This is a genomic window from Spirosoma soli (assembly GCF_042684525.1).
GTDB lineage: Bacteria > Bacteroidota > Bacteroidia > Cytophagales > Spirosomataceae > Spirosoma > Spirosoma soli.
Genome location: NZ_JBHULN010000007.1, coordinates 1 through 115343, shown reverse-complemented (window position 1 = coordinate 115343; position 115343 = coordinate 1). Strand labels below are relative to the sequence as shown.

The window sequence follows — 115343 nt, the reverse complement described above, 5'->3', positions numbered from 1 at the left end:
TATGAACGCATACGCCTGGTTTATTCTCCAAATGCTATTTAAAACTTCATGTTTCGACTCCTACTTATTTTTTTATTACTACCAGGATTAGCAGCAGCTCAAGCTGTTATGAGTGGGTTGGTCACCGATAAAGCGACTAACGAACCACTAGTTGGCGCTACTATTTACCTGGTTGACCTGCAAAAAGGTGCTTTAACCGACACACTAGGGCACTATCGTATTCCCGATGTTTCGGCTGGTTCACACAAAGTGGAGGTGCGTTTACTGAGTTATAAGACCCAAACGCGCACCGTTCGGGTTCTCGATGGTGAGACAAGTGCCAACTTCGCTCTGGAAACCGAAGCGGCCCAGCTTCAGGAAGTCGTCGTAACAGGTCTGACTACGGGATCAACCGTTAAAGACAGTCCGGTACCGATCATGACCTACAACAAAATTCAATGGCTTCAGACCTCGTCAACAAACCTGGTTGATGCCGTTGGCAAGCTGCCCGGCATGTCGCAGATTACAACTGGAGTCGGATTGTCTAAGCCGGTTATTCGAGGTTTGGGCTTTAACCGAGTTATAACGGTGCATGATGGCGTTCGGCAAGAAGATAACCAATGGGGCGAAGAGCACGCGCTTCAGGTAGACGAATACTCTATTGACCGCTATGAAATTATTAAAGGCTCAGGCAGTTTACTGTATGGTTCTGATGGACTCGGGGGCGTAATGAGCTTGATTTCGGCTCGTCCACCCGAAGCGGGCGTGTTGCGCGGTCAATTACTGACAAATTACCAGAGTAATAACGGCATGGTTGGCCTGTCGGGTGTTGTGGAAGGCACAACGCAAAAAGGTCTGTTTGGACGGGTTCGTGTGAGTACTAAAACGGCCGGAAACTACCAGAATCGCTACGACGGGCGTGTTTACGGATCAGCGTACCGTGAGTTTGATATAAGTGGTACTATAGGCATTACTCGTAAATGGGGATACTCGCAGCTGTACGTTTCCAACTGGCACCAGGATATTAATATTGTGACGGGTGAGCGTGACCCAAGCGGCCGTTTCTTAAAACTGGTCCGAGTCAGTGCCGACTCTGAAGCCTTAGCACCTGTATCGGACGCCGAACTGCGCGGTCGTGCTATTGAACCAGCCAACTATCAAAACCTTAACCACTTCAAAACTTCGTGGAACACGTTTGCAAAAGTGGGCGGTGGTAATTTATCAGCCATTGTCAGCTACAGCCAGAACCGCCGGCAGGAGTTCGCCAGTACGCTCACCCCCGGTCAGCCCGCGCTGTATTTCTTTCTCCAGAATGTCTTTTATGACTTTAAATATTACTTCGGCGGACGTAACGGCTGGGATTTTACCATAGGTGGTAATGGTTTATGGCAGTACAATCAGAATTTAGGGTTAGAGGTTCTTTATCCGGGGTATCGCTCCTGGGATAATGGCCTGTTTGCCTTTGCCCAGAAGAAAACCAACCGCCTAACCATCAATGGTGGCTTACGGATGGATGTCCGGCAAATGCGTATCAATAAATTGTATGCCGATAGTAGTGGCGTGTTCAGCGAAAGACCAATTACTGGAGGCCAAACCCGGTTTGGCGGACTTAACAAGACGTACTCAAACCCGACAGCCAGCTTCGGAATTACTTATTCTTTGTCGAGCCGATGGATTGTAAAAGCGAATCTCGGCCGTGGCTTCCGGGCACCGGCTACGGCTGAGTTATCGGCCAACGGCGAACATGCCGGTACGTTCCGTTACGAAATCGGCAGTCCGGACCTGCGCTCAGAAACGTCCTGGCAAAGTGATTTGGGCATCAACTACGAATCACCGGATGTGTCGATCACGGCCAGCTTGTTCCAGAACCGGATTAGCAATTTCACGTATTCCGAAAAAGTACTCGACCGCTTTGGCCGCGACTCTATCGTTGATCCATCCCGACCAATCTTAACATATCGTTACACACAAGGTGATGCAGTTTTGTTTGGTGGGGAAGCTCAGGTAAGCATTAACCCGCAGTCGGCACGATGGTTTCATTTCACAACCTCCTATTCGCTCGTTCGGTCTCGTAACCTTTCGCAGACAGCTGATTCAGCCCGATATCTGCCTTTTTTACCACCACCGCGTATCATTGGCCAGGTTAAATTCACGAAGGCCGAAGCGGGTAGCCACTGGCGAAATCTGTATGCATTGCTGGAGATCGAACACAACTGGCGGCAGAATCAGGCACTATTAGCATACGGCACTGAAACGCTAACGCCCGCTTATACCTTGATTAACCTTGGAGCAGGCAGTGACATGCTATCCACTAAAGGTCGAACTTTATTTTCGGTGTATCTGACTGTCCAAAACTTGTTCGATACTGCCTACCAAAGCCACCAAAATCGGTTAAAATACTTTGGCGTAAATGAGGCTACCGGCCGAAGGGGTGTATTCAATATGGGACGGAATGTCAGCGTGAAGTTGGTAGTACCATTCGGTGGGAAGTAGCTATAAGTCAAACGGGCGGGTCCGGTTATGATTCGTTAGCTAGAAATGATGCTAACGAATCATAACCGGACCCGCCCGTTTGAACTACAATTGGTTTATTACTTCAGCGTTGCTACTGCGTCTTTAATCCGCTGAACGGCTTCGGCCAGCGACTCGTCTGATGCGGCAGTAGAAATTCGCAAACAATTTGGCGCCCCAAAACCCGATCCAGCTACGGTAGACACGTAGGCCGTGTTCAGCAACCATGACGCGAAATCGTCTGAGTTATTGATCGTCGTGGTGCCGTCCGACTTACCATAGTAGTAACTGATATCGGGGAAAGCATAGAAGGCTCCTTCGGGCACATTGGTCCGAAACCCCGGTACTTCTTTCAAAAGCTTAACAACTAAATCACGTCGACGCTGATACGCCCTGGTCATCTCCAGCGAGGGCTCCAAGGGGCCATTCAGGGCCACAACCGTTGCCTTCTGGGCAATTGAGTTCGTACCAGACGTAACCTGTCCCTGTAGTTTCTCGACGCCTTCAGCAATCCACTTGGCGGCACCGATGTAGCCAATACGCCAGCCGGTCATCGCGTATCCTTTTGCCACGCCATTAACGGTAATCACACGCTCAGCAATCTCGGGAATTGAACCGATACTAAAATGACCTTCCGGCGTGAAATTGATATATTCATAAATTTCATCGGCCAGCACATGAATGTTTTCGTGACGGGCCACTACATCAGCAATGGCGCGAAGTTCGGCCTCCGAATAGATTGAGCCCGTTGGATTGTTTGGCGACGCGTACATTACAATTTTCGTCCGATCGGTAATAGCGGCTTCAAACTGCTCAGGCGTTACTTTAAAGTTATTCTCAAACGATCCATCCACAACAACTGCCTTTCCTTCGGCCAGCTTGACCATTTCGGAATAGCTAACCCAGTAAGGCGAGAAGATAATCACCTCATCACCCGGATTGATCAGCACCTGAATGACATTGGCCAACGAGTGCTTAGCACCAGTTGAGACAACTATATTTTCGGGTTTCCAGTCGATGTTGTTGTCACGCTTAAATTTATCAGCAATCGCTTTACGCAAATCGGGGTAACCTGCAACGGGCGAGTAGCCATGAAAACCATCGTCAATCGCTTTTTTGGCAGCTTCGCAGATGTGCTGAGGAGTTTTGAAATCGGGCTCCCCAACGCTCAGGCTGATTACTTTGTGGCCCTGGGCGGCTAATTCACGAGCTTTTTTGGTCATCGCCAGTGTGGACGATTCCTCCAGCGCGTTGATGCGGTCGGCTAACAGACTCACGGTTTCGAGCGTGGCAGACATAATCGGTGGTGATTTTAAGAATTTGACAACAAACTGAGGGCAAAGGTACTATGTTTTCAGTGGAGGGGCGATATTGTTCAGAAATTAAAAATTCTATCTACTTTTGTTCACTATAAGTAAACTCTGAATCATGGGTTCATGTTCAACATTATAGCAAGGCGTACGTTGCTTAACTATTGCAAACGTTATCCTTCGGCAGCAAATGCGCTAAAGCAGTGGTACGCAGAGATCGAAGGACATGAGTTTGCTAATTTTAATGAACTAAAGATGGTTTACGGCTCAGTGAGTATTGTCGGGGACGACCGGGCAGTATTCAATATAATGGGCAATAAATACCGTCTAGTTGTACGTATGGTATTTGACTATAAGGTTATCCAGGTTAAATGGTTCGGTACTCATGCTGAGTATGACAAGATCGACGTAACAACCATACAATATCAAAAGTCATGAGACTCAAACCAATTAAAACAGAACAAGAATACGATGAAATGATGGTCTGGATTGATGAGCAATTTGACCGCAAAATACCACCGGATAGCCCAGACGGAGAAACTTTACAGGTAGCTTTACTGCTTATTAAAGCGTATGAAGACGATCATTATCCCATTCCATCACCAGACCCCATTGACGCTATTCGCCTTAAAATGGAGGAAAAAGGTTTTAGAAATAAAGACTTTGTAGGCAAATTAGGCAGTAAAAGCTACGTATCGGCCGTACTTAACCGACGCAAACCACTCACGCTTGAAATGGCTAAGTTTTTCCATAAAGAATTGGGGATTCCGGCAGGTGTGCTACTGAGCTAATGCAGATAACAATTTTTTCAATAAGGAGAAAAGGGCACAACTTCGTTTAAGTCATCACACTCGGCCAGCAGTTCAGCGTTTGTTTTTTGTAAGATTGGATGCACAAAATTGGGCGCTACTTCGGCCAGCGGTACGAGTGTAAAGCGTCGCTGATGCAGATACGGGTGGGGGATCGTTAGTGTATCCGTTTGCAGAATGAGTTGGTCGTAATAGAGCAGATCAATGTCAATCTTCCGCGCCCCCCACCTCTCCAGCCGAACACGGCCTAATTCCTGTTCAATGGCTTTAGTTTGCTCTAACACAGCTTCTGGTCCAAGCGTGGTTTCTACGACTAGTACCTGATTCAAAAACGCGGGCTGATCGGTGACGCCCCACGGCGCCGTTTCGTATAATTCGGACTGTTGAGTAACAACTCCAATACGTTCATTGATAAGGCTAACAGTCTTGCGCAGGGTTAATGCCCGGTTACCCAAGTTGGCACCAAGGAGAAGATAAAGCATAAACAAAGGGCGAGAGAGCGAGAGAGCAAGAATTGAAGTTATTTCGATTACGAACCACTCTTTCGCTCTTTAATTTAATAGTCCTTAATGGGTTGAATGTCATAATAGGCCTTAATCACTTCTTCGCTGGGTGTTTTGGCGGGACGAACAATCCGGAAACCAACAAATGAAGCGGAGGTTAGCCACCAATCTGACTTGGGACTTTGTGGATCAAGCACTTTCCAGGCAGGTGCCGAGGGGGTCCGGGCAGCCGAACGCAACACAGTTGGATCATCGTCCCACGACCCACCCCGCACTGAGTTCGGATAAAGCGTAGTAGTAGGAGCATACGGTTCTTTGATCTTCCCAGTGGCTTTTTGCTTGTAGTAATCTTCGATGTACTGGTCTTGCGTCCATTCCATTACGTTACCATGCATATCGTACAGGCCAAATGAGTTCGGCTTTTTTGTGCCAACTTTCTTGTAAGCACCATCACTATTACCGTTAAAGACGGCGTATTCGCCTAGCTTTTTCACGTCGTTACCGAATGAGTAAGCCATGGTGGCGTTGGGCCCGGTGCCCCGACAGGCATACTCCCATTCGGCTTCGGTGGGCAGGCGATAAAACACGCCCGTTTTAGCGTATAACCAGGCGCAGAACTTAATGGCAGCGTACTGGGTCATGTTGATGGCCGGATAACCCGCCCGCCCCATGCCGAACGACATATCCACGTAAGGTGGACTGGGTCGCGTAGTGGCATCGGTCTTACTCAGATTGGCATCTAACTCGGTGTACTTGGCAGCCATTTCTTTTTCCATGTTCGTAAAGGCGAACAGGTCGTAAAGGTCCCAGGTCACCTCGTACTTACCCATGTAAAAAGGCTCGATCGTAACACCATGTTTTGGGCTTTCGTCGGGCTTATGTCCTTTCTCGTCAGGCGTACTGCCCATTAAAAACTTCCCCCCCGGAATAGCCACCATCGCATAAGTCTGGTTTGAGCCGGGAATGACCTGAGTATATGATTTAAAATCGGTAGTGGTTTGAGCCAGCGAGACAACTGTGCAAGTGGTTGTTAATGCAATAGCTGACAAGAGACGTTTCAAATGCATTTCTGGTTGTATAAGAAAAGGATCAGTTTCTCTTAAAAGGTAAAAGTACGAACGATCTCCTTTGTTGTACCTTTGTAAAAAATGAAAGAATTAGTCATTTGGCCAGCTAGCGCCACGAGTGACTACACATTATGAATTACTTATCAGCCGAAAACTTAACTAAATCATACGGTGACCGCATCCTGTTCCGCAACCTCACCTTTGGGGTCAATCGGGGTGATAAAGTTGCTATTGTCGGGGCGAATGGCTCCGGAAAAACAACATTATTGTCAATTCTAGCGGGTGCCATGCCACCCGACTCGGGAATTGTCAGTCATCGCAAAGACATTAGCATTGGATACCTGGATCAGCAACCCGACCTCAACGATGCGCTGACTGTCATGGAAGTGGTGCTGGCGGGTGAAAGTGCCCAACTCGATGCCGTGCGTGCTTATGAACATGCCCTGGCGCATGACGACCATGCAGCTTTGGAGCGAGCCATGTCGGACATGGAAAAGCTTGAAGCGTGGGATTATGAAGCCCAAATTCGCCAAATCCTGGGCGAGTTGGGTATTCAGGACGTTGAGCAACGAGTTGGATCACTCTCGGGTGGGCAACGTAAACGGGTAGCCCTGGCGCGGGTATTAATCCAGAATCCAGACCTACTCATTCTGGACGAGCCAACCAACCACCTCGATCTGGAGGCTATTGAGTACCTGGAAAACTTCCTGAATACGAATAACGGAACGCTGCTGATGGTTTCGCACGACCGTTATTTCCTGGATCGCGTTTGTAATCAGATTGCTGAGCTGGATAATGGTCAGCTTTACACGTACAAAGGCAACTACGCTTATTTTCTGGAAAAGAAAGACGAACGCGAAACGGCGGCAGCTTCGGAGTTGGCCAAAGACCGAAATACGTTTCGACGCGAATTGGAGTGGATGCGTCGGCAACCCAAGGCACGGGGCACCAAAGCCCAATATCGGATTGACGCGTTTGAAGATTTGAAGGAAAAAACCAGTGGCAAACGGAACGATGGCGAGCTTGACCTGAATTTGCGAACTGCCCGGCTTGGCACTAAAATATTGGAAGTCGAAAACCTCAGCAAACGCTTCGGCGATAAGGTTCTGCTCGACCATTTTACGTACACCTTCAAACGCTTCGACCGGGTTGGCTTGATTGGTAAAAATGGGATGGGCAAAACCACCCTAATGAACATGCTGACGGGCTTAATCCGCCCCGACTCAGGCAAAATTTCAACGGGTGGTACGGTCAAGTTTGGTTATTATACCCAGAGCGAACTGGATATGCCCGAGAATCAGCGGGTGATTGACGTAGTGCAGGACGTAGCCGAAGTGATGAAACTTGCCAACGGCGATACGGTCACGGCGAGTCAGTTGCTAAGTCGGTTTCTGTTCAACCGGCAGAAACAGTACGACTATGTGTCAAAGCTGAGCGGTGGCGAAAAACGACGCTTGCAGTTGCTACTTGTGCTGGTGCAGAACCCAAATTTCCTGATTCTCGACGAGCCGACGAACGATCTCGACATCACGACACTTAACGTACTGGAAGATTTTTTGCTCAACTTTTCGGGCTGTGTTCTGATCGTGACCCACGACCGCTATTTTATGGACCGGCTCGTTGAGCACGTTTTTGTGATGGAAGGCCAGGGCAAAGTTCGTGATTATCCCGGAAACTACACCGATTACCGCGAGTGGCGGGATAGTCAGCCGAAGAGCAGTTCACAAAATGATAAACCCGCAACGACAGAAACTAAGAACCAAACGCCAGCGCCGGTGGTTTCTTCGGCGACAGCCAATGGCTCGGCGAACGGCTCAACGAAAAAGAAACTGTCGTTCAAGGAGATTCGTGAGTACGAAACGCTCGAAAAAGAAATCGAGTCGTTGGAGCAACGAAAAGCTGAAGTTGTGGGTCTGCTCAATGGAGGAGGTCATCATGAGCAATTAACCAGTTGGGCAAGGGAGATTGAGGAAATTGACCAGGCCATCGCCCAAAAATCTGACCGCTGGCTCGAGTTGGCGGAGTATATTTAAAGAGTGAATGAGTGAGAGAGCGAAAGAGCGAAAGATGTTGGTTAGACTCCACTCTTTCACTCTTTCATGCTTTCGCTCTTTGAACTATGAACCAGATCATCGACTTTTTTCAGTACCTGCTTAACTCAGAAGAGATCATTCGCACGGGCGGACTGGTGCTGATTACGCTCATCATCTTTGTCGAAAACGGCATTTTCTTCGGCTTCTTTCTGCCGGGTGATTATCTGCTGTTTTTATCTGGCGTATTTGCCGGTACGAAACTGCTCAATGTGCCCCTCTGGTTGCTATTGAGCTGTATTTTCGGAGCGGCTGTGCTGGGTTCGCTGACCGGATACGTAACGGGCTACTACTTTGGCGCACGCATCAAGAACCGGCCCGATTCTCTGTTTTTCAAGCAGAAGTACATTGATAACACGCGGGAGGCCTTCATCCGCTACGGCAACGGCGCGTTGATCATCTCAAGGTTCTTGCCCATTGTTCGCACCTTTGCGCCGATTCTGGCCGGTCTGATTCACATGCCCTTCCGTTTCTTCATGCTTTACAATGTATTAGGAGGGGCTATCTGGGTAATTTCTTTGGTAGGTGGAGGCTTCTATTTTGGTGAGCGTTTTCCGTGGATCATCAACTACGTCCACTGGATCATTATTTTCTTCTTAAGTGTCACCACTTTTACAGTCATTCGTGGCTATTTGAATGCCAGACGAGAAAGCCGGACAGAGAAGGTTGAAAAGATTTAGACACAGCAAAAGCGGCCACCCTGCCGCTTTTGCTGTATACTGCCTTATTTGATAACTCTATCTAAGACTCACTCCGTGTATAGAGAAACATGCTCGTACTTTAAGATTTTACCGTCAGCAGTTACCAAACTCATATTTTTGATCCGTGCTGTAGCTCCAATCAGCTGATCTGCCGGATCACTGTGAAAAGTACCCGGCAGATTGCAAGAGTCCATAATAATCTCTCGTTCAAGATTAATTAATGTAATACCTGAATTGTCTATAGCCTTTTTCAAACTAGTTGGCTAAATCCTCAGCCAATTCTAACCGACCTTTTTCTACTAATTTGGCCACCTCCCAACATGATATATTGCTTACACAAATATCTGGCGGGTTAAAATTGTCTAAATAACAAAGCGTTGTAGCCGTTAATCTATCCGGCTCATTAATCCACCATATCCATATGTGGGTATCTAGTCAAATCATAGAGTTGCGTCCCAGTCTGATACGTCGGTTGCAGAGCCGAACGGATTATCAAAACGAATGGGTTTCCCGCGCAGTGGAAATCGATCGTTAAGATTAAGCTTAACATCAGCTTCTTCCTCTATAATAATCACTTCCAGGTTTTTTCCCTTAGATAAAGGCAGATTGCACAATACCAGTTCGTGATTTTGATCTATTTGAGTGTGAATACGGATAGCTCTCATAGCAATTAAAGAGCGAATCGTCTAGACTAGAAAATTGTGGGCATCGGAATTTAACTCTCCGATGCCCGAATATACCCTAATTCCGCAAAGGCTTACCACCTGTCAGCAAGCTCTGAATACGCTCCAGCGTTTTCTTCTCACCAGTGAGTGATAGGAAAGCTTCGCGCTCCAGATCGAGTAGGTATTGCTCAGATACCATTTGAGGAGCGCTCAGGTCTCCGCCACAGATAACATACGCCAGTTTATCAGCAATCTTCATGTCGTGGTCTGAAATGTAACGCCCCATACGCATAGCAGTCAGGCCCGCTTTGAACAACGCAATACCGGTTTTACCCTGTACTTTGATGTCTTTACGTGGTTTTGGCTGCGTGTAGCCATCTTCGGCCAGTTCGATAGCCGCTTGTTTGGCTTCGGCCAGCAGACGACTGCGATTAAGTACAATCTGGTCGGTCGAACGCAGGTAATTCATCTCGCGGGCTTCCTGCGCCGACGTTGATACCTTCGCCGTAGCCACGTTCATAAAGATGTTTTGCAGAATGTTCAGTTCCGGATCACCCGTCTGGTACAGATCCGACGCCCGGGCGGCCATTTCCTTCGTGCCACCACCAGCCGGAATCAGACCAACACCAACCTCAACCAAACCAATGTAACTTTCCGCATGAGCCACGGCCCGGTCGGAGTGTAATACGGCCTCGCAACCGCCACCCAACGTGAGTGTATGGGGAGCTACCACCACCGGAATTGAGGAGTAACGCAGGCGAGTAATGAGCTTCTGGAACTGGGCAATCATGAGATTAACCTCATCAAATTCCTGCTCAACGGCGTACATAAATAACGTACCTAGGTTAGCACCCGCCGAAAACGCTTCGGTTGAATCGTTACCCACCACCAAACCACGGAAGTCTTTTTCCGCCAACGAAATACCTTTCATCAACGCTTCCGACACCTCTTGGCCGAAGGTGTTCATCTTGCTGCGGAACTCTACGTTCAGGATGCCGTCGCCCAAGTCAACGATATTGGCTCCGGCGTTTTTCCAAACGATGTTGTTGCTGAGGTTCTCCAGAATCGTGAACGCTTCCGTACCCGGAATTACCTGGTAGCTCTTGGTCGGAATATCATAATACTTCCGTTTGCCACTCTCAACCTTGTAGAATTGGTCAAAACCAGCGTCGAGCATGTCATAGACCCACTGGGCAGGTTTTTTACCCTGCGCTTCAATGATTTCAACGCCTTTGCGAACGCCGATGGCGTCCCAGGTCTCAAACAAACCCAGTTGCCAGCCGAAGCCAGCCGTAATGGCCGCATCGATCCGATATAGCTCATCCGAAATTTCGGGGATACGGTGCGTAGCGTATTGAAAGCCATCAGCGAACGTTTGGCGGTAAAACTCACCCGCCTTATCCTGACCAGCCAGCAGCACCGGGAAGCGCTTTTTCAGGTTGTCAATCGCTTTTGTACTTTCCAGCGTCGCAAATTTGACCTTTTGCGAAGGTTTGTACTCAAACGTTTTTAAATCCAGCGCCAGAATCTGCGTCTGACCGGTTGAGTCCTTTGTTTTCTTATAATAGCCCTGACCCGTTTTATCGCCGAGCCATTTGTTCTCCATCAGCTTCTGCACCGACGCAGGCAACTCAAACGACGCCCGCGACTCGTCGTGTTCCATCTTGACGAGATTGCTGGCCACGTTAACGGTCGTATCTAAACCGACCACGTCCGACAACCGAAACGTACCTGATTTTGGCCGACCCACCACCGGGCCAGTCAGCTTATCTACCTCTTCGACGGTCAGGCCCATTTCTTCAGCGACCCGGATCGTCTGAATCAGCGACTGAATACCCAACCGGTTCGCAATAAAGCCAGGCGTATCTTTACACAATACGGTCGTTTTACCAAGGTATAAATCGCCGTAGTTCATCAGAAAATCAATCACGGCTGGGTCAGTATCGGGCCCGGGGATGATTTCGAGCAGCCGTAGATAGCGCGGTGGGTTGAAGAAGTGTGTACCGCAGAAATGACGTCGGAAGTCTTCACTCCTACCCTCGGTTAGCAGGTGCATGGGAATGCCCGAAGTGTTCGACGTAATCAATGTGCCAGGCTTACGGAATTGCTCAACGCGCTCATAAACCGACCGCTTCACATCAAGCCGCTCAACGACGACCTCAATAACCCAATCATAGGTTGCAATCTCTTTCAAGTTGTCATCAAAATTGCCCAGCTTGATCCGCTCGCTAAACTTAGGGCTGTAGAGCGATGCCGGACTAGCCTTCAGCATCGTCTGGAAGGCGTCGTTAACGATACGATTGCGTACAACGGGGCTATCGGTAGTTAAGCCCTTGGCCTGCTCGGCTGCATTGGGTTCTTTTGGAACGATGTCCAGCAACAGAACATCGGCACCAATGTTAGCAAAGTGAGCGGCAATACGCGAGCCCATAATACCCGAGCCTAATACAGCTACGCGCCGAATGGTCCGATTTTTAGTCTGTGTTTTGGGTTTTTCCAGGGTTGCTTCCATGAGTAAAGTAAAAATTAAAAGGCTGAACGACGCGGATTAATACTAATCCGCGTCGTTCAGGCCTCTTTCGCTTTTGATCTTATTTAATTCTTCTATATCCAGAATATCTTTAGGTCGCCCCGTGGCCAGTTTTTCGGTGATCAAATCATTGAGTTGAATCACTTTAAATGTTACGCCATCAAAGGTTACCTCTATGGCTCGTTTGTAACAGACGTCAAAGTCTACGTCACGAAACGCTTTAAGATTATAACCCATGTCGAGCGTAAAACCATACTTACCAACCGAAACCGACGACCAGCCAAAAATCAGTGGGACATCTTTCAAATAATCAGCACCAGCGACTTCGTTCTCTTTCAGCGCTAGGATAAGGTTATGTTTATTCTGCTCATCCGATTTGATCCACAGATCCATGTCCTGCGTTGTTCGTACATGACCGTGGATGACACCAGCCATACCGCCCACCAGTAAAAACTGAACACTGTACCGATTGAGGCTTTCAAGAAGAAGTCGTACATCGTCATCAGCGATATTCATGTTTTTAGCAGGGTTCCCAGGATTAGCGTGGTAAAGTTTTGAGGCCAGACTCATCAACCTTGTAAAAGCCTTCAGGCGATCCTGAGCTATATTACTAACAGTGGCTGGCATGTCGACAGTAATTTAATCCAATGGTAGCTCTTCAATTTCAGTGGTTTTGATCTTGGCATTCTCTTCTTCGACGAGCTTGTTAATGTCTTTCATAACCTCAAAAAAGACGACCAGCTTATCGAGTGGAATCTTCTCACGGATCATGTTATTGAACTGAATAACACCTTCCCGAGCCATTTCCCGCTTCTCTTTACCAGTATCGGTAAGGTAAATCCGGACAAACCGCTTATCGCTACCATCCACTTCGCGCCGAATCAGGCCACGCTCTTCAAGACTCTTTAACATCCGAACTAGCGAACGGGGCTCCATACCGAGCAACGGGCCGATTTTAGTGGCGGGTGTACCCTCTTCGAGATCGATATTGAGCAGCACATAGCCGATCGCCATCGTGATGTCGAAGCGGGCCGCGTAGGCGTTGTACATGCGCGAAATGGCATGCCAGCCCCACTTTATATGAAAGTCTACGGTTTTTTCCTTTTTCATAGTAGGTGTCGTCCTGTCCAATTGCAGGACGTAAATCTACTATTTTTTTAGAAAATAGTATGCATGCATAATATCTGAACCTGGATTTAACTGATTTATGGATTAAACAGATTTTGCAAACAAAACGCCAATAGAAAGCAAGATCCAGTAAATCCAAAAATCTGCTAAATTCAGGTTCAGACTTACTCCGCCAGCAGCTTATCAATCAGACGATTGAACTCATCAACGTACTGGTCGTAATATTTGCCTGTGCCGGGACCGGAGAAACCGGTGTGGATGTGCCGTACCTGCCCTTTTTTGTCGATGAAGATGGTCGTCGGGAATGCAACAACTGCGTTTAGGTCTGGTAGGGCTTTCGATGCCTGCGCTTTGTCGTTGGTGCCAGCCAACACAACGGGGTAGTCGATCTGAAAGCGCTGCTTCATCCGATCAATTTTAGGCCCTGACACGGCCATGTCTGGCGACCGCTCGAAGGCCAGGCCTAAAACTTCGACGCCCCGCTGTTTGTTACGCTTGTACCACGGACTTAAAAAGTTGGTTTCGTCCATGCAGTTGGGGCACCATGAACCCAGAATTTGCACGACCGTTACCTTATTTTTGAAGCGTGGATCAGTTAATGAAACGGTCTTACCGTTTGGCTCAGGGAACGAGACATTCAGTGTTTTAGAACCAGGCTTCAGGTACGTAAGCTTGGCCGGATCAGGCAATTCAGCTTTAGGGTCGAAACGGGCGACCCAGGACTCATAGCCCGAAACGCCCGACCAGAAACCTCCCGTAAGCATCTTGGTAGCTGGGTCGTGTCTGGCCTTGAATAGAAACAAGTGCGACCCGTCGAAGCAGGACAAAAACAGACTATCGCCAACTACATTACCATCCAGATACCGGTAATCGCCAGTTGGCGTTAGGAATGTTCCGGCCAATCGGTTGCCTTTTTGTTCAAACACGCCAACCGCATCAACAGTGTCGACGCGCCCGGTTTTACTTCCGAAATTCGTAGCCCATTTGCCGGTCAAATTCCCGTTGGGCGCTTTTGTATCAGCTGTGAATCGGTAATTCACGCCATGCTGGGCTTCAAACGGCAACGTCTGGTATTGCTGGGCCGCCCGACGGCGACGCCATACGCCCCGGAGCGTATTACCGTCTATCTTTGCAACCAATTCCGATTCAAACAAAGCCATTGGAATGCGTAGCGAATCATCTTGTACAGTGGCGGGGTCCATTTTGAGCCGTTCGCTACCGTTCAGGGCAAATACCGTGTAGGCTTTGGCATCGCCAGCCGCTGGCTGAATATCTAAGCCGAAGGGCAGTTCACCGCCTTTGGTTTTTAAAACAGCGCGATACGTGCCTGGCTTAACGGTAGCTGGCTGACCTGAGCAGGCAGTTGGTAGAGAAAGCAGCACGATGGCCGCGACAGGAATAAGCTTTTTCATGACAAAACAACAACGACCACTAAAGTAGGTTAGTTTCTAAATGAGTCAATACCACGAACCCGTTTTACTACAGGCTTGTATCGATGGCCTGAATATACAACCTGGCGGCACTTACGTTGACGTTACATTTGGCGGAGGGGGGCACAGCCGCGAAATTTTGCGTCAGTTAGATGGCGGCCGTCTGTTCGGCTTCGACCAGGACGCCGATGCCCGCGCTAATGCCCAGGCGCTGGCCGATTCGCGACTAACATTTGTTGCCTCAAACTTTCGTAACCTCAAACGCTATCTGCGGCTCTATAAAACAGATCAGGTTGATGGTATTCTGGCCGATTTGGGCATCTCATCGCACCAGATTGATACGCCCGAACGGGGTTTCTCGACCCGTTTTGACGCTGACCTCGACATGCGCATGAATCAGCAGGCTGACCGTACTGCCCGGCAGGTTGTCAACGAATACAGCGAAGCGGACCTCCACCGAATTTTGGGGATGTATGGCGAGATAACTAACGCCAAAACAGCAGCGGCTGCTGTTGTATCAGCCCGGTCGAATCGCCCTTTGAAAACGGTGAATGACCTGAAAGCGGCCTTGCAGCGTTACGCGCCACGCGGTAAGGAAAATAAATATTTTGCGCAGGTATTTCAGGCCTTGCGAATTGAAGTGAATGAAGAGTTACAGGCGCTGGAAGAGTTTCTGGAGCAGGTGCCAGATGTATTAAAACCAGGAGGGCGGCTAGTGATTATGTCGTATCATTCACTGGAGGATCGGCTGGTAAAAAACTTCATTAACAAAGGTAAATTCCACGGAGAAGTGGAAAAAGACTTGTTTGGCAACGAGATAAAGCCATTGCAGGCCGTAACGCGCAAACCCATTGAGGCCACGCCCGACGAGACTGCCAGAAATCCGCGTGCCCGGAGTGCAAAACTGCGTATTGCGGAGAAGATTTAATTTCTTATAGTGAACGTCTGCTTACAATGTAATCCGCAGACGTTCACCTTTGAATTATACCGTTGCTCTCGGCTGCAAAACGGCCTGCTGTGCTTTCTTAATCTGTTTCAGACCGCTTTGTATAATACCCAGCGCCATTACCCAGGCTATAGTGCCCAGTAGAATCTGTTTGGTCGGCAGGAACCAGATGTAGGGGATAATTGGAATTTCGAAGGGAGAATTCCAGAGCATGTGTAAGAGCATCACAGCCACAAACGTCCGTATGAAGCCCTTATCTCTGAGCATTTCCCAATCGAACGGTTGCTGACCTTTCACGCGCCAGACCGCAGCCGCCGTAATGGCCGTCCAGACCACATGGCTAAACGGAGATAGTACCCCTCGCAGAAAAATGGTACTCAAAGCCGGACCAAAGCCGCCCTGCAACAGAACAACGAATGCATAGCCAGCCGACTCGAAGGCGGCAAACCCCGTTCCGACAGCGGCTCCGAACAGCAGGCCGTTTAATATCCAGTGGTATTGATTTTTGGTACGCATCAGCAAAATAACGGCCAGTAACTTTCCCGATTCTTCAACAATTCCCGCACTCGATGCGCCCAGGAACGTTCCCAGGAAAGCGGTATTACTGAAGAAGAACAAGGAGATCAGGACCGATACCAAGCCCCCAGTGAACAGTAGTTTGATAGCCTGATACAACGATACGTTCTGTGGAGCGTTCATCTCCCAGAAAAAAATAAGACTGGCAAACGGCACTGCAAACGACCCGACAAACAGCAGTCCCGGAATGAGCAGTTCATTCTGGAATTGCATTACGGCTATGTACAAACCAAAAAAAAGAAACAAAGCACTGCCGCCGAAGCGTAGAAACAGCCACGGTTGGGGCCAGTGCGAAGCGATTGTCCCAACCGCGGGCGTTGTTTGACGAGTACCGACGGTGAAAGCGCTTTCAATGTCTTCATCAGATCGTTGTTCGCCTACTTTAGCAAAGATCGTTTTCAAACTAAAATCACTATCCAGCGCATCGACTCCAGTGAGTGAAGAGATCCGGTTAAACGAACCAGAAAAATCAAACCCTTCAAACGGACTGCCTGGTTCGTCATCGGCCATAACATGGGCGAGCCGCCAATGCGAAGTTCCGACGCGCAAATCACCCGACTGGTTTAACTCGCCCATAGTTGTGGAGATACCGTTCAACTCAACCAGGTGTGAACCGATGGTATGAAAATGTACCCGTTGCCCGTCGAACAGGAGCAGAAGATGCATATCAGCCGCTTCTGGATCGGTCAGCGGTACACTGGCGATAGGGCTACGTCCGAGGGTGAGACGTGCCTGAGGAAGTAGCACGACAGACTGGCCTTTATCGGGGCCACTTACACACTGCAAAGCAAATTGACCGTTTATTGGCGCATTCATGTATGGTATGAACTAGTTTCAAACATCAACGTAATAATATAATACCGCTTAGGTCATTTGTGTTTGATAGAATCTCACTCGCCTGACAGTTTGTAGCTTTTTACCCATCCAAGCTTTCACGAAAAAAGCCGATAGCTCTTTTTTATCGCTTACTCAATCCGTAGTTTTGATACCCATTGCCTTTATACCGTAACCTAACATGTTAGCCAAAACTTTCGGCGCGGCCGTTTATGGCGTCAATGCCAGTATCATTACCATTGAAGTAGTTGTCGCCCAAGGCTTACATTTTCATCTGGTTGGCTTGCCCGACAGTGCCGTCAAAGAAAGCGAACAACGCGTTGAAGCCTCATTAAAATTCTTCGGCTACCGGATGCCCCGCCAGAAAGTAGTGGTCAACCTCGCACCTGCCGACATTCGCAAAGAGGGTTCATCTTACGACTTGCCCATTGCGCTTTGCGTGTTGCAGGCATCTGAGCAAATCACAACGCAGCGCAGCCTGGAGGATTACGTCATCATGGGTGAACTAGCCCTCGATGGTACGTTACGCCCAATTAAAGGTGTACTACCGATTGCTATCGAAGCCAGAAAACGTGGCTACAAAGGGTTTATACTCCCCCTTGAAAACGCTCAGGAAGCCGCTATCGTTAACAATTTAGATGTCATTGGCGTAGCGACTATGCAGGACGCCGTCGAATTCTTCGAGGGTAAAAAAGACATTGCCCCGTTGACCACCGATACCCGCGATCTATTCATGAGTCAGGTTAACGCCTACGACGCTGACTTTTCGCACGTTCAGGGTCAGGAAAACATCAAGCGGGCCATGGAGATTGCAGCGGCGGGAGGACATAATGTCATCATGATTGGCCCACCGGGTGCGGGAAAAACTATGCTGGCGAAGCGTCTGCCCAGTATTTTGCCGCCATTGACGTTGCAGGAAGCGCTGGAGACAACTAAAATTCATTCGGTTGCCGGTAAACTCGGGACTCGCGCTAACCTGATTGCAACACGACCCTACCGGGCTCCGCACCACACAATTTCAGACGCTGCGTTAGTCGGTGGCGGTAGCTTCCCACAGCCAGGTGAAATTTCGTTGGCCCACAACGGCGTCTTGTTTCTGGACGAATTACCGGAGTTTAAACGGTCGGCGCTGGAAGTGATGCGCCAACCGCTCGAAGATCGGAAAGTGAGCATTTCGCGGGCGAAATGGGCCGTAGAGTTCCCGGCCAGTTTTATGCTCATCGCCAGCATGAACCCCTGTCCCTGTGGTTATTACAATCACCCCGAAAAGGAATGCGTCTGTGGGCCGGGCGTAGTGCAGCGGTATTTAGCCAAAATCAGTGGTCCTCTCCTCGACCGGATCGATCTGCACGTTGAAGTAACGCCCGTTTCCTTCGACCAGATGACGGCCAATCGCCCGGCCGAAACCAGCGAATCGATTCGCGAACGGGTCATTCGGGCGCGGGAGATTCAGACCGCTCGTTTCGCTGATCAGCCAGGTATTTATTCCAACGCTATGATGCCGTCGCAGATGGTGAAAGAGGTTTGCCAAATTGGCGATGCCGGTCGGGCGTTACTAAAAACAGCTATGGAACGGCTGGGCCTTTCGGCACGTGCGTATGACCGTATCCTGAAAGTATCGCGCACCATTGCCGACTTGGCCGGGAGCGAAGAAATCCGCATTGAACACCTGGCCGAAGCCATCCAATACCGCAGCCTCGACCGCGAAAATTGGGCGGGGTGACCTAGTAGAGTTCTTACGCTTGCTATTCGGCAGACACAACTACTTAAGGCTGTAAGATTAACAAAAGCCGCGCCTATTTAAGTAGGACGCGGCTTTTTGATTTGTGTATTGATATCAATACGTTACAAATGGCTCAGTTTCACTTGCCCCTTTTGTAAAAACACTTCGCCCTTGCCTTTCGACGCTTGACCCCAGTTCCGATTTCTCGGAGGCCAGGGGTTTACCAGCTTTGGCTTGTCAATCAACTAACGACAAGCTATGAAAACGTTAATCACCACAATCTTCATCAGCGTCAATGGGCTGTGTGCCTTTGCACAAAATTCACTCTCTCAACAAACCCAGGTTGAAGTAGCGACTGGGCTCGTGTTGCCAAACTTCGGTAAGGGGAACGAGCTACTCCGATCCAGCGACTTACGGACAAATGGGCAAAGCTATTTCCAGAACTCAGCAGGCAACCGGGCGAATGTAGGTAAATACGGCACTCAGCAAGGGTTCAACATTTCCCTGGGTTTCTATAAACCCGTTCGGGCGGTAAAAGGACTTATGTTAGGCGGCATGATTCGTAGCGCTCAGACTGGCTCGGAACCCGACAATGGCGGCTACGCAGAAGGATACTTCTTCAACTTCTTATCGGCGGGTCTGGCGGCTAAGTACTATCCTTTTACGAGTAACAATCTTTACCTAAAGGGCGAAGCCGGAATGGGAGCAGTATTCACCAAGAATCGCTACCTGAACGAAGCAGGGCAGCAAAATTTCTTTCATCAGTTTGGTATTGGCACCAGCGGCAGCTTTGGCGCTGGGTATTCGCTAACGCCTTTTAAAAACAAGGACAAAGCCATCGACTTGTCTGTCCTTTATCAGGCGTACAGTACTCGAGTTGAAGTCAACGGAATTGGCGACGATCAGTGGCGATTTGGCGCACTTAATTTTCTGGTGGGCCTTACTTTTTAAATCCGGGCAAAGTGACTCGATCGGTTCACCCCTTAGTCCGAAACGCTTCGCCCCTGGCCTTCCGACGCTTGACCCCTAAACGACTTTCAGGAACTGTATTGCTTCATCAATTTTGATTCATGAAGAACATAAATCATAGACAAACCATAATCATGAAAACGTTAACGCTCAGCCTCTTTTCTTTTGTAGCCGTTCTTAGCTTTGGCCCCTCGGTATCGGCCCAGGATCAACCGGTTCGTCCGGCTCAATTTCCGTATTCTAATCGCTTTACGTTAGGTGGCGGGGTTAGTCAACTGCTGCTCGGCGGCTTCAACGTCCAGGCCGAATACACCACGAATCGCCTGGTGTTCGATTATTCGCACGGCTTCAACATCAACCTATCGGGTCAGTCGGCATCGTTGGTAGCCCAGGACCAGAAGCTGGCTGAGAAGCTGACATCTACACTGGGTATTGGTATCGGCTACCGTATCACACCAACGTTCGACATTCGTTTTGAGCCGAAGTTACATTACTATGAAGTCTACTACAATGGTCAGCCGCAGACGGTAGATAATCGGGTTACCTCATACAAAACCGTGACGCTCGGCTTGGGAGCCTACTACCGCTATTATCCATTCCGCAAGCAGAGCAACGCCCTGGCGGGTATTCTGGTCATGCCCAGCGTTCGCTACTGGCCAAACGTCTGGAGTTCGTTGGAAAACAATAAGTTGACGTATACGAACCGGCTAACCGAACGGACGGAAACCTACAAAGCAGCTCCACAGGGATTTCCGGGTACGAACGGTTTGCTGGCTAACGTAACAATAGGCTACACCTTCGGACTGCACAAAAAGTAGTATCTTTCAGAACCCTCACAACGAGATAGTTATCGCATGAATACCACAGAAGCCACGCTCTACACGCTCAATGACCAGAAGTTGCGGCTGGTCGGAATTCCTCTGCTGAGTTTTCTGGTACCAGCCCTTCAACATCCCAACGAGTTTCGCAATCTTGATTCGATTATCTGGATGCATTTGTTCATAGGCCTGTGTACGACGGTACTGGTGTGGGAGGGTAATCGACTCATTATGATCTTTATGCGTCGAACATTTCCTAAGTATAACCAAACAACCAGGCGCCTGCTCGCCGAAGCGGCATTGGCATTAAGCTATACCTTCGTTGCCACCTGGCTTCTGGATGAGGTCGTCTGTAAAGCGATCTTCGGTAAATCGATTGACCCCTTCACCGGATTTCGGACCAGTTTGATTCCGACAATACTAGTGTATCTGGTCTATGAAGCGGTTTACTTTTTTGAGGCCTGGAAAAATAATGTCCGCAAGACCGAAGCCCTGGCCCGCGAGAGTGTGCAGTCGCAACTGGAAGTACTCAAGAATCAGCTCGACCCGCATTTTCTGTTCAACAGTCTCAATACACTGGCAGCTCTGATTGACGACGAAAACGTGAATGCGCAGCAGTACCTCGAACGGCTGTCGGACGTTTATCGCTACGTACTCGTCAGTCGCAGCAAGAACACGGTGCCATTAGAAGAAGAGATTACGTTCCTGGACGCGTATGTGTATCTGAACAAAATTCGGTTTCGGGAGAACCTACAAGTTGAAAAGAACCTGTCGGCGGAGGCCTATCGCCAGTACGTAACGCCATTGAGCCTGCAAATGCTGATTGAAAACGCCATCAAGCACAACGTCGTCTCGAAAGAGAGCCCATTGAAAATCAAGATTCAACAGGAGGGGAATCAGTACTTGGTGATTGAGAATAACATTCAGGAAAAGACTATTCTGGAAAAGTCGACCCGGGTGGGCTTGCAGAACATCATCAATCGTTACAGTCTGCTAACCGATCGACAGGTCGAGATCATTCAAAATGGCGGGCTGTTCACCGTAAAGATTCCACTCCTTCTCAATTAGTGAAAGAATGAATGAGCGAGAGATTGAATTAGAAAATAAGGTGGTAGCCTCAAAGTAAATGCTGATGATAATTTACAAAACGGCAATTCGCTCATTCACTCTTTCACCCTTTAAAACACCATGAAAGCACTCATCATTGAAGACGAATATCCGGCGGCTGAACGACTCGAAAAGCTGATTCGTAAGCTGGACCCGCGGGTGGAGATTGCCGGGGTTTTAGAAAGCGTGGAGTCGGCGAAACAGTGGTTCAAAACCGGCCAGCCGGTCGATCTCATCTTTTCGGATATTCAACTCTCCGACGGCCTGAGCTTCCAGATATTTGAGTCATTTCCGGCGCACAGCCCCATTATTTTCACCACGTCGTACGATGAATATGCGATCAAGGCGTTTCGGGTCAAAAGCATCGATTACCTGCTGAAACCTATCAAGTTGCCGGAGCTGGCCGACGCGATCAGGAAGTACCAGGAGCTGAAGCAGGACTTTTCGCCCCAGGCGTACGCGAAGAAAGTTGAGTCTTTACTCGACAGCTTAGAGATGACGCGCCGGACGCACAAAACCCGCTTTCTGGTTAAAAACGGTGAGCAGTTAATTCCTATTTCGCAGGACCAAGTTGCCTATTTCTACACGGCTAATGAATTGTCCTGCTTAGTGGGTCGCGACGGACGGCAGTACCTGGTCGATTATACCCTAGAAGAGTTGGAAACGCTGGTCGATCCGCTTCATTTCTTCCGACTCAACCGGCAGTTTATCGCCCAGCTGACGGCCATTCAGAAAATCCACACGTATTTCAACGGCAAACTAAAGGTCGAACTCCGGCCCGAAACCGCCCAGGAAGTGCTCGTCAGCCGCGAAAAGGCCCCGGCTTTTAAAGCCTGGTTAGACGGCTAGACAATCCATCACCGATTTCGTGAAACGTAACCCGCAGGCGTCAAAAACGCGCTGCTCAGGATAACTCATGCCTCATCAGATCAATCTACCTATGAAAACCGTTCTTCTCTTTCTACTGACGCTGGGCACTGTGCAGGCCCAACACTACCGAATCGTAACCGGAAAAGTTACCGACGCATCTACCGGACGAAGCTTAACCGGAGCTACCGTAACCATGCTGGAACGAGCAGGAAAGGGTGCACGAACGAATGTCGACGGTCGATTTATGCTGATTCTGCCAGCGGATAAATTAACGCTGCTTGTTTCGCACCTGGGCTATTCAACCCAACGAATCCCACTCACTATCATCCGGAACGAGCTAATCGACGTACAATTACGCCCCACCGACAACCAGCTGAATGAAGTAGTTGTAACGGGCCAAAGCAACCAGGATAAGGTCATGTCGACGCAGACGAGCGTAGATGTTGTGGACCGAAAAACGGCCTTGTCGTTGCCAGTGGTGTTTGGTGAGGTTGACTTGATTAAGGTGCTTCAACTGAAGCCAGGTGTGAAGTCGACGGGCGAGGGCACCAGCGGCATCAGCGTTCGGGGCGGCAGTACCGATCAGAACCTATTCCAATACGATGGCACAACGGTCTATAACCCCAGCCACATGTTCGGTTTTTTCAGTACGTTCAACATTGACGCCGTCAAGAACGTATCGCTCTACAAGGCTGGCTTCCCGGCCGAGTACAGCGGGCGGCTGTCGTCGGTAGTGGATGTGACGTCGATGGTTCCCAAAGATAGCAGTCTGCACATCGGTGGAGGCATTGGCTTGATTGCGTCACGGTTGAATGTAACCGGCCCCGTTGGCAACAAAATCAAGTTCAACGTAGCGGGTCGCCGGACGTACGCGGACATCTTTACCGAAGCTATCAATCGCCGGAACGCCGATAGGCCAAACAGTAATCCCATTCCGCGCTATTACTTTTATGATCTCAACGGCCGTATAGATTTCACCGTTAACAATCGGAGTAAGCTTTTTTTAAGTGCCTACACTGGCCGCGATCGGTTTTTCTTACCAACGGATGCGTTTCGGAGCACGTTCGACTGGGGTAATACGGCCGTGTCGCTGCACTGGAATCAGAGTTCAAAAGACTTCCGCTGGAATAGCCATACCTCCGCCCATTACGCCAAATACGACTACCGTTTAGTGTCTACCTTCGACCGCTTTACGTTCAATATCGGGTCGGGTATTGAAGACTTTGTGCTGAAAGAACGCGTGTCGTGGCAGCCCAGCCCCCAACATACCGTTACGTTCGGCGGGGAGCTGACCCGCAGTCAGTTCTCGATCTCACGGGTGAATATTTCCAGCGCTAAACCGGAAGAAAACATTGATACTGGCGAAAAACCACGCGTGTGGGAAGGTGGTCTGTTCATTAGCGAAGAGTGGGACGTAACCCCAAAATTGAAGCTCAGCGCCGGACTACGCTGGTCCGGCTTCAGCCATGACAGTACCAGCTATACGGCCCCGGAGCCGCGAATTTCGGCCCGCTACGCCTTCAGCCCCTCGGTGTCGGTCAAGGCTAGCTACGCCCGCATGGTGCAATACCGGCACCTGGTGGTTAGCTCGGGAGCCGCTCTGCCCACCGACATCTGGTACCCATCGACCGCCAAAATCAAGCCTGAATACAGCGACCAACTGGCTGCGGCCCTGACCTGGAACATCGGCAACATGTTTTTGCTGACCAATGAGGTGTATTACAAGCGGCTACGTCAGGTGGTTGACTTCAAAACGGGGGCTCAATTGTTTGCGAATGATCGACTGGAGAATGAGTTTGTCTTTGGAAACGGCAGTGCTTACGGTAATGAGATCTATCTCGAAAAAACGTCGGGGCGACTGCGCGGCTGGGTAGGCTATACGCTGGCCTGGACCTGGCGAGAATTCAAGGATATCGACGGCGGCAAGCGGTTCTTTCCCCGTTACGACCGGCGGCACGACATCTCCGTCGTCGCGATGTACCAGCTACGGCCCAGGCTCTCACTGTCGGCCACCTGGGTTTACAACACCGGTAACGCCGTATCGCTGGCAACGGGTCGCTATGTGTCGATGGATACTCCCTACGTGCGGGTCGAGAACCCAACCGATCAGGTGGTGCCCGAGTTTCCAAGCCGAAACAACTACCGGATGCCGCCATATCACCGGCTGGACCTCGGCTTTATCTACAAATTTCGACCGAGATGGGGTGAAACTGACATTACGTTCAATGTTACAAACGCCTATAACCGCGCTAATCCATACCTGATCACGTATCAGGCACAGGAGAATTCGGAGGGTGAACCCACGGGTGCGTTCCGGGCGCGCGCCATTACGTTGTTCCCGCTACTGCCTTCAGTCACGTACAATTTCCGGTTTTAACACTACATCATACAGCCATGAAACTAACTAAACTAACGTACATACTCGCCTTGCTGGCGGGTCTGGGGCTGGCGGCCTGCCAGCAGGATATCGACGTAGACCTGCCACCTTACGAATCAAAGCTCGTGCTGGAATGCTACCTGGAAGACGGCCAGCCCGTACGCCTTTCACTGCTCGAAAGCCGGAGTTATTTGGATATATCGAGTTTGCCGCTGGTCGATGGCGCGACCGTTGTGTTATCACATCGGGGTCAGAACGACACTATTCCAAACGTGCCAGCGATAGACCGGACTTCGGGTAAATCGTATAATTACAGTAGCCCGAAACGTATTAAGGCCAACTACGATTCGCCGTACACGCTCACGGTGAAAGATAAACTGGGCCGGGTTTTGACGGCCACCACGCGGTTTATCAAGCCCGTCGCTATTAAGAGCATTACACCCGAGTTTAATCAGAAAGGTGAAGCCTACGGCCTAACTAAGTTTGACGATAATGCCCAACAAAAAAACTACTACCGCCTGACCCTGACCCGCAATATTCGCGTCGATACACTGTCGCTCGATGCCTTGCTGGATGACGCTTTCTCCAACGGCGAAGAGATCAACTGGGGATCGGGCTACACGTTCAAAAAAGGCGACACTATTCATGCGACGCTCTATCACTGCACCGAGGACTACTACAAGTTTCTAACTACATCGCAAAGCGCTCGGCAGGCCAATGTCAATCCCTTCGCGGCCTCGGGCGAGGTGATCAGCAACATCAAGGGCGGGCTGGGTGTATTCGCCACGTTGGCGTATGATTACCGTAGTGTGGTGGTGAAATAAACCTAAACTACTTGCTGTTGCTTAAGCCGCAGGGCAGACTGACTGTCGTGTGTGGGCAGGTAAATTGTAGGCCGGTACTGACAGTATGCACGAATGGTATCGATCGTTCTGCGAGCCGACCCCTTGTCAGTACAGATACCTGCTACCTGACGTTGCCGTAGTTGCTGCTCGGTAAATGTGGTGTCACCGGCAAACAGCACATCAACGGTTTTACCACGAAACAGAACTGACTGATGCCCGTATGCGTGTCCGATAGTCGGCACGATACTGATTTGCCCGTCGCTCGTTAGTGGATAAGCCTTACCGAAGTGTTTATCGGGTTGGGTAAAAGTAATTTTCCGTGGATTGAACCAAGTCGGAAACGTACAGGGAACGGCTCCGTATGGCTGGTCGAGCTCGGCCTTTGCGACCATAATTTCCGCTCGGGGAAAGTATTTCAGACCGTCGGTATGGTCAATGTGCAAGTGAGTAAGCACAACCCAACGCACGTCGGCAGGGTCTATCCCCAGCGTTTTTAACTGAAAACCGATTTCAAACTGCTCTTGAATAGCAAAGCGTAGAATCTTCCTGCTTACCCAGCCGTTTGCTCCACCACAACTGAAGTAATCACTATCGGTTACGTGGTGGTTCTCGCCCGTATCGACCACAAGAATGCCTTCTGGATGTTTAATAACCCACACCCAAATGGGCAACCACTCGGTCCAGAATGGATCTAATAAAATAGCAGGTGCGCCTACACTCGGATTCCGGTGCGATCGTTTCACTTTCACCAACCCACAATTAATGGCATGAATGGTGACTCCGTCGATGGTGGTTGTCGTGATGGAATGCATCGGTAAACGAAGAAGAAAAATAAACGGGATGATGAACGAAAGAGGGACCCAGTTGAGTCGTTTACTCGCTGTTTTTAGCCAGGCTATTGAGTTTCTCCATAACGCTGGGCAGCATAGCCCGGTAATCTTTACCCAATGCTTTACCAAACAGGTTTTTGGTTAATCCGGTAAACCAAACTTCGTGCGTAAACCTGGTCTTATTTTCCTGTACGGTCAGGTAGCGTTTTACATACAAAGTGCCTAACAGTAATTTCGTTCTGAATGTATACGATTGATGGGGAACAATTGAGTCGATAACAAATCTTGATTTGGGGCCTTTATTGGGTACCAAGACACCTTGAACGCCTTGCTCAAACGGACCGAGTAATTCGGCTGACTGCAAGCCGCTATCCCATTGTTTCCAGTTAGGTACGTCGGTCCAGATGCGCCAGATCGTATCCGGGGAGACCGTTGTTTCGAGGGTATGGCTAAAGTGGGTGTTGCTCGTCTGGGCTTGTGTAGTTAAGGTCGTTGCGAGCAAGGCAGCGCTAAAAATAAGTTTCATGCTTCTACCTGGTTTGTTTACGGCACAAAGGTCAGAACCACAAACCGGCTGGCACTTCACGTATGTTAAGTTCGTGCCTGCCTAAGCATATTTTTTCGAATCCGGCTTAGCGACTGTGGGGCAATGCCCAGGTACGAAGCCAGATATTTAAGGGGTATGCGCTGAATCATCTCCGGCTCTTCCGTAAGCATTTTTCGGTAGCGGGCTTCCGCTGTTTCGGTTTGTAGCTCAGTCAGTATCTCTTCGGTAAAATGGCTCACTTCCTGAATCACTGCCTGAATAAATATGCGCCAGGTCGGTATTTGTTCATACAGCGTTTGCAAGTCGGTATACGTAATTTGGAGCAGCGTACAATCGGCAACGGCCTGAATGTTCTCTTTAGCGGGTTGGCGGGTCGAGAAGCTATACTGTGACGTAAAGAGGTAATTGTCGAAGGTAAAAAACTTGGTTTTGTCGACGCCATCCTTCCAGACAAAAAAGCGCAACAGACCCCGATCTACATAGTACAAGTAGTTGCAGACGGTGCCTTCCTCGACTAATAGTTCGCCTTCTTTTAAATGCTTCGGTTTGAAAAGATGCTCAACCAGCGCCCACTCGCTATCAGTGAGTGGTGTTCGTTGGGTGATATAATTACGGAAGTTTATCGTGTCCATTCTAGTACCGAGTGAGCGAAAGCTATCCCATGCGTTTTACCTGAATCATTAATTCCACAAGGCGGGGATACGCTTGAGCAAACGTAATCGAATCTGAAACGACGTGCCGCTTTCGAACAACACATCAAGCGTCGGTAAACATAACCAGAATCTGACTAAGACGGGAATGAAACTATTACTCATCAGGAATGAGGGTAGTCATTTCAACGAACAGCCAGCAACCAGGTTTACTGGTGCTCTTTACCCCGTCAGATACACCATCTACCTAGCTTCCTATCGCAGAACTGTAGGGTACCAAACACTTGACCACACGCTAGAATAGGCTATTAATTCCAGCCAATCTGCTTGCGTTCCTGGTTAAACTACATCACACTTATTATCAACGTCATGAAAAAACAAATGTTAGCCGGAGCAATACTATCATTTGCCCTCGTATATGCAACCGCACAGGGTCAGACTACCTCTCCAGGTAATACGAGAGCCACAGGCACCAACGGGTCAAACCCAACCGCCAACGGCAAAGCCAGTACTAAGATATCTGATGGACGCTCACCCAAAAATGCCCACTCCATGACGAGCCAAACCGTCGACGGATCGACCCCTGGTGCCACCAACGACGGAGCCAGCGGCCAGAGTGGTAGTCCAACACCTTATCAGGAAGCGGCCACATCGCACGGAACGGTTCAACATAGTGGTCGTAAGCTGCAAAAAAATACGAGCAAGGCGAGCCAGAAATCAACCGCATCAGGTAAGAAGTCAAGTCGGTAGGTGGTTAAATCAAGCGTTCGAGGGCGATATTCCTAAGAACGAGCCGTATGCTCGTTCGGCAATGCACTACCAGATACTGACGCAAGGAGTAAAAGAACTGGCCAAATGGTTTTTGTGAATGATTTCCATTTAGTTTGTTCATTGTAAAATACAGGAAAGCTTGGCGGTTAAAACGAAACAAGACGCTGCCCCAAACTTGATTATTGCTTTTCCTGACCTTACCAGCATGATAAAATACACGCTTACAGCCCTCGTTTTTTGCCTTTCATACATTGTCAGCTGCTCGCAAACGCCCACGAGCGAAACTAAAGAATCATCGGTCGCTCAGGGCGAATCGAAACCACTGAAGATACGTCTGGAATTAGTCGACAATAATTATCAGAATAAGGCGCGTTCTCGGTCGGTTTTAACCCTTACCAACACAGGCGACGTAGTTCTCCCTGCTACCGGCTGGAAGCTGTATTTTAACGGCGGATCGCCTACGAGCTTCGATTCAGCGATGGCTCGAGTAGCGCTGTTCAACGGCGATTTACATTACATTAGCCCAGGGCCTAAATTTACGGCCATACCACCTGGTCAATCGACGCCCATAACCGTTTTGAACAGGAAGATTCGAAACAAAACGGATTTCCCCAGCGGGTTCTATCTGGTATTCGATAAGAACCCGGAGCAAGCCTTTCCAATTGACGTAGCTATCAATTCCGGAAAGATCTACGAGCAGTCTGATCGCGCGCTGGCCGAACGGATCTATGATGAGAACGAGAAGATAAAGGCCATTCCAGATGATCAGCTGACGAAAGTGTTTCCTACCCCCGTTTCCTACCAGGCGCAGGGAAACCCTTTTCTGTTGACTGACCAAGTGATCATTATATCAGAAAAAGAGTTTGAGCCCGAAGCGCAGTTCTTAACCAGCAGTCTGTCGTCGGCATTAGGGAAAAGGCTAGCCATTCAAGCTCAGGGGTCAGGGAAAAGCATCAGCCTCAAGAAAAAGTCAGCGCTCCCCGCCGAAGGGTATGAGCTGGTCGTTAATCAAGACGGCATACAGCTATCGGCGTCAACCCGAGCGGGTGCTTTTTACGGTATTCAATCGCTGCTCACCTTACTTCCGGCCAAAGAGCTTTCGGGTTCTACCGGATCAATTAGCCTACCGGGGGTTCGGGTAGCCGACTCACCCCGTTTCGCGTACCGGGCCCTCATGATGGACATGGCCCGCAATTTTCAGCCAAAATCAGAAGTGCTCAAAGTGCTGGACGTAATGGGGTTGTATAAGCTGAATACGCTCCATTTCCATTTCAGCGAAGACGAAGGCTGGCGGGTCGAGATGCCTTCGCTCCCCGAACTGACCGACGTAGGGGCAAAGCGAGCTCATGCCTCCAACGAGAGCAAGAACCTGATTCCGTCTTACGGCTCAGGACCTGCGCTGAGCAACCCCGCGGGCACCGGCTTCTATTCTAAAGCTGATTTTGTCGAAATTCTTAAATATGCCCAAGCTCGGCACATTGAGGTCATTCCCGAGATAGAATCACCAGGACACGCCCGGGCGGCCATTAAAGCTATGGATGCCCGTTATGATCGCCTTATGAAAGCAGGCAACAAAGCTGAAGCCGAGCGCTATCTGCTACGCGATTTAAACGACAAGTCAGTGTATCGGTCAGTGCAAGGCTGGAATGATAACGTAATCGACGTATCGCTCCCATCTGCCTATGCCTTTATGGAACGAGTCGTCGATGACCTGCGGGCCATGTACAAAGAAGCCGGAGCACCGTTGAAAACCATTCATTTCGGTGGCGATGAAGTGCCGGAGGGCGTTTGGGAGAAATCACCATCTGCCCAAAAGTTAATCGCCCAAAATGCGTCCGTTAAGAACACCGACGACCTCTGGTATTACTACTTCGGCAAGGTAAATCAGCTGCTGAAAGCGCGGGGCTTGTTTTTATCGGGTTGGGAAGAGATTGGCTTAAAGAAAGTTAACCAGAATGGCCGGATGGTATGGGTGCCTAACCCAGCCTTTGCGTCCGAAAACTTCCGGGTCAATGTCTGGAAAAACAGCCCCGGTTCGGGTGCCGAAGATCTGGCGTATCGCATGGCCAACGCTGGCTACAAAGTTATACTGACCGGCGTAACGCATTTGTATATTGATCTGGCCTACAACACTTCATCACAGGAGCCCGGTCAGTACTGGGGTGGCTACGTAGACATCGACAAGCCGTTCTACTTCATCCCCTACGATTACCTCCGCAATCTGAAAGACGATAATACTGGCAAAGTGATTAATCCATCCATAATAAAAAATCGGGAAGCGATCACTGAAAAAGGAAAGGCGAATCTGGTTGGCATTGAGGCTCCTCTCTGGTCGGAGACAAACCGAACGCCCGAGCAATTTGAATATAAGATGTTGCCAAAGCTACTAGCCGTAGCCGAGCGAGCCTGGGCCAAAGATCCAGGCTGGGCCACGGAGAAAAACGACGCCAAAAGTGATCAACTGTACGGCCAGGCCTGGTCTGAGTTTATCAATGTTGTGGGCAAGCGAGAATTGCCTCGTCTGGATCGTTTCGCCGGTGGGTATCAGTACCGGATACCAGCAGCCGGTGCTAAGGTGATCAACGGAAAAGTAGCGGCCAACGCACAGTTCCCCGGCCTGATTATCCGCTACACAACCGATGGAACGGAACCCACTGCCTCCAGCCAGGCGTATACCGAACCCGTAGCTTTTGACGGCCCTGTTAAGTTTAAAGTGTTTAACGCGACGGGCCGGTCGAGCTACACGGTGACAATAAATCAGTAAACTGCTGCTGTACGTAAGTGAGAAGTTTAATGCACAACCAAGACCGCCTGATCTGACGTAACAAAAGGTTAGGTTGTGTTATTTGTAGTGCCTACCGACACTACAAATAGTATTTTTAACTTATCTGCAGACGGATGCCAAACGAATAGTTCCGATTTTTGCAGCATGAAACAAGTACTAGCACTGTTACTGATCTTATCCGGATTCAGTGCCAGCTCGCAGGTGTTGCGGAAACGAACCGTCAAACTGATGGGCAGCCGATTCGACATCACCATTGTCGCTAACGACTCCCTGTCAGCTGAGCAAAACATCGACACAGTTATCGCCGAGGTGACACGGATTGAAAACTTAATTTCGGATTGGAAAGCTGATTCTCAGATCTCGCAAGTCAACAAAAATGCGGGCGTCGCTCCGGTTCGGGTAGAGCCCGAGGTGTTTGCTCTGACGGAACGGGCGATTCATTTCTCTCGGCTCACAAACGGAGCGTTCGACATCAGCTTTGCCGCGATGGACCGTATCTGGAAGTTTGACGGCTCGATGACGGCAATGCCTTCTCCGCAAGCGATTAAGAAATCGGTTGAGAAGGTTGGGTATCAGAATATCGTACTGGACCGCAAACAGTCCACCATCTTCCTGAAAAAGAAGGGCATGAAAATTGGCTTCGGTGCGCTGGGTGAGGGATACGCCACTGATCGGTGCCGCGACATGATGCTGGCTCGGGGCATTAAGGCCGGTATTGTCAATGGCTCGGGCGATATGAGCACCTGGGGCAAACAACCAGATGGCAGTGACTGGGCCATCGGCATTACCAATCCTTTACACAAAGACACGGTCTTTGCGGTGGTGCCCCTGCGGCAGAGCGCCGTAGTCACCTCCGGTAGTTACGAGAAATTTGTGGTGTTCAATGGCAAGCGGTATGCCCATATCATCAACCCGAGCACGGGCTACCCGGCTACGGGTGTGAGCAGCGTAACAGTCTTTGGCCCCAGTGCCGAAACCGCCAATGGATTCAGTACGTCGCTTATGGTTTTGGGTAAAGAAGCAGGTTTGAAATTAATCAAGCAACACCCGGCGTACAGCTATATTATGATCACCGATGATGGGCAGATTTTCTCTTCTCCAGATCTAGGTATTAAAAAGCACAGCCTCTGATCATTATTCCAGACCATTTGTTGATTCAGTAGTAACAAATGACTACTAACCGATCAGTGGTGGTAAACTACTACGCCATCAATAGCAATCCATCAGGATCTGGCCATGTGACTGGAAGAAACTAACGCTCTTATTCAGCTTCGTTTGGCAGATCGTTTCGAGTAAATCAAGCACGTCTTTCTGCATAGAAAGTGATCCACAGAGCATCAACACGCCTTGCGTAGCCAACGTGTTAGCTATAAAGTCAGAATCGCGGGCGATCAGGTTACTAACGTACTGTTTGTCACCTTCGCGGGAATAGGCTACATGGAGTTGGGTTAGTTTTTGCGTTGCTTGGCTTTCCTCTAAAAAATTGCGGTACATGTTGAACGACGAACTTTGTCGGAAACCGCAGTATAAGTGACAGGCAACCTGCTGCTTATTTTGGCTGATCATCCCTAGAAACGGGGCAATACCAGTGCCATTGGCAATCATGACTACCACTGGTGCTTTCTTAGGGAAGTGGAAATGATCATTGCGAATGATCCGGGCACGAATCGTTTGGCCGGGCGTTAACTCGTGTAAAAAGCTGGACCCCAACCCGCCTGGGTGTAGCCTGACACTCAATTGAAGATCTTTATCGAATAAACCAATCGAATAGAGCCGCTCGCGATGGTCGTTGGCCGGATAGATCGCCAGCAAATCGCCCGACGTAACGCTATGTCTACGTTTGGTCCGCAACCGGATAAGAAAGGTGCCGTCTGGCTGAGGAGTACGGGTATTACTGGTAACGGTTAGTGATTCGAAAGTAGGCGTTGGTGCTTTGAGCAGTTCGGATGAAGCCGTAATGGGTATATCCGTCTGCTGCGACCAGGCTTCTGCCCATAAGCCAAAATCGTCTGGCGAGCGGTCATTCACGGTGTGGATGTCTACTAAGGGAACCGCCCATTTCTGCTGGGAAAGCACTTGATTGACCTCGAAGGCAAACTTACAGAAATCTGGATAGGCGTGTGACCCAAAGCCAAGCACAGAATAGCGCACCGGTTGGGGCTGCTGGTGTTTCTCGACCATGGCTGCAAATCGTCTGGCGTTGGTAGGAGCCTCGCCAAGTCCATAGGTAGCGGTCAGCGCAATCAGGTATTCCGCCTTAGGAAAAACACTGTAGTTGTTGAACTCAGTCAAAAAGGATTTTTCACCCTGTTTCAGCAGTTGCTGGTGCACGTGTTGGGCAAATCGGAACGTACTGCCGTTCTCTGATCCGACCAGAATCACAAATCGGCTCTCATCGGCCGAGTATTTGTTTTTAACGCGGTTGGCCCGTCGTTTCCAGGTGATGGCAAATCCGGAATAGATAAAGAACAGAATGTTCCCCGAAGCCACAGCCAGAATAATGGCCCATAGGGCACTCGCCCGACCGGTGTGCAGATCAAGGCTTAGGTTAGCCAGTAATACAGTAGTTGGATATGGTACTTCGCTGAGAATATCACCAGTAATCTGGTTGACCGCCAGTTCACGGTCTTTAAGCTTCAGCGTGTAATAATCTTCGGGATCTTCTGAAAACGGAAACTCGACGCTTTGCACCTCCGACAGCTTTATGTCTTTAAACACATTGAAGTCGGCCAACGCCCGTTCCGGTTTTGACTGGATGGCGTCGAAATCAATTTTGGGAGCGACTTTCTCTGTAGCGATCAGGTCGAATCGGGCTAATGAAAGATACGTCCCCGACAAGGCAATGATGAAAATAGGAATCAACGACAAGCGCCCCAATACGACGTGGTAATATTGGGCAAAGTTGTCCCGCACAATCCGGGTGAAAAACCGCTTCACGCCCCGCTGCCGCTGAATGATCAACATCGTGCCGGAAACGGTAATCAGCAGCAGTAAGAACGCAGTTAACCCAATGAAAAAACGGCCGGTCTCGTGCAGAAACAATGAACGGTGTAGGGCCGTGACCCACTCAAAAAATTCACTTTGCCGGGTGGGAGTACCCAGGTTTTTGCCCGTTTGTGGATCAACGTAGGCAGTCAGGTTCTTACCGTCGGCATCGCTGCCTTTAATCTGCACAAACTGGTTGGCATCAACGGTCAGCTCGCTAATTTCAGAATAATTTCCCTTAAGAACCGGTAGCGTCTGGGCCAGGGTAAGCTGCGAAAAATTATCGGCGCGATACGGCTGTAGCTTCTGTGATACGGGTTCAAACGCCAGAATAATACCGGTTACGGCTGCCAGAGTCAGTAAAAGAAAAGAAGATACAGCCAGAGCTAAGTGGCTGTATCTCCAAACGGAAATGGTCATAAAGGCGGCCGCTATTAATTAGGGCAACGTAGTTGGTACAACTCAGTTGGTAGTGTTGGGGCTGAAACGTACGTAGCGAATGTAACCTGTACCTTCACTTTTAGCGGAAAGGGCTTCCGTTGTCAGTGGAATTTCTAGGTCTTTAACGTAGTATTTCTTATCCTCTACGGCACTTTCAAACCGCAGCTTGTAATCCTTGTTGATCTTAGAATTGTCGATGTCCAGCACCGTTACACTCCGGTCGCCCCCGGCCACCGATGCCCCGGTAATGGCACTGATGTTAGCCGTTTTCTTACCCAGTGCCTTATGCCATTCCTTTACATCCGGATACCATTTTTTATCGGAGCCGAGCACGTATAATGTTTTTTCATAAGCTCCCTTACCGTTGATAAGCGAGACCACAATGTACGCTCCTTCGCCCATGTAGTTGGTCATCTGGATCATACACTTATACTGAGAGGTCCCCGGTTGTTGAGCCAACGAAGCCGATGAGCCGACCATTATCAGGACTAATGCCAACAGGCCAATCTTACGCAAACAAGACATATTTATTTCAGGAAATTAAGCGAGATATTGCCTTTCGACAGTGATTCATTTTCACTGGCCAGATCAAAAGCGGTTTCTTTAAAGTTGGTCGAAATGTCTTTCTTGGCACCGATCGACAATAAGTATTTCATTATAGCGTCGTCCTTCGAGACCATAGCGGCCTTGTGCAGGGCCGTGATGCCTTCTTTATTGCGGGCATTCACGTCAAGCTGAAGAGGCTCCAGCTTTTTCAACAACGCCAGGTCGTTTTTGGCAACGGCTAAATGGTATAACGTATTACCGTTTTTCTGGGGAGCTTTTACGTCAAGTCCTTTTTCCTGAAGCAGTTTCAGCTTCGCAGCAAAGTCGTCGGTTTGTGGGCCGCCTTCTGGACGAGGGCCGCCTTCGCCCCGTGCTCCGCCTGCTGTAGGATTGGACTGAATCAGGTAAGCAGCCAGATTATCTCCGTTTTTGTCCGTTACCTTAACGTCAGCTCCTTTACCTACTAGATAGCTAACAACTTCGGGCGAATTGCCTTTTACAGCCATAGCCAATGCCGTTACGCCTTTTTGATTAGCCTGGTTAATATTTTTTACCTTCGGTACCAGCATCTCCAGCACAGCAATGTCCCGGTTTGAGGCAGCTGCATTCATGAATACCGTATTACCTTCTTCATCAGCCTGGTTTACATCGACGCCTTTGCTCAGGAAATACTGGATGAGTTCATTCTGACGGGGCCGACGAACGATAGCGTGCAGCGCGTTTTCGCCGTTCTTATTGGTTACGGTCGGTTTTAAATTTAGGCTTTCCAGGTATTGGAACACCTCGGGCGAATTAGGCCCCCGGCGCGAACCCTGACTGGCCATGATAAACGCGTTATCCTGAGCCGCTACCCCCTTCTCTACCAGGGTCTTCATGTTCGCTATATTGCCACTCCGAGCCGCATAACTAAACGCGTTGTTACCAGCGGCATCCGTACTTTTCAAATCCAGCCCTTTCGAAACAAAATAATCAGTCAGTTTCAGGTCTTTATCGTTGGCGATAGCCAACAGCAGGGCATTAGCACCGTCGTGGTTCAAATCTTTTTTAAGGTCGGCCCCGTTCTTCAGGCATAGGTCATACACTTGTGTATTAGGCTGGCCACTAGCTGCGGCAAAATTCAGAACAGTCATTCCGTGATTGTCCTCCAGGTTGGCCTTTGACCCCTTACTGAGCAGGTATTCCATCAGCTCGACGTTGCCCCGGTTGGCAGCCCAGTGGATATAAATACGACCATCGTGGGTCAGCTTCGACACATCGTTGCCCGGCTGCGCCAACAGGTATTTAACGGTTTCGTTTGGCGCACCAGCGTTGATCGCCATTACGACTGGATCGAATCCCATGGGGTTAAGCTGCGAGGGGTTACTGCCTTTCTCAACCTCCGCTTTAACCTGATTCACGTCCGGCTTAGTTTGCCAGAACGAAGATTCCAGCAGTACGTTTTTTTGAGCCTGGGCGGAGAAGGCAATGAATGTAAAAATGACAATCGCTAGTTTTTTCATGCCGGTATAATGCGGTAAATGTTAAAGAGACCTTCTTTCTGCCCTTACCAGGGGATGATGAACTTTGTGAATTGGCCGTAAAATTAATAAGAATCAGTCTAAATAAATTTGTGGAGGCTTATTTTTACCTGCATAATTTGTGATAAAAGTGACTCATAGCATCAATTACCAGGTGAAAGTAGGTGTATGGGTTATACCACCTCTCTACTCGGCTCATCATTGCCGGTTAAACAGTGGAAGCATTTTTGGCATCACCCGTAAGAGCGCTGCTTGCTACTGACGAAGGAATTTAAGTCTGTTAAAAGGGAAGCATAAGGTAATTACAGGCTCTGAATGCGTCTGGAGGACGTTTCTATTTTACTATTTCAACATAGTATATCATAAATTCAATTATTTAGGAATGACCATTGCAACTGACTGACGAGGGCTTAACTTTGCGCTTAATTATAATCAGTCTAAATAAATGAAAAATATATACAGCAGTTCTCTGCTTTTATTAATACTACTTTTTTTAGCCAGTATGCCAATTCTGGCGCAGACCACTGGTTCAATTCGTGGCGTAGTAAAAACTAGTGATGGCAATTCGGCTGCCTTTGTTAATGTCAGCTTAAAAGAAACTCGAAAGGGTACTATTACAGCTGAAGATGGAACCTATCAATTGAAGAGCATAAATCCAGGTATGTATACCCTGCAGGTAACGTTTGTAGGCTTACAGACCCAGGAAAAAACGGTCACCGTCCTATCCGGCCAAACAACCACCACTGATTTCACCCTAGCCGAAAGCGCATCGCAGTTAAGCGAAGTGGAAGTAACGGGCAATAATCAGGTGGTCACGTTGGGAAAAGCAAGCATTGCTCCCCTGGACTTACCGCAGATGTCGGGCGTAGTGAGCAATGTTGTTATTACCAATCAGCAGGCATCTCGCCTGGGCGATGTTCTCAAAAACGTGAGTGGTGTATCGTTGACCCAACAGCGGGGCGGTGTCGCCGAAACGTTTTCGGCCCGTGGTTATAGCATTGGTATCGCGGGAGCAGGCGGTAACATCTTCAAGAACGGAGTTATTTCCAACACAATGGGTTTCCCCGAAGCGAGTACGCTGGAATCGGTTGAAGTTCTAAAAGGTAGTTCGGCACTTCTCTATGGCAACGTATCTGGCGGCTTGATTATCAACATGGTCACTAAAAAACCAAAGTTTGACTTCGGAGGTCAAGTTTCCATGCGGGTCGGTAGTTTCGGGCTTTACAAACCAATTGTTGACGTTTATGGTCCAATCGCAAAAAATCTGGCTTTTCGGGTAGTAGGTACGTATGAGAGCGCCAACAGTTACCGGGATGTCGTGAAGACAGACCGGCTCTACGTCAACCCGTCGCTTCTGTACAAACTAGGTCAGAAAACAACTATCCTGTTGCAAGGGGATTATCTGAAGTCGAACCTGACGCCCGATAATGGCATTGGGTCACTAAATCAGAATCAGGACGCCATTATTCCGGATGTACCGCGCTCCCGATTCATCAACACAAACTGGGCTTATAACAACGTCGATCAAACGTCCGGCTCGCTGAACATTGACCATGCTTTTAACAGTAATTGGAAACTAAATGTCATCGCATCGGCCCAGGGGACGAACGTAACGGCTTATGGGGCGGGTGTTCCTAACAACAACGTAGCGCCCAACGGCGATTGGACGCGGAGTCTCAGTCGGACGGTCACCAGCGAAGACGATTATACGGGGCAGGTCAACCTGAACGGTAAGTTCAACACAGGTTCAATTGGTCATCAATTGCTGGTTGGTGGCGACGTAGTAGGCATTGTCAGCCTGAGCAACTCGTATACCATAAACTACGGGGCCGGCAAAACCTCATACGATAAAATCAATATCCTAAACCCTAATCTCTACGAAGCTCGTACCGATATTCCGACGGCGACGGCAACGACCCAAACTAAATCGCCTTCGGTTCGGAACGGGTTTTACGTGCAGGACTTAATCAGCCTGTCTGGCAAATTTAAAGTGTTGGCGGGTTTGCGTTGGTCACAGCAAAAGACAGTTCAAACTACTGTACTAAATTTACTGACCCAGGCCGAAACCCGCGGGCCGGCAGAAACCAAAACCGATGCGGCTTTTTCACCCAAAGTGGCATTAATGTATCAGCCCACCCGAAACACATCGTTCTTTGGTAGCTATTCGAACAATTTCACGATTAACAATGGGGTCGATATTTACGGGCAAATACTGAAGCCTTCGATTGTCGATCAGTTTGAAGCCGGTGTCAAAAACGAGCTACTCAACGGGCGACTCACCGCAAACGTTGGCGTTTACCACATCGTCAACAGCGACCTGGCTCAGATGGCTCCAACCAAAGCTGATGGTACACCCAACACGGATGCAAACGTGAAGGAGTTTACGGGGCAAACTACCAGCGACGGACTGGAAGTTGATTTTACCGGTACCTTGTCTAAGAACCTTTATTTCATCACAGGGTATGGCTACAACTACATGCGGTTTACGAATACGTCGCTGGTTCGAGGCTCATCCATTGAAGGGGAACGATTGACCAACAACCCGGCGCATACGGCCAACGCTACTATCTTCTATACGTTTGATCTGCCTCAACTCCGGGGATTGAAACTAGGGGCTTCCGCTTTTTACACCGGCAATCGGTTCGGTGGTAACAACAATACCTATGGACAAACACCTGAGTTTAGCCGCCTGATACCGCTGACTGGTTTTACCACTATTGATCTGTCGGCCGGTTACACATTCCGGAAAGTCTCGGTCCTGACCAAAGTATCGAACATCACCAATGAACTGAATTATCTAATTCACGACCGCTACAGTATCATGCCGATTCCACCCCGGCAGTTCACGGCAACATTATCGTATCTGTTCTAAAAAGATTCGTTCATCACACACAATGCAAGAATCTCAAAGCACGAAAAACGCTTTGAGATTCTTCTTTTTAACGTAAGCTCGAGCCTAGATGTTTGTTGATTTGTTGGCCCTAAGGGCCTTCACAGTGTAGCGCCGGTAGACGATATGTGTGCCAGTATGCCGTCAGGCACCCTACCCTTGTGTACCTGCGCAGAGAATCCTCTGTGAACGTGCTGTATAGATCGTTGGTATGGGCTTATAGGTCAATGAGTAAACTAAGTAGATTTGACCAGATATCCTTTTGCATTGTACTCATAAGTCCATGCATCAGTAATTTTAACTAAACATAGCGGTTAAGGTTTCTCCCAGAGGATTCCACTGTCTCGGTACATGGGGTAAACACTGGTGTCCTTACCGATAGACTCAGCATGTAAGCTGGTAGGATCAAACTCTTCTCCACAAATTGCTCTAAACGCTTCGAAATTAATAATGCACCTGACTTTAGACGAGCGTATGGTTAACTCTTTAGCTACGTCGGTAATCCGTTCGGGTAACCAATCTTTGCAAATGAATAAGTCTACCCCTGTTTGCAGACGGTAGTACAGACCTTGCATAATGCCCTTATTTTTAAAATAGACTCCTCTCTGTTTCAAGCGTCTATCTCGAAGAGGTACGTAGATAGCCAGGTAAATCGTTACCCCTACCAACAATAGGTGGCCCAAAACATCTCTTTCGGTTAAATGAGCAAGGTTCATACGATGTAGGTTTATGCTTATCTGATTAGATCAAGGTTCTTATCAATTTGCACAAGGCCATGACTTTAAAACTGTTTTATAAACTAAGTTACCGAATAAAGGAAACCTACAGCAGCATTATAGTCCGTTAATTTGAATAATCTTTTAGTCGTTGAACAGAAAGGCATTACTGGTTACAGCCACTCCCAGGCGCTTTGGTAGGCGTTCAGGCTCTCGGCATAGGTGATAAAATCGGCATAGAACGGCAGGCTCGCCAACGTAGCACTGTCACCAACAACAACCAGTTTTTTGCGGGCGCGGGTCATGGCCACGTTCATTCGACGGATGTCCGACAGGAAGCCGATTTCGCCCTGTGCATTGCTTCGGGTCATGGAGATATAAACAATGTCGCGCTCCTGCCCCTGGAAGCCATCGACGGTGTTAATCGAGATTTTAGCCAGGTAAGGCTGCACATCCGGTGAATGAAGAAGTTGCTCATTCAAAACGCTGAGCTGTTGTTTGTAAGGTGATATGATAGCAATACTCGGAAAATTACTTAGCGTGTAATGGGCTGTCAGGCTGGTTACGACGTGAGTCAAATGCTTTATGAGCAAGGCGGCCTCCTCGGGGTTGGTTGAACTGGTGCCATCCAGCTTTTCATCGAACCCGCAACCCGCCGTATCGATAAACACCAGCGAGCTATCACCCGGAAATAACGAATGCGTAGCGACCGATATATGCGCTCTTAATTGCTTCTGATAAAACACCTGCGACGAGTAGGTCATGATGTGCTCGTGCATTCGGTACTGCTCCTGTAATAGCGTAACGGCTTCGGGATGCAGCCCCACGCATTTTTCGAGCAGGGTTGTGCTTAATCCTCTCACAGCAGCCTCGTTCGACTTGATGGTCGGAGGTAGTTGAAAATGGTCGCCGGCCAGAATCAGCTTTTGTGCTTTCAGGATGGGCACCCAACAGGCTGGCTCCAGGGCTTGCCCGGCTTCGTCAATGACAACCGTGTGGTAGTTAAGATGACGGATGGTGTAGTGATCAGAACCGATCAACGTAGCCGTGATGACCTCTGCTTTCGTCAGCAAGTCATCAATGATATACTGCTCCAGATCACCAACGTCTTTCATGATCCGGTGGGCCTCGTCAAACAGCGCCTTCCGTTGATCGCGTTCGGCCTTACCAAAATTGCGCTTGTACTTGTGCGCCATGTTCTTGAACTCACTGGCCTGCTTCTTGAGCTTCTTAGCCTCTTTCATCCGGCTGTGCTCGGCCATTTTATAGTCCAGCGTGAGTGCCATTAACCGTTCGGAAACACGCGCCGGATTGCCCACCCGCAGTACATTCACGCCTTGTTCGTGCAGTTTTTCACTTAGCAAGTCGACAGCGGTATTGCTGGGTGCAACGACTAGTATCTTTTGGTGATCTTGCTTTAGCAACGCTTTTACGGCCTGCACCAGCGTAGTGGTTTTGCCTGTTCCGGGAGGACCGTGTACAATGGCCAGTTCATTCGCCACTAAAGTCTGCCTCACCGCCTGCTGCTGACTTTCATTCAATTCGGGAATGACCACGGTAGGTCTTTCGGTGTGAAACGTCGGTGACTGATTACCGATCAGGATATTCACCAGCCGGTTTTTGGGTTGCTCACTAAGCGCTTCGGCTCGTTTTAGGGCATCCTGCATCTCGTCGTAGCTGTTGTCGTCGAACAGCATCTCAACGCCCAGTTTGCCTTCCCTCGACCAATCAGGTAGCTCGTCGACCCGCAACGTGATCTTAAGCCGGTTGCTGCTTTGGTAAGCAATTGTTCCTTCTACCCGGTCGTTTTTAGGGTCGTGATTACTAAACAACACTGCTGGTACACCCGACCGAAATTGATGACTAATATCCTGGTGCGTAGTACGTTCTACCTCTACCGTCAGGTAATCACCCCGGCTCATTTCCGACCCCCTGATAGCTATCGGATACCAGGTGATGCCCTGAGCCCGTCGCTCGGCAATCGACGTACTTTCGGTGAGTTTGCGGTATTGATTACGGTCCTCTTCCCGTTCAATCTTGAGTAAATGAAGCAGCTGCTTAAAGTAATCCATTTACAAAGGTAGGTTAGCCTGTTAAATTGTAGTTGCTACACAGAGGTGCATAAAGTAAACAGAGATACACAGAGACCTCGGTATCACTCCGGGCTTTCTCTGTGTATCTCCGTGTAACAACCTTAGCGTTCCAGGCTTATTTTCCCCAGAAATAATCTTCCTGCTTAAGGTCTGCCGAGTAGACAGCCGCTTCAACAATTTTACCGTTTTCGACAGTATATACGTCAATATTGTCGACATCCAGCACGCCCCCACCGGGTTGCACACCGTTCCAGTGCACCAGGCACGCTACCTTATTACCGTTGACGGCCAACTGCTTAATGTCTGTCAGGCGGAGTGTGTTTGCCGTTGCTTCAAACATAAGGCCTACCATCTGGAACACTTCAGTGCTCGATTTCTTGGTACCCGACAACCGGTTGCTCCCCGGCTGGTTCCATTGAATGTTCGGGTGAACCAGAGCGCCAAACGTGGCCTGGTCTCCCTTTTGTACGGCGGTTAAAAATGTTTTGACGGTTGCTGCGGCTTGATTTTCCATGGTACTTTTTGTTGGTTGATTGATAAATTGACTGGTTGACGTAACGGCTGGTTGCGCCCGGAGCGGAGGGGCGCCAATGGTGATAAACGTGAGGGCAATACCTAAAAGCGAGTTGGTAATACGTTGCGTTTTCATGTTGGTTAAGCTGGTTAATCAGCGTTGATTACGGGAGCAAAACTAGGTTCGGGACCCGCCCTGACGCTTACCCGAATACGCCAATCAATTACCACTTTACGCCACGAGCTGGCAGGCGTTAGCGTTTGCCAGTACCTTCGTCAAAACTTTTCAGCTATGGAAGACTTACAGACGCGGTTCGTTCTCAATCTGCTGGGGTATGCGGTGCAAAAAGACCTTTCGCCGGAACGCTTGTGTAAGCTCTCGGGCATTGAATACCACGCCCTTAAACAGTCGGGGAACGTGACCATTACACCCAAACAAGTCAACGACCTTTGGCAGAATGCCAGTCACCTGAGCCACGACCCGTTGTTTGGTTTGCACTTCGGCGAGTCACTGCAATTGGCCGCCCTGGGTATTGTTGGGCAAATTGTTCAGAACAGCCGAACCGTTGGAGAAGCCTTAACCCATGCGGCTCAATTCATCCATCTGCTCACGGACCTGTTCGAAATGGACGTAACACAGCATGACCAACACTTCGCTGTTCGATTCATTGCCAATAAAGACCGCGCAAACGAGTACCCATTTCTATTTCGGCAGATGGCCGATTTGTCGACCGTATTTGTCCTGCATGAATTGGATGGTTTAGTGCTGGAGAAGATCAGGCCAGCAAGTGTAACGCTGCCGTATACGATCACCAACCAGCCGGAGTACGAGCGTATTCTTCGGTGTCAATCCATCTCGACGGCGGACGACTACACGTTGGTGTTCGACAACCGCTACTGGAATGAGCCTATTCTGACAGCTAATTATGAACTGCAAAGCGTATTACTTCAGAAAGCAAGCGCTATGAGCAACGACTTGAGCAATAATCAATCCGTAAAAGAGCGAATTTGTAGTTACCTGTTGGCGAACGCTTACCTGGGCATTCCGACCCTCGAAGCGATTGCCAGCAACTTCAACACTAGTCCGCGCAGCCTACAGCGTAAGCTTCAGGACGAGGGCGTAACGTACCAGCAATTGGCGGACTCGATTCGAAAATCATTGGCAGAACACTACTTAAAATCAGGCCAGTACCCAGTTAAGGAAATATCCTACATACTCGGCTATAATGAGCTGAGTGCGTTTACCCGGGCGTTTAAGCGTTGGACCGGCACGACTCCCGTTAGCTACCAGAAGGGCTGAAAAGAGCGAAATGCTCAATATACCCGCTGAAACAATGCTATTGTACAGACGGTTACAGATTGGTTACAATGACAACAAGTTCACTCAACGATGAAAAGACGAACGACAATGCTGGCGAGCACCGTAGTGCTTGCTGGTTTTCTTGCGGGTTGCGGCCAAAAAGATAAGGCTAAGGAAGAAAGTACCGATACCCAGCCAACCACGGCGCAAACGGCGAGTACTACGCTAACCTTACCCGCTCCCTACGCAACGAAGTCATCCACCCGCTTCAGCAACGTAATTGGCTGGCCCAAAGGCAAGACCCCATCCGCTCCAGCGGGCTTCACGGTCACGGAGTACGCGGGCGATCTGGTGAATCCTCGCTGGACCTATGTTGCGCCCAATGGCGATGTGCTGGTAGCCGAATCGAACACCGAGCAGAAGGGTGTCAAAAAGGTGAAAGCTGAAGTAAGCGGCAAAGCCAATTCACAGCGGCTTGACGAAAGCGCCAACCGCATTACACTCCTGCGCGATACCAACAAAGATGGCAAACCCGATGTGCGTGAGGTGTTCCTGACAGGTCTTAACCAGCCCTTCGGTATGTTAATCGTCGGTGATCATTTCTACGTAGCGAATACCGACGCTATCGTACGCTACCCCTACAAGACGGGCCAAACGAAGATTACCGGCAAGGGCGAGAAAATTAAAGACCTGCCCGCCGGCGGCTACAACAACCACTGGACACGCAACCTGCTGGCCAATGAAGACGGCTCGAAGATCTACGTAACTGTTGGTTCGGGCAGCAACGTTGGCGAGAATGGCATGGACAATGAAAAGAAACGAGCGGCTATCTGGGAAATAAACCCCGATGGCTCCGGCGAACGCCTTTACGCCACTGGCTTACGTAACCCGGTTGGCGTTGACTGGCAGCCTGGCACCAAGAAACTTTGGGCGGCCGTAAACGAGCGGGATGAACTCGGCGACGAACTCGTACCGGATTACATCACGAGCGTGGAGGAAGGTGCTTTTTACGGCTGGCCTTACTCCTACTACGGCCAGAATGAAGATCCGCGTCGGAAAGGCGAGCGTCCTGATCTAGTCAAGAAAGCGGTGGTGCCCGATGTGCCACTAGGTGCTCACACCGCGTCGTTAGGCCTGGCGTTCTATGATAAAGACAAGTTTCCGGAGAAGTACCGTAACGGTGCCTTTGTCGGCCAGCACGGTTCCTGGAACCGATCTGCGTTATCGGGTTATAAAGTTGTGTTTGTACCGTTCGAGAACGGAAAGCCCGGCAAGCCCGAAGATTTCCTGACCGGCTTCGTGGCTAAAGAAGATGGTGAAGACGCGAAAGACGTGTATGGCCGTCCAGTCGGCGTAACGGTTATGCCCGACGGCTCGATGCTCGTTTCCGATGATTCGGGCAATAAAGTCTGGCGCGTAGCCGCAGCGAAGTAAGCAGAGAGTGCCAACCATTTTGCCGTGACGGCTCTACTAGAGCTAACGGGTAACTTAAGTTAACAAACAGTCACTGAGCACACGTGACCTCTAGCGAACCAGACGCTACGTGTGCTCAGTGACTGTTTTGTTTTACCATCTGAGGTCAGTTGACAGAGTGAATAGTCTGATCAAACAGAAGTGGAATCCGTCAGTAGGCCGTAAGGCTACTTCCTATCAATCTAAATCTCAATTAAACGACTGTCTAAATTCCACAGGGGAAAGCATGGTTTTAGCCTTGAATAACTTGCTAAATGATTGGGGATGTTCAAAGCCTAAGCAGTACGCAATTTCGCCTACGGATAAGTCTGTTGTAGATAACTTCTCCTTCGCCTTTTCAATCAGCTTATTGTGGATATGCTGCTGCGTCGTCTGGCCCGTTACCGCTTTAAGGAGTTCACTTAAATAGGTCGGCGACAGATTAAGTTGTTCGGCCAGTTGCCCAACGGTGGGCAATCCCCTGTTTAACAACTCATCGCCGTTAAAATAATCCTTCAGTAATACCTCCAGACGGCTTACTATTTGATGGTTGGTTATCTTGCGGGTAACGAACTGACGTTTATAGAATCGTTCCGCATACGCAAGCAATGTCTCGAGTTGCGAAACGAGTATAGTCTGGCTGAACGGATCGATGTTCGACTGATACTCCTGCTCCATTGTCAGCATAAGATTGGTAATGGTAGTTTCCTCTTTTTCTGACAAAAACAAGGCTTCACATACCGAGTAATTGAAATACTCGTATTGCTGGATAGTTTTCGCTAACGGAGTATTCCATAGCAAATCAGGATGAACCAGCAGCAGCCATCCTGAGTGGTTCACGGGCTCGTTCGTCTCCGACTCAATTGTTAGCATCTGGCCCGGTGCTATAAAGACCATGATGCCTTCATCAAAATCATAGGGCTGTTGACCATACTTGAGCTTACCGGTGAAGTTTCGCTTTAGTGCAATCGAATAAAAGTTATTGACCAGGCTTTTCACCTTATGAGAGGCCGTTCGTTCCATAGCTTCAAAACGGACTACGCTAATGAGTGGATGTTGCGGTTTAGGCAAACCCACCAACTGATGATACTGAGCGATGGTGTTGTTACGACAAAGTGACTCGTTTGGCATGCTGTAGCTATGCAGGGGACCAGGCTTATTGGTAAGCCTGGTCCCCTGCTTTTAGAACGAATATAATAACTTTAAGCCCTCATTGAGCGAGGTTGGCTTTCGTCCTAACATCATCTCCAGATCGGGGCTTATGCCTGCTTCCTGCCCATTTTTTATGTCGATCATAAAGTCAACGATCCGTTGAACCATCCCCTCCGGTACACCCCGCTGCTTCATTTGAGCTTTAAACGAGGATTCATCAACCGGTGTGTAGGTAACCGTTTTGCCCGATAATTCGGTCAGAGTAGCTGCCACATTGGCAAACGAGTAGGATTGAGCACCGGAAAAAGTATAGACCTGGTTATCACATGGAGCCTCTACCAGCACATTGGCCATGGCCTCGCCCATGTCACTTCTGAGGGCAAAGGATACTCTTCCCTCTCCAGCAGGCAGAAAGATACCACTGTTCAGAACGGCTGGCCCCAGAAAGATGGGGATGGCGTCCATGTACAGGATATTGCGAAATAAGACGTAGTTTAAGCCACTTTCCCTAATATAATCTTCTGTTTGAAAGTGGCGTGTCATTAACGAATTCGCCAACGAGTTTGGGTCCTTCATGAATCGACTCGTGTAAGCTATACACTGCACTTCCGCTTTTTTAGCGGCATCGACTACGTTCTGGTGTTGTTGAAGGCCGTTGTCAGCATCTCCTCCTGAAACTAGTAACACCTTTTCGATACCCTGCATGGCCTTGTCAAGGGCGTCTGGGTCATCGTAGTGGCCAATACGTACGTTCACGCCTTTTTCCATTAAGTAAGCAGCTTTACTGCTGTCTCGAACAAGAGCGGCAATTTGGTCGATAGCCGTTTTTTTCAGCAGCTGCTCAATGATGGCCTTTCCTAACTGGCCGGTAGCTCCGGTTACTAATATCATAGCTGAGTCTCATTTTGTTTTGACAAAGGTCCTCAGCCGCTGAAGACCCGACGTAACCGAAATTAGGTTTGTTGTAGTCGAAACAGGGTAGTCGTATGGTAGTGAGAGGTAGCCCCAGCCGTTTAGCCACGACGGCTCCTTTCGAGTTGACGGGTAACTTAAGTTAACTACACGAAACAGCAGTTGGTAAGAATCATAGACAACACTCCCCTAGTTTTCATTTCGCAACCGCAGTTGATTGAAGCCTGTTTAGAATACTCATCAGCACTCAATGGACTGTTTGATTTCCGCAGGGATGGCAATGAGTACATTGCATATGAGACGGTCTTTACGTCGGTAGCTTAATCAAGTAGTGAAGCGCACTTGAATTTTGCTGGTCGAAGCAAAAACACTATGCTTTCATCTATCCAATCCAATCGTTGAACAGAGCGCACAAACGTTTTTTGTTAGGAAAATACAAAGTTTTGCTTTTAATAAAAATAGCAAAACTTTGTATTTTCTAGTGATGTGTTTTATAACTATGATTATGTAAATGGAATAAAGACAGCGGATTCTTGTATTTCGAAAAGTTGAAATCTTAGGAAAATTTAATTTACTACGTTATTCTTTTCCTGGCCACCAGTCGTTTACTCGAATGATGTACTTAAGCCCACCTGAAAACAGTTCACCATGTCCTTTAAGATCCATATCAAAAGTTCCGATAATGATGACATAACGCTTGCTGTACTGTTTAAGCACAGCTTCATACTTCTGAGGAATATCTACCCATAAACCATTTCTGGTTAGACTATGTGTATAATCTTCTTGATGAAAGTAGATAGCATTCCCTTCAAATTCGAAATTTATATAGCCTTTGAGCTGAACTACCTTACCATGGTACTTTTCAGGGGTTACAACCAACTGAATTAGTGAAACATCATGTATTGGATAGTTAGGATATTTTGAAGGATCTTGAGCGTACACTCCTTTATGCAGATTAAGGAAGAGCCCGAAAAAAATCAACGTCTTTTGAACTTGTTGGATCATTAAAATGCAAAAACTGCTTTTGTTGTATAAGTGCGGTGGCTGTTGCAAAAGTCGATGATGAACCACTGACGATATAAAACGGGCCGGAAAGAGACCGTTTCCCAGTGAGGAAACGGGTATTGTAACCATTTGGGTAGTTAGTTGACCAATGAAGTTTTGCAACAGCCACTAAACTTATGTTAAGAGATTAAATTAATAAAATGCTTGTTTGAAAAAACCCAACTATAAACTCCCTATAAATTTAATTATAAACTGATCTAGTTTTTTTGAAAACGAATTGACTTTGAAAAAGCTGGTGTTTGGGCAGGCGTGAATAAGTAATCAGCCGTATTCTTATCAGAATAAATCCAGATTTGAGGGTTAGTTGTTGAAACAGTGCCCCCGGATTTGCCCATTAAATAAATGTAAGTAGCTGTGTTATTAGGTGACTCAACGTAAGCTTTAGGATAAGATAAGGTTTGGGTTGGTGAATAAACCCCGTTGGGTAAAGAGTTGGTAGTCCCTGTGGGTATTATCTGCACACTAACTGTATCAGCGGTTATATATTTTATTTGCAAAGTCAATTCTTGACCATTGATTGGGTAGGCGATTGAATTACCAAAGCTGGAGAAGTGATCATAATCTTTAGCTTGATAAGTTCCCTCAATTGACCGAGCTGGCTCCACATCTGAATGCTTACAGGATACAGTTATTGTCAACAGCAAACCGGCAAAAAGTAATACGTTTTTCATGGCTCAACGAATTTGGTCTATAACTAATAAACAACTGAAAACTCATATTGTGTTATTCCAATATAATTTTTAATATTTTGTTAATTCAGCTGTTGTATAATCTCTTTTATGCTAAATAACCCATGAAAGTACTATTTAATAGTAGATCAAGCGTATCTAAAGCATCCTGAAAAAATCTAAGAATTATGCCTTATTGGCCTGATACGTACCCATCAACGGGTGAAATCAAGATCGTAGGCTACGTTTAGCCGAAAGCCTGTGTTGTATTCAAACACTCGGCTATTTGTAATCGGATCTGCCTCGGGATGTTGGGTAACCTGGTATAGATAACCGAGTTCTAGCTTCAGGTTGTCCCGAACTTGGTAACCTAAGCCACCAGAGATCCGGTTTTGGTTGAATGTATTGTACCCAACATTTTTACCAAAACTGATGAACAGCTCATCGAAGAAAGATAGGTAAAACTCGTTATTTTCAATCGTTCGCCCCTGCAAGGGTACTACAGCTTCAATTTGATAGCGAATCCGATGCTGATAGTCCCAATCAATGATCCGGTGCGACCCGTCGGGTGCCATTTCACTAATCCAACGCTGCTCAAGCCGGAACCGATGACTGAGCTGGATAACGCCTATCGTATCAGCGATCTGAATATCTTCGTAAAGGCGGTGTTCCGGGTACGGCACTCCGGTTTCGGCTGTGGGGTAATCGCCATATGGGTAAGTAATTAAATTAGTGTAGCCAAAGCCGAACTTAACCTTGTCGTTGAGTGAATAAACTGTGCCCACCCGCGCCAGCGATTGTTGCCAGGCCGTAACCCAGTTTACCCGTCGCCATTGATATTCGGTGTGAAGCTCCCATTTCTTGCTCAGCTTATGATCGCCGTTGTACACAAACCAGCCGATCTGATTAAAGTCTTTAAGACGGTTCTGCTGGCCTACCCCCGTAAACGGCAATAAGCACATTAAAACGGCCACTACGCTCGATTTAGACATGTAAGAATGGTTTCCATTGGAGAAGAAACCAACGTAATAACCAGACAAGCCGAGCAGATGGATTGTAATATCTATTCACAGGCATATTATTGTTCTCCGCTCTGCACGTTCAGAAAGCCACAAACAAAAAACGGCCTGTGAATGCCCAGGCCGTTTTCTGTTTGTGACGATAAGCGGAGTTTCCTTATTTCGGCGCTCGGGTGAGCTCCCAGGTGCCAGATGCCTGCCCACCACCAGCATCCCAAGTCCCCTTCAGGGTTGGATCGGTTAAATTTCCACTGAAGCTTACGTCTTGACCCGACGATGGGTCAGTGTAAGCCGCGCTGAGTTTGTTCTTTTGCCAGGTAACCGTTTTCAGATCGAGAGGATGTCGGGTACCGTCGTCAGTTACCATCACAATCTGGCCGGTCAATTTTTGGCTGGCATCCCGATTTAACATCAATTCAAATTTTCCGGAGGCAGACCCATCGAACGTACCCGTCCACTTGCCAAGTACAGCCGACAACGTATCGGTCGCAGACGCGGCTGTTTGCGCAGTAGCCACCGAATAACTGGCGAACAGCATAAGTACGGACGCAAATAAAGCTTTGATAAACATGAATAGAGGATTTAGATGAAAAGATGGTTTTGTCAATGAAGCCGCTAATCTAGCAGGAAAAATAGGACAGCCTATTATGCATACGTAAAGAAGCTACTCGCAGCACAAAGTAGCTTCTTTACGTATGCATGAATCACTGATTATTACTCCGACAGGATCACTTTTCGGGTGATGCGCTGCGATCCCTGCGTTATTGTAAGCATGTAAAAACCACGGCTTAATTCGCTGACGGGCACCTTGATAATATTCTCACCGGCCACCGCCTGGTGGGTTAGTTGCCGAACGGGTTGAGCCCCGGTATTCACCAGCTGTATGTCTACCTCACCTTCCGCCAGGGCGTAATAACGCACTCGAACTTCATCGCGAGCGGGAATCGGATACACCTGAACGAGCGCTTCCGGCTTTATTTCGTCGCTGAGGGCGGCTACTCGCGCGCTGCCCGAGCCGGTCAGTCGTGCTCCAGCCCAATCGGCATGATCGCAGGTGTTATCGTCACCAGCATTGGTGACTACTAATCGCAAGGTCTGTTTGCCCGATACGTTTACGTTAACCGATTTGGTTGGGGCCGTGGTAGTCATTGTTCCACTGCTGTACACCAGGGCATTGTCCACAAAGACCTGGAATTCTACGGAGCCGCAGGTACCGTCAGCCAACTCATCGTCAATACCGATGTCTGTACTAAAATTGGTATATCGCCCACCCAGATCGTAGGTTAACTCCGAAGGCGCATGAACCCCCAGGCCTTTGGCGTAGCCTACACCGTTTACACTCATCGCCCGACCGTCGCTTGCGCCCGACTCTCCGTTACTGCGGTCCTTCTCCACCGGGCCGTAGCCGTTGTTCATGGTTTTCCAGTTTAGGTCGGACAAGTACGTAACCGCCCCCGAAGATGGGGCTGACGTTGCTGCTGCTGGATACAACCGCCCCTGCGGAACGGCTTGCTGCGATTGTCCTGGATACGCCCAAAGTAACCGGGCAGCCGCTCCACCATTGACTTCGTAAAACTCCATCTTGATGTCATACTTCTGACCCCCTGTTAACGTAATGGGATTGGCGTTATCCATAGCAGGACCATGCTCGTTCCAGTTGTTGACAAGCTGCACGCCATTGACCCAAAGCCGCACGCCATTGTCGGAGAAGGTGCTGAACGTATAATCACCCGTTACCGGCGCTTCGATCTGGCCCGTCCAGCGAACTGAAAAATTGTCGCCGTTGACAGTCCCGCCCGCGGGCGAACTACTGCCCCAATCAAAATTGACGGTTGCGTCGGTGCGCGTTAAGACCACCGGACCCGCCAAAGACGTATTGTTGAAGTACTCAGCCTGAAGTCCGGTGCCAGACCCACCACCCGAAGCAGTTCCAACCCGGTACAAGGCCGACGCTGGAATATCCTGTTTGCCAACACCGGGCCCACTGTAGCTGGCATTGAGTTGCTGCCCGCCACCGCCCTGAAAGTAGGTAACGGTCAACGCGTGCTTACCAGCCTTCAGACCAATGGTACCTGACTTTTCGGTGGGCGCGTGCCCACCGTCGTTGTTCACTACTTCGGTCGAACCAATGTACAATTTGCTGCCGTCATCTGAATTGGTGTAAAACGTATACTGACCATCAGTCGGTACGTTAATGAAGCCTTTGAAGCGTAGTGCATATTGACTATCACGGTTACGGACAGACAAGTCAACTAAACTCGTGGTGCCAGTCTTAGCGGGTGTCAACGCATCGAAATTAGGTAAGTTGCCCCAGTCACCTTCAAAGTAGCCAAAATCAAGTCCGTTGACCGCATTGGCTGGATTTTCCGGGTCACGTAACGAAACGGGTGGCGCTGGCGGGTTGTTGGAACCAACCTCTTTAAAGAGCACCATCGACGAAAACGCGGGTAGTGAGACATTGTTCGTGTAAACGTTGTTGCGCGCATCGCGATAGGTACCGTCGATTGACACCTGTTTGGTATCACCGGTTTCGTTGTACACGAGTTTGACGTAATCATCCGGGTTGACGTCGCTGCGGGTTGCTTCCTGCAAACTAACATTATCGAACCAAACGGTCTGGCCATCTTCGGTTACCTGAAACACCACAATAGCGTTGGCTTCATTGGCTGTCGCCGTAAACGCCATGTCGTAGCTCTGGCGGTTTGTTCCGACCTGAACGCTCGACCGGGCGTCGAGGTCCCGATACGAACCATCTTTCTGCCGGATAAACGCCTGAACTCGCTTAGCCGACGACGAAGCCACGGCATCAAACCGAAGCTGATAGGTTTTGCCCTGGCTTACTGATCCAATGTTATTCGTTACCAGTACGTAGGAGTCGCCCCGACCAGACCCCGAGGGAAACGCCACCCGCAGGCTACCGCCGTCGAGCCGGTTGCTGTTGTCCCAAACGGCCTGGCCATTGCCGTATGGACTCCAGGTACTCCAGCCCTCCGTGTTACCGGAAAAAGCGCTGTTCAGCTTGCTATTGCCCGTTCCGGTGATGGTATAGGTTTTATACGTAAGCGGACTATTGCTCGAATTCGCATCTTTTCCGAAGCGATCCTGCCACTCTTTCAGCGACAGATCGGCCCCCGTAATCCCAGATCCGTTATTATATACTGCCCGAATTTTAAGCAGATCCTCGAACGGACGCGCATAAACGTTTCGATTGAATTGTCCATAACTACCGAGGTCGTTCTGGTCCGACTCGTATTTGACATTGAACTGCTCCGGCAACCGGCTGACAAAGATGTTATTCTCGAGCGTGTTGTTCCGCGGTGGGCAAACGCCGTGGTTATGCGTCATGGCCAGCTGGCCTTCGCCGTTGTTAAATACGGTGTTGCCGCTTACCGTTATGTTCGAGGTAGCATGCATAAATATTCCCAACCCGTGGCAGTTGAACACCGAATTGTTGGCTAGTTCAATGTTCTGCGTACAATCGTCGAAAAAGATACCATTGACACCGGCATAGGCCCCACCGGGTGTTCCTTCGGGAGCGCCGATACCGTTATAGATTATGTTCGACACCAGATGAATATCGCCCATCGCCTGCCTGTTTCCATTCCAGACATAAAGACCGCCACCATCGCTTTTGGTGATACAGAAGTTAGAGATTCGGTTGCGCCGGATGGTTGTGCTGGTTGTATATGAGATACCGTTATACCCAACGTTGTCGATTACGTTATTCTCAATCAGCGTGTTAGCCGTACAGAGCGACGTCAGCGCTACGTAGGTTCCATCGCCACTCCGCCCCCGCCCGGGCCATAAGCCAATGCGCTGAACCGTGTTGCCCCGGAACGTAAAGTTTTGATAAGGCTGAATGGTGAGACCGTTATTGTTAGCGTCTTCAATCAGGTTATTTTCTACCGTTATACTGCCCCCGTATCCGGTAATGTACATACCGTCTTCCCCTGAATCGGTAATGTCATTGCCGGCAATAACCAGATTTGAACCACTGTTGACCAGCAGGCCCGTGCTGAGCGTCTGGGTGATTTGCAGGTTACGGATGGTAACGAACTTGACATCCTTTAGGTTAACACCTTCGTTATGAACCGTTACCGTGATATTTTGACCATTTGGGCTACCCTGGTCCGCATAAAGCCGAATAGTTTTGTTGCCGGGGTTGTAATACCACTCGTCGGTTTGATCGAGCGTAGCCGGGTGATTTTGAATGAAATAACCCCAACCATCGGTTATGTCGCGGCTGTTGGGGTTATTGAGCGACAAGGTATTGCCATTCTGCTGGGTAATGGTGGCTCGGTCCAGAATCCATTGCACCGGCCGAATGACGGCTTCACCGCCCGTAAAATTAGTGGGTAGGGACTGCTGACTCGTCAGCTGCGATTTGCCGGAGTGCGATTGTACAGTCAGATACCCTTTGTTGGCGGAGTTATAGTTAGGATAACGCCCTAAAGGCAAAGGCGATGCGTTGCGATATAAGCCCGTTACACGACTGCCGCAGGAGGGGCAATCGGCCTGCCAGACGTTCCCACCGACGTTGCTCCAGTTACTGACCGGAACCGACCCCGACAAGCTGGGTTTATTACCAGACCCGTAAGCGTCTATAACAATAGGTCGGTCAGACGTACCGGATTGGCGAATGAAAAGCGTTCCGCGGAAGGTATCGCCCCGCTTGAACAGGATTTGATCGCCCGGTTGAAGAGCCAGACTACTAACTTTAGATACTGTCTGGAACGGCGAGTCGGCCGATCGGCCGTTGTTGTTATCGTTGCCTGAACTGGCTACATAATACGTCGTTTGACCGAACGCTGTCGAAGCGTGGAACGCCAGGCAAACCAAGGCTGAATAGACAAACGATACCGACTGTAGACGTAGAGATTTTTTTAGGATACGCACAAGATAGTAAAGTGAAGTAGTTACGAAATGGCGAGGTGTTGAACGGCTCAACTACTCAATTCTATCCGTAAACTTACTAGACATATACCGTTTAATCAATATTTACCTACCGGCTAATCAACATCTAAGTAATTTTGCGCGGTTCGTTGTAAGTATTAATAAACTTGTTTACCCGTTCTTGAAGCTACTATATGCCCCGCTCTTCTCTTCCGAACAGGATATTTGTGAATTGAGATAGGACAATTCAGGGCTGAACCACTTATCAATGATGTGTAGCCTGGAGAACGAGCGAGAAAGATGGGGATAAATTTTTAACAATAAATTAACATATAAGTATCCTACATGTGACTAATAGGCACAAACAACGCAGGTCGTAAGCTGTGCTCTGGATAGTCAAAGCCCACTATTCAGATTAGGCTAGCTGTATGTTAACTTCAGTGGCTTTAGCAATTACGTACTGACGGGCTTCGTCGTATTCTTCGGCAGTACGCAGGTGTTCGAGTAGTAAAGGCACCTCTTGGGGTAGCGATGTAACATTGCGCAGGTAAGTAACATAGTCCATACCGCCCCGGCCAGGCATTGTTTCGCTAAAATGGCCGTCTTTACCAGCGATGTCTTTGCCGTGAGACGACACAATCCAGCGGCCTAATTTGCGGAATGTTTCATTGATCAGCGCCGTATTGTTATAATAACGCTCGGGACTGTTGATGATGTTGGCGATGTCAATATGAGCTCCAAAAGCGGGTCGGTCAATCGCCTTGATGAACTTTAGGTATGATTCCGCACCGTCGGGTAAGCTCCAGCCCATCATCTCGAGGGCGAACTTGGCCCGTTTCGGCTTCACGGCGTCGATTACGTTACGGCAGTTCTCGACCGTAGCGTCGAAATACTCTTTAGACAAATTTCGGGCATCAGGACCGTCCCAGTTTTTAGGGTTGTAGGAGCCGGCAATGTTCACGCAGGTAAGCGCACCAACGGCTTCGGCTAAGGCCAAACGGTCAGTTACGTACGTCAGATTTTTACGGCGTTTCTCGGCATCCTGGTCCAGCATGTTTACCCAGGCTCCAACTTCAGCAATCAGTACGTTCTGTTCAGCAAACGCTTTCCGGATGGCGGCTATTCGGTTCGTATCCGTGAGTTCTACTTTAGGTACGTAAGCCGCGCTATACCGCAATCGCCGATGTTCTCGGGCCAGTTCATCAGGATCATCGCTTTTGAGAAAAACGGGACCACCCAGTCGCAGGAGTTTAGAACCCGTTTTCTGCGCAGACAGGCTACCGGCAATCAGGCTACCCGTTACTACGGCTGATGAATGTAAAAAACTACGACGCGAAACAAGTGTCATTGAAAAGCAGAGGTTATTAAAGACAAGGTTTGGTCAGGCAAACGGTATAGACCACATCAACTTACTTTCCGAAGTAATAACTCCGGAGTTTCTAACCGGCCCTACAGCAATATATTGGCTAAGATCAGTACAGTTACGCAGTAACATCAATCCAAGATCGTTACATTTGGTTAAAGCGCTGAAGCTTTGTAACAGTTTCAGTTAAATACCGTTATTGCGACATAAAGCGAACTGACTATGAACTGGTTACTACTCACTTCTCTGCTCTCTGCAGCGGCACCTGTACAGCAAGATACTTTGAGAAAAGTTACGCATCCTTACGATAACATGCCCGTTTATCAAGAGAGCGGCCGTTCGGTCCGGATGCCGAGCCCAAAGTACTATATGGAAATGCGGCCCCGGTATGAAACCAGACCCGGCAAAAACGATAAGCAACCCGCCGACTCAACCAGGAAAGCACCTCGAATTTAAGAGTATGACTACCATAAAGGGTACGGAAGCTCGCAACCGTTGACAAACTACACCACCGAGGCAGAACGCGCCCAGAATCGCCGGGTCGAATTCATTGTGAAATCTGATTAGTAACTGCTGGTCTGCGCAGGTATTTGCTTCTGCTTCTGCCTCTTTCTTAGCTGCTACCAGTATATCTATGTTCGTTTCCTGCCGTCCTGACGGACCGTCCTTATTATAGAGGAGGGCAGAACTACCTACTTTTCTTCTTTTGAGGAAGGCTGAGGAGTGGGAAAAGCACCAATATCCCTTTCACTTACGCAAGAATCGGTTGTACAATATGTCTTTTCGCTGCTAAATTAGAAGCAATCCTTGTACTATATTAATAAATCTAAACTATTCTACCCCGCCTATATGTTCTTTATATGGGAGAGGGCATTTCAGGCATTCCCTCTATTAATATTGATTATTAATTATTTATGTACGTTATGAATGTAACAGGAGCTTATAAACACGAGAACCAAACAAAGGCGCTGCTAATCAGCATTTGGACTTTTTTGCGTTTGTTCACATTAGGATTCACAAATAGCAATACGGTTGTATTCGAGGGCCTAGCTCGTCATGCTACTCCTTTTGGTGGCAACTGGCTATCTGTAAACTAAAATTTTAAGCAGGCAGCTACTTAGCTCATATATCCAACCATTATTAAACATATTCAAATGGTATCATTACACGAACAAGTTGTTGTATTACAACGACAGATTGACTCGCTGACTCAACAAGTGTCGGTGTTAGTAAACCGCATTAATGCCGAGTCATTAACAGACAAGCAGGGAAATACCGATAAACAGGATATAGGTATCAACCGCTACCGGCAGTTGCAGGGTAAAGCTTAACTGGCGTCTCATTAGTGCATGATTAGAAGCACAGGGTTACGTATGGTCCGTATAGTTGGACATGGCCTGGTATCTTTTTGATAATAGGCCTGTTCCAACCACGGCCAGTACGTACCCAACTTGGTGAAACATGGGTAGAACCTTGATGGATACGTACTGGCCGTCTATCGTAAGCAACGGCAAAACCTCTACGTAGCGCCAGTTTGGTAAACGCCACCAATAACTACCTCGGCAACTGTTTCGTTAACCAGGCCATCAAATCGGCGTCTATCTGATCGCGACACTCGTCGAGGCCATGCCGACAGCCATTGTATAGCCGAAGGTCTTTGGGCTTATGGGCGCGTTGGTAAATGTGACGAGAGCAGTCGTCCGGCAGGATTTCATCGGCAGTACCGTGCATCAGTAGCAACGAACGCGGACTTAGCTGATCGGCTAGGCTGGTGCCATACGTCTGGCTACTCAGAGCCACCACTGTCACGACCTCCTCGCTCAATGCTCCGGCACTGATGACAACGGCTCCACCAAACGAATGGCCAACTAAAGCCATGCGCGCATGGTTTCCATAATGCTTCAGGTATTGTACGCCGACTAAGGTATCAATTACGCAATTTTCAAGATTATTAGGGAAACGGTAGTCCAGGCGAAGTGAGGCTATGCCCTGGTTGGTTAATTGCCCAGCAAGCCGTGGATACAAACCTCCGGCCGGGCCAGTTAACCCGCCACCCGCACCACCCACCCAAACAACGGCCGTGCTGGCCTCATCCACTGGGTGGTAGCGGACATTAATATTGCCTACGTTCGTTTGCAGCAATAACTCTTCAATCCCCTCATGAGTGGCCCGATGTACTACCGCATTCAGCTTAACACTCACCGCCTTTTGCTTTCCTCCCATACGTCCTGTGCCATTTCGTTTCCTTCCTTACTCATCGTCAGGCGAAAAGTTGGCGAACGAACTGGCCTAGTTAGGGTAAGGCCTGCGAGTTACTCCATGCCTACCTGCAACGCCCTACCCACATCTTTCTGGTAAAGCCGGCCAATCGGTAACTCCTGGCCTCCAATGTCGATGTGTGTGGGTGTGTAGGCCGCTACTTTATCAATAGCAACGATGAACGAGCGATGAATGCGCACGAAACTGGTTTCGGGCAGCATGGCCTCCAACGAACTGATGCTTTGCTTGACCAACAACGGTTTAGCGTTCGTCGTGATGATTTTGACGTAATCTTTTAAGCTCTCGACGTATAAAATATCATGGGTAAACACCTTGACCATTTTCCGGTCGGCCCTAAAATACAGGAACGTGCTGGCTGCTGACGGCGTCGGCAGTTTTTCGCTCGGCGGCAACGTAAGCGCCCCCGACGGGCTTGCTCCTACCGAGATAGGCTCGGCCTTCATTACCTTAGAAACGGCCCGCAAAAACCGCTCGAACGAAATGGGTTTTAGCAAATAATCTACTACGTCCAACTCATATCCATCCAGCGCATAATCGCGGTAGGCGGTCGTAAAAATCACTTTGGGTGGTTGTCGTAAACTCCGCAGAAAATCGGTCCCCAGTAACTTAGGCATTTTGATATCGAGAAACATCAGATCGACCGGCGTTTCCTGCAACTTACTAAACGCTTGAATGGCGTTGTTGCATTTGCCCACCACCTCCAGCCCGTCGACCATGTCAACATACGATTCGATCACATCCAGAGCGGGTGGTTCATCATCAACGAGTAGACAGCGTATCGTCATAAACGTAAAGGTTAAACGGTTTCGGCCAATTGAGGAGTAGGCACAAAAGACGCATTTTTTATTGGAGACAAGTCTAGTGTTAAAGTGACCATAAAGGTTTCTTCCTCGGCTACAATGCGCAGGTCGTATCGATCAGCGTAGAGCAGTTCCAGGCGTTTCTTTACGTTCTGCAAGCCAATTCCGCCGACATACGTATCGTCGTGCTCGGTCGCTTCCCGGCTGTTGATCAGCTTAAATTTCAGCGTTGTGTCCTGAACAGACAAGTCCAGATGCATCCAGGCTTGTTCAAGTTGTTCGCTCGTACCGTGTTTAAACGCATTTTCCAGGAAGGGCACTAACAGCAGAGGGGCAATCAGTTTGTTGTTATGATCACCAGAAATCGTCACTGACATATCGAGCCGGTCACCGTAGCGCAACTGTTCGAGCCCGATGTAATTACGCATAAAGGCAATCTCCTTTTCCAGCGGCACTTCGGTTGCGTTACAGTCGTAGAGCATGTAACTCAGCAATTCTGACAGCTTTAAAACTACCGCCGGCGAATTGTCGGACTTACGAAGCGTAAGAGCGTACAGGTTATTGAGCGTATTGAACAAAAAATGCGGATGAACCTGTGATTTGAGTAATTGCAATTCAGCCTGAAGTTTCTCTCGCTCGATCTGCTGATACGCTCGTTGTTTAAGGTACCAAACCTTGGCCAGCTTGATGGCAGCCGCAAAGCCTGCAATGGTTGTTGCCCCTCGCAAGCCCGCAATCATCGAGTAAAAAAAAGCGTCTTGTGGCGCAGGAACATTGAGCTGCGCATGAAGCGGTATAAGAATCCATACCGTAGAACAGGCTGCCACCACTGCGCTTAGCAATAAGAACCCCACCAAACCAACGAAAAACGAAGCATACTTTTCCGGAAAAACGTATCGAGGTAGTAAGATATACAAGGTTGCATAGGCCAGCGTCATGTGTGAGGGCAGATAGATGATCGCGTCGAGACCAGCAATCGTCCATCCCTTCAGCATGGCAATCAAAAGGTTTTCGCCTTTGAATTCGTGTAGCCACTGAGCCGGGCGTGCGCCGTAGATCAGCAGAGAAAATACCCAGAACAAAAGCCAGAACAAGCCGTGCCGTGCTAGCCGGTGACGCGGTTGGTTCGAGAAGACAAATTCTTTGGTAAGAAGTTGCATACGCCTGTTGATTACTACCCCGAAGATAGACAAACGTAACAAGTTGGCCTACGAGCCAGCGGATTTGTCGACAAACGGCGTTCAATCGTCGCCAAACAGCAATCTTTAGCACTTAACACCATTCATTGTCAATTTATTGGTGTGTGATGGCAACTGACCAACACTGGGCGACTTTACCAGCGGAGCGTATGATGTGTTTCTACTTTTGATTCAATCAACGACCAAATAACACACACTAAAAAAACACAAGCAATGAACACTATCTCCTACCTCCGTCTGACTTTATTGGTTGTTTTTTTCGCAACGGTATCTCTGTTTGCACAAGCCCAAGTCCGAAAAGCACCGATCGTTTCTCGTGAAGGCTTCTGGGTCATTGAAACGCCAGCCAAGAGCCGTCAATGCACCGTCCGATTTTATACCAATCAGAATGAACTGATTTACGAAGAGACTGTAGAGCGTCGATTGAACATTAACCGTCGGCAAACCAAGCGCAACCTGAATGCCGCCCTAGAGCAGGCCATGTTTGTCTGGAACGCTACGCACAAAGTACCCAGCGACCGGCAGTGGGTTGCTATTCAGTTCGACAGAAACAAGTAAAGCTTATTGGACATCGGTGTAGTCTGTGTTGGGCATAGTCTCCAGACTACCGCACTAGCGAACCGGCCCCAGCGTTAGCCGGTCATAGACCGGCTAACGCTGGGGCCGGTTCAGGCTTCGACCGGCGCATGGGTTTGGGCGGACGACTGAAGTCGTCCGATATTGTGTCAAGACAATGTTCTTATCGCTGTGTGTTTACACACGGTATGAACGATAGTGTAATCCGAAAATGATTGTTACGAATGCGTAGCCTAATTTATTTGGTAGGTAAATCGTACCACAAATCAGCTTTGGTAAGCATACGTAAATCTTTGTCTTATGCAATCATCATCCCGGCGCAACTTCATTAAAACGCTGTCGGCGGCTTCAGCTCTGGCCGCTACGGAGACTATAGCACGTCCGTTTAGCCAGGTCGCGCCCGCTTATATACCGAATCTGAAAAAGATCAGTCCAAACGACAAAATTCGCTTTGCTACCATCGGCATGGGTATTCAGGGCAACTTCGATACGAGAGCGGCTTTGCGTAATCCCGATGTTGAACTGGTCGCCGTAGCTGATTTATACAACGGCCGGCTCGAACACGCTAAATCCGAATACGGTAACGGCAAAGAGCTGTTCACAACCCGCGACCACCGTGAAATTCTGGCCCGGCCCGACATTGACGCCGTTCTGGTTGTTACCCCCGATCACTGGCACGATCACATCACCATCGCAGCTCTGAAAGCGGGCAAAAACGTGTATTGCGAAAAGCCAATGGTGCAACACCTCAACGAGGGTAAGGCTGTGATTGATGCCTGGAAAAAATCGGGCAAGACCATGCAGGTTGGTAGTCAGCGCATTAGCAGTGCCGCTTTCCAGGAAGCCAAACGGTTAGTACAGACCGGTGAAATTGGGGCTATTAACTACATTGAATCTACCAACGACCGCTTCAGTGCCGGTGGCGCCTGGAATTACTCTATACCACCCGACGCATCGACCCAGACGGTTGACTGGGACCGCTTCCTGGGCGACGCGCCGAAGCATCCGTTCGACGCCAAGCGTTTCTTCCGCTGGCGGAACTACAAAGATTATGGTACGGGCGTAGCCGGTGACCTGTTCATCCACCTGATCACGGGCGTTCACTACGTAACCGATACAATGGGCCCAACCCGCATTTTTTCGTCGGGTAACCTGGCGTACTGGAAAGACGGCCGGGATGTGCCCGATGTTATGTCGTGCATTATGGACTACCCGCAAACGGACCAGCACAGCGCATTTCAGATGGTGTTGCGGGTGAATTTTGCCAATGCCGGTAAGATTAATGACGCCACGCGTATCATTGGTAATGAGGGAGAGATTCGCTTCTCGGAAAACAACCTCGTATTGACCAAACACAAGCTCCCGCAAGCACCGGGTTATGGCGGCTACGACAGCTTCTTCACGTTCACGCCGGAGGTGCAGGCCGAGTTCGTTAAACAATATGATGCGCAATACCCGCCCGAAACCCGCACGGCTGAACCGGTTAAAGAAGTGAAGTTCGAAGCCCCTAAAGACGACGATGCGCACGCTAAACACTTTGCCGATTTCTTTAAAAACGTTCGGGAAGGTAGCCAGGGCACAATTGAAGATCCAGTCTTTGGTTTTCGGGCAGCGGCTCCAGTGCTGGCCTGCAACCAAAGCTACTTTGAACAGAAAGTAATCCATTGGGACCCAGTTACCATGACCCAAAAGAATCCAGCAACGGCAACAGGTAAGAAAGCGCCGACTCGTACACCGGCCAAAAAGACCGTCGCGACCGCGAAAACAACAGCAGGGAAGTCATAGGAACTGGTTGTCTCAAACGAGTTCTTCTCTGAGCGGGCAATTTAAATTGCCCGCTCAGAGAAGAACTATAAATTCCCCTTCTTCATTTCCCGTACCGCATAATCGGCCGCCCGCGCCGACAAGGCCATATACGTCAGCGATGGGTTCTGACAAGGCGATGAGGTCATGCAGGCCCCATCGGTGCAGAACACATTTTTAACGACGTGGTGCTGATTAAACTTGTTAAAAACAGACGTTTTGGGATCATTCCCCATTCGGGCCGTTCCCATTTCGTGGATACTCAGACCTGGATGCGCCTGGCTGTCGAAGCCCTCAATATTGCTGAAACCGGCTTTCTCCAGCATCAAAACCGCCTGCTCCTGCGCATCTTTCCGCATGAGTGTTTCATTTTCCCGGTAGTGAACATCCATTTTTAATACGGGTTGCCCCCATTTGTCCTTGACTTCATCCGTCAGATACACCCGGTTGTCATAATACGGCATGCATTCACCAAACGCATCAAGGGTAATCTTCCAGTCACCAAACTGGGTGGCTTTCTCCTTAAAATCAGCCCCAAATCCCTCTTCGCTGAAGGCATGATCCCAGTTCTGCCGACTCGTGTACACCTCGAAGCCATACCCCCGCTTGAAGGTCTGCTTGTCCTGGCCAACGTTCCGGAACCGGGGAATATACAATCCCGCCGGATGACGACCGTAATACGCCTTGTCGAGGTCATGTTTGTAGTCGGCTGTGGCTCCGGCATGAAAATGATGATCCATCAGGTTATGGCCGAGTTGTCCACTATCGTCCATGCCGTTTGGAAAACGGTTTGATTTAGAGTTCAACAGGATGAACGTTGACCCCAGGGCTGAGGCATTCAGGAAGATAACGTTGGCGTAAAACTCATGCCACTGGTGCGTTTGCTCGTCAATAACCCGCACGCCTGTTGCCTTCCCAGCCTTCTTCTCGTCGTAAATGATCGAGTTGACAATGGAATGCGGGCGAACAGTCAAGTTTTTTGTGCGTCGGGCGGCAGGCAACGTAGCGGATTGCGTACTAAAATAAGCGCCGTAGGGACAGCCGCGCATACACAAGTTACGAAACTGACACTTGGCCCGGCCCAAGTCGGTTTGTTCTTTGGTCGGCGCAGTGAGGTGGGCCGCCCGCGCTGAGATCACTTTCCGGTCAGCGAACTGTGCGTTAACTGATTTTCTAAAATGTTGCTCCAGGCAGTTGTCGGGCAGCGCGGGTTGAAATAGGCCATCGGGCAGATGCGGAATCCCGTCGCGGTCGCCGGCAATCCCCGCAAATTTCTCAACATAATCGTACCAGGGGGCAATGTCCTTGTACCGGATTGGCCAGTCGGTAGCGATCCCCTCCTTGAGGTTTGCCTCAAAGTCAAGGTCCGAAAACCGGAACGAGTAACGACCCCACATCAGCGACTTCCCGCCGACGTGATAGCCCCGAATCCAGTCGAACGGCTTTTCTTCCACGTACGGGTTTTCGAGGTCATTCACAAAATGCTGATGCGTAGCTTCGGTGATGGTGAATCCGGTGCGATTCTGTACCGGATAATTTTTCAATATCGCTTCGGGCATGTACTGGTTACGGTGGGGAAACTCCCAGGGGGGCGTCATGGCCGTGTGATAGTCTGTTACGTGCTCAATCATGCGTCCCCGCTCTAGCAGCAACACCTTCAGTCCCTTTTCGCTTAATTCTTTGGCCGACCATCCACCGCTAATGCCCGAGCCAACCACGATGGCGTCGTATCGGTTTGCCAAGTGAACCTGCTGCTGAGTAGCCATCTTGTTCGGATTATTTATTCAGGAATAAGCTTCGAATATAATCAACTTACTTGATGGCAGGCAATTTATTAACCTGCTCTTAACCAGAACTATTCATTTCTTATCGTTACTATGTCACAAACTGACTTTCTGTGAAAGATTTTACAATAACACCAGCGCCGATTCGTCGACGCCTGAACCGTCGACAAATAGGGTTAATCGCCCTAGCAACCTTACTGCTCTGGATTGCCATAGATGTCTTTGTGCCCCGCCAACACAGCATTCGGGCGTTCGACCCAGCCGAAGTGGCCCGGTTAGAAACAGCCATGTGGCGGTCGTATTACGATAAGAATCCAGCGCTGTTGTTCTGGCAATTAGCCGGAGGATTACGGCAACAATTTCATGCCCCGTTCTGGCGATCATTCGGGCTCGCCTTTCAGGCCACCAAAGCCGCGTTTGTGTTCAAGCAAGGTCGCAACCGTGCCGATTATAACAAAGCGCTCCCAACGCTAAAGACGTATTACCAATCGATTCAGGACCTTACCATAGAGCAATTTGACGTAGAAAAAGTGGCCTCGTTGGAATTGAACTGGTGGATTATCCATCGCCAACGCGCTTGGTATTCGTATCAGGATTTGGGCAATGCCCTTGTGCAAACGGCCGCTGCGTTGTATGACCAGCCAAGTTCTCCTTTCATAGGATACGGTCGTCAGCGAGCCGAAGCAATGCGTTTATGCGACGAAGCCGGTCAAAAGCCCAGCGGAACCACCGAAGCCGATTGGCAACGTATTGAGCAGGAATTGAATCAGGCCTGGAGCACCCTGCACAGCGTTGTGCAACAGAAATAAGTAGCCAGCAAACTCAGACACAATTAGTTTTTGCGAGTTGTATAGACAGACGTACCGATTGTTCATGCAGCTAACGATTTCTCCCGAAAACCCCATTGAGTGGTTTGCCCTTCGCGCCAATCTTGCCGCTATTCCGCTACTTCATATTCAGATTATGCCGGTACTGGCGAAAGCCGTACTCGAAGCCGCCGACAATGGTGTCTTTGAAGCGGCTAAAAACGGCCCACAAACCCTTGATGAGCTTGTTCAGGTACTGAACCTAAACCCCAAAGCACTCGGCGAACTAATGGGCCTTCTGACCGCGATGGGTTACTTCAACTATAAAAACAACCGCTTTACCCTCACCCGCATGGCCCGTCGCTTTACCCTGAAAGATGATCCCATGTCGGTGTATGGGATGATGATTTTCAACAACCGGGTTGTGTGGCACTGGATGAGCCACCTGGGCGACTATCTCAAAACGGGCAAAGGCGTTCAGTACCACGATACGTTATCACCGGAGCAATGGCAATATTACCAGCAAGGCATGATTGCCGCCAGCAACATCGAAGCCCGCGAGTTTGGTTTACGGGCTCCTGTACCCAGATCAGTAAAGTCGGGTAAGGCAACGCAAATGCTCGACATCGGTGGGTCGCACGGGCAGCATTCCGTTGTGCTCTGTAAGAAATACTCGGGCCTGACCTCGGCCATTCTCGATCTTCCGCAGGCTATTGAACAGGCCGCTCCGTTGCTGGCTCAGCAAGGTATGGGCGACCGCGTACGGCATCAGTCAGGTAACGTCTTAACCGACGATTTAGGCGAAAGTCAGTTTGATTTTATACTCATGTCAAGTCTGGCGCACCATTTCTCTCCCGAGCAGAATCAGACAGTAGCCAGCAAAGTAGCAAAGGCTTTGCGGCCGGGTGGCGTGTTCATTATCAATGAATTTATCAGACCGGCAATTGGTGCTAAACCCGAGCTCATTGGTAGCAGCACCGATCTGTTTTACGGGCTAAGCAGCACGGCGGGAAACTACTCCATTGATGAAATTTCTGGCTGGCAACAAACGGCCGGTTTAACATCGCCGAAGGTGATCAACTACCGAACGGTTCCGGGCCGGGCTATGGTTATTGCCCGAAAATGACAGGTACGTCGGTATCGTTACGTACCTTTGACCACGAATTAGCATCAACCTCATGAAATACAGAAAGCACGTTTTTATCTGCAATAATCAAAAAGCCGCCCCCAAGAAATCGTGTGGCGAAGCGCATGGCAATGAATTGGTAGATGCCTTCAAAGCAGCCCTTGCCGAACGCGGTTTACTGAAAGAAATGCGGGCTCAGCGCACTGGTTGCCTCGATGCCTGCGCGTTCGGTCCGGCACTGGTCGTTTATCCAGAAGGCACGTACTATGGCAATGTGCAGCTTTCAGACGTCAATGAAATCGTTGATAGTCATTTGGTCAATAACCAACCTGTAGAACGGCTGAAACTGGAGTTTTAAAGTTGTACAGTCATAAACCGGAGTTGCAAAGTCATAAAGTTGTATAGTTATATGGCGATGCGTCAGCCAACTGTACAACTTTATGACTCTAGAACTCAATGCTGCAACGGATGAAATACAAACACCTTTTCTTCGACCTCGACCATACCTTATGGGATTTTGACCGAAACTCGGCAGAATCTCTCGACGAACTTTTTGACACCTTTCAGCTGGCCGATTTGGGCATTGCATCGGCCGAAGAGTTCAGTCGCCATTTTATTGCTATAAACCGAAAGCTCTGGGCCGATTACGATAAGAATATAATAACGCACGGCTATATTCGGCAGCACCGTTTCCCCATGGTGTTCCAGGCGCTGGGTATCGATGAGTCAGCGGTTCATGCCGACCTGAATGCGGAGTATCTACGACTGCTACCCCAGAAGCCTCATTTATTAGAGTCGGCGCGGGAATTGCTGGATTACCTGAAAGACCGCTACACGATGCATATCATTACCAATGGGTTTGCTGAAATTCAGGCCATCAAAATGGATAGTGCGGAGATTGCTCATTATTTCACCTACGTCGTCACCAGCGAGAATGCGAACGCCAAGAAACCTGATCCTCTCGTGTTTCAATATGCGTTGAGCATTAGTGGCGCTTCGGTAGCCGAAAGCCTTATGATTGGTGATAATTACGAAGCCGACATTCTTGGCGCCAAAAGCGTGGGCATGGATACCGTCTTTTACAACCAAGTCGGAGCCATCGTAGACGATCAGCCAACGTACGATATTCGTCATTGGAAAGAACTGATGGCTATATTGTAGCGCCGGTACAGGAAACGACAGCTCGCGCGACGTACATAGCTGGTTTTAGTAACTCAAAAAGCTATTGTAGTTAGACCGCAGTTGGTGAGAAGAGGTAGGGAGTACTTGTTAACTCGAAACTATCAAATTACTCTGATTATCCAGTAGACTTTTATCATCACAACAACCTTAAAGCGGCATGAGTACCGAAAATTTACTGTAAACCAACACAAGTAGATCATACTTGTTAAGTTGGGTTTATCAGCAGCTGAAGACCCTAGGCCTGATAATAAGGGAAGTTTCGATCGGCGCTAATTAAGATTAGCTTATCAGTGATAGCCTGACAAATCAGTAAATGATCGAAAGGGTCTTTATGAGCAGCGGGAGTTTCTAACACGTAAAGCTGCTTAAGGTGCTTCGGCTTAACTGTCAACAGGCGCACACCGTAATCATCCTGTAATTCAAATAGCAACTTGTCAAGATCTACAGGTAGGGAAAGTTTGCCTAGCTTAGCCTTAAGAATTAGTTCACGGATACTTTCTGTGCTTAAATAGAATTCATGCGTTTGATCAGCGAGTAGCGTTTTAACAGCAGGGTCAAGGCGAGGGTTATCGGTAAGGGTCCAGATTAGGATATGCGTATCCAGCAAATATTTCATCAATCGACAATTGTCTTTTTCAAATCTTCCGTCCAACAGTCATCTTTCTCGACGATGATTCCCTTATACTTACCAAGGGCGGCTTTCAGATTCGACTTAGACTTCGATTTGTCCGAAACTGATTTTGTTGACTTGGTTGCCGTTTTCATGATTGTATTCATTTCTATGGCCAATATAACGCAGAATTAGCCAATATCGTTACGTGAGCGGTTAACCAAAATCAATGAATGTTAAATTGATAGACCTCCGAGCCGTATCTATAATGATTCGGCTGTGAAGCAAGCCGAATTTCTAGTTCAGCCTTACAAACCACCATGCGATACATTAGCTACGTATTTATTCTTATCCTATTTTCTTCGCTGCTTCGCGCTCAGCAACCCATAACCGTCGATGTTTGCGTTTACGGCGGCACCTCAGCGGGTGTAATAGCCGCTTACTCCGCCAAAAAAGCGGGTAAATCAGTTGTATTGATTGAACCGGGGCGGCACCTGGGTGGTATGTCGTCGGGGGGGTTAGGCGCAACTGACATTGGTAATAAGCAAGCGATCACGGGCTTATCGCGGGATTTCTACCGACGCATCGGACGGCACTACGGCAAGCCTGAGCAGTGGACGTTCGAGCCCCACGTTGCCGAAGACGTGTATAAGCAATACTTGAAAGAAGCTGGAGTTGAGCCCCTATTTTCATACCGAATCACATCGGCCAAAATCGCTGACAACCAAATCCAGTCGATTAACCTTGAGCTAGTTAAATTTCAATGGTATTATAAAAAGGGGGGGATTGCGTTTAATGACACCTTACCAAAAACGATCCGGGCTAAACAGTTCATCGACTGTTCTTACGAGGGCGATCTGATGGCGAAAGCTGGAGTAGCATACACCGTTGGGCGCGAAGCGGCCAGTCAGTACAACGAGCCGCTAAACGGCGTACAACTTCGTGACAAACATCAGTTTCCGGACGGCGTTGATCCTTATCAGACGCCCGGCAATCCAGAGAGTGGTTTATTGTGGGGAATTGGTTCAGCTACACTAGCCCCTAACGGTACTGCCGATAAAACGGTACAGGCGTATAATTTCCGCTTATGCCTCACCGACAACCCCGCCAACTTCATCCCCATCACCCGCCCCCTGGGCTATGACTCGACAAAATACGAGCTGCTCTTACGGCAGATTGCCAAAAAAGAACCAAAGGAACTGACGTGGAATCTGATGCACTTCATCATGATGCCTAACCGCAAAACTGATATTAATAACTGCGGAGGTTTCTCGACCGACATGATCGGGGCCAATTATGATTACCCCGATGCTGACTATACCCGGCGCGACGAAATCATTCGCGAGCATGAGACATACACAAAGGGCTTATTTTACTTCATCGGCCACGATCAACGGATGCCCAAGCACCTGCGCGATGAAATGTTGAAATGGGGCTATCCGAAAGACGAGTATTTAGATAACGATCATTTTTCGCATCAACTGTACATTCGTGAAGGCCGACGAATGGTGGGTGAGTACGTGATGACCCAGGCGAATTGTGAAGGCAAAGTTGTTGTGCCAGACCCTGTCGGCATGGCGGCTTACACCATGGATTCGCACAATTGCCAGCGGCTGGTAGTTAAAAATGCCAATGACGTACCAATGGTACGAAACGAAGGCGATGTGCAGGTAGGAGGCTTTCCGCCCTATCCGGTCAGCTACCGGGCCATTATACCCAAACGGGGTAGCGTACAGAATCTCCTGGTGCCTGTATGTCTATCAGCCAGCCACATTGCGTATGGATCAATCCGGATGGAGCCGGTTTTCATGGTGCTGGCCCAATCGGCTGCGCTGGCAGCCTGCCTGGCTATCGACGACAAGAAAGCGGTGCAGGATATAGACGTACCGAAACTGCAACGACTGATTCAAACACAGAGTAATAAATTGATGAAGTAATTTTGTCATGCTGACGAAGGAAGCATCTTCAGTAACAGCAAAAAATTATTTTGGCTATGAAGATGCTTCCTTCGTCAGCATGACAAACTAATTATGCAACTAAACGAATCAACGGCACTTGTTACGGGTGGAGCCTCCGGCTTAGGCGAAGCAACCGTTCGGATGCTGGCCCAAAACGGCGCAAACGTCATTATTGTCGACTTAAACGAAGACCGTGGTCAGCTGCTGGCCGATGAGCTGGGCATAAATGCCCGGTTTATTAAAACAAACGTTACCGACGAGGCCGACGTACAGGCTGCCGTCAACTTAGCCATTGAAACATTTGGTGGTTTACACATCAATGTGAACTGCGCCGGTATCGCGGAGGCCCGTAAAACGCTCGGCAAGGTCGATGGCGTCTATGGGGCTCACTCGCTGGCCGCTTTCCAAAAAGTAATCTCGATCAACTTAATCGGTACGTTCAATGTGATTCGGCTGTCGGCCTTAGCCATGGAACACAATGAGCCAAATGCAGAAGGTGAACGAGGTGTCATCGTCAATACGGCATCCGTAGCGGCTTACGACGGCCAAATGGGTCAGGCCGCTTACTCCGCGTCAAAAGGAGGCATTGTCGGCATGACATTACCCATTGCGCGTGACCTGGCTCGCTCCGGCATTCGGGTGATGACCATTGCACCAGGCTTATTCGAGACGCCGTTACTCATGGGCCTGCCCGAAGAAGCCCGGTTGTCGCTGGGGCAGCAAGTGCCCTTCCCATCGCGGTTGGGGCGTCCTAACGAGTATGCAATGCTCGCTAAAAGCATTCTGGAGAATCCCATGCTAAACGGCGAAGTCATCCGGCTCGATGGTGCAATTCGAATGGCTCCGAAATAAATAATCAAGGATTCTGTAGCCCAAACGTGGCCACGTCTGAATACCCCCTAGTCTGAAAACAAAAGCTATCTGATTAGCCTGGACGGCTACCCAGACGTGGCCGTCCAGGCTACAGATTAGCCACCATACATGTTATCGACAGTAAAATAACACTTAATTGATGCTGTTAGGATGCCGATCAGTATCATTGAGTATTGATTCGACTAGGCGTAAGGCACTAACATCGTCGCCCGTGAAGGCGCGGAGCCACCACTGTTCCTGCAAACCCGCAGCCCGCACAAGCGCTTGTCCACGTAACCCACGCCGGTGGGCCGTCCAAACTCGTTCGACAAGTGTTTCGAGATACTGAAGTTTGCGTTCTACCGCCTGCCGACCCTGTTTCAGCACAGGGTTATGCCCACAAAAGACAACGTCGAAGTCATGTTTTAATAGCTGCCGTGTCGACGTAATCATCTGGTAAATGTTCTCGCCTTTTCGGAAGATTTTCAGATTACCAACGTAGAAATCACCGGAGAAGAGCCAACCTTCATTCGGCTCCAGAAAGACATGATGATCATCGGAATGCCCCAGCGTTAAAATTGGATAGAGTCGATACCGTTCCGTTTCAAGAACGGCGGATAATGGTACTACGTCCGGGCACGGATCAATCTCGCCAAACCAGAAACGTTCGTAGGGTAATAAATGGAACCTTTTGGTAATACGTTCGGCCGTTAACGGCCCCGCTAGGATAGGGCATTCATGAGCCTGACTTAAAGCCTTGGCATTACCAGAATGGTCTTCGTGAAAATGAGTGAGGGTAATCTGATCGATGCGCGTGTTGGCCAACGTCTGCACTACTTCGCGTTGCATGTGTCGTTGAGCCGTATCAACCAACAGGCCGTCTACGTAATAGCACCAAACAGGTAAAGGCCGCATAAACCGAACCGGCGAGTAGCCGAATCGATACCCCTGAACCGGACCGTGTTGTAACGTTTGACAAATTTTCACGCAGCACGTTGAGAAGGCAATCCAAACAAAAGTGGCCTGCGAAGAACACAGGCCACCACAAAGTTAACTTGAATACACAAAACCTATTTTGCCGAAACCAGTTCCAGATCAAAACGCAGGGGTGCGTAGGGTGTAACAATATAGCGGTTAGCACTTACAGCTCCCTGGGTACTATAGCCAATTGCCGACGGGAAAATAACTGTTGCTTTCTCTCCTTCTCTCAATCTCGACAGTCCTTCTTCAAACCCTTTGATAAACCGATTCTGTCCGAGAACGACGTCAACGGTACTCGTACCCGTGCTGTCAAATGCGGATGCCGACCGTAGCATTTTACCCTTGTAGCGAATGGTTAACGTTTGCCCCAGACCAGGCTGCCGACCAGCTGGATTATCCTGCGTTTTGATAAACTTCAGACCGGTTGCACTTGAATCAGTGATGACCAGATTGTTACGAGCAATGTAATCGTTGATCTGTTCGGTCTCTGTCCGTGTACGATTTAGCTGCACATCGAACCGAACGACTGAATAAGCCGGCAAGTTGGCGTTCACGGCCTGATCGCCGTAGCCCAGATAGGATGGAATCAGAAGCGTAGCTTTCTCGCCTTCGTGCATCAGGCCCAGCCCTTCCTCTAAACCCGCCAGAATAGATTGAAGCCCAAACGGATAGTATACAGGCAAATTCGCCTTGGTGCTATCTACCAGCACGTCCTGAAGATTATATGATTTATAGGTAAATTCAACCTCCTCACCAACCTTTGGCGTTCTGCCGGTCGGATTAGCTACCGTAATTTTATAGTATAAACCCGTGGAGGTTAACTGACCGCCCAACTGTTTAGCCGATGCATAAGTTTGAATCTGAGCATCGTTCTGATCGTAGTTTGCATTCGTTGAATCGACCTGTTGCATGCAGGAGGCCAATCCACCGACGAACAAAGCGCCGATAATCGTTAATTGAAATGTACGCATGGAATTAATTTAACAATATAACTATCAATACGCTTTATGACCCCGTATCGTGGCGGAACGTTGGGATGCTGGCTAATTTTTTCAATTTATCACGAAACTCTCTCCGTTTTTTAACGCCCGAAAACGGTTGGCAGGTAGGCCTTTTTCCGTCAAAGCCTTGTTCAGATCGTCTACTGGTTCGGTTTCGCCATCATCGGCCAGCGGAAAGGTTCCAAAGTGAATGGCAACGCTCTGTTTCGACTGAACATCGGCGTGAATTTGTACCGCCTGTGCCGGTGAGCAGTGAATTGGTGCCATAAACGACGGCGGTTTATAAGCCCCGATCGGTATCAACGCCAGCCGTAAAGGTCCGAACTGCTGACCAATCCCTTTCAGGAAAGGGCCATAGCCAGTGTCACCTACAAAATAAAGTTTTCCTACCGCCCTGTTATCGATGACATAACCTGCCCAAAGCGTCGCGTTCCGATCGAACATGCCTCGACCCGAGAAGTGCTGCGCCGGTACACAATGGATCGTCGTTCCATCGGCATAGTTGATTGCCTGCCCCCAATCCATTTCGGTTACGTTTGCGCAACCCCGCTCCTCCAGAAATGCTTTAACCCCTAACGGACAAAATACCCTGGGCTGATCACGGGTGCATAGCTTTTGCACCGTTCCAATGTCCAGATGATCCCAATGGTTGTGACTCAACAAGAGGATATCAATCTTAGGTAAGTCATCGAAGCGAATACCCGGTGGGCTGTTGCGTTTGGGACCGGCAAACTGCACCGGGCTTGTCCGTTCGTAGTAGATGGGATCAGTTAGAACGTTCAACCCATCAAACTGCAACAGCACCGTCGAGTGATTAATGAACGTAACGCGCACAGGACCCGTGCCTAAAGACTGGCCAATCTCACTATTGACCCGTGCGGGAGGTGGCGGACCTGGCTTGTTATTATGATACGTTCCCCAGGGTTGGGTTCGTTGCCGATTTAGTAGCCAACCGGGAATTTCGCGCAATCCTTTGGCCTGCACTCCCCCTAAATTCCGGAACTCCTTGCCATCAAAATGATCGCTAACCGGTCCTTTATAACGAGGAGCCGAAACAATATATCCCGCTACGACCATTACCAGAATGACCAGCAGAAGAGCAACTCCCAGAATAATAAGGATCTTAGAAACCATCGTAAGTCATGCATTGGGCGCGTAGCGCGTTAACCGGGCAACCGTTGGCAAATCAGTCGCTTTACGGCTGTAGCAACTGATCAATCACATGAACCACGCCATTGTTTGCTACCAGGTCCGGTGTTTTGATGGTCGCAGCCGTAGAGTTTCTATTGCCTTTGACGGTTGCGTTACCATTCGTGGCTGATATAGTCAGTCGGCTACCGCTTAGCAACGTATTAACCGACCCCGACTGAAGTTGATTTGAAAACACTATTCCTGTGATTATGTGGTACGACAGGATGTTGGCCAATGTCTGAGGATTCGCGGCTTCTATAGCGGTGACCGTACTGTATCGGCTATCGCTTCTAAAAGCCGCATCATTGGGCGCAAACACAGTCACGGTATTGGTTGATGCCGTTGTGCTAAGCGCTGCCGACAATGTCGGATTCGTCGATGCCACGCGCCTGACCGCAGCTGACAATAGCGTCAGATCGGGGTTATTCTGAATAGTCGCTAGTAAGCTGCCGTTTGACGGACTAAGCACCCGGTTAATCACATGAATGTAGCCATTAGCCGTCGACAGATCTGCCTGGACAATTTGTGCATTATTGACCCGAATGATGTTATCAGACTTGTTGATGAACGCCACCCCGTTCGTAGCCGTCTGAACCGAGTTTTGTCCCGATGGAATAGCTGATGAGCCAATGGATGAGTAGAGTACGTGGTAAAGCACAATGTTCTTTACCTGCTCCTTGGGCAACGCCCGGATGCCCGCTTCGGTTAAGCCCGACGCCTGAAAAGCCGCATCGTTCGGGGCAAACAATGTCAGATTAGCTCCCTTGAGCGCATCACCTACCTCCGCATACGTAACAGCCGCCCGCAGCAGACTAAACTGATTGTCTTCAAGAATCTGGTCGGCTATGGTCTTTGGTATGGCAACTGTGTCGTCGTTTGTTTGACAACTCAATCCGGCAATCAACAATAAGACAAATACGAACGCCCGGTGCGTTCTGCTCAGCAGTGGTTTGTTCATACGTATATGATTTATGCGAACAAAGATAAGAGAGATCGTTAGTCCCTGAGCAGCTGAATTAATTCGTCTGTCCAAGTAGCGAAATAGACTACTGACTTACTGGCTAAAATTTCGTACCTTCGCGGTCTTGTTAAATACTGTTAAAACTCCCCCATTGGGATGAAGGAACACATTGACCCGAGCAATCTGCCCCAGCACATAGCCGTTATTATGGACGGAAACGGACGTTGGGCGAAACGGCAGGGCGCTGCCCGGGTGTTTGGTCACCGTAACGCGATTAAGGCCGTGCGCGAGGTAACAGAAGGATGTGCTGAGCTGGGTGTCAAGTACTTGACGCTTTACGCCTTCTCAACAGAAAACTGGAACCGACCCAAAATCGAAGTAGACGCGTTAATGACTCTGCTGGTCCACACCATTCGTGGGGAGATTAAAACACTAATGGACAATAACGTGCGGCTGACAACCATTGGCCATACCGAAAGTCTGCCAGCCGATTGTCGACGCGAACTAGCGGAGGCCATGCGCGAAACAGCCGCCAATACAGGATTAACGCTTGTATTGGCCTTAAGTTATAGCGGACGCTGGGAAATTTTAGAGGCCGTTCGTCAACTGGCAACCGATGTCCGCGATGGTAAGCTTAGACCGGATGAGATTGATGAAGCCATGTTCGGAAGTCATTTGTCAACGAGCGGTATTCCCGACCCTGAGCTAATGATCCGGACCAGTGGTGAAATGCGTATCAGTAATTTTATGCTCTGGCAGTTGGCTTATTCTGAATTATATATGCCTGATGTGCTCTGGCCCGACTTCCGGAGAGAACATCTATACGAAGCTATCTTAAGTTATCAGCGACGCGAACGTCGGTTCGGTAAAACCAGCGAACAATTAGTAAAATAGAGTGAACTAGAGCAACATAATCGTCTGTATACTAACTGGTTTAAGGGCATGCCAACCGTTTCGCCTTGAATGGAGTCCACACAAAACAGTTATAAAATAACACATACCACAAACTTGGAACACCGTATAAAAGTCATATTGGGGGCCGCTTTGTTGCTCCTCACCCTGCTTCCAGCCCACGTAAGGGCGCAGGTACGCGTTGGCGTCGGTAGAGGTACCGAAACAGCGGCAGCAGATCCCAATGATTTGCTTAACTACGCCAGCCCTAAAGAATATGAGATCACCGGCCTCACCGTAACAGGCACCCGCTATCTCGATCCAAACTCGTTGGTTTCTCTTACTGGCCTGAAAGTTGGCGACAAAGTCCGTCTTCCGGGCGAAGCAAACGGCTCATCAATACGCAAGCTGATGGAGTCCGGCCTGTTGGATGATGTTGAAACCATTGCTACACAAACTGGAGAAGGTAAGGTAGCTCTCACATTTCGGGTGCAGGAACGGCCCCGCCTTTATCGGGTTAGTTTCCTGGGCGTCAAAAAAGGGGAACAAGATCAATTAAAAGATAAAGTAAAGCTGAACCTGGGTAAGATTGTTACCAACACAATCACTAAGAACACCCAGCTGGCCGTTCGTAAGTTCTTCGTAGACAAAGGCTACCTGAATACGAAAGTAAAAATCACCACGGTTCCTGATAGTGCTCGAAACAACGCTACCATGCGGGTGTTGGTCGATAAAGGTCAGAAGGTTAAAATAGCTAAGATCAATTTTGAGGGCCGCAACGAAGTCGAAGAATCGACGGTTCGGATGAAAATGAAAGGAACGAAAGAGATGCGGTTCGGGCGGTTGTTCAGCCCGTCTAAGTTCGTTCCAAAAAAATACGAAGAAGACAAGCAGAAGCTCATTGAGTATTACAACAAACTGGGCTATCGGGATGCAGCTATCGAGAAGGATACAATTATTAACAATGGGGGTAAAACCATCAGTCTGAACATTACTCTGAACGAAGGGCGGAAGTACTACTACCGCAAGGTTGATTTCTCGGGTAACTACCTCTACACGGCCGACCGGTTGCGCGAGGTCTTAGGGGTAGCGAAAGGTGACGTTTACAATCCAGAAGACCTGGAGAAGAAATTGAATGGTAACCCCGGCCAGGACCTGAGCTCGCTGTATATGGATGACGGCTATTTGTATTACAATGCCCAACCCATCGAAAAATCGATTGACGGTGACTCTATTGACCTTGAAATTCGCATTTTTGAAGGAAAGCAGGCGACCATTAACCGGGTTATCCTGAACGGTAATACCAAGACCAGCGACCACGTGGTCATGCGTACCATCCGGACGCTACCCGGCCAGAAATTCTCTAAAACGAACCTGATCCGGACTCAGCGCGAGTTAGCCACACTTGGTTACTTCGATCCGGAGAAAATCGGCATCAACCCTGTTCCCCAGAATGATGGTACGGTAGATATTGAATACTCCGTTGAAGAAAAGCCGTCCGACCAGATTGAACTGTCGGGTGGTTGGGGTGGTTACGTTGGCTTCGTGGGAACACTCGGTCTGACGTTCAACAACTTCTCAGCTCGGAATATTCCGAACTTCAGCGCCTGGCGTCCGCTGCCTGCGGGCGACGGCCAACGAGTCCAGCTACGTTTCCAGGCAAACGGTCAGCAGTATCAGGTGTATTCGTTGTCGTTTACGGAACCCTGGCTCGGTGGGCGGAAGCCAAACGCCTTCTCGGTCAGTGCCAGCCATACGGTGTATAAAACGTTCTATAATCCGCTTGACCCTTCAAGCCTGTACAAACCATTATCAGGGCAGACACCAACTGGAGCATATACCAACACGGCCTTCACAATTGGTTTAGGTCGGCAGCTTAAGGTGCCTGATGACTTCTTCACCTTAAGTCATTCGCTTTCGTTCCAGCGTTATGATTTGAACAACCTGGACTTATTCAGTATTGGCTATAACAATGGTATTTCGAATAACATTACATTCAATACGACCCTGTCTCGGAACAGCATCGACCAGCCGCAGTTTCCACGTAGTGGTTCGTCGTTCAGCCTGAGCGGCTCGTTTACTCCCCCTTACTCGGCGTTCCGTACTATTACCGAAACAGCAAAACCCGAAGACCGATACAAATTTGTGGAATACCACAAATGGATGTTCGACGCCAGCTGGTTCCAGACTGTATTTGGTAAACTGGTGTTGAACACCCGAGCGCACATGGGCTTTTTGGGAAGCTACAACCGTCGTACTGACATTGGCCCATTTGAGCGGTTCGTGTTGGGCGGCTCAGGGCTAGCCGGTCAGGGCCAGTTTGCGTTAGCGCAAGACATCATCGGTCTGCGTGGCTATGACGACCGTAGCGTTTACACCGCCGATTACAACCGCGCACCAGAGACCAATGCTGTTACCCGAGGAGGTGTCGTTTACAACAAGTTTGTTGCCGAGCTCCGGTACCCGGTTTCGCTAAACCCATCGGCTACCATTTTCGTACTAGGCTTTTTGGAAGCCGGTAACAACTGGGGGAGTTATAAACAATTTAATCCATTCGATCTGAAGCGATCTGCCGGTTTTGGTGCCCGTATCTTCATGCCTGCCTTTGGTTTGATTGGTATCGACTATGGTTATGGTTTCGACCCAATTCCAGGAACAGCCAAAACCGGGCCGAGTGGTCAGTTCCACTTCACAATTGGTCAGCAGATAAGATAAGATTTGCAGGTTTTCCAACGTTTAATCAGAACAGCTATGGTTAGCAATTGGCTCATAAATTTCTGTCCTGATTAAACGTTGGAGCCTCCTTTAAGTCTAACCTATACCACCAATCGCTACAAAGGTTTAAACTGACAATCAATCACTTCCCGCAAAAATTAGACGGCTAACAATGAAAAAAGCCTTATTTTTTGTATTTTTGTGTTCTGTTTGGCTAGCAACTCCTGCAAAAGCGCAGAAGTTTGGATACGTAGACACTGAGTTTATTTTCAGCAAAATGCCCGAGTATCAAAAGGCATTAGGTGAAATAGACAAGTTTACTGACAAGTGGTCGAAGGACATCCAGGATAAATACGTTGAGCTCGAGAAATTACAGAGGGCGTACCAGGCCGAGGAGATTCTGCTGACCGAAGACATGAAGCGCGAACGGCAACGGGTACTAAGCGATAAAGAGCGTGAAGCCCGTGATTACAACAACAAGGTGTTTGGCTATCAGGGACTTCTTTTTGAGAAGAAAAAAGAACTCATGAAGGCCCCCATGGAGTTAGTAAACCGAGCGATCGAGAAGGTGTCGTTGCAGAAAAAGTTAGACTTTATGTTCGACAAAGCGTCTGATTTTGTCATGCTCTATACTAACCCTAAACATGATTATACAGATTATGTGATGGAGGAGTTAAACCTGGATACTAAACCAACAGCGGGCAATGCGCCAGCAAACAAAGCAACAACCACAAAACCTAAGTAAATACAAACAATCAATTCCCGATGAAGAAAAACCTCGTCATGGCGTTTGCAGCAGCTCTTTTAATGGGCGGTTTAAACGCACAGGCACAAGCCCCAACCCCAACGACGGCTACGACTACCGCAGCTGGTCCGCTGAAGTTAGGCTATACTAACATTGATTACGTTCTGGCCCAGACGCCTGAAGCTAAAGATATTCAAAACCAGTTGACGATTCAGCGCACGCAGTCTGAGAACGAGATGAAGCGCATGAACAAAGAGCTGGAAGACAAATATGATGCTTATCAGAAAGGGGCAGCGCAAATGTCGGACGTGATCCGTAAGGACCGCGAAACCGAATTACAGGGCTTGCAAACACGTATTCAGGAGTTTGGCCGTACCGCCGAGCAATCATTGCAAACCAAGTATCAGCAGTTGGTTAATCCGGTTGTTCAGAAGATTCAGAAAGCTATTGATGCGGTTGCCAAAGACAACGGTTACCAGTACGTCTTCAATCTGGACGCTGGTGCTAATACCATTCCCATTTTGTTAGTAGCTCCGGAAGAAAATAACATCACGGAGTTAGTTCTCAAGAAGCTAGGGATCGATCCGGCGAAAGCTGCTGCGGCTACCAAGCCAGCTACAACGGGTGGCAGCCCTACCCCAGCAACCCCAGCTCCTAAGAAGAACTAAGTCGCCATTAATTTCTTAACAAAAAGAGCCCCTCCAATTGAGGGGTTTTTTGTTAGACTACCTTTAAAAAGTATAATTATAGGGCGAACAAGTAGCGTTTTAACTAAGAAAAGTAGTAAAACGTCAGTATTAGAAGTCATTCAACAAAATCTTCGCCTTACTTTTACGTTCTTCAAGACAGACCACTATCTGACCATTGTCTATGATCCGCATTGCCGGTAGTGTGGCCTGGCTGCTTATAAACTTAATTGTTGTTAGCAGCTATGCACAAGATACAAAGCCATTTCAACTACTATTTCCGACACAAGCTAACTGGAATGTTGTACCAGAAGGCAATACAGTTAGGTTTGATTTAAGAGCCACAAGTGCCCCAACTGATACGTTGACATTCTCTTTCGGTTCGGACGTACAGGAAGGCATGGAACTTGATTCATTAGGGCATTTTAGCTGGACACCTAGCTTTGATTTGGCTGACCGAATCCAAACAGCTAGATCATACCCCGTAACTTTTGAAGCTCACAACCATCGCGGGCAAACTACGTCGCAAACCATCGAGTTTAAAGTGCTGCACGTTAACCGTGCTCCAATAGTTGGCGAATTACGGCCGTTTTATGTCCGTTACAGAACACAGAACGTATATAAAATGGAGCCCGACCTGGTCCATGACGACGACGGCGATCCAATTGTGTTTATCCCAATTGCCGACCAAATGCCAGAGGGGAGTCGGCTTTCATCACAAGGCGAACTCACCTGGACCTTGTCGCTGAATCAGTTCAATAAATTAAAGCAGGCTCCACAATACATCGAATTCTGGGTAGAAGACCAACCCGCTAAAGCGCGCACCAAGGGTCGGTTAAAGGTCGAGGTAACACAGATGGACCTTCCACCTGACATTGCTGTTATTCCGAAGCAAACGCACTATAAACTGCGGGAGAACGCAACCGTCGACCTAAAATTTTCTCTTCTTGACCCGAACGGAGAAGACGATATTGCTACGTTTGATTTCTTATCAGACAACCGGCAGATTCCTAAAACGGCTTTAGTTAAGAATACTGATAACCAGTATGAGTTTATCTGGCAACCCGGTTATGAATTTGTAAAAGATCCTTATGATTCATTAGACGTCCAAATTACGTTTTACGTGCTTGATAAAGCGCAGAACCGGGAAGAACGCCGAATTACCTTTACAGTGTTCAACACGGTGAATGAAGGCGAAAAAGATCGCTATTTATACGCTCAGTACCGGCAATTGTTAGTTCAAGCCTGGGGGCTGGTCGAGCAGCTGGGCGAAAAAGAAGAGCAGCTCAAACGTGATTACAAAAGGGCAAAAGGCGGTAAGCGAAATCGATCGGTAGCGAATGCTTCTCTTGGAGCCATAACAGGAGTAGCACCTGTTGTTGACGCCGACAACTCCAAATATGTATCTGCCGTAGGTGGAACGGCTGTCTTAACGATGGGAACACTCGAAGCAACGGAAGTTATCGGCAAGTCCATGAAAGACTTATTAGATCGCTATAATTACGTCCTCGGTAAGCGAAGTGAGCTTCAAAACAAAGGCGACGTATTTGCCCGTGAGTTTGCCCTGAAATCAACCCGGCGCAACGGTGAGTTCATCCGAAAGTTAGATGACTTCCGCAATTCGATGAGCTTAAGCGGCCTCGTTGCTCTAGAGTTAGACGCAAACTGGCAGAGTAAGAAAGAAGCTACAGATAAGGCCATCAAGCGCACTTTTAAGGACTTTACACCTCTTGAAGAGACACAGTAATAATTTCCGGTATTCTGTTTACGATGGCTAACGTTTGAGCCTTGCTGCTGCGTCAGCCGCCGTAAACAGAATATCGTAAACCGTTACTCAATCTTAATGGAAAAAGTGGCTTCAAATACATCTCCTTCTTTCACGTATTGAATCGCTTCTTTTTGGTCGATTGGCTTCTGTTCACCCTCACTATCGGCACAACCAAGCCACGGCTCAATACAAACAAAGGAAGCGCCAGGTTTAGCCCATATCCCTAGATACGGAAACTCAGGGTAATCTACCGTTACAGCGTGACTGTTTTTTGCGCTACGGATAGAAACACGCCGAGACACCAGGTCTTTAAACACCAATGCATCCTGATCAAATAAGTGCCTGGTGAGTCTTAATTTGTTTCCCTCTGTTGGTATTGCCTTCGTTTGGCCAGAGAAATAGCCCGCTGATGAGAGCATATGCGTTTCTAAAGGCTCGGCCTGGTCGAATTCAATGTAATAATCTTCGTAGGTATCATCAGCATTAAAAGGAACGGCAAAAGCGGGATGAGCACCAACCGAAAAGAAAATGCCCTGCTCGTCATTGTTAACCACCCGATACGTTATTGATAAGTGAGGCCCTTCTAGCTCGTAAATTATTTGAAACGTAAACTCATAAGGAAAAGCAGCTCGGGTGGTGTCGCTAGCATGCAGAGAAAAGACGGCATGAGTAGTCGTTGATTCGGTTGTTTCAAACGTAGTGTGCCGGGCAAAGCCGTGACGCTCCATAGGATGCGTTTTTCCGTCAATCAGCAGCTGATTATTTAAACAGCCACCTACCACGGGAAATAAATTCGGCGCATGCCACGGCCAAACGTTTGGGTCGGCTTGCCAGAGGTGCTCGATGCCACCAGGCTTATGAAAAATAGATGTTAGCTCAGCCCCCTTCGAGCGAACGGAGACGCGTAAGTAGTCGTTCTCTAAAGTTGTCATAGCTTGAAAACAACAAAAGCCGCTCAATGTTGAGCGGCTTTTGCGGATTTGTCGATCACCGGGACTGTGACCAGAGCTTGGTTTAGAACCGGAAGTGCGAAAACGCCTTGTTGGCTTCAGCCATGCGGTGCGTATCGTCTTTCTTCTTCACTGCTGCGCCCTCCCCTTTCGAGGCTGCAACGATCTCAGCAGCTAAACGGTCTACCATTGTTTTCTCACCCCGCGAACGAGCGTACCGGATAAGCCATTTCATGCCTACCGCGACCTTCCGGTCTGCCCGTACTTCGGTTGGCACCTGGAAAGTGGCTCCACCGACGCGACGGCTTTTTACTTCAACTGATGGCATCACATTGTTCAATGCCTTTTTCCACGTATCCAGACCGCTTTCGTTGGTGCGTTTTGCTACCACGTCAAGTGCATCATAGAAGATGGCGTACGCCAGGCTTTTCTTGCCTTCGTACATTAAGTTGTTAACAAATTTGGTTACGAGAACCTCCTTATATTTAGGATCAGGTAATACGTAACGCTTGGGCGGTTTCGCCTTTCTCATGATTGCTTCAGATTTTTGATCTTACTCTGAACGTAGCCCATTTATTTAAATGTTCTAATGCCCAGTTTAATTTAAATTACTTCTTTTTACCGCCTTTTGCTGGAGCACCTTTACCTGCTGGAGCCTGACCTGGTTTCGGACGCTTTGCGCCGTACTTCGAGCGGCTTTGCAGACGACCGTTTACACCGGCCGTATCCAGAGCGCCACGCACAATGTGATAACGTACACCCGGTAGGTCTTTTACCCGGCCACCGCGGATCAACACAATTGAGTGCTCCTGCAGGTTATGGCCTTCGCCCGGAATGTAAGCGTTTACTTCTTTCTGATTCGTCAAACGAACCCGAGCAACTTTACGAAGAGCCGAGTTCGGCTTCTTCGGCGTCGTTGTGTACACACGTGTACACACTCCCCGACGTTGTGGGCAGGCGTCCAAAGCAGGCGATTTCGACTTGAATTCAAGCTTTTCGCGGCCTTTACGCACCAACTGTTGTATGGTAGGCATTCTTAAATTAGTTTACAAAAAAATAGTCTTCCCGAAAATTGAGGTGCAAAGATAATAAAACTTATGCTAATAGCCAAGCACATATGGCATTTGCAGCGAGCGAATTACAGTTTACAAAAGACTCAATAAATCGTAACTCATACGTCGTAGATCATAAATCCGTTATGCCTGACCGACCGGCCCGCTAAATCCGCCACCCGGAAAGCGGAACGTATCATTCGGCTCATTGATATTACCGTAAGCCTCTTCAAATCGACTAACATTCTCTCGTAGTGCTTCCAGTAAGCGTTTAGCATGCTCGGGCGTAAGAATGATACGCGCCTTTACTTTAGCTTTCGGTACACCTGGCATTAAACGAATAAAGTCCAGGATAAACTCGCTGTTCGAGTGAGCAATCATGGCTAAGTTGGCATAGACGCCTTCGGCAATCTCTTCACTTAGCTCAACATCAATAGAGCCGTCTGGATTTTGTGGTTGATTCATAGAGCAATTCTTTTTGCAAAAGTACGGCTAATAACGAAAACACCCCAGCCATTACTGACTAGGGTGTTTTCATATCTAACCGACTACAGACGCTTACACCGTCGCCCGTTTTTTGCTGCGGGCAAACTGTTCGCGGGATTCGGTGATGGTCTCCAGCTCTTCTTTCGAACCAACAATCGCGTTTTGGTAACGACGAATACCTGTTCCGGCCGGAATGAGGTGACCAACAATAACGTTTTCTTTCAAGCCATCGAGCATATCACGCTTACCGCGGATCGAAGCTTCGCTCAACACTTTGGTCGTTTCCTGGAAGGAAGCAGCCGAGATAAAGCTGTCTGTACCTAATGATGACTGCGTAATACCCATCAGCGTTGGTTGAGAAACGGCAGCCATAGCGTCGCGCACGGTCACCAGGGCCATGTCACGGCGTTTGAGGCTCGAGTTCTCGTCACGGAGCTGACGGCTCGTCACAATCATACCTGGCTTAAAGTTAGTCGAATCACCAGCGTCCATAACGACTTTGGCATCGAGAACTTTGTCGTTTTCTTCGCGGAACGCCCACTTATCAACGACTTGTCCTTCAAGGAAGTTGGTGTCGCCAGAATCGATGATTTCAACTTTCTGCATCATCTGACGCACGATGGCTTCAATGTGCTTGTCGTTGATTTTCACCCCTTGCAGGCGGTATACTTCCTGAATTTCATTCACCAGATACTCCTGAACGGCTGTCGGCCCTTTGATGGCCAGGATGTCGCTTGGCGTGATGGCACCGTCAGACAACGGAGCACCAGCCCGTACAAAGTCATTGTCCTGTACAAGGATAAACTTCGACAGAGGTACCAAATACTTTTTCTTCGTGCCGTCTTTCGACTCGATGAAGATTTCACGGTTACCCCTCTTAATCGTACCATACGTAACAACACCGTCAATTTCACTGACAACAGCTGGGTTCGATGGGTTACGCGCTTCGAACAATTCCGTAACCCTTGGCAGACCACCCGTGATGTCACGAGTTTTACCAACGTTACGTGGAATCTTCGCCAGCGGCTGACCAGCTTTGATTTGCTGCCCTTCTTTTACAACAAGGCGAGAACCAACGGGTAAGTTATAACTCTTTTGCATAACTCCCGTGTCCGTATCGGCTAGGTGCAGCGTCAGGGTTGTTGTTCCCTGAACAACAATAGCCGGGTTTTTAGCCTTGTCACGGCTTTCAATGATAACCTTCTCCTGGAAGCCTGTCTGTTCGTCAAACTCCTCACGATAGGTAATACCATCTTCGATCGCATCAAATGTCAATGTACCGGTAAGCTCTGAGAGAATGACAGCGTTATAAGGGTCCCAGGCGCAAATGTCATCGCCTTTCTTGACCATGTCGCCGTCTTTCACCCGCAGGAACGCACCGTAAGGAACGTTATTGCTAATCAGAACTACGTTGCGATCATTCGGATTCACAATCCGAACTTCACCCGAACGGCCCATAACGATCGTTTGTGGATTGCCCTCAGCATCTTCCGATTCAACCGTCCTCATTTCTTCGAGTTCGATCAGACCATCAAATTTCGCTTTAATCGATGCATCAACGGCAATGTTAGAGGCCGTACCACCGACGTGGAACGTACGTAGCGTTAACTGCGTACCAGGCTCACCAATCGACTGCGAAGCAATTACACCTACAGCTTCACCGATGTCTACCATTCGACCCGATGCCAGGTTACGACCGTAACACTTAGCACATACACCCTGACGTGATTCGCAGGTCAGTACTGACCGAATTTCAACTGTCTCGATGCTGGTTTCGTCAATACGAGCAGCTACTTCTTCTGTAACCAGCTCACCTGATCCAACAATCAATACTGGCTTGCCGCTTTCGTCTTTCTCGAGCGGATCATAGATGTCGTGAACCGTTGTACGGCCCAGAATACGCTCTGACAGTGGCTCAACAATGTCCTCGTTGTCTTTCAATGCTGATACTTGCAGACCACGTAGCGTACCACAATCATCTTCGCTGATGATAACGTCTTGTGCTACGTCGTGCAAACGGCGGGTAAGGTAACCAGCATCGGCCGTTTTCAAGGCTGTATCAGCAAGACCTTTCCGAGCACCGTGGGTTGAGATAAAGTACTCCAATACGTCAAGACCTTCTTTGAAGTTCGACAGAATCGGGTTCTCAATAATCTCACCGACTGAACCTTGCAGGTTTTTCTGTGGCTTAGCCATCAGACCACGCATACCACCCAACTGACGAATCTGCTCACGAGAACCACGGGCGCCCGAGTGCATCATCATATAAATTGAGTTGAAACCACCCTGATCAGCTTCAAGTTGCTTCATCAGCGTCTCAGTCAATCGAGAGTTTACACGTGTCCAGATGTCAATAACCTGATTGTAACGCTCGTTTTCAGTGATCAGACCCATTAGGTAGTTATCCCAAACGCCCTGTACTTCGGCTTTCGCTTCTTCAACGAGTCCCTGCTTTGCTTCAGGAATCATGACATCGCTCAAACCAATTGACAGACCGCCTTTAAACGCCATCTGGAACCCTAGTTCTTTGATTTCGTCCAGGAACTGAGCCGTCCGTGCGCCACCAGAAATTTTGAAGATAAGCGCAATAATCTGTTGCAGCTTTTTCTTCGTCAACAGTTCATTGATGTATCCTACTTCCTCAGGTACAGCCTGGTTGAATAATAACCGACCAGCTACGGTATCGATTACTTTCTCGACCAGCTCACCACTTTCATCCCGGACTTTCACCCGGCACTTGATGTTGGCGTGCTTAGAAACTTTACCTTCATTAATACCAATGATAACTTCTTCAGCGCCGTAGAACGTCATACCTTCGCCCGCAATTAGATACTCAGGTGTGCTCTTACGCCCCTTCGTTACGTAATACAGACCTAACACCATGTCCTGCGATGGTACCGTGATTGGCGCACCGTTGGCTGGGTTAAGAATGTTATGCGATGCCAGCATGAGCAACGAGGCTTCAAGGACGGCTTCTTGACCCAGCGGCACGTGAACGGCCATCTGGTCACCGTCAAAGTCAGCGTTGAAGGCTGTACAAACGAGTGGGTGCAACTGGATAGCTTTCCCTTCGATCAGTTTAGGCTGGAATGCCTGAATACCTAAACGGTGCAGCGTTGGAGCCCGGTTAAGTAACACAGGGTGACCTTTCAGTACGTTCTCCAGAATGTCCCAGATAACAGGGTCTTTCCGATCAACGATTTTCTTGGCCGACTTCACCGTCTTAACGATACCCCGCTCAATGAGTTTACGAATAACAAACGGCTTGAACAATTCAGCCGCCATATCTTTTGGCAAACCACACTCGTGCAGCTTCAATTCAGGACCCACCACGATAACCGAACGACCCGAGTAGTCAACACGCTTACCGAGCAGGTTCTGCCGGAAACGACCTTGCTTACCCTTTAACATGTCGGATAACGATTTCAACGCGCGGTTACCTTCCGAACGAACGGCGTTTACCTTCCGTGAGTTGTCGAATAGCGAATCGACAGCTTCCTGCAACATCCGCTTTTCGTTACGCAGAATCACTTCCGGTGCTTTGATCTCGATCAGACGCTTCAAACGGTTGTTCCGAATGATAACCCGACGATACAGGTCATTCAAATCGGACGTAGCAAACCGGCCACCGTCAAGAGGGACAAGCGGACGAAGTTCTGGTGGAATAACAGGTACCATCTTGATCACCATCCACTCAGGACGGTTCTCAATCCGGCCATTAGCCTCCCGGAACGCTTCAACGACTTTCAACCGTTTCAACGCTTCAGCTTTACGCTGTTGCGATGTATCGGTAGCAGCTGCGTGACGTAAGGAGTAAGACAATTCGTCTAACTGCACACGTGACAGCAACATCTCAAGCGCTTCAGCCCCCATCTTAGCGATGAACTTATTGGGGTCTTTGTCATCAAGATGCTGGTTACTACTCGGCAGCTTATCGATGATATCGAGGTACTCGTCTTCCGTCAGGAAATCGAGTTGGTTAATGCCATCCTCAGCTTTCACACCAGGCTGAACTACTACGTAACGTTCGTAGTAAATAACTTGGTCAAGCTTCTTGGTTGAAAGCCCCAAGAGATAGCCAATTTTGTTTGGTAAGCTACGGAAGTACCAGATGTGCGCAACAGGTACCACCAGTTCAATGTGGCCCATACGCTCCCGGCGTACCTTTTTCTCGGTTACTTCCACGCCACAACGGTCACAAATAATGCCTTTGTAGCGAATCCGCTTATATTTACCACAGTGACATTCCCAGTCCTTTACTGGCCCAAAGATGCGCTCGCAGAACAAGCCACCCATCTCGGGTTTGTAGGTCCGGTAGTTAATTGTCTCCGGCTGTGTCACCTCGCCGTAGGAACTCTCCAAAATAGACTCGGGCGATGCCAGACTGATCGTCACGCTGGCAAAGTCGCTATTGAGTTTTTTGTTCTTTTTGAACGACATTGGTTGGAGATTAATGGTTAAAACCTTGTCATTTGTTAAGTGGTCATTGATTGTCATGTATTGCGAAAACAAGCAATGACCACTAATAACTAAGAATGACTAACTTTATTCAAGTGTAATTTCGAGTGCAAGACCACGTAACTCGTGAACAAGTACGTTGAACGACTCAGGAATATTCGGCTTCGGTAGATTTTCACCTTTCACGATAGCTTCGTATGCCTTCGCGCGACCAACTACGTCATCGGATTTAACGGTCAGAATTTCCTGCAGGATGTTCGAGGCTCCGAAAGCTTCCAACGCCCACACTTCCATCTCACCAAACCGCTGACCACCAAACTGCGCTTTACCACCCAGCGGTTGCTGCGTAATGAGCGAGTATGGTCCAATTGAACGAGCGTGCATTTTGTCGTCAACTAAGTGACCCAGCTTCAGCATGTAAATAATACCGACCGTTACAGGTTGATCGAAACGTTCGCCTGTCAGACCATTGTATAAGTAGGTACGGCCGAATGACGGTAAACCGGCTTCGTTCAACTCATCAGCCACTTGCTGCTCGGTAGCTCCGTCGAAGATTGGCGTCGCATACTTACGATCCAATTTTTGACCAGCCCAGGCCAGTACCGTTTCGTAGATCTGGCCAAGGTTCATCCGGGATGGTACACCAAGCGGGTTCAACACGATGTCAACCTTGGTTCCGTCTTCGAGGAACGGCATATCTTCATCACGTACAATCCGGGCAACGACCCCTTTGTTACCGTGACGACCGGCCATCTTATCACCTACTTTCAGCTTGCGCTTTTTAGCGATATACACCTTAGCAAGTTTTACGATACCTGCTGGCAATTCATCACCAACTTCGAGCGTAAAGCGTTCCCGCTTGAACCGGCCAGTGATTTCGCTCCGACGATTGTTATAGTTCTTCACTAATTGAACAATCATCTGATTCAGCTTATCGTCCTCGGTCCAACTGTCGAGGTTGAGGTCAATCAACAGGTTAGCTTCTTCCGGTACGGCGTAACCACTTTCATCGCGATACGGGTTGCGGTCAGGGAATAAATTGTCCGTAATGTTTTTACGGTTGAATTTTACGCCCTTGCTAACGACTTCGTCACCGAATTTATGCTTAACACCCTGGCTCGTTTTACCGTCAAGCAACGTCACCATTTTGTCAATCATCCGGGCCCGGAAGTCGTTTAACTCACGACCGTACTTCTTCATCAACGACTTCACCTCATCTTTGTGCTTGCCACGATCTTCTTTCGCAGGGCGGGCAAACAACTTAGTATCAATAACAACACCCTTTAAGGATGGTGGTGCTTTCTTAGATGCGTCTTTTACGTCACCGGCTTTATCACCGAAGATGGCACGAAGAAGTTTTTCTTCTGGGGTTGGATCACTTTCACCTTTCGGGGTGATCTTACCAATCAGAATATCACCTTCTTTAACTTCCGTACCAACCCGGACGATACCATTTTCATCGAGGTTTCGAACCGTTTCTTCACTTACGTTCGGAATCTCCGAGGTCAGTTCCTCTTCGCCCCGCTTCGTATCACGAACTTCCAGTTCAAACTCTTCAATGTGGATCGAGGTGAAGATATCTTCGCGTACTACACGCTCAGAGATTACGATAGCATCCTCGAAGTTATATCCCTGCCATGGCATGAAGGCAACCTTCATGTTACGACCAAGTGCCAACTCACCAGCCTGCGTAGCGTAGCCTTCGCAAAGTACATCGCCTTTCTTTACCTTCTGGCCTTTCAGGACAGTTGGCTTGAGGTTGATACAGGTATCCTGGTTTGTACGACGGAACTTAATGAGGTTGTATGTCTTCCGATCTTCGTCGAATGTAACCGACATTTGATCTTCGTCAAGGTCATAACGAACCACAATCTTGGTCGAGTCAACAAACTCGATCACCCCGTCAGCTTCGGCAATAACTAGTGTTCGTGAGTCAACAGCTACACGCCCTTCCAACCCCGTACCCACAATCGGGGCCTCAGGACGGAGCAGCGGTACTGCCTGACGTTGCATGTTCGAACCCATCAGGGCACGGTTAGCATCGTCGTGCTCAAGGAACGGAATCATAGAAGCCGCTACCGATACAATCTGGTTCGGTGCGATATCCATGAAGGTCACGTTTGCAGGCTCAGCCATCGGGAAGTCACCCTCAAAGCGAGCTTTCAAACGATCTACCTGGAAATTACCTTTTTTATCGACACCGGCATTTGCCTGAGCGATGTAATGCGTGTCTTCTTCTTCGGCCGTCAGATACATCACCGGCTTGTCCATCGATACTTTACCGTTTTCAATGACACGGTAAGGTGTTTCGATGAATCCCATGCTATTGATTTTAGCATAGACGCAAAGTGACGAGATCAATCCAATGTTCGGCCCTTCCGGCGTTTCGATAGTACACAGACGACCATAGTGCGTGTAATGTACGTCACGAACCTCGAAACCAGCTCGCTCGCGAGATAGACCACCAGGCCCAAGTGCCGACATACGACGCTTGTGCGTCACTTCGGCCAAGGGGTTAGTTTGGTCCATAAACTGCGATAACTGGTTTGTGCCAAAGAACGAGTTAATCACCGACGACAGCGTCCGAGCATTGATGAGGTCAACAGGTTTAAAGTCCTCGTTGTCCCGTACGTTCATCCGCTCTTTAATCGTCCGCGCCATACGCGCTAAACCAACACCGAACTGAGCATACAATTGCTCACCTACCGTCCGAACACGCCGGTTGCTGAGGTGGTCAATATCATCAACAACAGCTTTTGAGTTAATCAAACCAATCAGGTACTTCACAATAGACACAATGTCTTCTGTGGTTAGTACCTTCATATCCGACGAAATATCGAGACCTAACTTTTTGTTAATCCGATAACGTCCTACATCACCAAGGTCGTAACGCTTATCCGAGAAGAACAAACTCTGAATGATTTCACGTGCTGTCTGTTCATCCGGAGCATCCGCGTTACGTAACTGCCGATAGATTTGCTCTACTGCCTCTTTTTCAGAATTCGAGCTATCTTTCTGCAACGTATTATAAATGATGTTATAATCGGCCATGTTCATGTCTTCCTTGTGCAGGATGACCGATTTCTGCCCAGACTCTGTAATCACATCAATATCGTCCGCCGAAATTGCTGAATCACGCTCAAGTAACACTTCGTTACGGCTGATTGAAACAACTTCGCCCGTATCCTCATCCACGAAATCTTCCGTCCACGTACGAAGCACCCGGGCCGCCAGACGACGACCAATAGCTTTTTTCAGGTTAGCAGGCGTTGCTGGTACTTCTTCCGACAAACCAAACAAATCGAGAATGTCTTTATCCGAACCAAACCCGATTGCCCGCAACAGCGTTGTCACCGGAAACTTCTTTTTCCGATCGATATACGCATACATGACGTTGTTAACGTCAGTTGAGAATTCAATCCAAGACCCCTTAAACGGAATGATCCGGGCTGAATAAAGCTTCGTTCCGTTCGTGTGCTTACTCATAGAGAAGAACACACCCGGAGAACGGTGCAATTGTGAAACAATCACCCGTTCAGCTCCGTTAATGACAAACGAGCCTTTCTCGGTCATGTACGGAATATTACCCAGGAATACCTCCTGCTCAATTGTCTCAAAATCCTCATTGTCAGGATCGTTATTAGACAGCCGCAATTTAGCCTTCAAGGGTACTGAGTACGTCAACCCACGATCAATGGACTCGTCAACCGAGTACTTCGGTGGATCAACAGAATAATCGATAAACTCCAGCTTGAAATTCTCGCGAGAGTCTGAAATAGGGAAATTCTCCTGAAATACCTTGAACAAACCCTCTTCAGAACGTTGGTTCGAAGGCGTATCAAGCTGGAAAAAATCTTTGAAGGATTTTACTTGAATATCCAAAAAGTCTGGATATCCAATCACTGGCTGAATCGTCGCAAAATTTTTGCGCGTACTGATTTTCGCGTTTGTAGCCAAGATTGTACTCTGTTTAGTTGCGTAACCGATTCTCTATGAGCGCGTTGCGAAGATTTGCTACGGCACTCGAACTAAGCGGCTATTCAGACCCCAGGCGTCACCCAACCCAAGGGGCGTAAATAGACAACATAAGGCAATAAAAATAAGTTTGTCTTTTGCAAGCGTATAGACAAAAAAGTCTCCAAACAGGAAAAGACCAGACGTTGGTCTGGCCTCCCCTGCCTGGAGCGATATGCGATGAGCAGATGCTTATTTAACTTCTACTTCAGCACCAGCTTCTTCGAGTTGCTTACGGAGCGATTCGGCTTCGTCTTTAGCAACGCCTTCTTTCACTGGCTTTGGTGCACCGTCAACTAGTTCTTTCGCTTCTTTCAAGCCCAAACCGGTCAAGTCTTTCACCAGTTTCACGACAGCTAACTTAGCAGCACCAGCTGATTTCAGAACGACGTCGAACGACGTTTTCTCAGCAACTGCGGGAGCAGCGTCACCGCCACCTGCAGCACCACCAGCTACCATTACGGGAGCGGCAGCAGCCGGCTCAATTCCGTATTCATCCTTAAGGATAGCAGCCAGTTCGTTAACTTCTTTAACCGTCAGGCTTACAAGCTGCTCAGCGAACGCTTTCAAATCTGCCATTTTAGTATTCTTATTTGATTGTGATACAATGATTGGAAAATGGTTGTCGGATAATTAAGCTGCTTCCTCACGCTCCGACAGCGTTTTGAGGATACCGGCCAACTTGTTACCACCACCTTGCAACGCCGAGATGACGTTTTTAGCAGGCGATTGCAGTAGACCAATAATTTCACCAATGAGTTCTTCTTTGCTCTTCAGTGCGATGAGCGTATCGAGTTGGTCAGCGCCAATGAACAGGCTATAATCAATTGAAGCAGCCTTTAGTTGTAACTTATCACTCGTTTTACGAAACTCTTTAATAAGCTGTGCCGGTGCTTTGCCATTCTCAGGGTGAAACATCACTGCTGACTGACCATGTAGCACCGTGTCGTTGAACGGTGTATAATCCGTATCCAGGGTTTCGAGTGCTTTTTTGATGAAGCTGTTCTTCACTACTTTGTACTCGATGCCCCGCTCAAAACACATCCGACGGAGATTGTTGGTCTCAGCGACCGTCATGCCATTGGCTTCCGTGATGTAGAAGAAGGGAGTGCTCTGGAACTTTCCAGTTAACTCCTCAATAATTGCTCCTTTGTCCTCGCGCTTCATGGCTTAAATTCCGGCAACTGTGCCTTTATCAATCGTTACTCCCGGACTCATCGTGCTAGACAGATTGATCGTCCTCACGTATGTACCTTTAGCCGAAGAAGGCTTTAGACGCATCAATGTGGCAATGATCTCCTGCGCGTTCTCAGCCAGTTTTTCCGGCGTAAACGATACTTTACCAATACTGGTGTGAATGATACCGGTTTTATCAACTTTAAAGTCAATTTTACCAGCCTTCACTTCGCGAACTGCTTTACCAACTTCTGGCGTTACCGTACCCGATTTAGGGTTTGGCATTAAACCACGAGGTCCAAGCACCTTACCCAGACGACCTACCTTAGCCATAACGTTCGGCATTGTGATAATCACGTCAACGTCCGTCCAGCCTTGTTCAATCTTCTGAATATAATCGTCCAGACCTACGAAGTCAGCTCCTGCTTCTTTCGCTTCGTTCTCCTTGTCCGGGGTGCAAAGCACCAGAACGCGAACCGTCTTACCTGTACCGTGTGGCAGCGTAGCAACGCCACGTACCATTTGGTCAGCTTTACGCGGGTCAACGCCCAACCGAACGTCAATATCCACAGAAGCGTCGAACTTAGTAAACGAAATCTCCTTCAGAATCTCAGCGGCTTGTTGCAGCGAATATTCCTTAGAGCTATCGTACTTCGATTGAGCTTCTTTTTGTTTTTTCGTTAACTTAGCCATCTCTGTGTTTGCTTCGGCAAGTCTAATTAAATCTCGAAAGGCGCAGTGCCTGTCACCGTAATACCCATGCTGCGAGCCGTACCGGCTACCTGCTTCATGGCTGACTCTACTGTAAACGCGTTCAAATCCGGCATCTTCGTTTCCGCGATTGTCCGAACCTGATCCCACGATACAGAGCCAACTTTGTTGCGGTTTGGTTGAGCAGATCCACCTTTCAGTTTAGCCGCTTCCATTAGCAGAATTGGTGCCGGTGGCGTTTTGATGACGAAATCGAAGGACTTGTCCTTATAATACGTAATCAAAACCGGCAAAACCATACCCATTTTGTCCTGCGTCCGGCCATTGAACTGCTTGCAGAATTCCATGATATTCAAACCCTTGGAACCTAGCGCTGGACCGATCGGAGGTGAGGGGTTAGCCTGCCCGCCTTTGACTTGCAGCTTTACGTAGCCACCTACTTCTTTTGCCATTGTGTAATAGATTTACGATCTACGACGTACAGAGTCACGATTGATCGTCACATATCGAATCGTTTTCTGTAACTCGGAAACCAACTTGTTTTGACCGTTTGTTCTCTGAGGGAAGCATAGATCGCCCGGCCAACGGAAAGCTAACTGGAAGATTAACTTTCTTTTTCTACTTGTGCGTAACTGAGTTCTACCGGAGTACTCCGGCCAAATATCTTTACAACGACGTTTAATTTCTTTCGGTCGTCGAATACTTCTTCTACTGTGCCAATGAAACCACCAAAAGGCCCATCAACTACTTTAACAGACTCACCTTTGAGGTAGGCAACAGTTGGTACTGCCACCTCTTGAGTTTCCTCATCTACCTTACCTAAAATTCGGTTTACCTCAGCTTGACGTAGCGGAACTGGAACTTTTGATGTGGTTCCAGCCTGCGAGTTTCCTAAGAAACCTAATACACCTGGCATATTCAGGATTAAGTCAAGCGCTCGGTTATTACCTAAGTCAGCCGAAATCAAGATGTAGCCAGGAAAGAATGATTTCTCCCGAACGCGCTTCTTACCGTTACGCATTTCATACACCTTCTCCGCCGGGATTAAAACCTGCGGAATCACTTCATCCAACTTTTGCCGGATAATTTCGTTATCAAGGTAAGACTTGATTTTCTTCTCTTGCCCTGATACCGCCCGAATGACGTACCACTGTATGCCGCTCATGTTTATTGTCATTTGTAGTCAAGTATTATCAAGTATTGTCAGGTGTTGCTTTACGATACTTGACTACGCTTGACCATTTTTGACAAAACCTGACTTTTGGTTAAAACGACTGATAGAATGCGTTCAGTCCGTTCTCAAACACTAAATCAACTAAGCCGACTAATAGCGCAAAAATCAGCGATGCCACCAGTACCAGCGTTGAACTGGATTGCAGATCGCTGAATTTAGGCCAAGTCACGTTGTGCTGAACTTCCTCCCAGGAGGCCTTCAGAAACGAGATAAACTTGTCCATTGTAAGTAAGGGATTGGCACGGGTGGAGAGATTCGAACTCCCATCAACGGTTTTGGAGACCGCTATTCTACCCTTGAACTACACCCGTAGAATAACACTATGTCTTTTGCCTTCGGCGTCATTCGTTTCGCTGTTATCAATGGTCATTTTTTCGCTTACACAATAAATGACAACTCTTAACAATCAATAACTACTTATGCCTCTTAACAAACGGACTGCAAAAGTACGAAATAAAATCAAAAAACAAGTGCATTCCTATAAAGAAATGCACTTGTTCTGAGATACTTAATTAATCAAGGATTTCAGTTACCTGACCAGCACCAACGGTACGGCCACCTTCGCGGATAGCGAAGCGAAGACCTTTTTCCATGGCAATTTTGTTGATCAGTGTTACATCAATCGTGATGTTATCACCTGGCATCACCATCTCAACGTTTGCAGGTAGAGCAATCTCTCCTGTTACGTCTGTGGTGCGGAAGTAGAACTGAGGACGGTATTTGTTGAAGAATGGGGTATGACGACCACCTTCTTCTTTCGACAATACATAAACCTCAGCTTTAAACTTCATGTGTGGGGTTACAGACCCTGGCTTACAGATAACCATACCACGACGGATATCGGTTTTTTCAATACCACGGAGCAGTAGACCTACGTTATCACCGGCTTCGCCACGGTCCAGAATTTTCCGGAACATTTCAACACCCGTTACAACCGACTTCAGGTTTTCAGCACCCATACCCAGGATTTCAACTGGTTCGCCCGAGTTGATAACACCCCGCTCGATACGCCCAGTGGCCACCGTACCACGGCCCGTAATCGAGAATACGTCTTCCACCGGCATCAAGAACGGAAGATCCGTTTGACGAGGAGGCAGTGGGATGAAGCTGTCAACAGCATCCATCAACTCTTCAATGGTCTTCACCCACTGAGCATCGCCGTTCAGACCGCCAAGAGCCGAACCTTGAATAACTGGGATGTTGTCACCGTCGAAGTTGTAGAAGCTCAACAGTTCGCGGATTTCCATTTCTACGAGTTCGAGCAACTCTGGATCGTCCACCATGTCCACTTTATTCATGAACACAACAAGCTGAGGTACACCTACCTGACGAGCGAGCAGGATGTGCTCACGAGTCTGTGGCATTGGACCGTCCGTCGCAGCTACCACGAGGATAGCGCCGTCCATTTGAGCAGCACCCGTTACCATGTTTTTCACATAGTCAGCGTGGCCTGGGCAGTCAACGTGTGCATAGTGACGGTTGGCTGTCGCATACTCAACGTGTGATGTATTGATGGTGATACCACGCTCTTTTTCTTCCGGAGCGTTGTCAATCGAGGAGAAGTCCCGAATTGCGGCCAGACCCTTTTCGGCCAGCACTTTCGTAATGGCAGCCGTCAGCGTCGTTTTACCGTGGTCAACGTGACCAATCGTACCGATGTTTACGTGCGGTTTCGAGCGGTCAAAATTCTCTTTTGCCATGTTTTTAAAACGCTATTGTGAACTGTTGTTTGTTTTTGGATTAACTCGCTGAACGTCAGTCAAGCCGTCCGAAATGACGCCCAAACAGCGTAACCAGGATACGGCTTTAATACGCAAAAAGACTTCACGAAGAAGTCTTGAGCCGTTACGGGGACTTGAACCCCGGACCTCTTCCTTACCAAGGAAGTGCTCTACCGCTGAGCTATAACGGCTTGTCAGTTAACAGTAACCAGCGAACAACCAACAGTTGAAACAGCCCTACAAATGTTACTCCTGGCTGTTCGCTGATACGTGTTCACTGTGGAGCGGAAGACGGGTCTCGAACCCGCAACCTATAGCTTGGAAGGCTATCGCTCTACCAATTGAGCTACTTCCGCAATTCAGTCACCAGTTATCAGCCATCAACGATCAGTATAAAAACCGCTGCGGTTGCCCGCTGGAACTGTTGGCTGATAAGTGGTAACCGAAAAGTGGGGAGTGGAGGATTCGAACCTCCGAAGGCGTACGCCAGCAGATTTACAGTCTGATCCATTTGGCCACTCTGGAAACTCCCCAAAAATCACTGTTAAAGAACAATTTCCGCCCCTTTTCGGGTTTGGAGTTGCAAAATTACACGGTTTTGTGGTGTTGTCAACAGGTGAGTTAAAAAATAATTCAGATAAGGTTAATAAGCTCAGTCAAGGGATATGTTATAAACTGATTTCCCAGCTTTTAACTCATTGGTATCAACCCAATAATTTCGTTAGTCTCGTGCCGTCGGGATAAATTATATCAGTTATGCGCCAACGACCTGCCTGCTGCTCCATCTCACAACGCATTTCTACTGGTTTACCCTGCTGTACGAACGTAACAAACACAACGGCCTTTGAACCAGCTACATTAGCAGGTAACACCCACGGTTTTTCGACTGTTTTATCTGGGGCGTTAAACAACATATTTGCTTTTGACGACTTCTGACTTTTCCAGATAAGATCAGCGGTTGCCTTAGCAAAGAACTGGTCTACCAGCGCCCGGTCTTTTGCTTCCCGAAATGGATTATCTTCTTTCCGATGCTCGAAATAAAGTGCTCTGACCAGACGGTCAGCGGCTGACCGGGGCGCATCGGCGGAGGGGCGTTTTGTTAATAATGCTACGCTATCAACTTTTTCTGCAGCTGAGTTCGTGGGTGCTTCTGTCTTCGATTTGGTTTGGCACGATATACTTAATATCACTAGAATAATACCTGTCAGCTTTACGAGGTTCATAGTGATTGGGTGGAGTTTAGGATTGGCGAGCAATCTACTAAAATTAACTGCATAGAATGATAAAAGCCGCGCTTTCATATGAGAACTCGGCTTTTATCATTCCATTTTTATTATTGCCTTACCAAACTTTGATTCGGTCTTCGGGCTTTTTGTACATCTTGTCGCCGGGCTGGATGTTAAAGGCTTGATACCAGGCATCAATATTTGCTAAGGGACCATTGCAACGGTAGATACCCGGTGCGTGCGGGTCGGTCATGATCAGCTGCGCCTGCGTTTCTGGCAGTACGTTAATACGCCACACCTGTGCCCATGACAGGAAGAAGCGTTGATCGGGCGTAAAGCCATCAATCATACTTTTCTTACCATTAGCTTTACCCTGCGCCGTTTTTTTAAAGGCATCATACGCAATGGCTAAACCACCCAGATCGGCCAGGTTTTCGCCAAGCGTTAGTTGGCCATTAACCTTAATCGAATCAAGTACTTTAAAGCCAAAGAACTGTTCTTTAACCTGATCGGCACGTTTCTTGAAATTATCCGCATCGGCTTTCGTCCACCAATCACGCAAGGTACCATCAGCATCGTATTGACGGCCTGAATCATCAAAACCGTGGGTCATTTCGTGGCCGATGACCGCGCCAATACCGCCATAGTTGACAGCGTCGTCGGCATCAAAGTCAAAGAAAGGGAATTGCAGAATGGCCGCGGGGAAAGCAATCTCGTTATTTACCGCGTTATAGTAAGCGTTCACGGTAGGTGGCGTCATTCCCCACTCGGTTTTATCAACCGGCTTACCCAGGCGGTTAATCATGTAGTTGTATTGCCACTTACTGGCTGACTTTACGTTACCGAAGAAATCGTTGCGAGCAATAGTAACACCTTCGTAGCTTTTCCATTTATCAGGGTAGCCGATCTTTCGTTTGAATGCTAACAGCTTCGTTAAGGCTTTCTTCTTGGTATCCTCGCTCATCCAATCCAGATTCTTAATGTGCTCCTTGTACGAGGCTTCCAGATTGTCGACCAGGGTCAGCATCCGTTGCTTGGCTTCTGGCTTGAAATACTGCTGAACGTAAAGCTGACCTAGTAAGTCGCCTAGGGAACCGTCAATAAGACCACTAATACGCTGCCAACGGGGTGTCTGTTCCTTTTGGCCAGTTAGCACTTTCGAAAAGGCAAAGTTTTGCTTTACAAAAGCATCACTCAAGTAGGGAGCCGCCCCTTTAACGATGTTCCAACGCATGTACGTGCGTAGATCTTCGATGGGTGTTGCAGTAATCAAGCTATCAAGCGACTTGAAGAAAGCCGGACTTTGAACCAATACTGTATCCTGGCCTTTCACGCCATACTTAGTGAGCTGGTCGGCCCAGTTAATGCCCGGTGTTTGCTGGCTGAAATTAGCGACGGTCAGCTTATTGTAGGTTTTATACGGATCGCGTAGCTCAACACGGGGCATTTGTGCTTTTGCCAATGCAGTTTCAACACGCATCACCACATCAGCATCCTGGGATGCCTGCGTTGGCTCTTCGCCAATTAGTGCAAACATCTTCGTCAAGTTGTCGCGATAAGCATCCCGGATTTTTTGACTGCGGGCGTCGTTTTTGAGATAGTAATCTCGGTCAGGTAATGTGGTGCCTCCCTGGCTGAACTGTGGCAAATATTTGCTCACATTTTTGCGGTCTTGCGACACGAAAAAGCCAAATAACATGCCATTACTTTGCGTGCGCTGATAGGCCAACTCGTCAAGTAAAGCGGCTTTATTATTCACCTTATCAATGCGGGCCAGATCAGGTTTGATAGGATCGAAACCGCGCTTTTCAATGGTGGCGCTATCCATACCACTGACGTAGTAATCGCCTACCATTTGGTACAGACGGCCTTTAGTGGTGGATTTAGACGCATCTTCCAGCAAGGTCTTCATAGCGTCCAGACTCTTTTCGCGAAGCTCATTGAAACTTCCCCACGATGTTTTAGAGGCTGGAATCGCGTTTTGGCGCAACCAGTTACCGTTTGCGTATTGGTAAAAATTATCGCCAGGCTTCACGGACATATCCATGTTTTGCGGATCAATAAACTTTCGAGGAACCGCGCTCGGCCGGGGGGCTGGCCGGGGCAATGTTGCTTTCTTCGGGGGTGTAGCCGCCATCAGACCTACAGACAGAGCGACCGCCGATAGAAAAGTTAGTTGATGATTCATGTAACTATGACAGTTGGGGTTAATAATACCTACAAAAATACGTAACGCGGGTGGAAACCCGCGCTTTGAAAGGCTAAACTTATAGCGCCAAAGCGCGGGTTTCCACCCGCGTTACAACTCCTACTCTATTTACTCGCTTTTAAAGAAGCTTGAAACTCCTTTGTGTAGGTCCCGGCTTTGTACTGGTCAAACGGTTCTTTTTGGTGGTAGTTATTACCAAAATAAGTAATGATCTGGTGAAACGTACGCGGCTCCAAGTAACCAGCAATAGGCTGGATCAGGTTGAATTTTTCGTCCAGAAAAACGGTAGTCGGATAACTCAACTGGTTTTTCAGCAGCGCGGCTGCCAGTTCCTGCACACCCCGACCGTTTGCGCTACTAACATACTTAAATGTCTGTTTTCCTAACGTGATGTCGCCGGGCTGTTCAGCGTTGAGTCGTACGGCGTAATAATTCTCGTTGACGTAATCAATGATAGCGGGTTTCGAGAAGGTTTCGCGGTCCATTACCTTACACCAACCACACCAATCGGTGTAGACATCCACAACAAATTTCTTTGGTTTTTTTTGCGTCAGCGCATAAGCTTGTTGAATGGTTAACCAGTTAATCCGTTTAGGTTCGGTAGAGGGCTTGGCTACAGATGCTGTTGTATCCGTTGGCAATGTGGTCCGGAATGCAGTAACAGTGAGCATCACAAAAGCAGCGAAGAATAGAAGCAGGCGATTCATGAGCAAGTTATTTTTGATTGATAACGTCAGGCAACTAATAAAATTAGCTGATTGGTCAAGAGGTACTAAAAAAAGCCTAGTTTCAATGAATGATAAGTTATCAAGTTTCACTTAATCGCTCGTAATATATCTCGTTTGTGCGGTGGCCCCGGATGCTTTTCTACCGTTAAACCAGCCGTCCGCATGTTACGCTGTACGTAACTTTTAGAACAATACGTAGTCAGCATTCCACCTGGTAGCAATAAGTTTGCCATTTGTTGAAAAATTTCTGTTTTCCAAAGTTCAGGTTGCGCCGTTGGGGCAAACGCATCGTAATAAATTAGATGAAATTGCTCCTCAACGTTTACTTTCTGTAAACGAGTTTCCAACTTCGTCAGCGTAAAAAACGGATTGACAGCAACAGGCTCGCCCCAGGGTGATTCGTGGAGTTTGACCAGATAAGACGTATCAAGCAGCTCATCATAGTTAAGTTGACGAGCCTGGTCCAGGGGCATTGGGTAGGCATCGATCGCCGTGTAGTTAATCATACGTTGGGTAGCCTGAGCCTCCCGGGCCGTCAGCAACGCATTGAGGCCTGTGCCAAATCCCATTTCAAACACAGACAGCGGCTGGGCTGGAAACTTTTCGAATGCTGGCAGAAGCCCTAACTCAATGTACACCCGCTGCGACTCCTGGTAAGCGCCATGAATAGAGTGATACGTTTTGTCGAGGACTTGGTTAACGGCCGTGTGCGAACCGTCTGCTGTTAGGATCAGACGCACGTCTGCTTTCATAATCTATAGGTTTTGGGCTATTTTTGCGCTCCAAATACGTTTCAATAATGATCCAACGCATTCAAACCGTTTTTTTGTTTCTCATTGTCGTTGCCATGGGTGTTGCTCTGGCTAATCCAATCTGGGAGAAAACTGGACCCATATCCACTGAAATAGCTCAGTTAACGGCCTTACAATACAGTCAACAGCAAAGTGCAGGTGCCCAAGCAGGCGTTCCCCAATCACAAGTACCAACTACGGTTATTACCTCTGTCTGGTACTTAGGCTTATTGCTCGCCTTAGTAGCCTTATCGTCTCTATATGCCATTTTTCAATACCGCAACCGCCTGACTCAGACAGCCTTGTGCGCCGTTAACGCATTGATGCTAACCGCTATCATGGGTATCGTATTATACAGAACGCTGTATGCGGGAAAAGAATACGGTAACCCGGCCGACCAGGGTAATTTCTTGTTAGGCTTCTACGCTATCATTGCAGCGCTGCTCTTCAACGCATTAGCAAACCGGTTTATCCGTCGGGATGAGAAACTGGTTAGGGGGTCGGATCGGCTACGCTAACGTGGGCTTATAACCCTTTTCGTGTATCTTGAGCGAAAAAACAACCTCGCTCAAGATGCTAAAACGCTTACTAACGCTTCTCTGCCTACTACCACTACTCAACTCTCCGTCCGGCGCCCAATCGCCAACTGGGGCTACGCCCGTCAGTATTACTACGTTTACTGCCGGCATGGAGCGAAATACTGGTTTTCTGACGTATTACTGGGATGCTAAGAAGGGGAAAATCTGGCTCGAAATTTCGGCCTTCGACACTGAACTGCTTTATTACCCTACGTTAGCTCAAGGTGTTGGGTCGAATGACATTGGCCTCGACCGGGGTCGCCTTGGACAAGAACATATTGTCAAGTTTCAGCGAAGTGGTCCTAAGGTATTATTGATTGAGCCGAACTACGCTTACCGGGCCATCAGCAACGATCCGCTCGAACGGCGGGCGGTAGAAGAATCCTTTGCCAAATCTGTTCATGCCGGGTTTGAGATTGCAGCCGAAGAGAACGGCCGAGTTCTGGTTGATCTAACACCGTTTCTGATGCAGGACGCTGTCGGCGCAGCCCAGGCTATTTCTCAAACGAAACAAGGTTCGTACAAATTCGATCCGGTACGTAGCGCGATGTATCTGCCTCGTACCAAAGCCTTTCCGCAGAACACCGAGTTTGAGACAATCATTACATTAACAGGCGAAAATGCAGGGCCATTCTTACGCGAAGTGGTACCAACGCCCGCATCTGTGACGATGCACCAGCATCACTCGTTTGTTCAATTACCCGACGATAAATACAAACCCCGGCTGTTTGACCCCCGCATTGGTTATGGGGGTATCGAATTCTTCGATTACGCTACGCCCGTTAGTCAGCCAATTACAAAACGCTACATTTCGAGACATCGATTAGAGAAAAAAGACCCGACGGCAGCGGTTAGCGAAGCCGTTAAACCCATTATTTATTATCTCGACCCTGGCACACCTGAGCCAATTCGTTCGGCCTTACTGGAAGGCACAAGTTGGTGGAATCAGGCGTTTGAAGCAGCGGGTTATAAAAATGCGTTTCAGGTTAAGCTGCTGCCGCCCGATGCTGATCCAATGGACGTTCGCTATAACCTGGTGCAGTGGGTCCACCGGTCAACACGGGGCTGGAGTTATGGTGCCAGCATCATTGATCCTCGCACGGGCGAAATCATTAAAGGCAAGGTTACACTCGGCTCCCTGCGCGTTCGCCAGGATTATTTGATTGCCCAAGGATTGGTGGGTGACTTCCAAACCGACAGTTCGCACGTAACGGAGATGATGGCTATGTCGCTGGACCGGCTCCGCCAACTAGCCGCGCACGAAGTTGGCCACACGCTTGGCTTGCCTCACAATTATCTAGCCAGTACACAAGGCGGTTCGCCCTTTGGTAGAGCCTCGGTCATGGATTATCCAACGATGGTCGCCAAAGTTAAAGGAGCCAGCATTGATCTGTCTGACGCTTACGCCAAAGGAATCGGTGCTTACGACAAATGGAGTATTCGGTATGGCTACGAGCAATTTGCAAACGGAGCCAATGAAAAGCAGGAGCTAAATAAGATTGTCAATCAAATGCACGCGGCTGGCCTATCGTTCCTTACCGATCAGGACGCCCGACCAGAAGGATCGGTTCATCCCGCCACGCATCTCTGGGACAACGGAGCGAGTGCCGTAGACGAACTAAAACGTGTAATGGAAGTCCGGCGAGTGGCCTTGGCGAATTTTACAGAAAAGAAAATTCCCGCCGGAACGCCAATGGCCATGCTGGAGGAAGTGCTTGTCCCGATGTACATGTTTCATCGGTATCAGGTTGAAGCAGCCGCCAAGGTGATAGGTGGCCAAACGTACACCAACGCTTTGCGGGGCGATGGCCAGCCGGTTTTATCGACAGTTCCAGTTCCGGAGCAGACCAAAGCGCTGGAAGCTTTGCTTTCCACTCTTGATCCGCAATTTCTGGCGGTACCAAAATCTGTACTGGCGATGATTCCACCCCGACCGTTCCGGTATGATCCGAACCCACGGGAAGTATTTAAACGTCGGTCGGGACTTGCATTCGATCCACTTGGACCGCCAGAGGCCTCAGCAGGTATGACCCTGCGTATGTTGCTGCATCCCGAACGAATAAGCCGCTTAGTCACTCAATCGGCGGTTAACCCGTCCTTAGTTAGCGTTGAAACGTTGCTAGAGCAGTTGTTAAACCAAACGTGGTACAAAGCAGACCCGGCCGATGCCTATTTAGCCGAAGTGAAACGCCTAACCGACAAACTGTTTCTTCAGAAGTTGATTGACCTGACACAAAGCACCGAAGTAAGCCCACAAGCCCGGGCTGTTGCATTATTAAAAGTTGACCAGTTAAAGAAGAGATTAACTACACCGCTAAGCAATGCCAGTTCGATGGCACAGGCGCATCGTTTATTCGCGCTTGACCAGATCCGGCGCCTTGATGGTAATCCAGCCGATATTAAATCAACGATGGCTCAGGCTCCACCCGACGGTGCTCCAATTGATCCGGGTCAGGAGTGGTTATCACCCGATTGCGATTGGCGGTAAACTTACGCACCACTTCTTAACAGGTACTAGATTTTCTAACTTATTACTAAGTATCCTACAAACGCACGGTTCAAAGTTAGACCGTGCGTTTGTCTTGCGTCTTACTAATCTGTGTACCAAAGAAGCAATACCTGCAAGTACTTTAGCGAACAGTGGTTTTACTGTTTTTAACATTCGATGACGAGGAGCAATTTCTTCAGTATTGTCCCTCACCCGGCCGCTACCCTTAAGTATGTTTAGAGCCCTTAATGGAACCTTGAGAGCTTATCTGGGAGCCCATTCACAACTCCACGAATACGTACATCATCGGTATTAACTTACACATTCATGGTCACAACAGTAAGTTTACATTAGACTACTAAACTGGTCTTATTGTGGGGCAGCCCTTGCAGCTAGTGATGTTACGAATACCTATTTATTACGTAGTCAATTAGCTATTGCGATTAATTTCTATTACATTTCCAAGTTTTTATTTGGCGATATACAGTTACCTCAACAATAATTTAATCCTCACCCATGAGCTAAATAATTAATATTTAGATAGTTATGCTCATGTACATTTACTTTCTTGGCAGCTGCGTACGTTGATAATTTATTTTGAAAATATTTTTACAACAAGGTGTTACTTTTTACGAGTACTAACGTCTTATAAGTGAAATAGCTTTTTGTGCGCTCAAAAGTGTTGGCCAAAAGCCTACGTTTAAAAAGATACGCCTAGAAACTATTAAAGAAAATACCTTTTACCACCGTACAAAACTTAAATTAACCATGATCTTATTTCCCACTACAGAACTAGACCATGTTGCCTCGTTGAGCGACATCAAGCTCCGGTCGAAAAAGCCTCTTGTCAACCGAATTGTTGAATCATTAGTCTGTTATCATCCTGACATGACCCAGAGAGAACGGGCCGAATCAGCGCCTATCATTGCCAAGATGTTCTTGATTAGTTTAGGCACCATGTTATCTGTTATTGGTTTGTTAGTTTATCTGTTCGCGTTCTAATTCATTACGTTCAGGGCGCAGTCTAATTTGCAAAAAACTTAATTCACTTTCGCTTCGTGACACACCCAAAAAACAACCCGCCTATCAGCTGATAGGCGGGTTGTTTTTTGGGCAGTTGGTGATTAGTTAATACCTATACCTTTTGTAAATTTTTGGAAGGGTAGATAGCAGAGCTTACTGGTTCATGGTTTGCTGACAATTATCGACTGTCATTTCCGCCATATCACGCTTAGCAGTATTCTCTGTTACCTCCGACATTTCTAACCGTGTACGAGTAATACTCGATTTTTGGTCACCTCTGACGTAATATTTCTTACCAGCCTCAACGTCCAGGTCAAGCCCTGTTTCCCGCTTGAATACTTCAATACCCCCACGCTGCGCTGTTAGTGACAGTTTACCAGGCTTCGCTTTGTACTCGATATAGCGATTGTTACTCAGCTTGCAGATCTTTTCGCCGTTAGCAAATATGCTGTAATTTAAGCCTGACCCAAAAAACTGACCACCCCGGTAGATATAAACGGTAGCATAATCTGGTGATGCTATTGACTCAGTCGATTGATTGCGTACGGACACTGTACTTACGCTAAAGCAAACAGATACAAGTAAAATAAGCGTTTTCATAGTAAGATGATTAAGTGTTCAAATAAGGAATCGAAATAATAGATACGAATGGGAACACAACGTGGGTTTGCATAATATCTTTTCGAGCCACAATGTACATTCTTATGAAAAGATAAGAACGTTTGCCCAACAAAGAAGGTCCCACTAGTTGGTTGCTAGCGGGACCTTCTGGCCTATCCTTCATTCGTATTATACACCTAATTCTAACGTGCTTAATACGTTATTCATGTTCCGAACGGCATCGGCCGACTTATTGAAAGCGGCTTGCTCTTCATCATTCAGCTTGTAGTCAATAATCTCTTCCCAGCCGTTGCGACCCAACACAACTGGCACGCCGAGGCAGATGTCCGACTGGCCATACTCTCCCTCGAGCAATACGCAGGACGGAATTATACGCTTTTGGTCGCGCAGGATACTCTCTACCATGTAGGCACCGGCCGCACCCGGCGCATACCAGGCTGACGTACCGATGAGACTGGTTAATGTAGCCCCACCAACCATTGTATCAGCGGCTACTTTTTTCAACGTTTCCTCATCCAGGAATTGGCTAACGGGCACCCCCCCTTTGGTAGCCAAGCGCGTCAGCGGAATCATGGTCGTATCGCCATGTCCACCGACTACTGTTGCCTGAAGATCGTTCGGCGAGCAGTTAAGCGCCAATGATAAGTACGTCTTGAAACGAGCCGAATCGAGTGCTCCCCCCAGACCGATTACACGATTTTTTGGCAATCCTGACGACTTCAGCGCCAGGTACGTCATCGTATCCATTGGGTTAGAAATGATCACAAAAATGGCGTCTGGTGAGTGCTTAAGGATGTTTTCGGTAACGCCCTTCACAATACCCGCGTTGATGCCAATGAGCTCTTCCCGGGTCATGCCCGGCTTACGGGGCAAGCCCGATGTAATTACGACTACATCCGAACCCGCGGTTTTTTCGTAATCATTAGTAGAACCTGTCAGCTTCACGTCACAGTCGAGCAAGGTAGACGCCTGAAGCATATCGAGCGCTTTACCTTCACTAATGCCTTCTTTGATATCTAGAAGTACAACTTCATGGGCGAGTTCCCGGCGAGCAATATTATCGGCGCAGGTGGCCCCAACGGCCCCGGCACCTACTACGGTAACTTTCATACTGTATTCGGAATTAAAGGGTTAACAAGCGACCGCAAAAGTAAGGACCTGGTGCAAGACAAACCAACAGCAACTAGAATAAACTTCTGATCCTAATGCTCAGTTTATGGACTATTCAGTGATTTTTTTTGTTGTAAGGTAACCAACCAATTTTCACTCAATGAATACTATTGATTGAGTGAATTTCTAAAGTCAATGGCAAACAAGAGTCTGATAACGCGAGTCTTAACCTCAATTTTCTTTAAACGAGCCAATATCGGTGCCGTCCGTTACGCCCGTAATACGCGGAGCTTGTATAACTTGATTCGTGAGGCATTAAATAAAAGTGGTGGCTTATCTGGTAAAAACATAGCCGCGTTTCGTGAGCAGCTCAGTATTGTTACCCGTTTGTTGAAGGCGTATGCCTCTGGCGAGTATCGGCAGTTGCCTTGGAAAACCCTGATTCGGATGATTGCGGTATTGATTTATTTTGTTTCGCCGATTGATATTCTTCCTGATTTTTTACCAATCGTAGGACTGACGGATGACATTGCCCTGATGCTCTGGATGTTTAGTGGCATAAAAGATGACATTGACAAGTACCGGCAGTGGGAGCAGACCAACGGAAATCCACAGGACGAAGCACCACGGCCAACGAAAACTATTAAAATAGGGTGACGAAGTTTCACTTCATTTTAATAGATTATACGATAGAGTTTTTTAATTTTGCATACATTCAAATCCTAAGAATCATGATTTTGTCAAGCATTTTCGCAATTATGGGTTTGGGCGGTCAGGAAATGGTGTTCATTTTCTTAGCACTGCTCCTGTTGTTCGGCGCTAAGAAAATCCCTGAATTGGCACGGGGCCTGGGAAAAGGCATCAAAGAATTCAAAGATGCTACGAAAGACGTCCGCGAGAACATCGAGGAAGGCCTGAAAGAATCGGAGAAGTAATAGACCTTGTTCATAAACAGACAATTGAGCGGTTCCGCAATGGGGCTGCTCAATTGTCTGTTTCCTTTAGTGCCCTCCTGCACCAACCACATGCTATCTCATTGGTGCAGGAGGTGTAAGTATTAACTAATCCTTCCTCTGTTTTGACGCTTCACCGTTCTTTCTCTGCTGTTCAGGCCGAGCTAAAAGCCAGCGCTATCACCTGTCGTCAGTTAGTCGAGCAGTATCTCGTCCGAATTGATGAGCACCGTCATTTGAATGCCTTTACAGAAGTATACGCCGACGAAGCGCGCCAACAAGCGGATGTTGTCGATCAGAAACTGAGCGCCGGCACCGCTGGACGACTGGCTGGTATGGTCATTGGCATTAAAGACGTACTGAGTTATACAGGGCACAGCGTTCGGGCGGGCAGTCGTATACTCGACAATTTTACCGCACAGTTCACAGCCACAGCCGTCCAACGACTGCTGGACGAGGACGTCATCATCATCGGGCGTCAGAATTGCGATGAGTTTGCCATGGGCTCTTCGAACGAGAACTCGGCGTTTGGGCCGGTTCGTAACGCAGCCGACCCTAATCGGGTGCCGGGCGGCTCAAGTGGTGGGTCGGCGGTGGCCGTACAAGCTGGGTTATGTTTGGCAAGCATCGGCTCCGATACAGGAGGCTCGGTCCGTCAACCCGCTGCGTTTTGTGGCGTTGTTGGTTTAAAGCCAACCTATGGTCGTATTAGCCGCTGGGGCCTCATTGCCTATGCGTCTTCTTTCGATTGCATTGGCCCGATTGCCAACACTGTTGACGATGCGGCCTTGCTACTGGAGGTTATGGCCGGCGCCGACGACTTTGATAGTACCGTATCGAACCAACCCGTAGCGGCTTACTCTCAGGCTAGGTTATCTGGTCGTGACGCCGAAACTCGCCCGTTACGCATTGCTTATTTACGTGGTGGCCTCGAAAGCTCGGGCGTCGACGCAAGCATTCGGGAAGCGACCCAGGGCAAGATTGATGCCTTACAAATGGCTGGGCACACAGTGGAGCCGGTTGAGCTGTCACTCCTGAAGTACCTTTTGCCAACCTATTACATTCTGACTACCGCCGAAGCCTCATCGAATCTGTCACGCTTTGATGGCGTACGATATGGTTATCGAGATACATCAGCTTCCGACCTTTTATCGTTGTACAAACGGAGCCGGACAGAGGGCTTTGGAGCGGAGGTCCGTAAACGCATCTTGCTTGGTACGTTTGCTTTAAGTGCTAGCTACTATGATGCCTATTACACAAAAGCCCAGCAAGTACGTCGTCTTATTCGAGAAGAAACCGAGCGTTTGTTCGAGCAATATGATTTCTTGTTATCGCCTACAACTCCAAGTCCGGCGTTCCGTTTAGGCGAAAAGACCGGACAAGGTTCGGGAGATGACCCCTTACAGATGTATCTTGCCGACATTTTTACGGTGCAGGCAAACGTAGTGGGTTATCCGGCGATTTCAGTACCTAACGGCACCGATGTTAATGGATTGCCGATTGGGCTGCAACTGATGGCCCGCCCCTTTGCGGAAGAAGCATTGGTGGCGTTGGCAAAAAGTTTGTAACGCGGCTGAAGAGCCGTGCTAAAGATGTTTTATCAGCGGCTTTCCGGCCGCGTTATAGCGTAACACAAACCTAACCGAACTACTGCATGAAGTACCTGAACCGTAGCCTGCAAAGATTGAGGCTGATGAGTGCGGTGCTGGGCCTGGCCTGCTGTGGCCTAACAACAATAGCCCGCGCTGAGACTACGATTCAAGAGATCAAGCCAAAAACCGCGGACACGACCATTGTCAGGAAAGACACAATCGCCGTTGTGCCAACCGTACCCGACAGTTTGCTTCGCGAACGGTTGGTGAAATTGCAAAAGACCATTCCGCTCAACTACCATAAGTCGGTTCAGGCGTACGTCGATTATTTCACGTTCCGCAAAGCCAGTGCGACTAAGCTGATGCTGGAACGAATGCCACTCTTTTTTCCGCTTTACGAAAAAATGTTGGCTCAGTATGAGCTACCTGACGAACTCAAATTTCTATCCATTGTTGAGTCAGCCTTAAATCCACGAGCGATTTCCCACGCGGGCGCGGGTGGCCTCTGGCAGATTATGCCGGGCACGGGTCGTGACCTTAAACTTTATCAGGACGACTACGTAGATGAGCGCATGGATCCGGTAAAAGCGACTGAAGCCGCCTGCAAATACTTACGCGATCTTTACAACATCTTCGGCGATTGGGAACTGGCGATGGCAGCTTATAACTGCGGGCCTGGAGCGGTTAAACGAGCTATGCGCCGGTCGGGAGGAGATTCGTTCTACACAATCTACGATGCTTTGCCCAAAGAAACCCGTGGTTATGTACCGCAGTTTGTGGCGTTCACGTATCTGATGCACTACGCAAACGACCACGGTATTTTTGCCGAGAACTATGAGTACCCGATTCAGCACGATACCATTCATATTACGGGTTACTTTAACCTCGAAAGCTTTGCTAAACACAGTTCTATGCCGTTGGCAGATTTGCAGAAAATGAATCCCGCCATCACGACAACCATTCTGCCCGAATACACGAACCGGTATCCGTTACGCGTACCTCGTCAACAGTATGCTTACTTCTCAAGCCGTCGACGGGCCGTTATGGACTCGGCAAGTCGATTACCGGCGGCCATACCACACATCCTGCTAGCCAGCGCAGAGGATATTCGGTATGGTAGCGACTCAATTGGTGCCTGGACTGCGCTGGGCGCTAACCCATTAGCGCACATGACCTTAGACGAGGCACCGGGGGAAGTCGAGAATCCATCCAAAGCTCCTGAGAAACAAGCAAAAATAGCCGCGCAATTAGCGGTAGCCGAACCAGCCGATGAACCCGAAGACGACATTGAAACGGTCGTTTCGCGTAAGCCCCGTAAGCAGACTTATATCGTAAAACGGGGCGATAATATGGGTGATATAGCCGAACGCTATAACGTTGAACTCTACGATCTAAAACGCTGGAACCACCTTCGTTCTACACGCATTCAGCGGGGGCAAAAGCTGGTTATCCTGAAAGAAGTGGCCGAAACCCGTGCGGAGCGACTCGCCGATCAGGGAACTCCCAAAGGCCGTAAGAAAGCCGAAGTTATTGCGAAAACGAAGCGGTATAAGCCACGTTATCACCGCGTTCAGGATGGTGACACCCTATGGAATATTGCGCAACGATACGATGGGCTAACCATTGATCGGCTCAAGAAAATGAACCATATCCGGGGGAATGCTCTCCGGCCTGGTCAAAAGTTAATTGTGGGGTAAAGAACTTGGCCTGGACGTTTGTTTTTTGTACGTTTATAAAGTTGAACAAACCACCATGACGCCAGAAAAAAGATTAGACCAGTTGGAGCCTGTACTTGCGGATGTAGTTCAAACGCAAAGCCGTATCATTTTTCAAATAGGTAAAATAGTTGACTACGTAACAGATACCCGCGAACAGGTTGAAATCGTTATTCAACGAGTAAGCCGGCTGGAAGTAAAAGTTGATCGACTCGAAGAGAAGGTTGATCGACTTGAAATAAAAGTAGATCGATTGACAGAAGACGTGGTAACGTTGAAAACCGACGTTGCGACATTGAAAACTGACGTCGCGACGTTGAAAGCTGACGTCGCCATATTGAAGACTGACGTTACTAGCCTGAAAGAAGGTCAGGCCCGTATGGAAGCCAGTCAGGATGAAATGCGTCAGGATATCAATGTTCTCAAAGATAGTGTACAGGCCATTTTCGCTTTTCTGAAGGAACGTTTAAACTAATGAAATCAATTGGATAAGCTATCCCACGACTACACCCGAAAAGTCGTGGGATTTTCGTATATTTACTAGTTATAACTGTCTCAAAAACAAGATATTTCACCATCTGAATGATTGCTTATTTAGACGGATTGCTGTCTTACAAAGAACCCACATACGCTATCATTGACGTACACGGTGTAGGCTACGCAGTCCATATATCCCTTCAAACGTATTCAACCTTACCCGGCGGGGGAGACCGAGTAAAACTTTTCATTCATCACTTGTTCCGCGAAGACTCGCAAACGCTCTATGGCTTTGCGGGTGCCGATGAAAAATCATTATTTCTTGATTTGATCGGTGTGTCGGGCGTTGGGCCAAACACCGCACTCGGCATGCTTTCAGCCATGCAACCAGGTGATTTGCGCCTGGCCATTTTGGGTGAAAACGTTCGGGCGGTTCAGGCTATTAAAGGCATTGGTGCCAAGACTGCGCAACGTATCATCCTGGAGCTGCGCGACAAGATGAAAAAAGCGGGCGTCGTTCCCGATGGACCAACCTATCGCCAGCAACCAGCGGCCAATCCTGTTCGGGAGGAATCGCTGGCGGCACTGGTTGCCTTGGGTTTCCCAAAACCTACAGCCGAAAAAAGCGTCGACGACGCATTGAAAGCTGACCCAAATCTCACCGTTGAGGAAGTGATTCGCCGGGCGTTACGCTGATGACGACGGACGGTCCATGTTCCTTACCCAGAGCTGAAGGCGATTAAGTCTTCAGCTCTGCTTTTTTGGCTGGTTCATAAACAACGAAGCGTTACCGAATGAGCAACCATTGCCACTGATAACGCTTCGCCAGAAATTCTGATTGAGTCGGATTATATTAGGCTCATTTGTTCGGTATAAACGGCTCCGAATCGGTCGGTCGCTCGAACGGTAACTGCCTTTGCCCCAGCCGATGGCTTAATAAAAAACATATGATCGGTCAGCGACGGGTCAACGAATTTATGCTTTTTGGGTAACTCAGATCCGGCATATAGCTCAGCCGCCCAGGGGTCTAAAGAAATTCGCTGCTCGAGCGGGCCTTTCACAACACCGTCTTCCAGCCACTCGACTTTCCACTTATTGATCCGTGAATTAGTCTGTAAAGAAAGCGACTTCCTTCTTTCGGAAGAAGACTTGGATTAACTTTCGATTCTTCTCTAGTAGGTTAATCTGTTCCAAAACAATTACTGTTAGCTCTTCCAAG

98 protein-coding genes, 4 tRNA genes and 1 pseudogene are annotated in these 115343 nt (G+C 48.6%); 42 read left to right on the top strand and 61 right to left on the bottom strand.

Annotation, left to right across the window (positions count from 1 at the left end; translation table 11 throughout):
* The first annotated feature begins 48 nt into the window (after positions 1-48).
* The gene (locus ACFSUS_RS13270; protein ID WP_381523296.1) at positions 49-2472 is read left to right on the top strand and encodes a TonB-dependent receptor; all 2424 of its coding nucleotides are present in this window, start codon (positions 49-51) and stop codon (positions 2470-2472) included.
* A 98-nt stretch (positions 2473-2570) separates the two neighbouring features.
* Here the strand turns inward: ACFSUS_RS13270 and ACFSUS_RS13265 are convergent, their stop codons facing one another.
* Positions 2571-3788 (bottom strand): pyridoxal phosphate-dependent aminotransferase, encoded by a 1218-nt coding sequence (locus ACFSUS_RS13265; protein WP_381523294.1) that lies wholly within the window; start codon positions 3786-3788, stop codon positions 2571-2573.
* Positions 3789-3926: 138 nt separating this feature from the next.
* Here ACFSUS_RS13265 and ACFSUS_RS13260 point away from each other — a divergent pair, with 138 nt between their 5' ends.
* Positions 3927-4238: a type II toxin-antitoxin system HigB family toxin gene (locus tag ACFSUS_RS13260; RefSeq protein ID WP_381523293.1), complete on the top strand. Its 312-nt coding sequence runs from the start codon at positions 3927-3929 to the stop codon at positions 4236-4238.
* Positions 4235-4591 carry a helix-turn-helix domain-containing protein gene (locus ACFSUS_RS13255; protein WP_381523291.1) on the top strand — a complete coding sequence of 119 codons (357 nt, stop codon included), beginning with the start codon at positions 4235-4237 and terminating at the stop codon, positions 4589-4591. The genes ACFSUS_RS13260 and ACFSUS_RS13255 overlap by 4 nt, the downstream gene beginning before the upstream one ends.
* Before the next feature lie 17 nt (positions 4592-4608).
* Here ACFSUS_RS13255 and folK read toward each other — a convergent pair whose 3' ends face one another.
* A complete protein-coding gene (gene folK / locus ACFSUS_RS13250) occupies positions 4609-5091 on the bottom strand; it encodes a 2-amino-4-hydroxy-6-hydroxymethyldihydropteridine diphosphokinase (RefSeq protein ID WP_381523289.1) in 483 nt (160 codons plus the stop codon).
* Positions 5092-5165: 74 nt separating this feature from the next.
* Positions 5166-6179: a formylglycine-generating enzyme family protein gene (locus ACFSUS_RS13245; protein WP_381523287.1), complete on the bottom strand. Its 1014-nt coding sequence runs from the start codon at positions 6177-6179 to the stop codon at positions 5166-5168.
* A 131-nt stretch (positions 6180-6310) separates the two neighbouring features.
* Between ACFSUS_RS13245 and ACFSUS_RS13240 the strand changes: the two genes are divergently transcribed.
* Positions 6311-8212: an ABC-F family ATP-binding cassette domain-containing protein gene (locus ACFSUS_RS13240; RefSeq protein ID WP_381523286.1), complete on the top strand. Its 1902-nt coding sequence runs from the start codon at positions 6311-6313 to the stop codon at positions 8210-8212.
* 86 nt (positions 8213-8298) lie between these two features.
* Positions 8299-8949, top strand: a complete 651-nt coding sequence (locus ACFSUS_RS13235; protein WP_381523284.1) for a DedA family protein — start codon at positions 8299-8301, stop codon at positions 8947-8949.
* Between the two features lie 276 nt (positions 8950-9225).
* Here ACFSUS_RS13235 and ACFSUS_RS13230 read toward each other — a convergent pair whose 3' ends face one another.
* From ACFSUS_RS13230 to ACFSUS_RS13205, 6 genes are all read right to left on the bottom strand, one after another.
* Entirely contained in the window at positions 9226-9393 is a 168-nt protein-coding gene (locus tag ACFSUS_RS13230) for a hypothetical protein (RefSeq protein WP_381523601.1), read from the bottom strand.
* A gap of 17 nt (positions 9394-9410) precedes the next feature.
* Positions 9411-9635, bottom strand: a complete 225-nt coding sequence (locus ACFSUS_RS13225) for a hypothetical protein (protein ID WP_381523282.1) — start codon at positions 9633-9635, stop codon at positions 9411-9413.
* A 76-nt stretch (positions 9636-9711) separates the two neighbouring features.
* Positions 9712-12147, bottom strand: coding sequence for a 3-hydroxyacyl-CoA dehydrogenase/enoyl-CoA hydratase family protein (locus ACFSUS_RS13220; RefSeq protein ID WP_381523280.1), 2436 nt, complete (start codon positions 12145-12147; stop codon positions 9712-9714).
* 42 nt (positions 12148-12189) lie between these two features.
* A complete protein-coding gene (locus ACFSUS_RS13215) occupies positions 12190-12681 on the bottom strand; it encodes a nucleotidyltransferase (RefSeq protein WP_381523278.1) in 492 nt (163 codons plus the stop codon).
* A gap of 123 nt (positions 12682-12804) precedes the next feature.
* The gene (locus tag ACFSUS_RS13210) at positions 12805-13275 is read right to left on the bottom strand and encodes a MarR family winged helix-turn-helix transcriptional regulator (RefSeq protein ID WP_381523276.1); all 471 of its coding nucleotides are present in this window, start codon (positions 13273-13275) and stop codon (positions 12805-12807) included.
* Between the two features lie 182 nt (positions 13276-13457).
* Positions 13458-14705, bottom strand: a complete 1248-nt coding sequence (locus tag ACFSUS_RS13205; protein ID WP_381523274.1) for a TlpA disulfide reductase family protein — start codon at positions 14703-14705, stop codon at positions 13458-13460.
* A 40-nt stretch (positions 14706-14745) separates the two neighbouring features.
* Here ACFSUS_RS13205 and rsmH point away from each other — a divergent pair, with 40 nt between their 5' ends.
* Positions 14746-15651, top strand: coding sequence for a 16S rRNA (cytosine(1402)-N(4))-methyltransferase RsmH (gene rsmH, locus ACFSUS_RS13200; protein WP_381523272.1), 906 nt, complete (start codon positions 14746-14748; stop codon positions 15649-15651).
* A 54-nt stretch (positions 15652-15705) separates the two neighbouring features.
* Here rsmH and ACFSUS_RS13195 read toward each other — a convergent pair whose 3' ends face one another.
* Positions 15706-17061, bottom strand: a complete 1356-nt coding sequence (locus tag ACFSUS_RS13195) for a PrsW family glutamic-type intramembrane protease (protein WP_381523270.1) — start codon at positions 17059-17061, stop codon at positions 15706-15708.
* 199 nt (positions 17062-17260) lie between these two features.
* Here ACFSUS_RS13195 and ACFSUS_RS13190 point away from each other — a divergent pair, with 199 nt between their 5' ends.
* The 7 genes from ACFSUS_RS13190 (at position 17261) to ACFSUS_RS13160 (ending at position 25767) form a co-directional block, all read left to right on the top strand.
* Positions 17261-18802 carry a YifB family Mg chelatase-like AAA ATPase gene (locus ACFSUS_RS13190; protein ID WP_381523268.1) on the top strand — a complete coding sequence of 514 codons (1542 nt, stop codon included), beginning with the start codon at positions 17261-17263 and terminating at the stop codon, positions 18800-18802.
* A gap of 258 nt (positions 18803-19060) precedes the next feature.
* Positions 19061-19753 (top strand): hypothetical protein, encoded by a 693-nt coding sequence (locus ACFSUS_RS13185; RefSeq protein WP_381523266.1) that lies wholly within the window; start codon positions 19061-19063, stop codon positions 19751-19753.
* Between the two features lie 152 nt (positions 19754-19905).
* Positions 19906-20589, top strand: a complete 684-nt coding sequence (locus ACFSUS_RS13180) for a hypothetical protein (protein ID WP_381523264.1) — start codon at positions 19906-19908, stop codon at positions 20587-20589.
* Between the two features lie 36 nt (positions 20590-20625).
* Positions 20626-21657, top strand: coding sequence for a sensor histidine kinase (locus ACFSUS_RS13175; RefSeq protein ID WP_381523263.1), 1032 nt, complete (start codon positions 20626-20628; stop codon positions 21655-21657).
* A 120-nt stretch (positions 21658-21777) separates the two neighbouring features.
* The gene (locus tag ACFSUS_RS13170; protein ID WP_381523262.1) at positions 21778-22545 is read left to right on the top strand and encodes a LytR/AlgR family response regulator transcription factor; all 768 of its coding nucleotides are present in this window, start codon (positions 21778-21780) and stop codon (positions 22543-22545) included.
* Positions 22546-22636: 91 nt separating this feature from the next.
* Positions 22637-24943, top strand: coding sequence for a TonB-dependent receptor (locus tag ACFSUS_RS13165; protein ID WP_381523260.1), 2307 nt, complete (start codon positions 22637-22639; stop codon positions 24941-24943).
* Positions 24944-24960: 17 nt separating this feature from the next.
* The gene (locus ACFSUS_RS13160; protein WP_381523258.1) at positions 24961-25767 is read left to right on the top strand and encodes a DUF4249 domain-containing protein; all 807 of its coding nucleotides are present in this window, start codon (positions 24961-24963) and stop codon (positions 25765-25767) included.
* A gap of 2 nt (positions 25768-25769) precedes the next feature.
* Here the strand turns inward: ACFSUS_RS13160 and ACFSUS_RS13155 are convergent, their stop codons facing one another.
* The 3 genes from ACFSUS_RS13155 to ACFSUS_RS13145 all read right to left on the bottom strand — a co-directional run bounded on the left by ACFSUS_RS13155 (position 25770) and on the right by ACFSUS_RS13145 (position 27797).
* Complete coding sequence (locus ACFSUS_RS13155; protein ID WP_381523256.1) at positions 25770-26600, bottom strand: N-acyl homoserine lactonase family protein; 831 nt, start codon at positions 26598-26600, stop codon at positions 25770-25772.
* A gap of 61 nt (positions 26601-26661) precedes the next feature.
* Entirely contained in the window at positions 26662-27144 is a 483-nt protein-coding gene (locus tag ACFSUS_RS13150) for an SRPBCC family protein (RefSeq protein ID WP_381523254.1), read from the bottom strand.
* A gap of 65 nt (positions 27145-27209) precedes the next feature.
* Positions 27210-27797 carry a Crp/Fnr family transcriptional regulator gene (locus ACFSUS_RS13145; protein WP_381523252.1) on the bottom strand — a complete coding sequence of 196 codons (588 nt, stop codon included), beginning with the start codon at positions 27795-27797 and terminating at the stop codon, positions 27210-27212.
* Positions 27798-28184: 387 nt separating this feature from the next.
* Here ACFSUS_RS13145 and ACFSUS_RS13140 point away from each other — a divergent pair, with 387 nt between their 5' ends.
* From ACFSUS_RS13140 to ACFSUS_RS13130, 3 genes are all read left to right on the top strand, one after another.
* Positions 28185-28565 (top strand): hypothetical protein, encoded by a 381-nt coding sequence (locus ACFSUS_RS13140; RefSeq protein WP_381523250.1) that lies wholly within the window; start codon positions 28185-28187, stop codon positions 28563-28565.
* Positions 28566-28791: 226 nt separating this feature from the next.
* Entirely contained in the window at positions 28792-31350 is a 2559-nt protein-coding gene (locus ACFSUS_RS13135; protein ID WP_381523248.1) for a family 20 glycosylhydrolase, read from the top strand.
* A 165-nt stretch (positions 31351-31515) separates the two neighbouring features.
* A complete protein-coding gene (locus ACFSUS_RS13130) occupies positions 31516-32502 on the top strand; it encodes an FAD:protein FMN transferase (RefSeq protein ID WP_381523246.1) in 987 nt (328 codons plus the stop codon).
* 78 nt (positions 32503-32580) lie between these two features.
* Here ACFSUS_RS13130 and ACFSUS_RS13125 read toward each other — a convergent pair whose 3' ends face one another.
* From ACFSUS_RS13125 to ACFSUS_RS13115, 3 genes are read right to left on the bottom strand one after another with little or no spacing between them, the layout of a single operon-like run.
* Entirely contained in the window at positions 32581-34776 is a 2196-nt protein-coding gene (locus ACFSUS_RS13125; protein ID WP_381523244.1) for a PepSY domain-containing protein, read from the bottom strand.
* 42 nt (positions 34777-34818) lie between these two features.
* Positions 34819-35322, bottom strand: coding sequence for a DUF2271 domain-containing protein (locus ACFSUS_RS13120; protein WP_381523242.1), 504 nt, complete (start codon positions 35320-35322; stop codon positions 34819-34821).
* 2 nt (positions 35323-35324) lie between these two features.
* The gene (locus tag ACFSUS_RS13115) at positions 35325-36842 is read right to left on the bottom strand and encodes an ankyrin repeat domain-containing protein (protein ID WP_381523241.1); all 1518 of its coding nucleotides are present in this window, start codon (positions 36840-36842) and stop codon (positions 35325-35327) included.
* 520 nt (positions 36843-37362) lie between these two features.
* Between ACFSUS_RS13115 and ACFSUS_RS13110 the strand changes: the two genes are divergently transcribed.
* Positions 37363-39732: a TonB-dependent siderophore receptor gene (locus tag ACFSUS_RS13110; protein WP_381523239.1), complete on the top strand. Its 2370-nt coding sequence runs from the start codon at positions 37363-37365 to the stop codon at positions 39730-39732.
* Positions 39733-40064: 332 nt separating this feature from the next.
* Here the strand turns inward: ACFSUS_RS13110 and ACFSUS_RS13105 are convergent, their stop codons facing one another.
* From ACFSUS_RS13105 to ACFSUS_RS13095, 3 genes are all read right to left on the bottom strand, one after another.
* A complete protein-coding gene (locus ACFSUS_RS13105) occupies positions 40065-40466 on the bottom strand; it encodes a hypothetical protein (protein WP_381523237.1) in 402 nt (133 codons plus the stop codon).
* 173 nt (positions 40467-40639) lie between these two features.
* On the bottom strand, positions 40640-42538 hold the full coding sequence (locus ACFSUS_RS13100) for an AAA domain-containing protein (RefSeq protein WP_381523235.1): 1899 nt from the start codon (positions 42536-42538) through the stop codon (positions 40640-40642).
* Positions 42539-42674: 136 nt separating this feature from the next.
* Positions 42675-43208 (bottom strand): nuclear transport factor 2 family protein, encoded by a 534-nt coding sequence (locus tag ACFSUS_RS13095; protein WP_381523233.1) that lies wholly within the window; start codon positions 43206-43208, stop codon positions 42675-42677.
* A 156-nt stretch (positions 43209-43364) separates the two neighbouring features.
* On the opposite strand from ACFSUS_RS13095, the gene ACFSUS_RS13090 reads away from it, so the two are divergent.
* Entirely contained in the window at positions 43365-44372 is a 1008-nt protein-coding gene (locus ACFSUS_RS13090) for an AraC family transcriptional regulator (RefSeq protein ID WP_381523231.1), read from the top strand.
* Positions 44373-44462: 90 nt separating this feature from the next.
* On the top strand, positions 44463-45806 hold the full coding sequence (locus ACFSUS_RS13085) for a PQQ-dependent sugar dehydrogenase (protein ID WP_381523229.1): 1344 nt from the start codon (positions 44463-44465) through the stop codon (positions 45804-45806).
* Positions 45807-46034: 228 nt separating this feature from the next.
* Here ACFSUS_RS13085 and ACFSUS_RS13080 read toward each other — a convergent pair whose 3' ends face one another.
* The 8 genes from ACFSUS_RS13080 to ACFSUS_RS13045 form a co-directional block, all read right to left on the bottom strand.
* The gene (locus ACFSUS_RS13080; protein WP_381523227.1) at positions 46035-46955 is read right to left on the bottom strand and encodes a helix-turn-helix domain-containing protein; all 921 of its coding nucleotides are present in this window, start codon (positions 46953-46955) and stop codon (positions 46035-46037) included.
* A gap of 51 nt (positions 46956-47006) precedes the next feature.
* Positions 47007-47867, bottom strand: coding sequence for an SDR family oxidoreductase (locus tag ACFSUS_RS13075; RefSeq protein WP_381523225.1), 861 nt, complete (start codon positions 47865-47867; stop codon positions 47007-47009).
* 600 nt (positions 47868-48467) lie between these two features.
* Complete coding sequence (locus tag ACFSUS_RS13070) at positions 48468-49022, bottom strand: hypothetical protein (RefSeq protein ID WP_381523224.1); 555 nt, start codon at positions 49020-49022, stop codon at positions 48468-48470.
* 128 nt (positions 49023-49150) lie between these two features.
* Positions 49151-49624: a hypothetical protein gene (locus ACFSUS_RS13065; protein WP_381523222.1), complete on the bottom strand. Its 474-nt coding sequence runs from the start codon at positions 49622-49624 to the stop codon at positions 49151-49153.
* Positions 49625-49836: 212 nt separating this feature from the next.
* On the bottom strand, positions 49837-50613 hold the full coding sequence (locus ACFSUS_RS13060) for a DUF2490 domain-containing protein (protein WP_381523220.1): 777 nt from the start codon (positions 50611-50613) through the stop codon (positions 49837-49839).
* 184 nt (positions 50614-50797) lie between these two features.
* Positions 50798-51211 carry a hypothetical protein gene (locus ACFSUS_RS13055; protein ID WP_381523218.1) on the bottom strand — a complete coding sequence of 138 codons (414 nt, stop codon included), beginning with the start codon at positions 51209-51211 and terminating at the stop codon, positions 50798-50800.
* Positions 51212-51354: 143 nt separating this feature from the next.
* Entirely contained in the window at positions 51355-55536 is a 4182-nt protein-coding gene (locus ACFSUS_RS13050) for an NPCBM/NEW2 domain-containing protein (protein WP_381523216.1), read from the bottom strand.
* A gap of 412 nt (positions 55537-55948) precedes the next feature.
* Entirely contained in the window at positions 55949-56881 is a 933-nt protein-coding gene (locus tag ACFSUS_RS13045; RefSeq protein WP_381523214.1) for a sugar phosphate isomerase/epimerase family protein, read from the bottom strand.
* 1169 nt (positions 56882-58050) lie between these two features.
* Between ACFSUS_RS13045 and ACFSUS_RS13040 the strand changes: the two genes are divergently transcribed.
* Positions 58051-58227 carry a hypothetical protein gene (locus tag ACFSUS_RS13040; protein ID WP_381523212.1) on the top strand — a complete coding sequence of 59 codons (177 nt, stop codon included), beginning with the start codon at positions 58051-58053 and terminating at the stop codon, positions 58225-58227.
* A gap of 223 nt (positions 58228-58450) precedes the next feature.
* Here ACFSUS_RS13040 and ACFSUS_RS13035 read toward each other — a convergent pair whose 3' ends face one another.
* The 3 genes from ACFSUS_RS13035 to ACFSUS_RS13025 form a co-directional block, all read right to left on the bottom strand.
* Positions 58451-59119, bottom strand: a complete 669-nt coding sequence (locus ACFSUS_RS13035; RefSeq protein ID WP_381523210.1) for an alpha/beta hydrolase — start codon at positions 59117-59119, stop codon at positions 58451-58453.
* A gap of 89 nt (positions 59120-59208) precedes the next feature.
* A complete protein-coding gene (locus ACFSUS_RS13030; RefSeq protein WP_381523208.1) occupies positions 59209-59961 on the bottom strand; it encodes a LytR/AlgR family response regulator transcription factor in 753 nt (250 codons plus the stop codon).
* 11 nt (positions 59962-59972) lie between these two features.
* Positions 59973-61136, bottom strand: coding sequence for a sensor histidine kinase (locus tag ACFSUS_RS13025; RefSeq protein ID WP_381523206.1), 1164 nt, complete (start codon positions 61134-61136; stop codon positions 59973-59975).
* A 252-nt stretch (positions 61137-61388) separates the two neighbouring features.
* On the opposite strand from ACFSUS_RS13025, the gene ACFSUS_RS13020 reads away from it, so the two are divergent.
* Both ACFSUS_RS13020 and ACFSUS_RS13015 read left to right on the top strand, forming a co-directional pair.
* The gene (locus ACFSUS_RS13020; RefSeq protein WP_381523205.1) at positions 61389-61733 is read left to right on the top strand and encodes a hypothetical protein; all 345 of its coding nucleotides are present in this window, start codon (positions 61389-61391) and stop codon (positions 61731-61733) included.
* A 318-nt stretch (positions 61734-62051) separates the two neighbouring features.
* Complete coding sequence (locus tag ACFSUS_RS13015) at positions 62052-63536, top strand: Gfo/Idh/MocA family protein (protein ID WP_381523203.1); 1485 nt, start codon at positions 62052-62054, stop codon at positions 63534-63536.
* A 65-nt stretch (positions 63537-63601) separates the two neighbouring features.
* On the opposite strand, the gene ACFSUS_RS13010 is transcribed toward ACFSUS_RS13015, so the two are convergent.
* On the bottom strand, positions 63602-65320 hold the full coding sequence (locus tag ACFSUS_RS13010) for a GMC oxidoreductase (protein WP_381523201.1): 1719 nt from the start codon (positions 65318-65320) through the stop codon (positions 63602-63604).
* Positions 65321-65451: 131 nt separating this feature from the next.
* Between ACFSUS_RS13010 and ACFSUS_RS13005 the strand changes: the two genes are divergently transcribed.
* From ACFSUS_RS13005 to ACFSUS_RS12990, 4 genes are all read left to right on the top strand, one after another.
* Complete coding sequence (locus tag ACFSUS_RS13005; protein ID WP_381523199.1) at positions 65452-66147, top strand: hypothetical protein; 696 nt, start codon at positions 65452-65454, stop codon at positions 66145-66147.
* 64 nt (positions 66148-66211) lie between these two features.
* On the top strand, positions 66212-67270 hold the full coding sequence (locus ACFSUS_RS13000; protein WP_381523198.1) for a class I SAM-dependent methyltransferase: 1059 nt from the start codon (positions 66212-66214) through the stop codon (positions 67268-67270).
* 52 nt (positions 67271-67322) lie between these two features.
* Positions 67323-67628, top strand: a complete 306-nt coding sequence (locus tag ACFSUS_RS12995; RefSeq protein ID WP_381523196.1) for a (2Fe-2S) ferredoxin domain-containing protein — start codon at positions 67323-67325, stop codon at positions 67626-67628.
* Positions 67629-67738: 110 nt separating this feature from the next.
* A complete protein-coding gene (locus ACFSUS_RS12990) occupies positions 67739-68431 on the top strand; it encodes a YjjG family noncanonical pyrimidine nucleotidase (protein ID WP_381523194.1) in 693 nt (230 codons plus the stop codon).
* A 256-nt stretch (positions 68432-68687) separates the two neighbouring features.
* Here the strand turns inward: ACFSUS_RS12990 and ACFSUS_RS12985 are convergent, their stop codons facing one another.
* Together ACFSUS_RS12985 and ACFSUS_RS12980 are read right to left on the bottom strand one after the other, a co-directional pair.
* The gene (locus tag ACFSUS_RS12985; protein ID WP_381523192.1) at positions 68688-69068 is read right to left on the bottom strand and encodes a type II toxin-antitoxin system VapC family toxin; all 381 of its coding nucleotides are present in this window, start codon (positions 69066-69068) and stop codon (positions 68688-68690) included.
* Positions 69068-69217: a hypothetical protein gene (locus ACFSUS_RS12980; RefSeq protein WP_381523190.1), complete on the bottom strand. Its 150-nt coding sequence runs from the start codon at positions 69215-69217 to the stop codon at positions 69068-69070. Before ACFSUS_RS12980 ends, ACFSUS_RS12985 begins: the two co-directional genes overlap by 1 nt.
* A 165-nt stretch (positions 69218-69382) precedes the next feature.
* Between ACFSUS_RS12980 and ACFSUS_RS12975 the strand changes: the two are divergent.
* Together ACFSUS_RS12975 and ACFSUS_RS12970 are read left to right on the top strand one after the other, a co-directional pair.
* Positions 69383-70975 (top strand): annotated as a pseudogene (locus tag ACFSUS_RS12975) (FAD-dependent oxidoreductase); the annotation flags it as partial.
* Between the two features lie 117 nt (positions 70976-71092).
* Entirely contained in the window at positions 71093-71872 is a 780-nt protein-coding gene (locus tag ACFSUS_RS12970; RefSeq protein WP_381523188.1) for a 3-hydroxyacyl-CoA dehydrogenase, read from the top strand.
* Positions 71873-72025: 153 nt separating this feature from the next.
* Here the strand turns inward: ACFSUS_RS12970 and ACFSUS_RS12965 are convergent, their stop codons facing one another.
* The 4 genes from ACFSUS_RS12965 to ACFSUS_RS12950 all read right to left on the bottom strand — a co-directional run bounded on the left by ACFSUS_RS12965 (position 72026) and on the right by ACFSUS_RS12950 (position 76003).
* Positions 72026-72859: an MBL fold metallo-hydrolase gene (locus tag ACFSUS_RS12965; protein ID WP_381523187.1), complete on the bottom strand. Its 834-nt coding sequence runs from the start codon at positions 72857-72859 to the stop codon at positions 72026-72028.
* Between the two features lie 83 nt (positions 72860-72942).
* Positions 72943-73824, bottom strand: a complete 882-nt coding sequence (locus ACFSUS_RS12960; protein ID WP_381523186.1) for an FKBP-type peptidyl-prolyl cis-trans isomerase — start codon at positions 73822-73824, stop codon at positions 72943-72945.
* 81 nt (positions 73825-73905) lie between these two features.
* The gene (locus ACFSUS_RS12955) at positions 73906-74988 is read right to left on the bottom strand and encodes an MBL fold metallo-hydrolase (RefSeq protein WP_381523184.1); all 1083 of its coding nucleotides are present in this window, start codon (positions 74986-74988) and stop codon (positions 73906-73908) included.
* Positions 74989-75049: 61 nt separating this feature from the next.
* Positions 75050-76003: a fasciclin domain-containing protein gene (locus ACFSUS_RS12950; protein ID WP_381523183.1), complete on the bottom strand. Its 954-nt coding sequence runs from the start codon at positions 76001-76003 to the stop codon at positions 75050-75052.
* Between the two features lie 159 nt (positions 76004-76162).
* On the opposite strand from ACFSUS_RS12950, the gene ACFSUS_RS12945 reads away from it, so the two are divergent.
* The 5 genes from ACFSUS_RS12945 to ACFSUS_RS12925 all read left to right on the top strand — a co-directional run bounded on the left by ACFSUS_RS12945 (position 76163) and on the right by ACFSUS_RS12925 (position 82790).
* Positions 76163-76900: an isoprenyl transferase gene (locus tag ACFSUS_RS12945; RefSeq protein WP_381523182.1), complete on the top strand. Its 738-nt coding sequence runs from the start codon at positions 76163-76165 to the stop codon at positions 76898-76900.
* A 114-nt stretch (positions 76901-77014) separates the two neighbouring features.
* Entirely contained in the window at positions 77015-79612 is a 2598-nt protein-coding gene (gene bamA / locus ACFSUS_RS12940; RefSeq protein WP_381523180.1) for an outer membrane protein assembly factor BamA, read from the top strand.
* Between the two features lie 172 nt (positions 79613-79784).
* Positions 79785-80357: an OmpH family outer membrane protein gene (locus ACFSUS_RS12935; protein ID WP_381523178.1), complete on the top strand. Its 573-nt coding sequence runs from the start codon at positions 79785-79787 to the stop codon at positions 80355-80357.
* 20 nt (positions 80358-80377) lie between these two features.
* A complete protein-coding gene (locus ACFSUS_RS12930; RefSeq protein WP_381523177.1) occupies positions 80378-81025 on the top strand; it encodes an OmpH family outer membrane protein in 648 nt (215 codons plus the stop codon).
* A gap of 202 nt (positions 81026-81227) precedes the next feature.
* Complete coding sequence (locus ACFSUS_RS12925; RefSeq protein WP_381523175.1) at positions 81228-82790, top strand: hypothetical protein; 1563 nt, start codon at positions 81228-81230, stop codon at positions 82788-82790.
* 83 nt (positions 82791-82873) lie between these two features.
* Here the strand turns inward: ACFSUS_RS12925 and ACFSUS_RS12920 are convergent, their stop codons facing one another.
* From ACFSUS_RS12920 to mnmD, 21 genes are all read right to left on the bottom strand, one after another.
* Positions 82874-83743: an aldose 1-epimerase family protein gene (locus tag ACFSUS_RS12920; protein ID WP_381523173.1), complete on the bottom strand. Its 870-nt coding sequence runs from the start codon at positions 83741-83743 to the stop codon at positions 82874-82876.
* 82 nt (positions 83744-83825) lie between these two features.
* Positions 83826-84293, bottom strand: a complete 468-nt coding sequence (rpsG, locus tag ACFSUS_RS12915) for a 30S ribosomal protein S7 (RefSeq protein ID WP_077133101.1) — start codon at positions 84291-84293, stop codon at positions 83826-83828.
* A 76-nt stretch (positions 84294-84369) separates the two neighbouring features.
* Positions 84370-84795 carry a 30S ribosomal protein S12 gene (rpsL, locus tag ACFSUS_RS12910; protein ID WP_381523172.1) on the bottom strand — a complete coding sequence of 142 codons (426 nt, stop codon included), beginning with the start codon at positions 84793-84795 and terminating at the stop codon, positions 84370-84372.
* Positions 84796-84957: 162 nt separating this feature from the next.
* The gene (locus tag ACFSUS_RS12905) at positions 84958-85278 is read right to left on the bottom strand and encodes a DUF3467 domain-containing protein (protein ID WP_381523171.1); all 321 of its coding nucleotides are present in this window, start codon (positions 85276-85278) and stop codon (positions 84958-84960) included.
* A gap of 93 nt (positions 85279-85371) precedes the next feature.
* Positions 85372-89739 carry a DNA-directed RNA polymerase subunit beta' gene (gene rpoC / locus ACFSUS_RS12900; protein ID WP_381523169.1) on the bottom strand — a complete coding sequence of 1456 codons (4368 nt, stop codon included), beginning with the start codon at positions 89737-89739 and terminating at the stop codon, positions 85372-85374.
* 105 nt (positions 89740-89844) lie between these two features.
* Positions 89845-93714: a DNA-directed RNA polymerase subunit beta gene (gene rpoB, locus ACFSUS_RS12895; RefSeq protein WP_381523168.1), complete on the bottom strand. Its 3870-nt coding sequence runs from the start codon at positions 93712-93714 to the stop codon at positions 89845-89847.
* Positions 93715-93963: 249 nt separating this feature from the next.
* Positions 93964-94350 carry a 50S ribosomal protein L7/L12 gene (gene rplL, locus ACFSUS_RS12890; RefSeq protein ID WP_381523167.1) on the bottom strand — a complete coding sequence of 129 codons (387 nt, stop codon included), beginning with the start codon at positions 94348-94350 and terminating at the stop codon, positions 93964-93966.
* 54 nt (positions 94351-94404) lie between these two features.
* Complete coding sequence (gene rplJ / locus ACFSUS_RS12885; protein WP_381523166.1) at positions 94405-94938, bottom strand: 50S ribosomal protein L10; 534 nt, start codon at positions 94936-94938, stop codon at positions 94405-94407.
* A gap of 3 nt (positions 94939-94941) precedes the next feature.
* Positions 94942-95640, bottom strand: a complete 699-nt coding sequence (gene rplA / locus ACFSUS_RS12880) for a 50S ribosomal protein L1 (RefSeq protein WP_381523164.1) — start codon at positions 95638-95640, stop codon at positions 94942-94944.
* 26 nt (positions 95641-95666) lie between these two features.
* Positions 95667-96110 (bottom strand): 50S ribosomal protein L11, encoded by a 444-nt coding sequence (gene rplK / locus ACFSUS_RS12875; RefSeq protein ID WP_381523162.1) that lies wholly within the window; start codon positions 96108-96110, stop codon positions 95667-95669.
* A 152-nt stretch (positions 96111-96262) separates the two neighbouring features.
* Complete coding sequence (gene nusG / locus ACFSUS_RS12870; protein ID WP_381523599.1) at positions 96263-96823, bottom strand: transcription termination/antitermination protein NusG; 561 nt, start codon at positions 96821-96823, stop codon at positions 96263-96265.
* A 100-nt stretch (positions 96824-96923) separates the two neighbouring features.
* Positions 96924-97115 (bottom strand): preprotein translocase subunit SecE, encoded by a 192-nt coding sequence (secE, locus tag ACFSUS_RS12865; RefSeq protein ID WP_381523160.1) that lies wholly within the window; start codon positions 97113-97115, stop codon positions 96924-96926.
* A 14-nt stretch (positions 97116-97129) separates the two neighbouring features.
* Positions 97130-97203, bottom strand: a tRNA-Trp gene (locus tag ACFSUS_RS12860).
* 201 nt (positions 97204-97404) lie between these two features.
* Positions 97405-98592: an elongation factor Tu gene (gene tuf, locus ACFSUS_RS12855; RefSeq protein WP_381523159.1), complete on the bottom strand. Its 1188-nt coding sequence runs from the start codon at positions 98590-98592 to the stop codon at positions 97405-97407.
* Between the two features lie 140 nt (positions 98593-98732).
* Positions 98733-98804, bottom strand: a tRNA-Thr gene (locus ACFSUS_RS12850).
* Positions 98805-98893: 89 nt separating this feature from the next.
* Positions 98894-98969 (bottom strand) — tRNA-Gly (locus ACFSUS_RS12845).
* A gap of 94 nt (positions 98970-99063) precedes the next feature.
* Positions 99064-99146: transfer RNA gene (locus tag ACFSUS_RS12840), tRNA-Tyr, on the bottom strand.
* Positions 99147-99317: 171 nt separating this feature from the next.
* Entirely contained in the window at positions 99318-99836 is a 519-nt protein-coding gene (locus ACFSUS_RS12835; RefSeq protein ID WP_381523157.1) for a hypothetical protein, read from the bottom strand.
* Positions 99837-99954: 118 nt separating this feature from the next.
* A complete protein-coding gene (locus tag ACFSUS_RS12830) occupies positions 99955-102027 on the bottom strand; it encodes a M13 family metallopeptidase (protein ID WP_381523155.1) in 2073 nt (690 codons plus the stop codon).
* A gap of 125 nt (positions 102028-102152) precedes the next feature.
* Complete coding sequence (locus ACFSUS_RS12825; RefSeq protein WP_381523153.1) at positions 102153-102755, bottom strand: thioredoxin family protein; 603 nt, start codon at positions 102753-102755, stop codon at positions 102153-102155.
* A 107-nt stretch (positions 102756-102862) separates the two neighbouring features.
* Positions 102863-103528, bottom strand: a complete 666-nt coding sequence (mnmD, locus tag ACFSUS_RS12820) for a tRNA (5-methylaminomethyl-2-thiouridine)(34)-methyltransferase MnmD (RefSeq protein ID WP_381523151.1) — start codon at positions 103526-103528, stop codon at positions 102863-102865.
* A 47-nt stretch (positions 103529-103575) separates the two neighbouring features.
* On the opposite strand from mnmD, the gene ACFSUS_RS12815 reads away from it, so the two are divergent.
* The 3 genes from ACFSUS_RS12815 to ACFSUS_RS12805 all read left to right on the top strand — a co-directional run bounded on the left by ACFSUS_RS12815 (position 103576) and on the right by ACFSUS_RS12805 (position 107635).
* Positions 103576-104085: a DUF4293 domain-containing protein gene (locus tag ACFSUS_RS12815; protein ID WP_381523150.1), complete on the top strand. Its 510-nt coding sequence runs from the start codon at positions 103576-103578 to the stop codon at positions 104083-104085.
* 55 nt (positions 104086-104140) lie between these two features.
* Positions 104141-106633, top strand: coding sequence for a zinc-dependent metalloprotease (locus tag ACFSUS_RS12810; RefSeq protein ID WP_381523148.1), 2493 nt, complete (start codon positions 104141-104143; stop codon positions 106631-106633).
* A gap of 768 nt (positions 106634-107401) precedes the next feature.
* Complete coding sequence (locus tag ACFSUS_RS12805) at positions 107402-107635, top strand: hypothetical protein (protein ID WP_381523146.1); 234 nt, start codon at positions 107402-107404, stop codon at positions 107633-107635.
* A 174-nt stretch (positions 107636-107809) separates the two neighbouring features.
* Here ACFSUS_RS12805 and ACFSUS_RS12800 read toward each other — a convergent pair whose 3' ends face one another.
* Together ACFSUS_RS12800 and mdh are read right to left on the bottom strand one after the other, a co-directional pair.
* Positions 107810-108256 (bottom strand): DUF2846 domain-containing protein, encoded by a 447-nt coding sequence (locus ACFSUS_RS12800; protein WP_381523144.1) that lies wholly within the window; start codon positions 108254-108256, stop codon positions 107810-107812.
* A gap of 189 nt (positions 108257-108445) precedes the next feature.
* On the bottom strand, positions 108446-109387 hold the full coding sequence (gene mdh, locus ACFSUS_RS12795; protein WP_381523143.1) for a malate dehydrogenase: 942 nt from the start codon (positions 109385-109387) through the stop codon (positions 108446-108448).
* A 195-nt stretch (positions 109388-109582) separates the two neighbouring features.
* Here mdh and ACFSUS_RS12790 point away from each other — a divergent pair, with 195 nt between their 5' ends.
* The 6 genes from ACFSUS_RS12790 (at position 109583) to ruvA (ending at position 114820) form a co-directional block, all read left to right on the top strand.
* Entirely contained in the window at positions 109583-110044 is a 462-nt protein-coding gene (locus tag ACFSUS_RS12790; protein ID WP_381523141.1) for a YkvA family protein, read from the top strand.
* Positions 110045-110118: 74 nt separating this feature from the next.
* Positions 110119-110322: a Sec-independent protein translocase subunit TatA/TatB gene (locus tag ACFSUS_RS12785; RefSeq protein WP_381523139.1), complete on the top strand. Its 204-nt coding sequence runs from the start codon at positions 110119-110121 to the stop codon at positions 110320-110322.
* A gap of 143 nt (positions 110323-110465) precedes the next feature.
* Entirely contained in the window at positions 110466-111908 is a 1443-nt protein-coding gene (gatA, locus tag ACFSUS_RS12780) for an Asp-tRNA(Asn)/Glu-tRNA(Gln) amidotransferase subunit GatA (protein ID WP_381523137.1), read from the top strand.
* A gap of 86 nt (positions 111909-111994) precedes the next feature.
* Positions 111995-113629 (top strand): lytic transglycosylase domain-containing protein, encoded by a 1635-nt coding sequence (locus ACFSUS_RS12775; RefSeq protein WP_381523135.1) that lies wholly within the window; start codon positions 111995-111997, stop codon positions 113627-113629.
* A gap of 55 nt (positions 113630-113684) precedes the next feature.
* The gene (locus ACFSUS_RS12770) at positions 113685-114122 is read left to right on the top strand and encodes a hypothetical protein (protein WP_381523133.1); all 438 of its coding nucleotides are present in this window, start codon (positions 113685-113687) and stop codon (positions 114120-114122) included.
* A gap of 107 nt (positions 114123-114229) precedes the next feature.
* The gene (ruvA, locus tag ACFSUS_RS12765; protein ID WP_381523131.1) at positions 114230-114820 is read left to right on the top strand and encodes a Holliday junction branch migration protein RuvA; all 591 of its coding nucleotides are present in this window, start codon (positions 114230-114232) and stop codon (positions 114818-114820) included.
* Between the two features lie 152 nt (positions 114821-114972).
* Here ruvA and ACFSUS_RS12760 read toward each other — a convergent pair whose 3' ends face one another.
* A complete protein-coding gene (locus tag ACFSUS_RS12760) occupies positions 114973-115224 on the bottom strand; it encodes a calcineurin-like phosphoesterase C-terminal domain-containing protein (protein ID WP_381523597.1) in 252 nt (83 codons plus the stop codon).
* Positions 115225-115343 lie beyond the last annotated feature (119 nt).

What these genes read in the sequence shown, in the direction of transcription:
- ACFSUS_RS13270 (WP_381523296.1), top strand. Translation starts at nt 49, where the DNA reads ATGTTTCGACTCCTACTTATTTTTTTATTACTACCAGGATTAGCAGCA.
- ACFSUS_RS13265 (WP_381523294.1), bottom strand. Translation starts at nt 3,788, where the DNA reads ATGTCTGCCACGCTCGAAACCGTGAGTCTGTTAGCCGACCGCATCAAC.
- ACFSUS_RS13260 (WP_381523293.1), top strand. Translation starts at nt 3,927, where the DNA reads ATGTTCAACATTATAGCAAGGCGTACGTTGCTTAACTATTGCAAACGT.
- ACFSUS_RS13255 (WP_381523291.1), top strand. Translation starts at nt 4,235, where the DNA reads ATGAGACTCAAACCAATTAAAACAGAACAAGAATACGATGAAATGATG.
- folK (WP_381523289.1), bottom strand. Translation starts at nt 5,091, where the DNA reads ATGCTTTATCTTCTCCTTGGTGCCAACTTGGGTAACCGGGCATTAACC.
- ACFSUS_RS13245 (WP_381523287.1), bottom strand. Translation starts at nt 6,179, where the DNA reads ATGCATTTGAAACGTCTCTTGTCAGCTATTGCATTAACAACCACTTGC.
- ACFSUS_RS13240 (WP_381523286.1), top strand. Translation starts at nt 6,311, where the DNA reads ATGAATTACTTATCAGCCGAAAACTTAACTAAATCATACGGTGACCGC.
- ACFSUS_RS13235 (WP_381523284.1), top strand. Translation starts at nt 8,299, where the DNA reads ATGAACCAGATCATCGACTTTTTTCAGTACCTGCTTAACTCAGAAGAG.
- ACFSUS_RS13225 (WP_381523282.1), bottom strand. Translation starts at nt 9,635, where the DNA reads ATGAGAGCTATCCGTATTCACACTCAAATAGATCAAAATCACGAACTG.
- ACFSUS_RS13220 (WP_381523280.1), bottom strand. Translation starts at nt 12,147, where the DNA reads ATGGAAGCAACCCTGGAAAAACCCAAAACACAGACTAAAAATCGGACC.
- ACFSUS_RS13215 (WP_381523278.1), bottom strand. Translation starts at nt 12,681, where the DNA reads ATGAATATCGCTGATGACGATGTACGACTTCTTCTTGAAAGCCTCAAT.
- ACFSUS_RS13210 (WP_381523276.1), bottom strand. Translation starts at nt 13,275, where the DNA reads ATGAAAAAGGAAAAAACCGTAGACTTTCATATAAAGTGGGGCTGGCAT.
- ACFSUS_RS13205 (WP_381523274.1), bottom strand. Translation starts at nt 14,705, where the DNA reads ATGAAAAAGCTTATTCCTGTCGCGGCCATCGTGCTGCTTTCTCTACCA.
- rsmH (WP_381523272.1), top strand. Translation starts at nt 14,746, where the DNA reads ATGAGTCAATACCACGAACCCGTTTTACTACAGGCTTGTATCGATGGC.
- ACFSUS_RS13195 (WP_381523270.1), bottom strand. Translation starts at nt 17,061, where the DNA reads ATGAATGCGCCAATAAACGGTCAATTTGCTTTGCAGTGTGTAAGTGGC.
- ACFSUS_RS13190 (WP_381523268.1), top strand. Translation starts at nt 17,261, where the DNA reads ATGTTAGCCAAAACTTTCGGCGCGGCCGTTTATGGCGTCAATGCCAGT.
- ACFSUS_RS13185 (WP_381523266.1), top strand. Translation starts at nt 19,061, where the DNA reads ATGAAAACGTTAATCACCACAATCTTCATCAGCGTCAATGGGCTGTGT.
- ACFSUS_RS13180 (WP_381523264.1), top strand. Translation starts at nt 19,906, where the DNA reads ATGAAAACGTTAACGCTCAGCCTCTTTTCTTTTGTAGCCGTTCTTAGC.
- ACFSUS_RS13175 (WP_381523263.1), top strand. Translation starts at nt 20,626, where the DNA reads ATGAATACCACAGAAGCCACGCTCTACACGCTCAATGACCAGAAGTTG.
- ACFSUS_RS13170 (WP_381523262.1), top strand. Translation starts at nt 21,778, where the DNA reads ATGAAAGCACTCATCATTGAAGACGAATATCCGGCGGCTGAACGACTC.
- ACFSUS_RS13165 (WP_381523260.1), top strand. Translation starts at nt 22,637, where the DNA reads ATGAAAACCGTTCTTCTCTTTCTACTGACGCTGGGCACTGTGCAGGCC.
- ACFSUS_RS13160 (WP_381523258.1), top strand. Translation starts at nt 24,961, where the DNA reads ATGAAACTAACTAAACTAACGTACATACTCGCCTTGCTGGCGGGTCTG.
- ACFSUS_RS13155 (WP_381523256.1), bottom strand. Translation starts at nt 26,600, where the DNA reads ATGCATTCCATCACGACAACCACCATCGACGGAGTCACCATTCATGCC.
- ACFSUS_RS13150 (WP_381523254.1), bottom strand. Translation starts at nt 27,144, where the DNA reads ATGAAACTTATTTTTAGCGCTGCCTTGCTCGCAACGACCTTAACTACA.
- ACFSUS_RS13145 (WP_381523252.1), bottom strand. Translation starts at nt 27,797, where the DNA reads ATGGACACGATAAACTTCCGTAATTATATCACCCAACGAACACCACTC.
- ACFSUS_RS13140 (WP_381523250.1), top strand. Translation starts at nt 28,185, where the DNA reads ATGAAAAAACAAATGTTAGCCGGAGCAATACTATCATTTGCCCTCGTA.
- ACFSUS_RS13135 (WP_381523248.1), top strand. Translation starts at nt 28,792, where the DNA reads ATGATAAAATACACGCTTACAGCCCTCGTTTTTTGCCTTTCATACATT.
- ACFSUS_RS13130 (WP_381523246.1), top strand. Translation starts at nt 31,516, where the DNA reads ATGAAACAAGTACTAGCACTGTTACTGATCTTATCCGGATTCAGTGCC.
- ACFSUS_RS13125 (WP_381523244.1), bottom strand. Translation starts at nt 34,776, where the DNA reads ATGACCATTTCCGTTTGGAGATACAGCCACTTAGCTCTGGCTGTATCT.
- ACFSUS_RS13120 (WP_381523242.1), bottom strand. Translation starts at nt 35,322, where the DNA reads ATGTCTTGTTTGCGTAAGATTGGCCTGTTGGCATTAGTCCTGATAATG.
- ACFSUS_RS13115 (WP_381523241.1), bottom strand. Translation starts at nt 36,842, where the DNA reads ATGAAAAAACTAGCGATTGTCATTTTTACATTCATTGCCTTCTCCGCC.
- ACFSUS_RS13110 (WP_381523239.1), top strand. Translation starts at nt 37,363, where the DNA reads ATGCCAATTCTGGCGCAGACCACTGGTTCAATTCGTGGCGTAGTAAAA.
- ACFSUS_RS13105 (WP_381523237.1), bottom strand. Translation starts at nt 40,466, where the DNA reads ATGAACCTTGCTCATTTAACCGAAAGAGATGTTTTGGGCCACCTATTG.
- ACFSUS_RS13100 (WP_381523235.1), bottom strand. Translation starts at nt 42,538, where the DNA reads ATGGATTACTTTAAGCAGCTGCTTCATTTACTCAAGATTGAACGGGAA.
- ACFSUS_RS13095 (WP_381523233.1), bottom strand. Translation starts at nt 43,208, where the DNA reads ATGAAAACGCAACGTATTACCAACTCGCTTTTAGGTATTGCCCTCACG.
- ACFSUS_RS13090 (WP_381523231.1), top strand. Translation starts at nt 43,365, where the DNA reads ATGGAAGACTTACAGACGCGGTTCGTTCTCAATCTGCTGGGGTATGCG.
- ACFSUS_RS13085 (WP_381523229.1), top strand. Translation starts at nt 44,463, where the DNA reads ATGAAAAGACGAACGACAATGCTGGCGAGCACCGTAGTGCTTGCTGGT.
- ACFSUS_RS13080 (WP_381523227.1), bottom strand. Translation starts at nt 46,955, where the DNA reads ATGCCAAACGAGTCACTTTGTCGTAACAACACCATCGCTCAGTATCAT.
- ACFSUS_RS13075 (WP_381523225.1), bottom strand. Translation starts at nt 47,867, where the DNA reads ATGATATTAGTAACCGGAGCTACCGGCCAGTTAGGAAAGGCCATCATT.
- ACFSUS_RS13070 (WP_381523224.1), bottom strand. Translation starts at nt 49,022, where the DNA reads ATGGTTACAATACCCGTTTCCTCACTGGGAAACGGTCTCTTTCCGGCC.
- ACFSUS_RS13065 (WP_381523222.1), bottom strand. Translation starts at nt 49,624, where the DNA reads ATGAAAAACGTATTACTTTTTGCCGGTTTGCTGTTGACAATAACTGTA.
- ACFSUS_RS13060 (WP_381523220.1), bottom strand. Translation starts at nt 50,613, where the DNA reads ATGTCTAAATCGAGCGTAGTGGCCGTTTTAATGTGCTTATTGCCGTTT.
- ACFSUS_RS13055 (WP_381523218.1), bottom strand. Translation starts at nt 51,211, where the DNA reads ATGTTTATCAAAGCTTTATTTGCGTCCGTACTTATGCTGTTCGCCAGT.
- ACFSUS_RS13045 (WP_381523214.1), bottom strand. Translation starts at nt 56,881, where the DNA reads ATGACACTTGTTTCGCGTCGTAGTTTTTTACATTCATCAGCCGTAGTA.
- ACFSUS_RS13040 (WP_381523212.1), top strand. Translation starts at nt 58,051, where the DNA reads ATGGTATCATTACACGAACAAGTTGTTGTATTACAACGACAGATTGAC.
- ACFSUS_RS13035 (WP_381523210.1), bottom strand. Translation starts at nt 59,119, where the DNA reads ATGGGAGGAAAGCAAAAGGCGGTGAGTGTTAAGCTGAATGCGGTAGTA.
- ACFSUS_RS13030 (WP_381523208.1), bottom strand. Translation starts at nt 59,961, where the DNA reads ATGACGATACGCTGTCTACTCGTTGATGATGAACCACCCGCTCTGGAT.
- ACFSUS_RS13025 (WP_381523206.1), bottom strand. Translation starts at nt 61,136, where the DNA reads ATGCAACTTCTTACCAAAGAATTTGTCTTCTCGAACCAACCGCGTCAC.
- ACFSUS_RS13020 (WP_381523205.1), top strand. Translation starts at nt 61,389, where the DNA reads ATGAACACTATCTCCTACCTCCGTCTGACTTTATTGGTTGTTTTTTTC.
- ACFSUS_RS13015 (WP_381523203.1), top strand. Translation starts at nt 62,052, where the DNA reads ATGCAATCATCATCCCGGCGCAACTTCATTAAAACGCTGTCGGCGGCT.
- ACFSUS_RS13010 (WP_381523201.1), bottom strand. Translation starts at nt 65,320, where the DNA reads ATGGCTACTCAGCAGCAGGTTCACTTGGCAAACCGATACGACGCCATC.
- ACFSUS_RS13000 (WP_381523198.1), top strand. Translation starts at nt 66,212, where the DNA reads ATGCAGCTAACGATTTCTCCCGAAAACCCCATTGAGTGGTTTGCCCTT.
- ACFSUS_RS12995 (WP_381523196.1), top strand. Translation starts at nt 67,323, where the DNA reads ATGAAATACAGAAAGCACGTTTTTATCTGCAATAATCAAAAAGCCGCC.
- ACFSUS_RS12990 (WP_381523194.1), top strand. Translation starts at nt 67,739, where the DNA reads ATGAAATACAAACACCTTTTCTTCGACCTCGACCATACCTTATGGGAT.
- ACFSUS_RS12985 (WP_381523192.1), bottom strand. Translation starts at nt 69,068, where the DNA reads ATGAAATATTTGCTGGATACGCATATCCTAATCTGGACCCTTACCGAT.
- ACFSUS_RS12980 (WP_381523190.1), bottom strand. Translation starts at nt 69,217, where the DNA reads ATGAAAACGGCAACCAAGTCAACAAAATCAGTTTCGGACAAATCGAAG.
- ACFSUS_RS12970 (WP_381523188.1), top strand. Translation starts at nt 71,093, where the DNA reads ATGCAACTAAACGAATCAACGGCACTTGTTACGGGTGGAGCCTCCGGC.
- ACFSUS_RS12960 (WP_381523186.1), bottom strand. Translation starts at nt 73,824, where the DNA reads ATGCGTACATTTCAATTAACGATTATCGGCGCTTTGTTCGTCGGTGGA.
- ACFSUS_RS12955 (WP_381523184.1), bottom strand. Translation starts at nt 74,988, where the DNA reads ATGGTTTCTAAGATCCTTATTATTCTGGGAGTTGCTCTTCTGCTGGTC.
- ACFSUS_RS12950 (WP_381523183.1), bottom strand. Translation starts at nt 76,003, where the DNA reads ATGAACAAACCACTGCTGAGCAGAACGCACCGGGCGTTCGTATTTGTC.
- ACFSUS_RS12945 (WP_381523182.1), top strand. Translation starts at nt 76,163, where the DNA reads ATGAAGGAACACATTGACCCGAGCAATCTGCCCCAGCACATAGCCGTT.
- ACFSUS_RS12935 (WP_381523178.1), top strand. Translation starts at nt 79,785, where the DNA reads ATGAAAAAAGCCTTATTTTTTGTATTTTTGTGTTCTGTTTGGCTAGCA.
- ACFSUS_RS12930 (WP_381523177.1), top strand. Translation starts at nt 80,378, where the DNA reads ATGAAGAAAAACCTCGTCATGGCGTTTGCAGCAGCTCTTTTAATGGGC.
- ACFSUS_RS12925 (WP_381523175.1), top strand. Translation starts at nt 81,228, where the DNA reads ATGATCCGCATTGCCGGTAGTGTGGCCTGGCTGCTTATAAACTTAATT.
- ACFSUS_RS12920 (WP_381523173.1), bottom strand. Translation starts at nt 83,743, where the DNA reads ATGACAACTTTAGAGAACGACTACTTACGCGTCTCCGTTCGCTCGAAG.
- rpsG (WP_077133101.1), bottom strand. Translation starts at nt 84,293, where the DNA reads ATGAGAAAGGCGAAACCGCCCAAGCGTTACGTATTACCTGATCCTAAA.
- rpsL (WP_381523172.1), bottom strand. Translation starts at nt 84,795, where the DNA reads ATGCCTACCATACAACAGTTGGTGCGTAAAGGCCGCGAAAAGCTTGAA.
- ACFSUS_RS12905 (WP_381523171.1), bottom strand. Translation starts at nt 85,278, where the DNA reads ATGAATCAACCACAAAATCCAGACGGCTCTATTGATGTTGAGCTAAGT.
- rpoC (WP_381523169.1), bottom strand. Translation starts at nt 89,739, where the DNA reads ATGTCGTTCAAAAAGAACAAAAAACTCAATAGCGACTTTGCCAGCGTG.
- rplL (WP_381523167.1), bottom strand. Translation starts at nt 94,350, where the DNA reads ATGGCAGATTTGAAAGCGTTCGCTGAGCAGCTTGTAAGCCTGACGGTT.
- rplJ (WP_381523166.1), bottom strand. Translation starts at nt 94,938, where the DNA reads ATGAAGCGCGAGGACAAAGGAGCAATTATTGAGGAGTTAACTGGAAAG.
- rplA (WP_381523164.1), bottom strand. Translation starts at nt 95,640, where the DNA reads ATGGCTAAGTTAACGAAAAAACAAAAAGAAGCTCAATCGAAGTACGAT.
- rplK (WP_381523162.1), bottom strand. Translation starts at nt 96,110, where the DNA reads ATGGCAAAAGAAGTAGGTGGCTACGTAAAGCTGCAAGTCAAAGGCGGG.
- nusG (WP_381523599.1), bottom strand. Translation starts at nt 96,823, where the DNA reads ATGAGCGGCATACAGTGGTACGTCATTCGGGCGGTATCAGGGCAAGAG.
- secE (WP_381523160.1), bottom strand. Translation starts at nt 97,115, where the DNA reads ATGGACAAGTTTATCTCGTTTCTGAAGGCCTCCTGGGAGGAAGTTCAG.
- tuf (WP_381523159.1), bottom strand. Translation starts at nt 98,592, where the DNA reads ATGGCAAAAGAGAATTTTGACCGCTCGAAACCGCACGTAAACATCGGT.
- ACFSUS_RS12835 (WP_381523157.1), bottom strand. Translation starts at nt 99,836, where the DNA reads ATGAACCTCGTAAAGCTGACAGGTATTATTCTAGTGATATTAAGTATA.
- ACFSUS_RS12830 (WP_381523155.1), bottom strand. Translation starts at nt 102,027, where the DNA reads ATGAATCATCAACTAACTTTTCTATCGGCGGTCGCTCTGTCTGTAGGT.
- ACFSUS_RS12825 (WP_381523153.1), bottom strand. Translation starts at nt 102,755, where the DNA reads ATGAATCGCCTGCTTCTATTCTTCGCTGCTTTTGTGATGCTCACTGTT.
- mnmD (WP_381523151.1), bottom strand. Translation starts at nt 103,528, where the DNA reads ATGAAAGCAGACGTGCGTCTGATCCTAACAGCAGACGGTTCGCACACG.
- ACFSUS_RS12815 (WP_381523150.1), top strand. Translation starts at nt 103,576, where the DNA reads ATGATCCAACGCATTCAAACCGTTTTTTTGTTTCTCATTGTCGTTGCC.
- ACFSUS_RS12810 (WP_381523148.1), top strand. Translation starts at nt 104,141, where the DNA reads ATGCTAAAACGCTTACTAACGCTTCTCTGCCTACTACCACTACTCAAC.
- ACFSUS_RS12805 (WP_381523146.1), top strand. Translation starts at nt 107,402, where the DNA reads ATGATCTTATTTCCCACTACAGAACTAGACCATGTTGCCTCGTTGAGC.
- ACFSUS_RS12800 (WP_381523144.1), bottom strand. Translation starts at nt 108,256, where the DNA reads ATGAAAACGCTTATTTTACTTGTATCTGTTTGCTTTAGCGTAAGTACA.
- mdh (WP_381523143.1), bottom strand. Translation starts at nt 109,387, where the DNA reads ATGAAAGTTACCGTAGTAGGTGCCGGGGCCGTTGGGGCCACCTGCGCC.
- ACFSUS_RS12790 (WP_381523141.1), top strand. Translation starts at nt 109,583, where the DNA reads ATGGCAAACAAGAGTCTGATAACGCGAGTCTTAACCTCAATTTTCTTT.
- ACFSUS_RS12785 (WP_381523139.1), top strand. Translation starts at nt 110,119, where the DNA reads ATGATTTTGTCAAGCATTTTCGCAATTATGGGTTTGGGCGGTCAGGAA.
- ACFSUS_RS12775 (WP_381523135.1), top strand. Translation starts at nt 111,995, where the DNA reads ATGAAGTACCTGAACCGTAGCCTGCAAAGATTGAGGCTGATGAGTGCG.
- ACFSUS_RS12770 (WP_381523133.1), top strand. Translation starts at nt 113,685, where the DNA reads ATGACGCCAGAAAAAAGATTAGACCAGTTGGAGCCTGTACTTGCGGAT.
- ruvA (WP_381523131.1), top strand. Translation starts at nt 114,230, where the DNA reads ATGATTGCTTATTTAGACGGATTGCTGTCTTACAAAGAACCCACATAC.